The following is a 115,343-nucleotide window of genomic DNA, read 5'->3' on the forward strand; positions in this document are numbered from 1 at the left end:
GAGCGGGCCTATCGCGAACTGATCGAAAGGGCGCGTGCCTCGGGGCTCGACGCAGACGCAAGCGAGGTCCTGGTCGCCCAGCAGGCGGGCGGTCTCGAAGTGATTTGCGGTTATATCAGGGACGCTCATTTCGGCCCAACCGTGCTGGTCGGCCTGGGAGGCATATTCGTCGAGGTGCTGAAGGACGTTGCCATCCGCCTGGCACCGATCAGACGTGCCGACGCGCTGGAAATGGTGCGCGAACTCAAAGCCGCACCTCTGTTGACCGGCGCCCGCGGGCAGGAACCGCTGGATGTCGAGGCCCTGGCCGATATCCTGGTGAAACTCGGCCAGCTGGGCAGCGCCCATCCCGAGATCAGCGAAATCGATCTCAACCCTGTCTTCGTCTCACCTGGATCGGCGGTCGCCGCGGATGCAAGGATCATCACGGGCACGACGGAGTGAGGAACGGCCCGCATCGCGACCTCTGATCGCGATGCGGCGCGGATTAGTGCCCGCGAAGGAGCAGTGATGCCCAATTTCATCTTACGACGACTAGGTCAGGCGGTGATCGTGCTCTGGGCCTCGGCGAGCGTCGTATTTGTGATCATGCGTCTGTCAGGAAGTCCGGTTGATCTCATTCTCCCGCCCGAGGCAAGCTCTCAAGACCGGATCAACCTGACTCTGCAGATGGGTCTCGATCGCCCCATCCTCGTCCAATACCTTTCGTTCCTGTCGGACGCGCTTCAAGGGGATCTCGGGACTTCGTATTGGCAGAACCGTCCGGCACTAAGCGTCGTCATGGAGCGGTTCCCGGCAACCTTGCAGATCGCAACGGCTGGATTTCTCCTATCATTCTTGATGGCGGTGCCGATCGGAGTCGTCTCCGCCGTGAGGAAGGGCGGCATGCTCGACAACGGGCTGATGGCCTTCGCGCTGCTTGCGCACGCCATGCCGACATTCTGGCTGGCTCTTGTTCTCGTGCTGGTTTTCTCTGTGCATCTGCAATGGCTGCCTTCATTCGGACGTGGCTCCTGGCAGCACATGCTGCTCCCCACGATCGCGCTCGCAACCTATTCGCTCGCCCGCATGGCGCGGATCACCCGTTCGAGCATGCTCGAGGTCTTGGGCCAGGATTATATCCGGACGGGGCGCGCGAAGGGCCTTTCCGAAAAGAGGATCGTTTGGGTTCACGCCTTGCGCAATGCGGCGCTTCCGATCGTCACGATCGGTGCATTGGAGCTTGGCGTTCTGATCGGTGGAAGCGTTCTGACCGAGATCGTCTTCGCTTGGCCTGGTCTCGGCTGGCTCGCGATGGAGGCCATATCCCGACGGGATTTTCCTCTGGTACAGGCCATTATCCTGACGGTGTCCTCGATCTTCGTCGTGCTCAACTTCGTGACCGACGTCGCCTACGCGTATGTCAATCCCAACGTCAGGCTGAACTGATGACCGCGCGTCGAGTTGGGATTTCCTTTCTGGGCCCCCACAATGCACTGATCCTGCTGGCAGTCGTGATCCTTGTCACATTTGTCGCGGTCGCCGCATTTCCAGGCTGGTTCACCAGCTTCGATCCTGCGCGGCAATCTCTGCTGACACGTCTGCTGGCGCCAGGGTCGGTCGGGCGAGGTGGAGCGGTACATTGGCTGGGGACCGACAAACTCGGCCGCGATGTGCTCAGCGGCCTCATATACGGCGCACGCGGAGCACTGTTCATCGGCGTCGCGGCGGCCTGTTCAGCCGCTACCATCGGCGTGAGCTTGGGTTTGATCGCGGGCTACTACGGCCGGCTGACCGGCGACATCATATTGCGGGCGGCTGATGTGCAGCTCGCTTTCCCCTTCTTTCTCCTGGCTATCACTGTCGCCGCTGTGCTCGGCCCCAGCTACGCAGTCATCATTGCTATCCTGACGATGAGCAATTGGGTCGCCTATGCACGGGTGGTCCGCAGCGAGACGCTCGAGATCAAGGAGCGGGCCTTTGTCGAGGCAGCGCGAGCGGTCGGTGCGAGCAACCTGCGCATCATGGTCGTTCATATCCTGCCGAACTGCATTCCCTCAGTGATCGTGCTGGCAACCTTCAATATGGCTCACGCAATCATCCTCGAAGCGGGTTTGAGCTTTGTCGGGCTCGGCGTGCCGACGCGCTCCCCGAGCTGGGGCGCCATGCTGGCCGAGGGGCGGGAATACGTCGCGACCGCATGGTGGCTCGCGACATTCCCCGGGATTGCAATCTTCCTGGTCGTATTGGCGGTCAACGTGCTGGGCGATAGGCTGCGCGATATCTTGGACCCCCGCCTTTCGGTGCGCGATTAGCCGAGCTTCAGCGAGACCTCAAACCCTACCGAAAGCCCGTGGAGGTTACCGTGCCGCAGATCGTGCAAGAGACCATTGATCGAGTCCGCATTCTGACAATCGAAAACGAGCCAAAGCGCAATGCGATAACGCACGCCATGGCACAGCAACTCCTTGACGCCCTGCGCGCCGCGGAATCCGATCCCCTGGTGCGAATTGTCGTGATTACCGGCGCCGGGAAGCTCGCGTTCAGCAGCGGCCACGATCTCAGTGAGCCGCTCGGAGATCCGGACCGGGAAAGCGAGCTCGCATTCGGTTTTCCGAGAACGATGCGAAAGCCCGTCATTGCCGCAATCACCGGCCACTGCCATGCCGCAGGCCTGATGCTCGCCGTGGCATGCGACATGCGGATAGCCGACGAATCCGCCCGCATTGGCTCTCCAGGTGCCAAGTTGGGTGGGATGCCGATGGGCGGGCAGCTCCAATGCCTTCCTGAATACATGTCGCCCGGACGAGCCAAGCTGTTCATGATGACGGCCATGATTCTGGATGGACGGACGGCCAGTGAATGGGGACTGGTCGATATTGTTACTTCCGAGATGACCGCGCTGGAGCACGCCCTGAAGCTTGCGCACGCCATAGCTGCCAACTCGCCGGCCGTCGTCGCGGCGATCAAGGCAGGCGTGGCGCATTGGTCAAACGTCTCACCTGCGCAGCTCGCGAGCTGGGAAAAGACGGAGTCGCAGCGCGTCAAAGAGGTCGGAGACTGGGAAGAAGGTGTGAAAGCATTCCTCGGAAAACGACCCCCCGTTTTCACCGATCTGGGCGTCGAGAGATAGACGTGGCGAGAACACCCGTGTTTCTTTGCCTGCCTTTCGACTTCCGCCTTTGGACGATGCATAACGAGTCTCACTCGCAACGCGCAAAGTATGAATGCGAGCGGCGGGGCGGCAGTTGGCAACACCAACTGATGAGTTGATGGAGCGTCCTCTCCGGGTCGAGCAAAGCCACGGCACTCGCAAGAGTGAAAGGTCCGCTTTCGGACAAGGAGCCAGAGTCCGCTCCTGGCGCTACGCCGCCTCGAGGCGTCCACCCGTGGCTACCGACAGGGTTGGGTGGACTGCGGACGTTTCCCGGCCCCCAGCCTGAAATGCAGCGCGGCGTAGTGCAAATGCCTTTGGACATTCAGCCGATTCGATCAATCGCTCCCTGCTGCCTTCGCCGCATCTGCACTACATGACCACCAGAACGGCTACCGAACTGTTGGAGAGCACCTCGGAGGTCTGGCTGCCCAGCAAAAGGCGACGGAGCCCGCGTCGGCCGTGTGAGGCCATGACAATGAGGCTGCAGTGACGGCTATTGGCGACTTCTACGATTGCCTCGGCCGGGTGAGCCTGGGGAATATGAACGGTCTCGGCGTCGACGCCGAGACGATCTGCAGCAGTTCTGGCATCAGCCAGTGTTTTCTCAGCCGCTTGTGTCTGACTCGCCTCATACTCCACCGTCTCCATCGGTGGCGGCGCCCACCCGGCGCCGGCCGTGGCGGCGCCGGCATAGATCGGAAGCGGCTCTGTTACGGTGATAATGATGACCTTGGCTCCCACGCTCTTGGCTAGGTTCAGGCCATGATTCACGCCCTTCTGGGCAAATTCCGATCCGTCTGTCGGTATGAGAATTAGCTTGTACATTGTCCGACCTGCTCCCTTCGTTCCCACAGTTATAGGTTAGGTCTGAGCGGGTTTTGGTGCTCCCGGAACAGCGGGCGGGTTGATTTGACGCAAACGCGAACTCTCTCACCTGGAGTACAATTCACCAGTCGCTCCTTCGTTCGGAGGTCGCCATGAAGACGACAATCCAACACGCGCCGGAATCCTGTAGGTCCGACCCGCCCACCTTCACGATCGAGACAGATGAGGACTACGCCCTCGCGATCCACCGCATCAAGGCGCTCTCGGTCCAGGATGGAAGCAGTCACCGGGAGTTGATGGCACTCAAGAACGCGATCCACGTCTGGGAGACAAACAATCCGGGTATCAGACGGGACCTATAGGCGGACGCCGAGAACGCCCACCCCGTTCCATTCGGCGGGAGCGACTGCAGCGCCAACGCCGTCTCCCGGCAAGCTGCGCTCGTCGGCTCGGGCGGAATGTCCCCATAGCCCATAGGGTGGTCGAGAGCGGAACTCTGGTCAGCAGACTCGTAGCGTCTTGTGTGGATGGCTCCCGCGTTGCAAGGGGTCTGTGACGGTTTGGCGTGATGGTCGGGTGCAGTCTTGTGTCCGGCCTGTTCGCGCGGTCATTGACCGCTGGCCCTGATGGTTTCCGTGGATAAGGTCCCATTCTGCTTTGCGGGCTTTTATGCCCTCGACGTTAGGCGGGTTGTCCTCATCCCCAGTCTGACCGGTGCGCCATCATCACAGGGTCCTCGCAACCTCCTTCGCGCGTGTAGCGCGCTGATTTGCCACTGATCCTCAGCTGCTGCCACGCTGGGCGCTGGCATGCGATAAATCTCGCCCCGAACCATGATGGCCCAGATCGCCCGCGCTGCCCGGTTCGCCAGGGCGACGGTGACGAGCCGTATCGGCTTGCGGGTGAGTAGCGCGTTCACGCGAGGATCCGCTGCATCGGGGTGGTGCTTGTTGCGTCTGACCAGCGACGTCATGCCCGTGACCAGAAGGCGCCGCAGGTATTGATCGCCCATTTTGGAGATGCGGCCGAGGCGCTCCTTGCCGCCGCTGGAGTTGTTGAGCGGCGTCAGTCCCAGCCAGGCCGCGAACTGGCGCCCGGAGCGGAACTGGGTCGGATCGGTGACAGTGGCCGCCAGCGCGCTCGCTCCGAGCAGGCCCACGCCGGGGACGGTGGCAATGCGCCGCGCGAGATCGTTCGATCGGTACCAGACCAGCAAGTCTCGTTCGAGCTGGCGGATGCGGTTCTGAACTTCGATCGCTTGCTCGGCCAAGGCGCTGATCACCTTGGCGGCGAGATCGAGAACCTCATGCGCGCCACCGGCCACAGCGCGTCGCACAAAGGCCAGGGCGTGGGTGATGCCCTTCGGGATATCGATGCCGAACTCGGCCAGGAGCCCCCGGATCATGTTGATGAGTTGCGTACGCTGACGAACGAGGAGGTCGCGGGTCCGATGAAGGGCCAGCGCGGCCTGCTGCTCGACAGACTTGACCGGGACGAAGCGCATGGTCCGGCGCGTGAGCGCCTCGCAGATCGCCTCCGCATCAGCGGCGTCGGTCTTGCCTCGCTTCACGTATGGCTTGACGTAGGCCGGCGGCATCAATCGCACAGTATGCCCCAGAGAGGTCAGTTCGCGCGCCCAGTGATGGCTCGTGCCGCAGGCCTCCATGCCGACCAGGCAGGGAGAAAGCCTGCGGAAGAAGGGTATGACCTGAGCTCGCCTCAGTGCTCGACGAGCGAGGACCTCTCCTGTTCCGCTGATAGCGTGCACCTGGAAGACATTCTTGGCCAAGTCGATGCCGACAGTCGTGATCTCCATCGTGGTCGCTCCAAGCTCGTGCTGCGTGACAGCACCACTGTGGCGCTGCACGCCGGGAGCGGGAGCCATCCACCCCATCTGCTTTTGGGCAATGCGCCAATGTCCGCAAATGGCGCATTTCGTCCGAACGAGCGATGGGTGGTGTGACCCTCCGGCGACGTTCGGGACGTCTGCTAGTGGGCACGGCCTGGCGGCCTTCCGCGAGCCAGGAAGGGCGGTCGTGAGCGGGTAAGCGTTAGCTTCTATCCACTAGACGCCGGACCAATCTCTAGTAGCGTCATTAGTTGCGAACCTTGCCCCGAAAAGAGGAGTCCGCCATGCGTCTCCAAGCGTTTGCTCTCGCATCTTTGGCTATCTTCGCATCGCCTACGGACGCCAGGCAGAGCGGCGCGAAGGGCGATAGCGTTCGCGAGGCGTGTCGCGAGGAAGCCCGCAAGGCCACCAAGCCAGGACACACAGCTCGGGTCGATCGGGAGCAAATCAAGGAAATGCGCCGCGAGTACAGGCGCAATTGCATCCGTAGATCCAAGGCAAGCTAACCATCCGATGATACAATTGGACGAGCGCACTGCGCCAATCCGTAAGGTCGTAGATGCGGAAGCCTACACGCACATTCAGATCGTCTGCTGCGAGGCTGTGCTGAAACCGGTTCACGATCTGCCTGAGTGGGCTCGTGAAAAGTCGCTTGTGAAGCTCGCCGGCTCGTTCCGATGCTCGCGCTGCGGTAAGCTTGCCTCACCCGGCCGCGTTGCCTTCTGGAAACACGGCCGCAAGCGCCTGGCGGTGTAAAGGGCGAGCGCTGGGAAAGTTTCCTGCGAGCCGGCGTTTTCCGCGCGTGGTGGGGTTTATGCTGTGTGCGCGCGAATCACGCATCAGCGCCCATGGGAATCCCAAGAAGTCCACGGCTCCTAGCGTGCGAGATCGAGCTCTCGGGCGCATGGCCGAACAGGGACAGGTTGAAAAGGCGAGCTCCCCTCACACCTTCACACTCATCTTTGGAATCAATTCCCCCCTCACAGTCTTACGGGTTCCAACTGTGAGGACTGTGAGGGGATGCACCTAACAGTTCGCAATTCGACAAGGCCGGTCACGACTAGTCCTCGTAGTAGTGCCGGTGATTACGCCGGCCGCGATCGGTCCGGAGTATTTCCGCGAGGTGTTTGAAGTGGTCAACGCCGCAGCCGGTGGCCCGCCGGACTGGGTCAGGATGGCGGACATCATGCGCCGTCACGGTCTCACGCCGGAAGCGCCCCAAACATAGAGGCCGGTGAGCCAATAGGCCTGGAAGGGCCAATTAAGATCACGAGCCGGCACGTTCATGACCAAGTTTGGCTGGGAGCCCGGAAACGGGCCTTCTCAACGTCTCAGATGGTCCAACCGGGTCACCAGAGATCGATCGTCGAATGTCTCAGATGGGGTCGGAAGCGGACCAGCCCTAGCTGAATCGACCTCGGAACGCTGTGACCGGTCACGATCTCGGGATGCTTCCTTCAGCGACATGTTTGTGGCGTGAAAGAACCGCACGGAGCCGTCACCGGCATTCGTGACAACAATTACATCCTAGTCTGGCACGTAGGCGATACCCTGCGGTTCCCTTAGTCCGCCAATGCGGTTCAGGATACTCTCGGCTTTGAGGTCGACGATGTCGAAGCTGTCATTCCCAAGTTCGGCAACGAGCAAGCGCTGCCCAGCGATGTCGACGGCCACATGGCCGATCCTGCCGGAGACACCATCGAGTGGTATCGTGCGATCAAGAATCAGTGGCACTTCTGCGCCGGCCGTGACCACCGATCCAACGAGCAATCCGATCAGCACGATGACCGGCAGCGTCGCGAGGGCGCGCATGGGATCCTCCCGGCTATTTGAGACGTTCACCCCACCTGCAGGTCTCGCGGTGCGACAATTAGTTGTTCACGGAGGAGCACCCGGCAGATTCCAATCTGCGAAGGCACGCTTGAGCAGCGCCTGACCAGTGCGGGCCAGTTCCATCGTCAAGATGTAGCGGGTTTCGCTCGTGCGCCGGACCGGCACGTCGATCCATTGCCCTTGCAATATGGCGTTCGTGATATTCCGAAGCGACTGCGGATCAGCCGCGGGGATGAAGAGAAACGCCATTGGTCTGCCTGCGGCCGACCATGTCCATCGGCTCCCCCGAGCGATCTCCGGTCCGGCGAATGCGGGGCACGCCGAGCTCGGCCTCGCCTTCGCCCCTGAACCTGATCTCGAGCGTCACGCCCTCGCCCCCTGGCGAGATCGCCAGGCTCAAGGCAATCGGACGGCCGTCGATGGCGAGTTGCCCAACGATCCGGGAGATCTTGTCGGTTGCGCCCAGCATGGCCGGATCTGCAGCCCAGGTGACCGAACCGATCCGCACCGTCGGTTGCCCGATATCGTCGGTATTGTCCTCGATCATCCCGCCCCGCACCGTTGCCCCCAGTGCAGCCTGCCTTGTCCTTGCAGGGCCTGGGGCGCCGTCGTCGGCCCGATGCGGCGGATAGAGGCCGTCCAGGTACAGCGGGAAGCGCTGCACGAAACGGCTCTGCCCGAACAGCATGGGGGCCGCGTCACGGGGCAGACCGGGCGCAAACAGCCACTTTACCGCCTGTGAACGGGGCGTATCGGGCTGCAGGAAGGGAGCGAAGGCGTCGCAGCAGATCGTCAGCCCGCCGTGGCCAGCCACGCCATACACAGCCCGAGCTCGAAGGAAGGTCACGCTTCAAGTTGGCGCCCTGGCCGTCCTTGTCAAGCATCCGATCCCCGGCGACATGACGGCGCTGCGGCTCTGCATAGTTCGGGGCTCGTCCGCGAAATGAAGATGCTTAGCGAATTGGTGGACTAAGAGTGAACCATGCCTGGTGGATCGAATTGCGCTGAATCACTTTGCCGGGCATTCATCTCTCGGCGACATCTTGCCCGCCATGAGCAACTATCGCCAATGCAGAGCCTTCCTGATGCACGCGTTCCTTACACTTGAGGATGACTGCCCAGAAGACGATCGGCTGCGGCGTGCTATCGAGCTTCTGCTAGAGGCGGTGGCCCTCACCGAACGAGCCGCACGGCCTACGAACGTTGTGCGGCTTCCGACTCGACCGAGCGTCTCGATTGCATTGCGCCCTCGAACTCCGGGAGCCTGACGGAGGTTTGCCGCCTCCGGCTAGCCGGTTGGGGTCTTTGGTGCGGCGGCGGGAGTCGAACCCGCCCGATGAATGCGCGATGCAAGCCAAATTTGGATCGGTCGCCCGACGCCGCGTCAGATCGTTCATGAGCTGGAGCGAGATGATGGGGCCAGCCTGGATGCTTCGGCATCGGCTCGATAACTCCCGCTCTCCTCATCCGCGTGGTTGAAGGCCGTTTTCCAAGACAGTCCGTGCGGCCATGAACACCTCCCGCTTCACCGCTAGGCTGCCCTGCTGCTGCTCCAGAAGCAGGAGCGCGGTTTCGTAGATCTCGCGAATGTCATCCGGTTCCAGCACACCTTTTTGTACAAGACATCGCAACAGACCCGCCATTGTCGACGTCGAAATGAGATTTCCGGCGGATGCCGCGTCTGACGGATGGAGAGACATGCCGCTGCTCATTGCGCCGCTGGCTGCGGCGGGTCGGGCACGTCATGGCCGTTGGCAGAATACGCGCTGATCTTGTTGCGCAGCGTGCGGATGGCGATGCCGAGCATGTTCGCCGCATGGGTGCGGTTGCCCCCTGTCTCCCGCAGCGTCGCCAAAATCAGGTCACGCTCGACGTCGGCAACAGGCAGGCCGACGAGCTGCTCCACGACGGCGTGATCCAGGTCTAGGTCGGGCATGGTCACGGTCCTCTCCGAGCCCCCAGCTCTGATGGACGACGACAAGGGGGCGCCCTCAAGGTTAAGAATTGGTGAATTCGAGCAGGGGTGGCGGAACTGTCGACCGCGCTGCTGCGGGCCTGAGGGGCATTAGTTCCCGACGCTTTCTCAACTCGCGCAGCAGGGCATTCTGCGCCCGCCCCCCGTCCGGTCATCGGCCTCGGCGTGGCGCTCCGAAGGACTTCAACCTGTGGCGCAGCGAGGCGCGCCATTGACCTCCTCGCTCAATTCCACGAGCATTCTCACTCGAGGCCTACCGCGCCGGTTTCTCCTCCCCGGCCCGCGCGTGACTGGCCGGGCGGTTGTTAGTAGATGGTCGCCCGGCCTCCTTCCGCCCCGGAAGGGTCCGTTTCTGCAAAAGCGCCCACCCGCGGTCCCTCGCGTAAGCGTTCCTGCTCGCGGGGCAATTCGAAGCAGACGAGGAACGCCACGAAGGTGAGCAGCATCGAGACTCCGGCCCATCCAGGTCAGTAGCTTCTTGTGGCACGACGGGCGTTTTCAGCTCCTGCACGCTCGTGGATCTCTCGACCCGACGCGCCAGATTGCGCTTTGACGAGGGCATCGCCGGCACGGAAGCGATGAGCAGGACTTCAGATCATGCTTCCCGATATCGGCTGGGTCGCGGCCTCGGCTTGCGGCTGGTCGAAGAATATCCTCGAGTTCGTGCTGCATCCGGAGCCGGCTCTACCGACGCGCCTTTGGGATTCGCGGACTCTAGCTCACGCTTCGACGCGCCCATGACTGGTGAGGCGCAAGCCGGGTGCAACCCTACTGTCGAATATTCCACTCGCCATGTTGGATAATCCACAATGTGGACTAATCGGGGCAGCCCAGCGCCAGCAGCGGACTTCAGATGGCTACCAACAAGCGGACATTCAAAATCGCATGTCCAGACATGCCGGGCTCGGTAGTTGATGGCCGCACGGGATTATCCCCAGGCGGCCCCTCAACTGCTGTTATACCGCAGCACTCTCGGGCCTCTTTCAGAACGGCGGCAGCGTCTTCCAGGCGTCACCCATCCATTTCTCGTAGGTCTGGCCAATCTTGCCGTTGAGGATGTTCACGAACAGGAATGTGTTGACCCACCGCTGGAAATCGAAATCGCCGCGTCGAACGCCCATCGCATAGACGTTGTCCGTCAGCTTGACCTTCTGCTCGAAGCCCTTTTCTGGGTACCGTTTCTTCAGTTCCGCGGCGAGGTAGGACACGGTTCCGGCGGCGTCGACCTGACCGGCGACGAGCGCGTTGAGATTGGCGCTATCGTCGGCGAACTGGACAAGCTGCATTCCGGGGATATTCGCCTGGGCCAGGATGTTTGCATAAGCCGAGCCGCGGGAGACGCCGACGCGCTTGCCGGCGAGATCGGCGAGATTCGTGACCTTGAGCTCCGGCGGTCCGATCACCATCGACTGGTGCATGCCGTAGGGCGACGTAAAGAGGACTGACTTTGCCCGTTCGGGGGTGATCTGCAGCGTGGCTGCTATCACATCGGCCTTGCCGGTCAGCAGCGTCGGAATCCGGTTCTCGTTGGTGACCGAGACGATTTCCAGTTGCACGCCGAGGTCCTTGGCCAACATCTTCGCGATGTCGACGTCGTAGCCGTCCGGCTCCATCTTGGCATCGGTCGTTCCGAACGGAGGAGATGCGATGTTGACGCCGACGAGAATTCTTCCCCGCTTCAGCACGGCGTCCAGCGTCTGAGAATTGACGGCAACCGGTCCCATTGCGAGCAACAGCAGCGCAGCGGCCGAGCTACGCGCAAATCTCCCAAAGACGTTCAACATTGGATCGGCTCCCCTTTTGCTATGGATGGGCATGTCGATGCTCCAACCATTCGGACAGCAGCGTGAATGGCAGGCACATCACGAAATAAGCGGCCGCCACCACGCTGAATGCGAGTAGCGGCTGGAAGGTGGCGTTGCTCACGATTTGCCCGGCGCGAGTCAGCTCGACGAAGCCGACAAGCGCGGCGAGCGAGGTGTTCTTGATGAGCTGGACTGTGAACCCGCATGTCGGCGCCAGCGCCATCCTTAGCGCCTGCGGGAAGATCACGAGACGGAATCTGAGCCAGCGGTTCAGCCCAAGCGCAGTCGCCCCTCCCACTGTCCGGAGCCGACTGCGCGGATGGCGCCACGCCAGATCGTCGAGAAATAGGCGCCAGCGTAGAGCGTCAACGCGAGCGCGCTGGACAGCAGGGCACCGAGTTCGAGGCCTATGGCGCTCAGCCCGAAATAGGCGAGCAACAGCAGTATCAGCAGCGGCGTTCCCTGGACGAATTGTACGAAGATCGTGACGCCGTTGCGCGCCACCGAGTGACGCGCAAGTCCGACCGCCGTCAGCAGGGCGCCGAATACAACTCCACCCGCCAGTGCGCACGTGGCGAGCAGAACAGTCCAGCGGGCCGCCAGAACGATGTAGACCATTTCATTGGGGCCGAAGCTGCGCATGATCAGGCCCAGTTCGTGCTTCGGAACAGAGGGCGGCCCAGAGCCCATAGCAGCAAACGCTGCAGATAATTCAGCGCGAGATAGAACGCTGCGGCGAGCGCGAAGGCTTCGATGCTACGGAACGTGTCCGAGTTGATGTCGGAGGCCGCAGCCGTGAGTTCCTGTGTGCCGATGGCCGAAGTGATGCCCGTCGAGAGCATCAGCAGGACGTTCTGGCTGACGAGGGCCGGGTAGATGCGCGCCAGCGCCGGCGGCAGCACGACAAAGGCCAGCGTTTGCCAAGGCCGGAGCGCCAGGCTCTTGGCCGCTTCAATCTGCCCAACCGGGGTAGCTGCAAGACCGGCGCGGATGATTTCGCAGGTGTACGCGGCGTTGTTCAGCACCAGGGTGAGAGCCGCGGCCGCCACCGGCGACAGCCGTATTCCGATCGAAGGCAAGCCGAGGAAGACGACAAAGAGCTGGACGAGCAGCGGGGTGTTGCGGAAAATCTCGACATAGGCCCGCGAGAGCCAGCGCAGCGGCCAAGCATCCGCCCGGCGCGCCAAGGCAAGCAACAGGCCGAGCCCAGTGCCCATCACCACGCCGATGGCCGTCAGGAGAAGGGTGAGCGTCAGTCCCTCCAGTAGGAGCGGCCAGCGCTGTAGGACCGGTCCGAAAGTGAGGATATAGCCGGTCATGATCTGCGGTTCACATCAGGGGACGCGGCGTCATCATCGGCCCGGCCGCCCCGAGACTGTCCGGATGGCACAGTCCCATCGTCGCGGCACTGTACCACCAGGTGTTGTCGGCCCAGCGGACGATCATGCATTCCGTGCTCAGCTTGATGTGCTGCCCTTCCATCGAGTGACCCAGCGCGATATGGGCGATGGCCTCGGGCAGGCCGGCGGCGAGGCAGATATGAGCGCCGTAGACGGAATGGCGCAGCGACGGATAGCCGGTCCGGTCCGGTCTCGCCTGCCAGCGCTCCAGATTGGCTGGGTCGCATTCCCAGCACTTACCGATATCATGGCAGAGCGCGCCGGCCAGCACGATGTCGCGGTCGACTTCGACATGCGGGAAAGTGCGGCGGAACTCGTCGACGGTATTGACGGCAAGCCGTGCCACGCCGCGCAGATGCAGCTCCTGGCTGCCGGCCTTCAGCACAAAGTGGTTGGGGGCGCCTTCGCCGGGAATGTCGGAGATCCGTGCGAACGACGAGTCGCGAAGGGACAACGCCCACGCCTGAATGACCTTTTCGCGCAGCTCGTCATTGACGATGCCGGCGATCTCCGGGAGGTCTTCGAGGATGGTGGCGCGCACCGCCGAAGGAACATCGCTGAGTACAGATGCGGGTAGGCTGGGCACGGGAACCTCGATCCGGTTGATCGCTCGATCCGTCACCCTAGTCGCGCGGCTTCGCTGGATTCCAATCGAAAATGCCGTTAGCTTGATCAAGAAACCTGATCGCTTCCGGCATGTTAAATCTGAAGCTCATCGAAGCTTTCTATTGGGTAGCGAAGCTGCGCAATTTCCATGCCGCTGCAGAACGGATGCGGCTTGCCCAGCCGACCGTGACGTATCGCGTCAAGGAGCTGGAACGACAGCTCGGCCGTTCGTTGCTGTCCCGGAGCAGCCAGCCGATACGCATGACGCCCCAGGGCCAGGCATTCTTTGTCAACGCCGAGCGCCTGCTGACGCTGGCGCAAGAGATGCAGCACCAGATGCGGGCGGGCCAATCGGCGACCGGCCTCCTGCGGCTCGGCGTTATGGACGCATTCGCCGCCGTCTGCCTGCCCGAGTTGCTACGCGATCTCGCAGAACGGCATCCTGATCTCGACGTGTCAGTCGTCGTCGACCTGAGCCATACGTTGACACTCAAGCTCGAGGCCGGGGAACTTGACGTAGCGGTGGTTTCGAGCCCGCCTATCCTACCCGACCTACGCTATGATAGACTCGGTGGACAAGCGGTCGGTTGGGTCAGCGCCCCAGCCGCGGCAGAGACGATACGCGAACCGTCGGATATCACTCAGCAGCGGATCTTTATCACTCCACCCCCTTCCAATCTCGGAACGATCACCGCTGAATGGTTCAGGGAGTACGGTCTGGAGCCACCGTCCTTCAGCATGTGCAACAGCATGTCCGCGATAGTGCGATTGGTCACCGCAGGCGCAGGAATTGGCATCATGCCGCTGAAACTCGTTGACGATGCGTTGGCCACCGGTCGGCTCTGCCACCTAAACCACCTCCCGCCGGTGAAGTCGCAGGACATCTTCATCGCCTTGCCGCGGGGCGTGCTCGACTTGGCTGTGCCAGTCACAACCGACGCCATTAGAGCCGTTGCTCGCAATCACGCATTCAGCGACTGACCGCTGCCCTGATGCCCTCGCCGGAGCTGTGCCCCAACGTCTAAGACCAGCCGATCCGGATCCCATATGCGTCGCGGGTTGAAACGATCGTGGCCGTGCCGGACCGGCCGCGATGCGCCATTTGCAGACACTGGATGGTTGCCGAGAAGCGGACGTTGGGCTTACGGCCTGTCTCAGCTGCTATTGGGTCGACAAAGCCGCTTTCTCGGGACACTAAGCGCCTCCCGTTTCGGGAGCATCAATGTCAGCAATGCGGATCGCCTTGCCGTCCCGATGGAACGTGCCGCTATCGACGCAGTTGAGGCGGTCCGCGCTGTGGCTTTTCCGGAACGTTGTCGAGATCACGTTCGGATCTGGGGCTATCCCGCTATTCCGCCGTAAACGTTCTTCGCCTTCGCGAACCTACCAGCGTGCGAAAGCACGCGTTTCCAGATCCGCGGCTGACTGGGAACGTTCAGTACTTAACGCCTTCTATTCAAGCCCTTAGCCCAATGAACAAAGGCGCTCTCTTAATTCACTTCGGCCTTCGCCGCGCTGACGCATAGGTAACCGTACGCGTCGCGAATCTTATGCTTTCTGGCGAAGAATAATGGGATCTCATCGCTACTCTGCGGGCCGAAAACACTCGTCATTTCAAAATGTTGGCTGCAAGCATGTAGTTTATCCCCAAAACCTACCGATACATACAAGATGTCGTGTCCACAGGGTTTGCGGCGCACTAATACTCGACGAAACGACCCAGTCGGATGCATAATGATTCTGTCGCGCAAAGAACTCGTCCGAACAGTTCGGACTTGATGCGGCGGAAAGGAGGTAGTGGATGATCTGGCCGTTTAAGTTCGACCTGCGAATGAAAAAGACCGGAAACGCATTTAGCATGCGTTTCGCGGCCCATTTCTTCATGCTTTGACGAAGACGGTGCTGGGCGGCGGCCACCGCCCAGCACCACCATCATCATGACTCTTCGTTGCGAAACTAGCAACAAGGTCATTTTGGTCTCGGACCCAGCGCAGGCGTGGAGCGGGAGCCAAACCTAGATCAACGGATGAAAACGACGCGATTGAACGGCAAAGCGCAGTCGCAATTGAAGCGTGTACGCTGCCAAGCTTGAGCGATGCCGGAGTCTAGACGTAACCGAGGAACTCGCCGTGCGGCGTCCGGTGAACCCGCCAGTTGTTCGCTCCTGCGGGCGGTGAGCGTTGGTCGCAGATCGTGAGAACTAATTGCTTCTTGGCTCGCGAAATGCCGACGAAGTCGGTCGAACGTTCTTCGTCTTGGTTACCCCAAAAGGACTGCTTCTCGACGCCAAGTACGAAAACCGTTTCGAATTCGAGGCCTTTGCTCTTGTGGATCGACATGATCCGCACCGCACGGTCGCCGGAGAACGACGCGAGCGCGTCGGCTGCCGAGGCGCCGGTCTCGAGGAGGCTGTGGGCACGGTCGATCGTATCGGCAATCAACTGGTCCAAGCGGTTCCCATGAGCATAGTCGCTCGACATGGCGACGATGCTGTCGCGTCCGACGGCCATGACGATCCTCAAGGTCCCCTTACTTGCGAGGTCTACCTTTCCTGACGCGATGTGTTCGCGCGCCTGTCCAACGAAACAGTTCCATCGCGAGCGGAGTCGACACTCCCCCTCCTCATCGAAATCGCGATCAAAAACGACAAGATCGAGGAGACGCCGATGGGCGGCGGGCTGTGGTGCGCCACTCGCAATAGGAAGGAAGTCGACGATGAGCCGCGCGACAGGCGCGGAAGCGAGATCCTGGGCGGCCAGGTCGAGTATGACGCGCTGATGCTCGACTTCCTGATCTCGATGCACTGGCTGGCCGAGGTCGACGCAGCGGAGCCGGGCGCGGTCGGGGCTGCTGGCTCTGCGATGTGGCGGGGCTCCGCCGGTAATTAGTAGGACACCGGGCGGCTGCCAGTTCGCCTCGGCCAACCTCGCCAATATCGGTGCTGTCGAAACGAAAAAGGCCCGGCTTGCGCCGGGCCTTCCTTGGAGGGGTAGAGAGAGGCCTGGACGATCAGAAGTCCATGCCGCCCATGCCGCCGCCGCCCGGCATAGCCGGCATGGCGTCCTTCTTCGGCAGCTCGGCGATCATCGCCTCGGTGGTGATCAGCAGGCCGGCGATCGAAGCCGCGTCCTGGATCGCCGTGCGCACGACCTTGGTCGGGTCGATGATGCCCATCTTGACCAGATCGCCGTACTCGCCGGTCTGGGCGTTGTAGCCGTAGGCGTAGTCCTTCGACTCGAGCAGCTTGCCGACCACGACAGCGCCGTCATCGCCGGCGTTGTCGACGATCTGCTTGGCAGGGGACATGATCGCCTTGCGGACGATCTCGACGCCGGTCTTCTGGTCGTCATTGGCGGTCTTGATCGCCTTGACGGTCGACAGGGCGCGCAGGAGCGCGACGCCGCCACCCGGCAGGACGCCTTCTTCGACCGCAGCGCGGGTCGCGTTCAGGGCATCGTCGACGCGGTCCTTCTTCTCCTTGACCTCGACCTCGGTCGCGCCGCCGACGCGGATCACCGCGACGCCGCCGGCGAGCTTGGCCAGACGCTCCTGGAGCTTCTCGCGGTCGTAGTCAGACGAGGTCTCCTCGATCTGCGCCTTGATCTGCGCAACGCGGCCCTCGATGTCCTTCTTCTGGCCGGCGCCGTCGATGATCGTGGTGTTCTCCTTCTCGATACGCACCTTCTTGGCGCGGCCGAGCATGTTGAGCGTCACGGTCTCGAGCTTGATGCCGAGGTCTTCCGAGATCAGCTGACCGGCGGTCAGGATCGAGATGTCCTCGAGCATGGCCTTGCGGCGATCGCCGAAGCCCGGAGCCTTGACGGCCGCGACCTTCAGGCCGCCACGGAGCTTGTTGACGACGAGGGTGGCGAGAGCCTCACCTTCCACGTCCTCGGCGATGATCAGCAGCGGCTTGCCGGTCTGAACGACGGCCTCGAGGATCGGCAGCATCGCCTGGAGCGACGACAGCTTCTTCTCGAAAACGAGGATGTAGGGGTCCTCGAGCTCGGCAACCATCTTCTCGGCATTGGTGATGAAGTAGGGCGAGAGATAGCCACGGTCGAACTGCATGCCTTCGACGACATCAAGCTCGGTCTCGGCGGTCTTGGCCTCCTCGACGGTGATGACACCCTCGTTGCCGACCTTCTGCATCGCGGTGGCGATCATCTTGCCGACCGACTCGTCGCCGTTGGCCGAGATGGTGCCGACCTGCGCGACTTCCGCGTTCGAGGTGACCTTCTTCGAGTTCTTCTTCAGGTCCGTGACGATGGCTTCGACCGCGAGGTCGATGCCGCGCTTCAGGTCCATCGGGTTCATGCCGGCGGCAACCGACTTCAGGCCTTCGCGCATGATCGCGGCGGCCAGAACGGTGGCCGTGGTGGTGCCGTCGCCGGCGTGGTCGTTCTGCTTCGAAGCGACTTCGCGCACCATCTGGGCGCCCATGTTCTCGAACTTGTCGGCGAGCTCGATCTCCTTGGCGACGGTGACGCCGTCCTTGGTGATGCGGGGAGCGCCGAACGACTTGTCGATCACGACGTTGCGGCCCTTGGGACCGAGCGTGACCTTGACGGCGTTGTTGAGGATTTCGACGCCGCGCAGCATCCGGTCGCGCGCGTCGGTGGAGAACTTGACGTCTTTAGCAGCCATGCGAGCTACTCCTTAATGAAAACGGGAAATGGAGGTCGCGTGGCGTTCAGCCGACGACGCCCATGATGTCGGATTCCTTCATGATCAGGAGATCCTGGCCATCGATCTTGACCTCGGTGCCCGACCACTTGCCGAAGAGGACGCGATCGCCCTTCTTGACGTCCAGGGTAACGAGCTTGCCGGCTTCGTCGCGGGCGCCAGGGCCGACGGCGACGACTTCACCCTCTTGGGGCTTTTCCTTGGCGGTTTCGGGGATGATGATGCCACCCTTGGTCTTCTCTTCGCCATCAAGGCGACGGACCACGACGCGGTCATGCAGCGGACGGAACTTCATGGTTCTGTCTTCCTATAGGTAGGATTTCGGTGCGAGCGTCATTCAACGGGCTCGCAAGGGGTACCCGTTAGCAGTTTCGATCTATGAGTGCCAACTGATGGCGGGAGCTAGGCGCGCGGCCGCCGCGAGAGTCAAGGAGCCCTCCCGCTATGAGTTCGATCTAGAAGCCGGGCGGCACTCGGCGACATCGGAAAACGGTAGAGATGCTCGTCAAGAGCCACCGGCTCCGAAACATGCGAACGGCGGCGTGGCGGCAATACCGCAAGGCGACGTGGCACCGCTCTCGCGATTAACGGGCCGATGCGGCGGCACTAGCAGCGTCTGCAATTGGTGGCACAATCGATCAGCGCCCTGGGAACTTCTCGACTGAGGTCGATCTCGTCGGAAGTGAGCGCCGTTGAATGCTCGTGATCTGCCCTCAAACTTAAGGGAGTGATCGAAAGTTAGGCGCCGGTGCTGCTCATTTTTGCAGCGGCTCGCTTGACCCGGATGCTTGGTATACCAAAAGTATCCCACATGGAGATGACCGTACATTCCTCGGGCCAAGCGCTCCCTGATGAATCGCTCGCAGTGCGCGCGATGCACGAGATCAGGCGCATGATATTTGCCGGCGAGCTGCCGGGCGGCACAGTGGTCCAGGACCGCAAGCTTGCCGAACAGCTCGGGCTCTCACGAACACCGGTTCGCGAGGCGCTCGGCCGCCTTGCGGGAGAAGGCTATCTGCGCCGCGACAAGCGAATACTCACCGTCCAGAGCGTTTCGTTCGAGGATGTGATGGAGATTCTCGCGACGCGCCGCCTCATCGAAGGCGAGACCGCGCGGCTTGCAGCGGGCCACATGGCGCCATCGCGGCTGGTCGAATTGCGTGCCGCCATCGAGGGGATGATCGACCCGCGCGAGGTATCTCACGATCGCCATTGGACCGTCGATGACCTCGTCCATCTGTCGATTGCAGAGGCAAGTGGCAACCGGATGATGGCTCGGCTCGTCAAGGACCTCCGTGAGCGCACCCGCATGTTCGGACTGGCTCGCATACCTCGCCGTTTCGCCCCGGGGAAAGATGAGCATCTCGCAATCGTCGCAGCCTTGGAACAAGGCGATGGCGATGCGGCTGCCCGGGCGATGACGGTCCATCTCGACAATACGCGCCAGGGAATCCTCGACCTGCTCGCCGGCACGCTGGCGTACGACCCACCGGCGGGCACACGCGGCGACCGAAAGAACCAAGGATCGACGTCATGAGCGGACGTATGCTTTTCCTGCAGAATGGCCCAAGGCAGGAGTCGGTGGCAAAGTTGCCCGAACGCTTTGAGGCCTGGGGCCTCGACGTCGACGCTCGTTGGGTTTTCAACGGTGACTTCCCCGAAACCTTGGACGGATATGACGGCATATTCCTCTCCGGAAGTCCCCACGGTGCGTACGAGGACATTCCATTCATCAATCGCGAGCACGATCTGATCCGGGAGGCCGATGCCCTCGGCATCCCCATGCTCGGCGTCTGTTTCGGCAGCCAAATCCTCGCCTCGGCACTCTGCGGGCGCGATCAGGTGTTCCGCCGATCGTTCTGCGAAGTCGGCAACAAGTGGCTCGACGTTAAGCCGGAAGCGAAAACCGACGCCATCGCCGATGAGATCGGCGAGCGGGTCTACATGTTCGTCTGGCACAACGACGAGGTGCGCGCCGACCACCCAGACATGCGGATCTTGGCGTCCAGCGACCTCTGCCCCAATCAGATCTGGCGTTTTCGGGATCGCAAAGTCTGGGGCATCCAGGGCCATCCCGAGATCACGAAGGCGCAGGCGCAGCTCTGGTTCGAGCAGAGTCGCGCCACGATGGAACGCGACGGTGCCGATATCCAGGATCTGAAGGCAACCGCCGACGAGGCCCTGCCGGCCAAGACCATGCTTAGCAAATTCGCCGCACTTTGCGGCGCAACCGCCGCCTAAACCGCCCTTCGGCAAAGAGGAGAGGGTTATGAAAAAGCTCATCGTCGCGGCCACAGCATTGGCGCTGTTCGCCCCGGGGTTCGCCAGCGCCAAGGAGATGACCTTTTCTTCCTGGGGCGGTGCCTATCAGGAGGCAATCCGCAAGGCTTGGATTCAACCGTTTACCAAAGAGAGCGGCATCAAGGTCGAAGAGGATACCGGGCCGGAGACCGCCAAGATCAAGGCAATGGTCGAAACCAAATCCGTCAGCTGGGACATCGTCACTGCCGGCGGTGGCGGGCTGATGCGCGGCGTCCGCCAGGGGCTGTTCGAAAAAATCACGCCCGACATGGTCAATACGGATCACATCATCGAAGGCGCGCGCAATGACTATGGTGTCGCTTCGGAGATTTTTTCTACGCTCATTGGCTTCTCGACCAAGGCCTTCCCGGCAGGCGCAGCGCAGCCCAAGAGTTTCGCAGACTTCTGGGACACGGCAAAGTTCCCGGGCAAGCGAACCCTTCCCGACAAGCCCGAGACGGTCATCGAGGCGGCGTTGCTCGCCGACGGCGTCCCGATGGCGGATGTCTACAAGACACTTTCGACTGAGGCCGGCCTCAAGCGTGCGCTCGACAAGATCCGCGCGTTGAAGCCCCACGTCGCAGTCTGGTGGGCAAGCGGCGCGCAGCCGGTCCAGGCGCTTGGATCGGGCGAGGTTGTCATGGCTCTGGGCTGGAACGGCCGCTTCCAATCCGGCATCGAGTCCAAGCTGCCGATCGCCATGGCCTGGGAGCAGCAGATCCCTCAGGTCGGTTTCTTCATGATCCCGAAGGGCGCTCCCAACAAGGCCGAGGCCGTCGCCTTTCTGAACTACATCGCCAAGCCGGAGAACAACGCCCGCCTGTCTGAATACGTCGCTTATGGGCCGACCACTGAAAAGGCTTGGGCCTCTATTCCCGCTGCACGGGCCGAGAACCTTCCTTCCACGCCGGAGCGGCTGAAGAACGCGCTGTTCCTCGACATCGAGTGGTGGGCGGACAACGGCGCGAAGGTGACCGAGGCCTACACTGCCATGTTGAAGGAATGACGATGTCGATTGCCTCCCCCTGGTTCCCGCGCGAGGACTATCTCGCGCGGGTCGAGAAAGTCCGCGCCGAGTTGGCGCGGACCGGGCGCGACGCCTTCGTGGCCTTCCTGCCCGAAACCGTGACCTACCTCACCGGCTTCTTCACGCGCGGATATTCGAGCTTCCAGTTCGCGGTAATCCCACTCGACGGCGACCCCGTTCTGTTCTGCCGGGATGTTGAGGAATATTATCTCGACGCGACCTGCGTGTTTCCGAAGCGGGTGATGTGGACGGATTCCGACGACCGTATTGCGGTCGCGGCACGTGCAATTACCGAGACGGTTGGCGCCCAGGCAAAACTCGCGGTCGAAATGCAGGCGTGGACGCTCAGTGTATCGCGTTACGACGCGTTGCGCGCGGCGCTGCCCGAAACCATCTGGAGCGACGCCTCACGATTCACCACGGCGATGCGCTTCATCAAGTCGCCCGCGGAGATCGCGTATCAGCGCGCGGCAGGTAAGGCGGCGGAGGTCGGCATGGCGGCGGGCATAGCCTCGTCCAAGGCCGGGGCGACTGAGCGCGAGATGGCTGCTGAGATCTGCGCGGCAATGATCCGCGCCGGCAGCGACCTGCCTGGACCAGGCGTGCTGTCGTCCGGCGAGCGCGCATATCACCTGCATGGCGGCTATTCCGATCGTGTGCTCGCTACCGGTGACATCGTCCAGCTAGAGACGACGCCGAATGTGCGCCACTACCATGCGCGCTTCATGCGCCCAATCAAGGTCGCCTCGGCAACTGACGAGGAGCACGCGATCGTTGCCAAACTGATCGCGATTCAGGACGCCGCCATCGCCGCCGTGAAGCCAGGCGTCGCCGCGACGGTGCCGGATTCGATTTATCGCGAGGGTGTACTCTCCGCTGGCCTGCGCGAAACCTATACCAACAAGACGTTCTACTCCGTGGGACTGATGCTGCAGCCCAATGGGGGCGAGCCGCTGGAGGCGGAGCCGACCGCGACCTGGCGCTTCGAGCCCGGCATGACCTTCCACACGTATGTGCTGGCGAAGGGCTTCGGCATGTCCGAGACCATCACCGTCACGGAGGAGGGTTGCGAGCGGTTGACCAACTTCCCGCGCCAGCTCTTCGTCGCTTGACCGGCATGACGACGTCCCCCTCCGCATCGGCCCCCCGTCCCGCGGCAGTGGGGCGTGGCTTCCCGGTCTGGCTCGGGCTACTGCCCTTCGCCATCGTGCTCGGGGTGCTGTTCGCTGTCCCGGTCCTATCGCTGCTCAAACTCGCGTTCGGCGAGGCTGGCTTCACGCTCTCGCATTTCCGACGGATGGTCGAGGTTCCGGTCTACCGCTCCGTCCTCGCCACGACACTCGGCATTGCCGGCCTTGTCACGGTGCTTGCTGTCCTCGCCAGCTATCCGCTCGCCTATGTCATGGCGACGGTCGGGCCACGCATGCGGGCCTTGTTGATGTTGCTGGTGCTGCTGCCGTTCTGGACAAGCGCGCTGGTGCGCACCACGGCCTGGATCATTCTGCTGCAGAGCAATGGGGTGATAAACAAGCTCCTGATGGGCACAGGTCTGATCTCCACGCCCATCGCGTTCATCTACAATCTATCCGGCGTGCTGATCGGGATGACACATGTGCTCATGCCGTTCATCGTGCTGCCGCTCTATGCTGCCTTCCGAAATCTCGAGCTTTCGACAGTCCAGGCCGCGGAAGGCCTCGGCGCCGGGCCACTTACTATCTTCCGTCGCATCATACTGCCATTGACGGCGCCGGGCGTCGTCGCGGGAGCGATGATCGTCTTCATGAACGCAATCGGCTTCTATCTGACGCCAGCCCTGATGGGCGGGCCCGGTCAGACCATGATCGCGCAGATGATCGCGACCAACATCAACACCGAACTGAATTGGCCCTTCGCCGCGGCGCTCGCCAGCGTATTGCTGGTCGCGACAATCGCGATGCTTGTCCTGTTCCAGCGCTTTTTCGGTCTTGAGCGACTTATCGAGGGCGGCGGTGGAAAAGCCGGTCAACCTTTCACCGTAACCTCGCGAGGTCGCTCGCCTGGCGGCTGGCTCGCCATCCTTTGCGCGGGACTGATCGGTGCCTTCCTGATCGCGCCGATCGTCATCGTCTTTCCCATGAGCCTGGGCTCCTCGCCCTTCCTTAGCTTCCCGCCCGAGAACTACAGCCTCGTCTGGTACGAGAGCTTCTTCAGCACGAGCAAATGGGTCGCGGCACTGACACGTTCGCTGCAGATCGCCGCGCTCGTCGTCGTGATTTCGGTCACGCTGGGGACGCTTGCCGCTCTGGGTGTGTCACGCATGAAGCCGCGTTGGCGCAGCACGGTCGAGACCCTTTTCATCCTGCCGATGATCGTGCCGGTCATCATCCTGGCCGTCGGTCTTTACTACCTGCTCGCGCCGACCGGGCTCGTCGGTTCGATCTGGGCCGTCACGCTTGGACACGTCGTGCTCGCGACGCCCTATGTGTTCATCACCGTGCGGGCCGCGCTGAAATCCTTCGACCCAAATCTGGAGCTCGCTGCGCTGGGCCTCGGAGCCTCTTGGGCCGCCATGTTCCGCCGCGTGATGCTTCCGGGCATCGCGCCGGGTATCGCCGCAGGCGCGATCTTCGCCTTCATCACCTCGTTCGACGATGTGGTGATCGCGCTGTTCCTGACCAATATCCGCAGCCGTACCCTGCCGAAGCTGATGTATGAAGGCGTCGCTCACGAGATCGATCCGACGATCATCGCCGCCTCCTGCCTGATCATCCTGGTCACGGTCCTGGTGCTCGGCATCAATCTCCTCGTTTCGAAGCGCAAGACATCATGAGCATCGCTGCCTTAGGAAAAGCCGTCTCGATCCGCTCGCTCGGCAAGAGCTACGGCACGACCCTCGCGCTTGACGGCGTCTCCCTGGAGATCGCCGCCGGTGAATTCTGCACGCTGCTGGGGGCTTCCGGATCGGGCAAGACGACGTTGCTGAAGACCATCGCTGGTTTCGAGACCTACGATGCCGGCCAGATCCTGGTCGGCGGCGCCGACATCGGTCCGGTGCCGGTTTCGAAGCGCAATATCGGCATGGTCTTCCAGAATTACGCGCTCTTCCCGCATATGAGCGTGCGCCGCAACATCGCCTTCGGCCTGGAAATGCGGCAGGTCTCGAAGCGGGATGTCGACGCACGCGTCTCCGAGGCGCTGTCATTGGTCGATCTGAGCGCCTATGGCGAGCGGTTGCCGCGCCAGCTTTCCGGCGGACAGCAGCAGCGCGTTGCCTTGGCCAGGGCGCTGGTGATCAGTCCCGATATCCTCCTGATGGATGAGCCGTTGGGGGCGCTCGACAAGAACCTGCGGCAGGCGATCCAGATCGAACTGAAGCGGCTGCATGCTGCGGTGGGCGCAACAGTCGTTTACGTCACGCATGACCAGGAGGAAGCGCTTTTCCTCTCTGACCGGATCGCGCTGATGGACAAGGGGCGGATCGTGCAAGCGGGCACGCCCCGCGAATTGTACGACAGGCCGGCCAGCCGCTTCGTCGCTGGCTTCCTCGGCGAATGCAACTTCATTGCCGTCGGAGGCCGCCAGATCGCCATCCGTCCCGAAAAAGTCTGCGTCGGATCGGGGGCGGGCAGTTGCGACCAGAGCCTCGACGCCCGCGTCGGCTCCGTCAGCTTCATCGGGCGCGGCTTCCGCGTCATGCTCGAACGCGAAGGCATCGAGATCGCAGCACTGGTCGACGCGTCCGACGAGATCGCCGCCCTGCATCCCGGCGCAACCGTATCCCTCGGGTTCCAGCACTGCGACGTCATGGACATCGCGTCCGCCTGATCGCGTATATCGGAAGGAACTCCAGAATGCCCCTTACGACCAGCGCCTCCGGCGTCTTCCCAATCGCCCCTACACCGTTCCTGCCCGATGGCGCGGTGGACTGGGCCTCGGCCGACAGTCTGTTTTCCTACTACGACAAGATTGGCTCCGATGGGGTGACGGTGCTCGGCATGATGGGCGAAGCACCCAAGCTCGAGCCCGATGAATCGCTGGGCATCGTCGAGGCGGCGGTCAGGAACATGCCGGGCAAGCCGGTCATCGTCGGCATCTCGGCTCCGGGTTTTGCCGCCATGCGCACGCTGGCGCGCCAGTCGATGCAACTTGGCGCGGCCGGGGTGATGATCGCCCCGCCCTCGTCGCTGCGCACCGATGATCAGATCACCGGGTACTATGCTCAGGCGGTGGAGGCGATCGGCTCGGACATTCCCTTCGTCATCCAGGACTTTCCGTTGACCCTTTCGGTCATCATGACGCCGGCCGTGATCCGCAAGATCGTTACGGACAACTCATCCTGCGTGATGCTGAAACACGAGGACTGGCCGGGGCTGGAGAAGATTTCGACGCTCCGCAGGTATCAGATGGAAGGCTCGCTGCGGGAGCTCTCGATCCTCACCGGCAATGGAGGAATGTTCCTCGATTTTGAGATGGAGCGGGGCGCCGACGGCGCGATGACTGGCTATGCTTTCCCGGAGCTGCTGATTGATGTGGTGAAGCTGCAGAAGAAAAGTGAGCGCGAAGCAGCGCACGACCTCTTCGACGCGCATTTGCCCCTGATTCGTTACGAGCAGCAGCTCGGAGCAGGCCTGGCGGTGCGCAAATACACCATGATGAAGCGTGGGATCTTGGCCAGTGACGCGCAGCGCAACCCGGGCTCGGTCCTCAGCGCCACCGCGAAGGCCGAAGTCGATTATCTTCTGGCGCGTGTCGCGAAGACGGACGCACGAGCGAAATGCTGAACTCAGGGTCGCATGGCTCAATAGGGCGGCCCGCATCTGGCGCCGTCACAGTCTAAGCGCCTTCTCACTTTCTGGTCATTCGCTATGCGCTGATCCGCGATTTCCATCAGCCTCAGCTGGCACCGCTTCCAGTTTCCCTCCCCGTAACCGCTGCAATCTGAAAAGGCCGGAAACGCAGCGATAGAACCACGGGACAGTCGCCAAGCTCTGCGGCGGGGGCGATGATGCGGCCTATTACCTAACGGCGTGGAGGGCCACCTCCCGCTCCCTAAGCCGCGCCGCCAGACAGCATGCCAAAATCCGGACGTTGTGAGAGTGGGCGATGTGGCGCACCCCGCCGACCGCTCGTTTGGACGAAATGCGCCATTTGCGGACATTGGCGCATTGCCCAGGAGCAGACACTACGAGTGCTGGATGGCTCAGGTTGGGAGCCGCAGTTCTCGTACTCCGGCCAACTCCGTAAGGGCACTCAGCCACGGCAGGCGAGCCCCCCTGACAACGGGATAAAGCGGCCGAATGTGCCAGGTGCTTTGCTGCGGCAGGCTACCTGCAACCTGAACGGATTTGGCTCCGGAGAGCTGCGGCGGCGCTACCGCTTACCATACTCTAAGGGCTTTCTCCGTCCTGTCGGCAAGTTGTGTAACGATATACGCGATCACCATGTAGATCACGACAGCAATCAGAAAGGCTTCGAGGTAGTAGAAATTCAGCGCGGCCGTCAATTGAGACTGCGCAAATATGTCGATTACCTCAATTGCGAAGCCAAGAGACAACGCCTTCATGATCACCATGATCGAATTGGCCAAATCCGGAATTGCCGCGACGACTACTTGAGGAAACAGGATCCGTCGGAACAGTTGACTGTTTTTATAGCCCAACGACTGAGCCGCGTCTGCTTGGCCTGTATCAAAGGAATTCAGTGCTCCCTTGACAATCTCCGCCTGGAACGCGGCCATACAGGCGATCAAAGAAACGACGAGGATGACCCAATTCGATGTTGAGTGGCCGTTGAGTGTCATTCCTACAAGTGAGCCGAAGAACTGAATTACAGTAGGAAGACTGTAGTATACTAGGAAGATCACGATCACCTTCGGGACGCCTTTAAAGGCGACCTTGTAGGCGACGACGAATTCCCGCAGTCCGGGGATCTGTCGATGCTCAACGAGCGCAAATAGGCCGCCTACGATCGTCGAGAAGATGAAGACGAGGAGCGCCATAGCGAGCGTCACGGGCACCGCACCCATGATTTCCCGAAAATCTGGAAGCAGAATATCCAAATCAAACATAGTCTGATCGACCTCTCTGTCAGGCGCTCGCCATGAGCGTGGTCTTAATCGGCGCTGCGTTTGGTACGTACATCGAGGAGCGAAGCTCGAAGAAGCGTACGACGAGCCATACGATCAAGCACATCGCTGAATAGATAACGGCGAGTACCAAGTATGTTTGGAATTGATACTGATTATAATCACGTTCCATGATCAAATGCGCGGTTGCCATAACGTCAGCGGCGCCGATGTACATAACAAGAGCAACATTGTGGATCATGTAGATCAGTGAATTTCCGTATCCCGGCAATGCGATATGCACTGTCTGCGGGCCTATGACACGAAAGATCTTTTGCCGAAATGAATATCCCAGGCTGTCCGCGGCGTCATGCTGCCCGCGATCTACTGCCAAATATGCGGGGCGCATGACCTCTGACAGATAGCCGCCGTGGTAGAGGCTCAGCCCCAACATCGAAGCTGCCGTCGCAGACAGAAAATCCGGGACGCCGAATAGGCCTGCCAAAACGGGAAGTCCATAGAAAGCGACGAAAAGCTGCAGGACGACGGGGACGCTGCGTGCATAGGACACGTAAAGGTCGGCCAAGTGACTGATTACGGGCACCCTGCGAACTCGGAATGCAGTCGCGATCAAAGCCAGGACGAAACCGGCAAAGAGGGCAACGAACATGATCGCAAGCGTCAGCGGCAATGCCGAGAGGAGCTCGGGTATCATGGCATACATATCCATGAGGCTCACTTTGAACGCTCCTTCTCGAAATTCTAATACAGGTAGCCAAACGTGCAGCAGTGCTTTAGAGCGTCGGACTTAAATCAGAGATGATTTTCAGTCCGACGCATAAGCAAGGCTATGGTTCCGCGGAATAGTATGGGATCATTATCGGTTTATACTCTGTCGAAAATCGCCTTATTTCATGTATACGACGATATCTTCGCCGAACCATTTCTTCGAGATTTTGCTCAGGGTACCGTCGTCTTTGAGTTCCTTCAGGACCTTGTTGATGTCATCAACAAGAACTTTGTTCTTTTCTGCATTATGAATGAGCATGTAGGTATTGTTAATTAAAATTGGATCGCTCGCTATGATATCGAGTTTTTGATTATCGATGACTTCTTGTTGCCCCAGGTTCGACGGCAAGATAGCTGCGTCGTATTTTTTGTTTTGAATTTCGTTCAAGCGATTTGGGTACGGGACCCCGGCGTTCGATGCGGTGATGTCGAGCTTGTACGTAGGGTTTTCCGCCTGCCACGAGGTAACGTACCTGTAAGTACCTCCGCCGGCCGTCAGGGGTACCACCTGCTTGCCAACCAAATCCTTCAATTCGTTGATGTTGCTACCCTTGCGGCTATAGATCTTCAGCAAGCTGGCGCCCATTGGGTTTTCCGGAATGAGGAACTGCTTGCTGCGTGCGGGATTCTTGTAGTACCCCCCGGTCGATATGTCGTACTTCCCGGTGACGAGGCCTGTCTCCTGCGCAATATCCGCAGCGCCTTCCATTTCGAACTTGTACTGCGGCAGCTTTGCGTTGATCGCTTTTAGAACATCGGGCTCATATCCTTGCGGCTCAACGCCGATTGCGCCCCATGATAGTGGCTTTGACTCGGCCGACGTCGCGATCTTGATCGTCCGGACTGAGCTGCCAGAGGTCTGACCATAGCTGGCCCCGGCGGTTGAAAGAGCGATCGCTACTCCACCTACAATCGCCAAACCGAGCTGACGGCGCGAAAGTGATTTCATTGCAGACATTGTCTAGGAATCCTTTCTTAGTGGTGACTGTGTTCGGAATTGAGAAATTGGGCGAGGCGTGGGCTGGAGGGTGTATCGAATATCTCAGTTGGGCTTCCATCCGCCGCGACGACGCCCTTATCCATGAAGATAATTCGGTTCGAGATGCTCTTCGCAAATTGCATCTCATGGGTCACAAGGAGAGAAGTAATTCCTGACGATGCCACATCCTTGATCACCTTCAGAACTTCACCAACGAGTTCGGGATCGAGTGACGACGTGGGTTCATCGAAGAGCATCACATCCGGTCGAACCGCCAACGCACGCGCAATGCCGGTGCGCTGGAGTTGGCCGCCAGAGAGCTGGGACGGGTAGCTGTCTATTTTCTCGGATAGGCCGACCCGTTCGAGTTCTTGCAGGGCGATTTTGCGCGCCTCGTCCTTGGACTTGCGCTGCACGACCACAAGTGGATCCATCACGTTCTGAAGGACCGTCATGTTCTTGAAGACGTTGAATTGCTGGAAAACCATGGCTGTCCGGCACCGGATCGCCTGGATCGCGGCCTTGTCCACCCGCTGGTAATCCATCCGGATCTTGTCGAACGTGATGGTTCCAGATGCCGGCTTAACCAGGTAGTTGATGCACTTTAACAGCGTGGTCTTGCCGGTCCCACTAGGGCCAATGATTGACAGCACGTCGCCGCGACGCACGGAGAGATCGACACCGTTCAGGATCTGTGTGTTCCCGTAGGACAGCTTTAGATCTTTGAGTTCAAGCATTACTGGCTGGTGTCCTCTCGCCGGGGTGCTGTCGAATTCGGTGAGGCGGGCGGTGTCAAGCTGCAGCATGGGGCGCTCCGAGGGTGGCGGCGGCGTCGGTCCACTCGTCGCCGAGCAGTTCAGGCGTGTCGAAGGCCTTCAGGGCCTCAAAATGCTGTTCCCGGTCGGCGACGAAGAGGCTGCGCACGATTCCGCGCGCCAGCCGGTCGGCGCCTTCGCTGATCGCCGGGATGTCGCCCGAAAGCTTGCCGTGGCTCAGTGTCGCCGGAAAGTTGAAGCAGTGAATCTGACGCAGCGTCGGACACGCGCCGGGTGTCTTCTCCAGGAACTCGAAACTCTTGCCCAAGTCGGGCGAGCTTTCGAGCTCGGGATTGGGCATGTCGGTCGGCGTCGGGAAGCGGTCGCGCCAGAGCCGGATCTGCGGTGCGACCTCGGCGAGCTCCGGTCGCGACAAGAGGTCGACCTGAAATCCGGTGCCAAAGATGATGAAGTCCGTCTCGTAACGGCCTTTCGGCGTGGTGACGACGATATGATCGCCCACTTCCTCCAGTTTGAGGAGGGGGCTGCCGAGGTGGAAATGAGCGTTGGCATGCGCTGAAACACGCAGCGTGCTCGGTCGCGGCGGTGGCGTCTGCGCCCGCAGCGTATGGTCAAGGAAGCGCCATTTCCACTCGTCTGGAAGGCCAGCGAAGCCGTGGACCACGCCCTGGCTACCGATGCCGGTGAACTTGTTGACCCGCGGGATGTCGGAACGGCGGATGAAGAGATCGAGCCGCGCGCACCCGGTTTCCAACGCGACCGCGGCGTTGTCCATAGAGGAAGCGCCCGCGCCGATCACCGCGAGGCGCTTGCCGCGCAGCGCCTCGAAATCGATGGCGTCGGCGGTATGAGCCCGGAACCGCCGGTCTATCGTCAGCGCGATCGGCGGCAGGTAGGGCCCGCCGAGTCCGCCGCGCCCCGTCGCCAGGACGACGTGACGCGCCAAGACCGTGCTTTCGGCCCCCGCTTTTGGCGATACGCAGCGTCAGGAGCCCGTTCGGACGCGGCGCGATGGTCTCGACCTCGACACTGTTCTCGACCGGCAGGTCCAGCACTTTTCGGTACCAGACGAGGTAGTCCATCCAGACCGTGCGCGGTGCGCGATCGAGCATGTCCCAGGCGGCTGCGCCGAAGCGGGCCTCGTAATAGGCCCGGAACGTCAGTGCCGGCAGGCCCATGGCGGGACCCGTGAGTTGCTTCGGCGAGCGTAGCGTGCGCATGCGGGCGTACGTCACCCAGGGGCCTTCCGAGCCGGCGGGCGCACGGTCATAGACGACGTGGTTGTCGACGCCGAGCCGCTTCAGCATGCCCGAGGCGACGAGGCCTGCCATTCCCGCCCCGATGATGACGACGTCGCGAACGCGCACTCCCTCGACTTCGCGCGAAGGCACCCAGGATTTGGCCGGCAACTCCAGCCAAGCGAGATCCTGCGCCAGTCGCGCTTCCAGTGCATCGAGCCCCGTCGGCGCTATGACAGCGTGGTTCATCGCGACATCTCCTCGCGATTGCCTGCACGGTGGCTATGGCGCGTCATGGTGGGCTGAGAGCGGTCGGAGTGTGTCCTGGCGCTTCCGGCCGACATCTTGGCCGCAAGGGCCTTGAGATGCCGGATGTCACGAGGCGATGTATTCATTCTACGGATCTTAGGTAGTCATTGATGCAAATCAAACATGCAAACGTGATGGATTCGCCGCGTTATCGAACATTTTGGAATGGATAGCCGGCCTTGATGCTTAGATCGCATAGTGAGACTGTGTCGACGCTTTGGCGAGAGTAGGCATCGTGACGCTGATCGAAGACATGGCTCGAATCCGACCGGGCACGCCATTGGCCGAGGCGTTGGCGGCACGCGCCGATATTCTGAGGTTGAGCCAGGCGAGCCACGACGCGGTTCTGCTGCCCAAGGAGGCCGGCGGGCTGAGTCATGGCTTGCGCGCAGCGCTCGCGGCCCGCATGGCCCGCCAAAACGCGCAACCTTCGCTCGCAGCGCATTATGACGATCTGATGCGCCGCAACGGCGAGATACTGGCCGACGCAGTGTCGGCAGTCGAACAAACGCGCATTGCTGCGATCGTGGCGCATTCCGATCTGCTGACGCTGCGCCCGCGCGATGCCACGCGCCATGACATCGAAGCGCTGAAGCTGGTCGGTGTCGACGAGTCCGACATTGTTCGCCTCGCCGAACTCGCCGCCTTCGTGAACTATCAGGCGCGGGTCATCAGGGGGCTGCAGGCGATAGGAGGGGCAAAATGAGCGGTGTTGTCCACGCCTTCACGACAAAGGTCCCAGTCTGGTCGCCTTATGTCACGCCCGTCGATCTCGCCACGGCGACGCCCGAGCAGAAGGCGGCGATGCAGGTGACGCCCTCGAACAAAGGCGTCTCGACTTATGTCCTGACGCTAGCGCACGACCCCGAGTCGCTGGCCGTGCGCTCGCCGCTCTTCAACCAAATCATGTACGGCAAGGACGGCTTGACCTCAGCCGAACGCGAGCTTGGTGCCGTCGGGGCCTCCGTCGTCAATCGCTGTATTTACTGCGCGGCCGTTCACGCATCGCGCTTCAATGGGCTGACCAAGCGCCCTGAAATCATGGAAGCGATCTTCAGGGACGAACGCGACGCGAAGCTCGATCCGCGCAACCAGGCGATCTTCGACTTTGCCGCTGAGCTTTCCGAGACGCCCCCCGCGCTCGACGAGGCAGCGGTCGAGAGCCTCCGGGGGGCCGGCCTCTCCACGCTGGAAGCCGTTGACCTCGTCTTCTCGGCTGCGATCTTCGGCTGGGCCAATCGCCTCATGCATACACTGGGCGAACCGACCGAACCGTAATCACCGCCTCAAGGAAAAACGAATCTCGCCCGGTGCCAGTGCCAGCTCGGGATGTCGGCTCAATATCCTTTCCTCTAATGTCCATAGCACCCAAATCATTGATGGCGAGCGACATGGATCTGAGACAACTGGAAGCATTCGCCGCGGTCATGTCCGCCGGCAGCATTACCGGCGCCGCACGTTTGCTCGGACGTTCCCAGCCTGCGCTGACGCGCCTGATCCAGGATCTCGAATCCTCGCTCGGCTTTGATCTGCTGCATCGCGCCGGTCCTCGTGTCACTACCACCGAGAAGGGTCTGCGTTTTTACCAGGAGGTCGAGCCAGTGATGGCTTGGCTTCGGCAATTGCGCGAGCGAGCCGATGCCATCGCGGTCGATAGGCCCCGCTCGCTCTCGATTGCCTCCATCGCTTCCTTCGCCGTCGGGATGCTGCCGGCCGCACTCCAGCGTCTCGACGCTACCGGACTGCCAGAACAGGTTCACATCCGAACGTCGATCGCCGAGCAGGTCGTGCATAACGTTTCGACGCAGGTTTCCGAGATCGGCATCACGAGCCTTCCCGTTGACCATCCCGCCCTGGAAATACACTGGATCGGGGAAGCACCATGCGTTGCGGCCGTTGCCGCCGACGATCCGCTAGCCCAAGCGGATCGCATTCCGCTTTCGGCACTGAGTGGTCGACGCCTGATCACCATGGCCAATCCCTTCCGCTGGCGGCGCCGGGTCGACCTCGCGCTTCGGCAGCGGGGCGTGACGCCGTCGTCCATTCTGGACACCAACACGTCCAACACCGCTATCATGTCGGCGCGTGCAGGCCTCGGCATCGCCATCGTCGAGCCGGTGATCGCCTATGGCATGCCGGTCAAAGGTGTAGCGATCCTGCCGATCGACGCATCCATCTCCTTTCTTTGGGCCGTCGTGACCCCGAACGGGCGCCCACTTACTGCACTCGTCTCTGGCCTGATTGACGGGCTCGCGGACATTTCGCGCGAAACAATTCCCGGGTTTATCATCCACCCTGCAACCGCTCGCGACAGATTGATAGCCGACGTCTTCAGTTCGGCAGATGCCATGGTCAATGCATGATCAAGATAATCGGCACATCGGACTTTCTGGGCCGATTGTCATTTTGACATGAAGGCGTGTTCTCCCACGCGCGTAAGCATTTTGGGCGCCGGCGGGGCAGCATTCGGCGCGGCAGCCCAACTGTCGGTTAGCGGGCATCGGCCGACGCTATGGTCCCCTTCAGGTCGCAGCACCTCCGACTTGGCTGCTGGTTCGCCTCTGCGCGCCACGATGGCGATCGAAGCGAACTTTCATCCGGGTGTCGCGTACAGCGCTGGCGAAGCCATCACCGAGTCGGACGTCGTGATGCTGGCGATGCCTGCTAACGCGCACAAGATGGTGCTTGAGGCAACGGCCGATCATCTGGGGGAAGGACAGCCGGTCATCATCAGTTCTCATGCGTCATTCGGCGCGCTCTATCTTTCTCGACTACTCGCGGAACGCCGGATTCGGGCACCTATCATCGCCTGGGGCACCACGTTGACTACCGGCCGGAAGATCTCGCCGACCGAGGTTAGGGTGAACTCCCTTCGTTCCAAGATCGACATCGCGACTGTCCCCGAAACTGCTCTCGACGGCGGCCACGACCTTTGCACCAGATTGTTTGGCGATCGGTTCGCGAAGCGCGACGGGCTGCTTGCGATCGCACTCAGCAATCTCAACCCACAGAACCACCTCGGGATCGCGCTCTTCAATCTGACGCGAATGGAACGCGGCGAGGTCTGGGGCCAGGCCGAGAATGTAACTCCCGCCGTCGGGCGGGTAATGGAGGCACTAGATGCCGAACGGCTAGCGATCGCTCACGAGTTCGGGCTGTCTGTGCGGACCATCAGGGAGCACTACGCGTTTTCCTATCAACTACCTGTCGCGGGCGTCGCCGAGATGAACGCAGAACTGCATAAACGCGGCAACGGCGGCTTTGGTCCCGCGACATCGGACAGCCGCTACGTCTTGGAAGACGCTCCGTTCGGGCTGTGGCCGACGGTCCTTCTCGGGCGCCTTGCCGGCGGCCGGCGACGCTTCACGAGGCTGGACTGACGATGCTTTCAGGGGCCTATGGCCGTGATTTTGCTGAGGAGAACGACCTGCTGCCTGCCCTCGGCTTTGCGCAAATGTCGCGTGACGAACTGCAGCACAGAGCGCGTTCTGGCTTTTAGATGCGCAGTCTCCGCCGTTAACACGAGTTGGCCGTACAAAGCCGAATGCGTATCGGCGGCTAACTCGACCTATCGTTTCAGCGCGACGCCGGAATTCACGATCGGGATCGTCTCGGATGCGAAAAGGACGCATCACGCATCACCCCGCCCGCGTGGGCCATTCTGGGTGTAGATCGTCGATCACGAAGGCATGTTCATGGCCCTCCGCATGGGCATCGGCCAGGTGAGGATGGTCGGCCGGCAACTCGGGGTGCGCATGGGGCACGCGCTCGGCATCCTCGGCAGGCCAAACGCGCGAGGCGATCAGCACGGAGGCGAAGGTCAGGACGGCAAAAGCACTGGCCACCAGAGACAGAGGCATGCTCGCGCCCAGCCAGCCGGCGAGCGGATAGGTAATGAGCCAGCAGGCGTGCGAGAGCGCGAACTGTGCTGCGAACAGGGCTGGACGATCGGGCGCATGGGCCGAGCGGCGCAGCAGGCGGCCTGATGGTGTCTGCACTGCCGAATACCCGACACCGAGCAGCAGCCAGGTGACGAGCAACATGGGCCAGATCCAGCCGCTCGCAACCGTCGTCGAGGTTCTGAGGTCACTCCATGATGCCGCGAAGAGCATGACGCCAAACAGGGCCAACACGCAGCCGAGCCAGGCCGCGGCGAAAAACATCACCCGGCGATCGGCGAGGCGGTCGAGAAGGCGCGGGAGAAGCAGCGCGGCCGCCATCGATCCACCGCCGAAGCAGGCGAGCGCCAGCGCAACCTGACCGTCGCCAAGACCAAGCCGGGCCTTCACGATCACGACCGTGTTAACAGCCACCAGGGCGCCGCCAGCCGCAGCCGCCATATTCAGTGCAAGCAGCCCGCGCAGGCGCGGCGTCGCCAGGTAGATCCGCATGCCGCGGGTAGTCTTGCCGTAGATTCCACCCTGGCGGGCGACCGCGGGCGACGCCGGCAAGGAGACGGAGAGGACGAGCGCGGCGGAGATCAGGAAGCCGACAACCGTGCCGGAAAACAGCCGGTGGAAATTGATGAGCGTCAGCAGCGCTGCCGCGAGCATCGGGCTGATCAGGCTTTCGAGATCATAGGCAAGTCGGGATAGCGAGAGTGCCCTCGTATAATCCGCCTCTTCCGGGAGGACATCGGGGATGGTCGCCTGAAAGGTCGGTGTGAAGGCGGCCGAGGCCGACTGCAGCAGGAAAATCAGGACGTAGATCTGCCAGATCTCGTGAACGAAGGGCAGCAGCAGCGCAATCGCCGCGCGCACGAGATCCATCGCGATCAGGAAAGCGCGGCGCGGCAGTTGTGCGGCAAAGGCGCCGACGACGGGCGCGACCGTGACATAGGCAACCATCTTGATCGCAAGCGCGGTACCGAGCACCGTGCCGGCCTGGTCGCCCGCCAGATCGAAGGCCAGCAGGCCGAGCGCGACCGTCAGGAGCCCCGTCCCCAGCAGCGCGATGATCTGCGCGGAGAACAGGTGGCGATAAGTGCGATTGGCTAGAACGTTAAGCATGGACCTCTCGGCGGGCCTCAGTTCCGAACCGGCGCTGTCGCGGCCGGCGCCTGCACCGCAGCGTTGGCCGAGATGCCGCTCAGTCCGAGGTAGCCGACATAGAGACCGACACCGATCAGCATGATGCCCGAGAAATGGGGCGCACTCCAAATCAGACTTCCCGAATGGAAAGGGCCACACACGCTCATCGCTCGTTCGGAGGAAGCGCGTCAGAAGCGGACTCAACCCAACCATGCAAATCGGCCATAATCCAGCCGTGAGTTGAACCATAACGCCGTCGAGCCGGGCCATGCCGGCTCACCGACAGGCTCGCAACGAAAGCAGCGTGATCATCCGCCCGACTGCCCTCTCTCGATACCAGCGGCGCGGCAACTTGACGGCGCGAAGGCCCGGCGGCCGTCACGCTCCGGCAAGCTCGCCGATCTTCGCTGCCATGATGAAGTCGTTCTCGTGCAGCCCCCTGATCTTGTGCGTCTGCAGCGTGATGCCGGCATAGCCCCAGCCGAAGCAGATGTCGGGATGATGCCCTTCTTCCTCGGCAAGGCTGCCGACCTTGCCGATGAAATCAAGCGATGCACGAAAATCCGCGAACTTGAATTCGCGGTGCAGCTTATGTCCATCGTCAAGCAGATCCCAACCCGGTGTCCGGGGCAGATAGGCGGCGGCTTCCTCGCGAGTCAGTGGGGGGATTCCGCCGCGGCACGGTGTGCAGGTTTTCCGGGCAAGATCTTCGGCCATCATAACCTCCCGTCTCACGCTCAGAGCCGTTCTGGGCGGCTTGCCGCGCGGCTGCCCGACGCCCACGCCGATTACATTGTTGCGGGTTCCCGCCACGCCGACATTACCTTAGATCCTGCTGCCAGCCCTCCGCAAACCGCTGTCCGCGAGACACCGGGGCAGCAGCACCAATAGGGTGCTATACTCCCAAGCTTACCCCGCCGGAGAGATCGGCGCGGATCATGGAACTTGTCCTCGCCCTCGGCCTTATCGCCTTCAAGGTTGCACTGCTGATCGCGGTGCTGCTCCTGCTGCCGCTACCCCTGACGTGGCTGGAACGCAAGATCGCCGGGCATATCCAGCAGCGGATGGGGCCGATGCGCGTTGGCTGGCACGGCCTGCTGCAGCCTGTGGCCGATGGAATCAAGCTCCTGACCAAGGAGGACCACATCCCCGCCGAGGCCGACCGGTTCCTGTTCAAGCTGGCGCCGATCCTCGCGCTTGCCCCGCCCTTCGTGGTCTTCGTCGCGATACCCTTCGGTGAAACCGTCTCGGTTCTCGGGGCCGAGATCACGCTCTACATCTCCAATATGAACGTGGCGCTTTTGTTCGTCTTCGCGGTGATCGGAATCGAGGTCTATGGCGTCATCTTCGGCGGCTGGGCGGCGAACAGCAAATATGCGGTCCTGGGCAGCCTCAGGACCTGCGCACAGATGATCAGCTACGAGATCCCGATGGGCTTTGCGGTCATCGGCGTGGTGATGCTGGCGCAGTCCATGAGTCTGCTCGAGATCGTGCGGGCGCAGGCCGATGTCTGGAACATCGTCTACCAGCCAATCGGGTTCTTCGTATTCTTCGTTGCCGGGCTCGCCGAGGCGCAGCGCATTCCCTTCGATCTGTCCGAAGCGGAAGGCGATCTGGGAGCCGGATTCCACACCGAATACAGCGGAATTCGCTTCGCACTCTTCATGGTCAGCGAATACGCCATCATGCTGCTGGTGTCGGTGCTCTCGGTGATCCTGTTTTTTGGCGGCTGGAATGGCGTGCTGATCCTCTGCCGCCGCTGCTCTGGTTCCTGCTCAAGGTCGCCGTCTTCGTCTACCTGTTCATGTGGTTTCGCTTCACCTTCCCGCGCTACCGCTATGACCAGCTGATGGCGATCGGGTGGAAAGTCTTGCTTCCCCTGTCGCTGGCGAACATAATCGTCACCGGGATCGCTTTCCTTTGAAGGATCTAGCACTCCCCAGCGAGGCGGCGATGTCGCACGCGACAGGCAGCAAGTACGGAGCCTGGATTGGCTGGGTGTTTTTCGCCGATCTCGCGAACGCCCTGGCTCTGACCTTCGGCTACATGTTCTCCAGATCCGTGACGATGCAGTATCCGGACCGGGAGAAATGGCTGCCCTATTCGCGCTATCGCGGACACCATTTTCTGAAGCGCGACGAAGCGGGCGAGATCAAATGCGTGGCCTGCGAGCTCTGCGCACGGATCTGCCCCTGTGACTGCATCGAAGTCGTCCCCTATGAAGACGAGAAAGGTAACCGGCGCCCGGCCAAATTCGAGATCGACACGGCCCGCTGCCTGTTCTGCGGGTTGTGCGAGGATGCCTGCCCGGCGGACGCGATCGCGCTCGGCCAAGAATACGAATTTTCAAGTTTTTCCTCGCGTGATCTGGTGATCGGACGAGACGATCTGCTCGGCAAGCCGGGCAAGGCGGCGACCGGCGGCGGCGTTGTCGCTGCGCGCCTGAACACGCAGCAGGGCGTGCTGGTCGAGACGAGCGAACCACAGGGATACAACTGGTGGCGTAACATCCGGCGAAGGTAAGCGCACCCAAGCTGTCAGGCCTGAGCGTAGAAGGTGGAGGCTCAGATGTTTGTCGGCGAAATCTTGAAGGACAAGGCTCCCGAGGTCATCTCGGTTACTCCCAATCAGACGATGATCGATGTCCTGCGGCTGTTCCGGGACAACAATATCGGCTTCGTCGTCGTCAGTCGTCGGTCCGGGGAATATCTCGGCACGCTGTCGGAGCGGGACTGCTGCAATGCCGTTGCGCAATACGGCAGCGAAGCGCCTCTGATGCGGGTCGCCGACCTCATGAACGAAAACATCGCGACCTGCTCCACGCGGGACGTCCTGCCCCTTGTGATGGCGATCATGACCCTGCGGCGCACGCGCCATGTGCTGGTCATGGATGGCGATGCTGTCGTCGGCGTGATCAGCATCGGCGACGTCGTCAAGCATCGGCTCGAAGAATCCATGCACACCGAGCAGGTGCTGCACGATTACATCGCCGGGACTGGCTATCACTAGGACGCAAGACGGGAGAAGCGGGCTCAGGGCACGCTGCCGAACAGTGCGTCCGTGCCGCGGCTCGGATCGTCCGGCCCCGCACCGGCTCCGGTGGCAATGGCCGCCTCGATAGCCGCATGCTCTCCGTGAATCTCCACTGGACAGGGATATTCACCCCGCCGCATCAGGCTGTTGAGGTGCAGGGTTCTGTAGTTCTCCGGAACGAAGACGAGGCCGCGCGGAAAATGCCCGTTGAGCTTGAGCTCAGCCGTCAGCTCGCCGCGCGCCGAGCGCACCACCACGCGCTCCCCCTCCGACAGGCCGCGTTGCGCGGCATCCTGCGCACTCATCTCGACATAGGGATCAGCCGCGACCGTGTTCAGGATCTCCGAACGCTCCGACAGATAGCCGTTATGGAACAGGCAGTTGCCGGTGACCAGCATAAGCCCGTCGGTCAGGCTCGGGACCGGCGCCAGTCCGATGTCCTCGCCCACGGCCGGTGTCTGGATCGCCTTCGTGAAGGCTCCGTCGAGCCCGAGCCCCGCGTGTGTCAATCCCTGATAGGCCGGCACGAGCCGAGCGATCTCGTCGAAGACGTCGCCCTCGGTTGACGGCCGCCACGGCAGGCCGTGCTGCGCCGCAACGAAGTCGAAGAGCGCGAGATTGCCCCGTGCCTCGAAGGCGGGCTCACGGAACTTGCGTATCCTCTGGGCGCGGCCCTCATTGTTGGTGAAGCTGCCGTTTTCCTCGCCATAGCCTGCTGAGGGCAGGACGATCCCGGCCAAGCCCGCCGTGTCCGTGAAGAAGGCGTCCTGCACGATCAGGAGATCGACGGCCCCAAGTGCCCGTCTCACGAAGTCCCGGTCGGGATAGGCCAGCAGCGGGTCGCTCCCGACGATATAGAGCGCGCCCATCCCCCCGCTGAGGCAGAGCTCCAGCATGGCGTCGAAATTCAGGCCCGGCTTGGTTGGGATCTCAGCGCCCCAGGCCCGTTCGAAGCCTGCGCGCGCCTCTTCATCGGCGAACGGCCGCAGCCCCGGCAGGATCGCCGGGAGGACACCCATGTCCCAGGAGCCCAGTTGATTGGCGCGGTCGAAGAGAAACTGCAGCGCGGGATCCTTTCCGAGCGCGCGCAGAACCCTCAGCAGGGTGCCGAGTTGCTGCAGGGTTACCCGCGCGCCGGGCGATCTCAGGATGTCGATGCCGACGAGCACGGTGACGCTCCGACCGGCCAGGAGCGCGGCTGCCAGACGCTCCGGCCCATCGCCCTCGGCCGTCATGGCCCCCCCGGCGATGCCCGTGCCTTCCCGGGCGACCTGCTCGGCCGTCATCAATCCCGTCACTACAGCCGCCAGTCCCGCCGCCTCGCCGCCCGGTGCAACACGCGCGATCACCCGAGCGTCGGCGTCAAGCCGGCATGGCCGCGCCGACAGCATCAGCAGGCCAGCCTGCCGCCGCCGCGCTGCATCCCGCAGCATGTATTCGGTGACCGGATTCTCGTCGGTGACATTGCCGCCGACAAGGAGCACGGAGTCGCGGCCGATCAGCTCCTCCACCGCCGCGCGGGTGTAGAAGCTCGCCACCAAGGGCCCGAGCGCATCACTAGGCGTGCTCCAGCGCGTCGCGCAATCGATGTTGTTGCTCCGGAACACCGTCCGCATCAGCTTCTGAAATTGGTACATCACCTCGTTGGGCAGGCGGGCGGAGGCGAGGCCGCCCACTGGCTTGCCAGCAGCGGCAGCGAGCCGTTGGCGCAGCCAATCCCCCGCCTCGTCCCAGGACACGGCGACGAGGGCGGCGTCGCGCCGGATCATCGGCCGCTCGATCCGGTCCCGGCTGCTGGTGAAATCGAGGCCGAAGCGCCCCCGCACGCAGAGCGTCTCGCGGTTGAGACCGTGCTCCCATTTCGAGCGGACCCGCATGAACTCTCCCTTGCGTGTGCCGACCGTCAGCTGGCAGCCGGTGCCGCAATGCGGGCAGACCGTGTCGGTTTCGGTCAGATCCCAGGGCCGCGCCTTGTAGCGATAGGGGAAGCTCATCAGCGCACCGACCGGGCAGACCTCGATGCAATTGCCGCACTGGTCGCAGCTCGCGAGGCTGCCCTCGAAGCCGGTGACGGCAGTGTCCATACCCTTGTCGACGGTTCCCAACGCGACCGCGCCGACGACCTCCTCGCACATCCGGACGCAGCGCTGACACTGGATGCAGCGGTTGACGTTCATGATGACGACCGGGCTGAGACGGATGTCCTCGGAATGGAACACACGCTTGGCATCGCGGAACCCGCTTTCGCGCGGTCCATAGGCCATCACCTGGTTCTGAAGCTCGCACTCGCCGCCCTTGTCGCAGACCGGGCAATCGAGGGGATGATTGGCGAGCAGCATATCGAGCATGGACGAACGGGTATCCGCGATCAGGGCGGTGTTCGTCCGGACCACCATGCCGTCGGTGACGGCGGTGGCGCAGGACGGCTGCAGCCGCCGTTGCCCCTCGATCTCGACCAGGCACATCCGGCAGGAGGCCAGCGCCGGCAGCCGCTTCAGATAGCAGAAGGTCGGGATCTCGATGCCCAGGCGCTCGGCGGCCTGCAGCACGGTCGAGCCGGGCTCCACCTCTAGCATTCGTTCATCGATCGTGACACGAACCATGGCGTCCTCGCGCCTCAATGGAACGGGCATCTCCGCTGTTCGATATGGTCGGCGAATTCGTGTTTGAAATGCGACAGAGCCGCCCTGAGTCCCATGGCCGCACCGTCGCCCAGCGCGCAGAAGGTGTTGCCGAAGATGCCCTTGCAGAGCGCCTCCAGCTGCTCGAGATCGCCCGGCGCGCCCTCGCCGCCCTCGATCCGGCGCAGCACCTTCACGACCCAGTTCAGCCCCTCGCGGCAGGGGGTGCACTTGCCGCAGGATTCGTGATGGAAGAACTCGATGATGCGGGTGGCGACCTTCACCATGCAGGTCGAGTCGTCGATCACGATGACCCCGGCCGAACCGAGCATCGAGCCGACAGCGGCGAGCGAGTCGAAATCCATCGCGACATCCAGCCCGGACGCCGGGATCAGGGGGGCAGAGACCCCGCCGGGGATCACCGCCTTGATCCTGCGCCCCTGGAACGTCCCGCCGGCACACTCCTCGACCAGCTCGCGCAGAGAAATACCCATGGGCAGCTCGTAGAGACCGGGCTTCCTGACCTGCCCGCTGAGGCAATAGAGCTTTGGACCGGGGCTCTTGTCCGGGCCAATCCCGCGGAACCAAGCCGGGCCCCGCGCCACCACATGCGGCACGCAGGCCAACGTCTCGACATTGTTGACCACGGTCGGGCTGGCATAGAGCCCTTCGACCGCCGGGAATGGCGGCTTCAGCCGCGGCTGCGCTCGCTTGCCTTCGAGTGAGTCGAGCATCGCCGTCTCCTCGCCGCAGATATAGGCGCCGGCGCCGCAATGGATGTGCACGGCGAAATTGAAACCGGAGCCGAGAACCCGCTGGCCCAGATAGCCCTTCGCCAGCGCCTCGGCGATCGCCTGTTCCAGCCGCTGGATCGCCAGCACATATTCTCCGCGGACGTAGACGTAGGCGGTTTCGGCCCCGATCGCGTATGCGCTAATCGCCAGCCCCTCGATTAGCTGGTGCGGATCGCGCTCCATGATGATCCGGTCCTTGAATGTGCCCGGCTCCCCCTCATCGGCATTGCAGCACAGATACTTCGGCTTGGCCGTCCGCTTCGGCACGAAACTCCATTTCAACCCGGTCGGGAAGCCGGCTCCACCGCGGCCCCGAAGGTTCGATTGCTTGACGATCTCGATGACGTCGTCGGGCGCGTGCTCGCGCAGCGCCTTCGCCAGCGCGCGGTAGCCGCCGCCAGCCTCGTAGGCCGCGAGCCGGTGGCCGTCCGGCCGGTCCACGTTTCTGAGAAGGACGCGCTCGAACATGGCGCTACCCTCCCGACGCGCCCACGACGGCGCGCTCGGCGCCATTTTCCTGGTCCGCCGCCTTTCGCAGCCGGTCCAGGAGCGCGTCGAGCCGCGCGATGTCGAGATCGCCGTGATAATCGTTACCGACCTGCATCACCGGGGCCATCTCGCAGGCGCCGAGGCATTCCACTGTCGACAGCGTGAATAGACCGTCGGCCGTCGTGCCACCCTTCGCGATGCCGAGGACGGCCTCGAGATGGTGCCGCAGCGTCTCGGAACCGCACAGCATGCAGGAGAGATTGTCGCAGAGCTGGAGGTGGAACCTGCCCACCGGCTCGGTATGGAACAGGGTGTAAAACGTCGCGAGCTCGTAGACCCAGATGCGCTCGACGCCGAGGATGTCCGCAACCTCTTCGAGCACCGGCCCAGGCAGATAGCCGTGCTGCCGCTGCGCGATCAGGAGCGCAGGCATGATCGCCGAGCGCTGGTCGGGGTACCGCGCCGCCGCCGCCGTGATCTCCTCGCGCATGCTCATTGCATCCTGGTCCTGCTACTTGTCGACCTCCGCCATCACGGGATCGAGGCTGCCCAGCACCGCGATCATGTCCGCCAGGTAGCGCGCATTGCTGACCCCGAACAAACCCTGGAGATTCACGAAGGACGGCGCCCGCACCTTCATGCGGAACGGCTTCGGCGAGCCGTCGCTGAGGATGTAGAAACCGAGCTCGCCCTTGGGAGCCTCGATCGCCGAATAGACCTCGCCCTTCGGCACCTTGAAGCCATAGGCTGAGAGGTCGAAATGCTGGATCAGGGCCTCCATCGAGCAATGCACCCTGGCCTTGTCGACCGGGAAGGCGACGGTCGGCATGTCAATCTGGAAGGGCCCCTCGGGCATCTGCGCAAGGCACTGCTCGATGATGCGGACGCTCTCGCGCATCTCCTCGACGCGGCAGAGCCAGCGCGCATAGCAATCGCCCTCCTCCCGGGTAACGACGTTGAAATCGAGACGGTCGTAGATCTCGTAGGGCTCATCGCGGCGCAGATCCCAGTCGACGCCCGAGGCCCGTAGGTTGGGGCCGCTGAGGCCCAGATCGATACCGTCCTCGGCGGAAATCACGCCGATCCCCTGCGTGCGTTTCAGGAACACCCGGTTGTTATCGATCAGCCGCTCATAGTCGCGGATGCGGTTCGGGAAGATGTCGCAGAACTCCCTGATCTTGGGGAAGAACCCTGCCGGCAGATCCTCGCGCACGCCGCCCACCCGGCAGAAGGAGGTGTGCATCCGTGCCCCGGTGATCATCTCCAGAAGGTCCATGATCATTTCGCGCTCGCGCATGGCGTAGAGCAGCGCGGTCATGGCGCCGAGATCCATCGGCAGCGCGCCGGTGATCAGCAGATGGCCGGAGATCCGCGCCAGCTCGGCCATCAACACACGGATATATTGGGCGCGGATCGGGGCCTCAATGCCGAGCAACTTCTCGACGGCCAGCGCGAAGCCCAGATTGCTCGAGGGCGGACAGAGGTAATCGAGCCGGTCGGTCAGCGGAAAGATCTGGGTGTAGGTGAAGCTCTCGGCCAGCTTCTCGGTGCCGCGATGGAGATAGCCGATATGCGGGTCGACACGCGCAACATGCTCACCGTCCAACTCCAGGACGAGCCGCAGCACCCCATGCGTGCTGGGATGCTGCGGACCGAGATTGAGAAGCACCTCTCTGGTGTCGAGCGCTTCGCCTTCCGGCCTGCTGAGTTCCGTGACCTCGGTCATCTCAACTCCCTGGCGTGGAGCGGCCCCCTCCTGGAATGTCCCGCGTGGCGAGGTCGGGCTGCGTCGGCGGCGGGCCTTCCGCCCCGAACGGGTTCAGCGCGTCCTTGTAGCCCCGCAGCGGAAAGTCCTTGCGTTGCGGGAAGCCATCGAACCCCTCCCACATGTAGATCCGGCGCAGGTCGGGATGGCCCTCGAAGTGGATGCCGTACATGTCCCAGGCCTCGCGCTCATGCCAGTTGGCGGTACGCCAGACCCCCGTCACCGACGGCACGCTGGGGGGATCGCCGAGACGGCACTTGATCCGCAGGCGCCATGCGTTCGGCAGCGAATAGAGATGGTAGACTGCCTCGTAGCGGGGTAACTCGGGATAGTGGTCGACCCCACAGATGTCGGACAGGAAGTTGAAGCGCAGGGTAGGGTCTTCCTTCAGGTACAAGCAGAGATCGACGATCAGCCCTGGCGGTGCGGCAAAGGCATGGACACCATGCGCGAAGCCGAGATCCTCGATCGCGCCCCCGAAACGCTGCGCAATCGGGGCGCTGCTGAAGGGCGTCTTCACGCTCATGGCGCCAGCACCCGTTCCAGCCGCGTCCCGACCAGGGCCTTGGATTTCTTGATTTTCTCCTGAAGCAGCAGGAAGCCGTGCATCAGTGCCTCGGGACGCGGCGGGCAGCCGGGCACATGCACGTCCACCGGCACGAAGGTTTCCGCACCCTGTACCACCGCATAGGTGTTGTAGACGCCGCCCGAGATCGCGCAGGTGCCCATCGCGATGACCCAGCGCGGCTCCGGCATCTGGTCGTAGAGCCGTCGCACGACGGGCGCGAATTTCCGCGTCACCGTGCCGGCGATGATCATCACGTCGGACTGGCGCGGGGAGGGCCGGAACACCACGCCGAACCGGTCGAGATCATAGCGCGCGCAGCCGGCCGAGATCATCTCGATGGCGCAGCAGGCGATGCCGAAGGTCTCGGGCCACAGCGCCGATTGCCGGCTCCAGCCGATCACGCTGTCCGCCGTGGTGAACAGCACGCTGTCGCGGATCGTGTTGCCTATGCCTCCCATTCCAGCGCCCCCTTCAACCAAGCGTAGGCGAAGCCCACGACGAGCAGCAGCATGAAGACGAACATCTCGACATAGCCGACGAGGCCGATCTCCTTCAGGACGACGGCCCAGGGAAAGAGGAACATCGTCTCGACGTCGAAGACGACCAGGAGGATCGCGAGGATAAAGAACTGCACCCTAAAGCGGCCGCGAGCGGCTTCCCCCGCCGGGTCCATGCCGCACTCATAGGGCATGTTCTTTTCGGGATAGGGATTGGAGGGACGCAGAAGCGAGGAGACAAAAAGCGTCGCTGTCGCCACCAGAACGATTCCGGCGACCATGAACAGGACCGGCAGGAACTCTGCTCGAGTCATGACGCGTCACCCCGGTCATCCACCTAGGGCTTTGCTCGGGCCGAAGCCGGCCTCGCGAGACCGGGCATGCAGGCCTTCATCTTACGAGTTGGGCATCCTTTTCGCGCATTACAAGGGAGTTCGGGCGACCGGATCACCGCAAATCCAGTCGCTTAGCTCCCCAAGGCGGAAAGTCGGACAACCTTCAGGAACCACGCCGGAAGCAGGCCGATGCCGACGGTGCCGGCGGCGGTGATGGCGAGCGCGGTGCGGATCGGAAGCGTCAGCGCCGGGGCGAATGCGCCATTCGGCTCACGCATGTAGATGACCATGACGATGCGGATGTAGAAATAGGCGGCGACGGCGCTGAGCAGCACCGCGATCACCGCCAGCATCACGAACCCTCGCTCGACGAGCGCGAGCAACACGTAGAACTTGGCGAAGAACCCCGCGGTCGGCGGAATTCCGGCCAGCGAAAACAGATAGAGCAGCATCAGCAGCGCCAGCCCGCGATGGGCCCTGGCGAGTCCGGCATAATCCTCGATGACCTCGCGGTTCCGCATCGCGATCACCGTGGCGAAGATGCCGAAGTTCATGAAGGCATAGATCAGCAGATAGAGCATGACGCTCGCTGTGCCATCGACGCTTCCAGCCGCCACGCCGAGCAGGACGAAGCCGGCGTGGGCGATACTGGAATAGGCTAGGAGGCGCTTGAAATTATCCTGCACCAGAGCGACGAAGCTGCCGAGCGCCATCGTCACGACCGCGATGACTGCGACGATGATCCAGACCTCGGAAGCCGCGACCAGCGGGCTGAGGAACACCCGAAGGATCACCGCGAACCCCGCCGCCTTGGGGCCCACCGACATGAAGGCGGTGATCGTCGTCGGAGCGCCCTCATAGACGTCCGGCAGCCACATATGGAACGGGACGGCGCCGATCTTGAAGACCAGCCCAGCGACGATGAACACCATCGCCAGCAGCAGCCCGGGATCGCGCGGACCAGCGGTCAGCGCCGCCGCCATCCCGTCCAGCCGCGTCGTGCCGGTCACCCCGTAGATCAGTGACACGCCGTAGAGGAAAACCCCGGTCGAGACCGCGCCGAGAACCACATATTTCAGCGCTGCTTCATTCGAGCGCCTCTGCTCCCGCAGGAAGCCGGTGAGCACATAGGTGCAGAGCACCATCAACTCGAGACCGACATAGATCGATAGCAGGTCGATCGCCGAAGCCATGATCATCATGCCGGACAGCGTCAGCAGCAGCAGGACGCAATATTCGCTGCTCCCGGTTCCTTCGATCTCGGCATTTTTCCATGAGAGCAGGAAGGTGAGGACGACGGTTATGTAGAACAGCACCTTGAAGAAGGCCGCGAAGCGATCAGCGATGAACATGCCGGCATAGGCTGGCCGCTCCTCGCCGGCGAGCATGAGGGTCGCCAGGGCGGCGACCAGCACCACCGCGACCGAAGCCCAGATCAGGACATATCCCAGCCCCTTCCGCACGAGTTGCCCGGCAATCAGCAGAATGCAGGCGCCGGCGATCACCACGATCTCGGGCAGGCTCGCAATCGACGACTGCAACAATGCAGCGGCAGTCATGGTCGCCCCCCCTGCCGTGCACCTGCTCCAGCAGATGCGCCACCGAGGCGTCAATGATGCCGAGAAAGGGCTTTGGATAGAATCCGACCCAGAGCACCAGGATTGCCAGCGGCAGAATCGCCGCCAGTTCGCGCGCGTTCACGTCGCTGATCGCGAACTTGGCGTAGGCGCCGGGCGGACCGAGAGCGACTTTCCGATACATGCCGAGCAGATAGGCCGCGCCCAGCAGCGCTCCCAGGACTGCGGCGGCGCTGACCGCAGGACTAGCCGCGAACCCGCCCGACAGCACGAGCAGCTCCCCGACGAAGGCGTTCGTACCGGGCAGGGCCATCGAGGACAGGGTGAACAGCGCGAGAATCACCGTATAGACCGGGGCAGCCTTCATCAGGCCGCCATAGTCCGCGATACTGCGGGTATGCGTCCGCTCGTAGACCAGGCCCACGAGCAGGAACAACCCCCCCGTCGTCACGCCGTGATTGAACATCTGCAGGATGCCGCCCTCGAGCCCGTGCAGATTCAGCGCGAAAATCCCCAGCGTCACGAAACCCATATGGCTGATGCTGGAATAGGCAACGAGCTTCTTCAGGTCGTCCTGCGCCAATGCCAAGAGCCCGCCATAGACAATGGCAAGCGCCGATAGAGCCAGCATCAGCGTCGAATAATGCACCGATGCCTGCGGCAGCATCGGCAGCGAGAAGCGCAGGAAGCCGTAGGCCCCATCTTCAGGAGCACGGCGGCAAGGATGATGCTGCCCGCTGTCGGCGCCTGCACATGGGCGTCCGGCAGCCATGTGTGGACCGGGACCATAGGCACCTTCACCGCGAAGGCGACCAGAAAGGCGAAGAACAGCCAGGATTGGAGCTGGGACGGCAGATCCAGCGCCATCAGGGCGAGGATGTCGAAGGTCCTTCCGTGGACATAGAGGACGATGATGCCGATCAGAAACAGGAGGCTGCCGGCCAACGTGTAGAGGAAGAACTTAAAGGCCGCATAGACCCGCCCCTCGCCGCCCCAGACACCGATGATCAGGTACATCGGGATCAGCATTGCCTCCCAGAAGACGTAGAAGAGGAAGAGGTCGAGCGCGCAGAACACCCCGAGCATCAGCGCCTGCATCACCAACAGGCAGACCATGAACTCCTTCACCTTGCGCTCGATCGCGACCCAGGAGGCGAGCACGCAGATCCAGCCGAGCAGCGCGGTCAGGAAAACGAAGAGCGCGCTGATCCCGTCGACGCCGAGCGCATAGGTGATGCCGAGCGCCGGCACCCAGGGGTGCGCCTCGGTGAACTGCATCTCGTGGGTCGTGATGTCGAAGCCCGCGAGCACTGCGACGCAGAGGGCGAAGTCGAGGACAGTGACGCCCAGCGCCACCCAGCGCACCGCAGCGTCGTTGCGGAGAAACATCAGAACCGCCGCTCCGGCGGCGGGCAGGAACACGATCAGGCTCAGCAGCGGGAACGCCATCGCTCCCCCTATCGCCAGACCACGGCGAACACGACAGTGGCTGCGATCACGCCGGCGATCATCGCCAACGCATAATGGGTGACGACGCCGGTCTGGAGCAGCCGCAGCACCCCGCCACCATGCAGGATCGCGCGGGCGACGCTCTTGACGACCGCATCCACTCCGTTGAGATCCACCCGCAGTCCGACCCGCGCCGTCCGACGCAGCAAGGGCAACGCGACGGTCTCGGACACATTGCTCACGGCCTTCTCGTAGCTCGCGAGCGGCTTTTCGGCGAACCACATGAAGCACCGCGCGCCCTTGCGATAGAACCAGTCGGTGTCGAGGCTGATCGTGTTCTCGGGGTCGAGCGCCCTGAGGAACAGCACGAAGCCCAAGGCGGTGAACAGCAGCACTCCCAGGCTCTCGGTGACGTGGGCGCCTGTGTAGGCCTCGAACTCGACCGGGTAAGGCAGAAGCGCGTAGAGCGGCTGCGGGAACACCCCGATCGCGATGCAGAGCAGCGCCGCCATGCCCATCGCAACCAGCATGTTGCGGGGCGGCTCCCGCGCCTCCAGCCCCCGCTCCGTCCCGAAGAACATGTAGTATGGGAGCTTCAGCCCGGTGTGCAGGAAGGTCCCGGACGACGCCATCGTCAGCGCCAGCACCACCAGGGCCCTGTGGTCCTGCCCGGCGGCGGCCACCACCATCGACTTGGTGACGAAGCCCGAGAAGAATGGAAAGGCAGAGATCGCGAAGGCGCCGACCATGTAGAGCGCCACCGTCAGCGGCATGGTCCGGTAGAGCCCGCCAAGTTCGGTGAGCTTGCGGCGTCCGGTGACATGGATCACCACCCCGCCCCCATGAAGAGGAGCCCTTGTAGAGGATATGCGCGAAGGCGTGGCTCGCGGCTCCGTTCACCGCCATCTCGGTGCCGATGCCGACGCCCACCACCATGTAACCCACCTGGCTGACGATGTGATAGGCCAGCAGCCGCCGGCAGTCGTTCTCGAGCACCGCGTAGACGATGCCGTATAGCGCCATCATGGTGCCGAGCCAGACCAGAAGCTCTGTCCCCGGAAACACCCGCGCCAGCACGTAGACAGCGGTCTTGGTGGTGAAGGCGCTCAAGAACACCGCCCCGGTGACCGTCGCCTCCGGATAGGCGTCGGTCAGCCAGGCATTGAGCGGCGGCACCGCGGCATTGAGCAGGAAGCCGGCGAGGATCAGAAAGGCGCCGACGCCCATCTCGCCCCCGATCGGGCCGAGGAGCAGCGAGCCGGTGCCGAGGCGGTGGACAATGATGCCGCCAAGCAGGACGACGCCGCCGGTGATGTGGACCATGAGATAGCGGAAGCCGGCTCCGATCGCCTGTCTGCCGCGCTGAGCGAAGACCAGAAAGGCCGAGGCGAAGGCCATGCCTTCCCAGAACAGGAACAGGGTCAGATAGTCGCCGGCGAACACCACGCCGAGCGCGCTGCCGACATAGAGAAATGCCGCCACATGCTGGCCAGCGCGCGCGAGATGCAGAGCATAGACCATGCCGATCAGCGCCATGATGGTGAAGACCAGGGCGAACACGGTGCTCAACCTGTCGACCCTTGCGAGCAGGACCTGCTGTCCGATGAAGTGCGCCGCGCCGTACTGGCCCGGCTGCAGCGCGAGCACGGCAAGGATGGCCAGTGCCGGGACCAGCAAAAGATAGAGGTTGCGGACAAGTCCCTTCAGGAGCGGGATCGCCAGCGCGCCGACGATGAACAGCAGGGCGGGATGGACGAAGTCAGTCATAGTAATCCTCGCGCCGCATCAGTCCGCACCGGTGGCCGAGGAACTTGGATACGAAGATCAGAAGCACGCAGGAGCCGAAGCCGTACAGCGCCGGCCAGCCCGGCAGGCGTTCCCAGACATATTCCGCATGCTCGCGGCTCACGAGGAAATCGGCGATCACGCTGAGGACGAGCGCCAGATAGAACAGGCGGCGGCGGCGCAGCGCATGTCTCTCTTCGCCAAAGAAATCGACGACCCACGCGATCATCTGACCACTCCTTCGGCAAGGGCGAGAAAATAACCGGGGAAGAGGCCCATCGACACCGACAGGATGGCGGTCGCGACCAGCGGGATCGTCATCATCGGGATTTCGCGGACCGTCGCGTCGCTGACCGGCGGCCCGGTCCCGAAAAAGGCGACATAGCTGACTGGCAGGAAATAGGCAGCGTTGAGGATCGAGCTCGCCAGGAGCACGATCATGAACGCGGTTTCCCCCGCCTCCAGCGAGCCCAGCGCCAGATACCATTTGCTGACGAAGCCAGCGGTCGGCGGCGTGCCGATCATGCTGAGCGAGGCGACGAAGAACGCTCCCATCGTCCAGGGCAGCCGGCGGCCGATGCCGGCCATCTCGCTGACATTACGCTTTCCGGACGCGCAATAGATCACACCGGCGCAGAAGAAGAGCGTGATCTTGGGAAAGGCGTGGGCTGCGATGTGGATGATCCCGCCGACCATCGCGACCGGCGACGCCAGCACCGCGCCCAGCACGATGTAGGAAAGCTGGCTGACGGTCGAATAGGCGAGCCTCGCCTTGAGATCGTCCCGCGTCAGGGCATAGACCGAGGCCATCAGGATGGTGAAGGAGACAAGATAGGCCGTGGCGATGCCGAGCCCGAGCCCCGCCACCAGATCCGTGCCGAAGACGTGGAACACCACCCGCAACACGCAGAACACGCCCATCTTGACCACCGCCACCGCATGCAGCAGCGCGCTGACCGGTGTCGGCGCCACCATTGCGGCGGGGAGCCAGGCGTGCATCGGCATGATCGCGGCCTTCGCGAAGCCGAAGAGATAGCAGAAATAGATGCCCATCAGCAGCGCCGCCGGTGCAGCGTTCCCCGCCAGCAGCCCGCCCTCCACAAAGTCGAGCGAGCCGGCAATCTGATAGGTCAGCGCCAGCGCGGCGAGCAGCAGGCTCTTCGATGCGCCCATCAGATAGACGAGATATTTTCGCCCCCCCGTCCACGCCTCCGCATCCTCGTGGTGGTAGACGAGCGGATAGGTCACGAGGCTGAGCACCTCGTAGAAGATCACCAGCGTGAACAGATTGGCGGCGAAGGCGCCGCCAACGGCAGCTGCGAGGCTGGTGGCGAAGCAGGCGAAGAACCGGGTCTGCGCGTGCTCGTGCAGGTGCCGCATATAGCCGACGGAATAGATCGCCGCCGCAAGCCACAGCAGCGACGAGACTGTGGCAAACACCATGCCCAGTGCATCGGCGCGCAAGGCAAAGTCGATCCCCGGCAGAATCTCGAACAGGCGCAGCTCGACCGTGCCGCCAGCCAGCACCGTCGGAGCCATCGAGGCGATGATGGCGAACATCGCCATCGCCGCCAATGGCGAGACCGCATCGCGAAGCGTCTCGCGCGTGTTCAGGAGGAGGACCGCGAGCGCCGCCAGCCCTGCTACTGCGACGGCAAGCAGCGGCCGGACCGACACCACCGGTTCCAAGTCGCTATCCTTTCATCATGGTTAGGTCGTCGACCTTGAGGGTGGACTTGTTCCTCACGAGGGCCACCAAAATGCCGAGGGCGATGGCGACTTCCGCGGCAGTGATCGCGATCACGAAGATCGCGAAAATCTGGCCGCGGGAATCACCGAAGTAGCGCCCGAACGCGATGAAGTTGATGTTGACCGAGTTGAGCAGCAGCTCCAGCGACATCAATACGACCAGGATATTGCGCCTGAGCAGCACACCCGCCGCCCCGATCACGAACAGGACGACGCCAAGAGCGATATGCCACCACAGCGGTACCATCACCCCGCCTCCTTCCGCGCCAGCACGATCGCGCCGACCAGTGCCGCCAGCAGGATGACGGAGGCAGTTTCGAATGGCAGCAGATAGTCGGCGAAAAGCGTGATGCTGAGCGCCCTGACCGCATCGTCGGCGCGCAGGACGACGGGCCCGGTCGCCGAGAAGCGTTCGCTCAAGAATACCAACGCGAGCATCTCGCTCCCGAGGAGGGCGAGCAGCGCCAGCGCCGGCAGGTTGCTGCCGGGCACAAACCTCTGCAGCACCGCCTCCCGCACGTCGATCATCATGATCACGAACAGGAACAGGACCATGATCGCGCCGACATAGACGAAGATCTGGATGACCGCGAGCAACGGCGCATCCAGCAAGACGAAGATGGCCGAGACCTGGAGGAAACACACCATCAGCGCCAAGGCGCTGTGCACCGGGTTTCGCGCCAGGACCATGGCGAGGGCCGCGATCACGGACGCCGCAGCGAACAGAAGGAAAAACCCCTGGTCCATCGCCGCCGCTCCTCCGACGTACACTGTCACGCGGCGCGACAGAGCCAGACTGGAGATAAACCGAGCATTTCAGCTGATAAATTCTGCCCTAATCTCTGGATTTTCTCAAGACGGTCGTGCTTGCGGCTGACCTGGACTGAAGACGCATCACCTCGGAGAACGCCTGTCCCCTCCAAGACAGGCATTCGCCAGCGTCTCGTTGCGCACCGGGAAGGACCGGTCATCAACGAGATCGAGCGGCTCAACTACACCGCCCACCGGCACTCGATCATCGGCTATCTCAGCCTGGCGGAGTTCGAGAAGAAGGCGAGGTTAGCTTAACTCACCGTTCACGAAACCGACAGCAGGCCACACCACTTCGATCAAGGCAGAGGCGCTCTCGACCGTTTCAGCCGATGTAGGATGTATTGGATTCTGGCGTACACCGCAGGCACGTCTGGCTTGCCCCCATTTGGTGGCCCAGTTCTAATCTAATGCATGGTGGGCTTGGCGGCCACGGTTGAGATGGCCGGCGAAGCGGGTTGGGTTTGCGCGGCCGGCCAGACCACGGCGGTCGGCGCTGGCGGCCGATAGCCGAGCGAGGAGTGTGGGCGCCGGGTATTGTAGTGCTGACGCCAGCCCTCGATGACGATCCGGGCCTCGGCGAGGCTGTAGAACAGCTCGCCGTTCAGAAGCTCGTCACGAAGCTTGGAGTTAAAGCTCTCGCAGTAGCCGTTCTCCCAAGGACTGCCAGGCTCGATAAACGCTGTTTTCGCGCCGACCGCCGCGATCCACTCCCGCACCGCCCTGGCGACGAACTCGGGACCGTTGTCCGAACGAACATGCCCGGGCACTCCGCGTAGGATGAAGAGATCGGATAGCACGTCGATGACGTCGGTGGATTTGAGCTTCCGGTCGATTCGGATCGCAATGCATTCCCGGGTGAACTCATCAATGACGTTCAGCATGCGGAACTTCCGACCGTTGTGGGTGCGATCCTCGACGAAGTCGTAGGACCAGACATGGTCGGGATATTCCGGCCGAAGCCGGATGCATGATCCGTCATTCAGCCAGAGACGGCCTTTCTTAGGTTGACTGGCCGGCACCTTCAGTCCCTCCCGCCGCCAGATCCGCTCGACACGTTTGACGTTCACCGCCCAACCGGCTGTCTCCAGCATGGCCGCGATCCGGCGGTAGCCGTAACGGCCATACTGGGTGGCGAGCTCGACAATGTCGGCGGTCAGCGCCGCATCGTCAGTGCGGCCCTTCGGAACCTTGCGATGCGTAGATCGATGTTGCCCCAGAACCCGGCACGCCAACCGCTCCGACCGAACTTCATCATGGCGTGGTCGATGCAGCGGCGACGACGGGCGGAGCTTAGTAGTTTCCCGAGGCGGCCTCTTTGAGGATCAGCTTCTCCAACGTCAGATCCGAGACGGCTTTGCGCAACCGCTCGTTCTCCTTCTCCAGATCCTTCAGGCGCTTCACCTGGTCGGACTTCAGCCCGCCAAACTCCTTGCGCCAGCGATAATACGTGAACGCCGTCACGCTGATGGCCCGGATCGCCTCCGCGACCGGGCGCCCCTGCGATAACAGCACGTCGACCTGCCGCAGCTTCGCGACGATCTCCTCAGGCTTGTGCTTCTTCTGCGGCATCGCGGGCATCCTCCAAAGGCTCAAAAAGCCTACTTCAGGGAGGGCCACTTTTCAGGGGGCAGGCCAGACGTCTCCCAAACCCGATCGCTGAGATCAAAATAGGCGCCACTTTTGGCGTCCGCTAAACGCCAGATTTCCGGCACGTTCTGATGATCCGTCATGATCGTCCTGTTCCTTGGGATTTAGGCCAGCGGCTTGCGGCGAGTCCGATCGTCTGCAGCCGTGCGCCCGGCCGCACCAAACGCCGGGCGCAATGCGCCGGCAAGCAGTGCGGGCGCGATCATGTCATGCGTCTCGCGCAAAATCCGGAGCGCCTGCCACGATACGTGCGGGCGAGCCGCGTCGGCAGGTGCCTCCCGCGCACGATCTCCACCCAAGCCGCGGCCCGGTCGTGGCAGGCTGGCGAGCGCGATCGTTCCCGGCATTTGCGGACAGTTACGCGGCGGCGGCGGCGGGAGAGCGCATCAGCATCCCGAAGAGGTCGCGCGGGTCGTCGGGATCTGCAATGAGGTCGAGTTCGTCATAGATCCCCGTCTCGAGGATGCGCTCGTGCACATAGCGCAGCGCCGAGAAATCCTCGATGGCGAAGCCGACCGAGTCGAACAAGGTGATCTGGCGCTCGTCGCGCCGTCCAGGCACCAGGCCGGCGATGACCTTCCAGAGCTCCTCGACCGGATGATCCGCAGGCAATTGCTGGATGTCGCCTTCAATCCGGGTCTGCGGCGGATACTCGACGAAGACGTCGGAGCGGAGCAGCACCTCGCGCTGGATCTCGGTCTTGCCGGGGCAATCGCCGCCGACGGCGTTGATGTGAACGCCGCTCCCGACCATGTTGTCGGACAGGACGGTCGCGTATTGCTTGTCGGCGGTCACCGTCGTGATGATCTGCGCACCCTCGACCGCCTCGGTCGCCGTCCTGCACGCGGTGATGCTGAAACCGTGCTTGGCAAGGTTCGCGGCGCATTTTCGTGTCGCCGCCGGATCGACGTCGTAGAGGCGGACCTCGTCCACGCCGAGCAGAGCCTTGAACGCCAGGGCCTGGAACTCCGACTGCGCGCCGTTGCCAATAAGGGCCATGCGGGAAGCGCCGCGCGGCGCGAGGTATTTCGCCGCTACCGCTGACATCGCTGCCGTCCGCAGCGCGGTCAGGATCGTCATCTCCGTCAGCAGGATCGGGTAGCCGGTGCTGACATCGGCAAGCAGCCCGAAGGCCGTGACGGTCTGGAGCCCGTCGCGCGTGTTCTTCGGATGGCCGTTGACGTATTTGAAGCCGTAATGGTTGCCATCGCTCGTTGGCATCAGCTCGATGACGCCTTCGAGGCTGTGCGAGGCGATCCGCGGCGTCTTGTCGAAATTCTCCCAGCGCCGGAAGTCGTCTTCGATGTAGCGCGCGAGATCGGCGAGAAAGCGCTCGACCCCGGTGCGATGGACCAATGTCATCATGCTGTCGACGCTGACGAAGGGAACGACGTTGAGCTTGGCTGACATGATCTTCACGCGGCTTGAGTGGCGCGGCCGAGAATCCGGCGGCCGAGAAGGCTTGCGACCAGATCGACCATCAGCGACGCGGTGCGCCCCTGATCGTCGAGCATCGGGTTGAGTTCGACGATGTCGAGGCTCGACACCAGATTGCTCTCGTGGAGCAGTTCCATCGCCAGATGCGCCTCGCGGAAGGTTGCGCCGCCGGGCACGGTGGTACCGACGGCCGGAGCGATCGCCGGATCGAGGAAATCGACGTCCAGGCTGACATGCAGCAGGCCGTTCTCGCGACGCACGCGCTCGAGGAAGCGCTCCACCAGCGCAGCGATGCCGTGGCGGTCGACCGCGCTCATGTCGCAGGTAATCACCCCCGCCTGGACGAGCGCGGCCTGCTCCGCGGGGTCGACGCTCCTGATGCCGAGTGTGCAGACTCGAGTCGGATCGAGCGGGGCCTCAAGCGGCGGGAAATAGCCAGAGAAGCCCGGCAGCCCGCTCGCATAGGCGAGCGGGACGCCGTGGAGATTGCCGCTCTCAGTGCTGTCCAGCGTGTGAAAATCCGGATGGGCGTCGAGCCAGAGCACGAAGAGCGGGCGGCCCAACTCCACAGCGCGACGCGAAATGCCGGCCAATGTGCCGGCCGAAATGCTGTGGTCGCCGCCGAGGAAGATCGGGAAGCCGGAGCCGCTGATGCTGAACGCCGCCTCGCCGATGGCGGCAGTCCAGGCTGCGATCGCCGGCAGGTGCCTGATCGCTTCATTCGGGTGGAGGATCGTCGGGGCAGGTCCAGCGGCGATGTCGCCCATATCCTCGACAAGGTGGCCAAGCGCCTGCAGGGCCGGCCCCAGGCCTGCGGCCCGCAACGCACGCGGACCGAGGGCACAACCGGCAAGGTCCGTCCCCTCCTCGACAGGCGCGCCGATGATCTTGCAATGCATGAGAGAGGTCCAAATGTCCGGGCAACGCATTCGAGCGCATTTCGCCGGCAGTCGGAAGCAGCCAGATTGCATTAAATGCGGCAGCATCTTACCGTTTCGGTCAATCACTTTGCTCAGATTGGTCAACTCGTGGACGCGCTCGATCGCCGGCTCATCACCTTGCTCCGCCATGACGGGCGCTTGAGCCTGTCCGATCTCGCGACCGAGCTTGGCACGACGCGCGCCACCATCCGATCCAGGCTTGAACGGCTCAGGCAGACCGGCGAGATCATCGGTTTCACGGTCATCCTGCGCTCCGACGCGATCGACCATCCGGTCAGGGGGATCATGCTGATCGAGATCGTCGGCCACGCGGCGGATACGGTGATTGGCGAGCTGAGCGGCTTCCCGGAGATTTTGAGCGTGCATACCACCAACGGAAAATGGGACCTGGTCGTCGAGCTCGGCACCTCGGATCTGATTGAGTTCGACAAGGTGCTGCGGCGCATCCGCCTGGTCCCGGGCATCACCGGCAGCGAGACCAGCCTTCTGCTGGCGACTCCGCGCAGCGTGAAGGCCCGGCTCTGAACTGGGGTCCCCCAGCCTCCGTCATCGATCTCCGGCTGAGACAGGCGGCCCTTTTCAAGACGAAGAGGTCACCGCAATCCTCAAGGCCGCTCGTGCAGCGCGCCGCCGACCCGCCATCATGCCGAAGGCACCGGAAGCGACGAGCGAGGTGCACGCTGGTGAAAGCATCGGGTTGACCTATCCGGCATCAGGACTGGTTGGACGATTTGCTCGCGTCATCGCGCCCATAAGGGCCTCAAGTTGAGCCGAAAGAGCGCGCATGCGCCCCTCGACTATCTGCGGACGTTTCGCAATCGCATCGCCCATCACGAGCCGATCTTCGATCGGCATCTCGCCGCCGACTATACTTCCCTTCTCCAGGTCGCGAACTGGATCAGCGCGGAAGCGCGGGATTGGATTTCGCACCATAGCCGCGTTCGCGCGATGCTGGCGCAGTCGCCTGACGATCCCGCGTTGTTGTTTTGACGAGCGTAGAAAGTAGACGACCAACATCCCTGCGAATGCATATCCCGCAAGTGACGAGAGCGCGTCCGCGCAACCTCAAGCCTGGTCGAAAATCTTGCCCCGGTTGCGCCTCTGAGGTCCGCCCCCAGCTGCTTCGCAATGGTCTGGCTCGAGGGTGTCTGAGCTTGGCGAATGTCGGGGTTGGTTGTCGACGGCGGCGAAGCGCTGCGCTGCGCCGTGCATCCTGACGACGCGGCACTACTGAGAATAACCCTTAGCAATTGTCTGATCACTGGCGACAGCTTTGACTTGCGGTACCGCTTGCGCCGCGCCGATGGCGTGGATCGCTGGATGTCAGGTCGCGCGGAGCCAATGCGGGATGAAGCTGGCCGTATCGTCCAATGGTACGGCCTATGCCACGACATCGACGGTCAGATGCAAGGTCGCCAAGAGCCCGGTGTTCGCAGTTTTGTACGGAAATGGCGCGCCAATCTTTTCAAGCAGTTAGCGCCACCCCTCTAGAGAAGCTGCCGATCGAGGTAAGCGAGGGGTAAGCAGCAGCCGCGGTTTCAGAGCGACGACACGCGAGCGCTGACGTTTAACCGGCTTTTAGATCGACAAGAGCTTCGGAGTTTTGTGCGACTGACTCTTAATCAGCGGGTCGTAGGTTCGAGCCCTACATCACCCACCACGAAATCAAGAACTTAGCAGACGACTGAATGCCAACGTAGTCGTGCAGGTTCTTCTCAGGTTCTTCCCGGGAGTAGCTGGAGCCGAGTGGCCGCTGCGTCAGCCGCCCACGATTAATTCGTGGCCTGTCCAGATCTTGATGCGGCGCACGAGGCAATGCTCTGGACCGCAGTCCTCAACGCCGCGCGTGGTGCATCGAACTTCGTCCTCGTCACGCAACCCGGAGGCAGGGCCTTGGCGACCGGGGATCCTGATCCCGGCGGCGATGCGCCGGGCGATCGATGCAGCAAAGGATCACGGATTGGACGTCGCGTCGGCAGCTACGGGACGGCGCTCAGATCACAACTCGCGCTCTTCGCGCGCTGAACCGGACGGCCCGGATGCGATAAAATGACACTGACACTACGTTTCCCGGCCGGTTTGGCCGCGCCGGTCTTGACGGCGACCGGCCGACTGCTCCTTGCCTATGCGCTGGCGCCAGCGGGTGAGCGAAGAACGCTCGAAGGTCAGTTCGTGCTGGAAGAACTCCTCGCCGCAATAGAACTGGAAATACGGGTTTTGGACCCAGCGCTCGCACAGCGCCTCGTCGGACGGGTTGTGCGCCGAAGGACCGCTCCAGGAAGCTCCAGTCAATCGTCCGCGCCAGCCGGACCAAGGCATGGTCGATGGCAATGATCTTGTCGAGCCGTGCCCGGAACAGATCACGCTGACCGCTCTCCACCGGTTCCACCGGCCGCATCCAAGCCACTCCATCGCCGTCCGTGACGGAGACGGAATCAGGGTCTGACGCTCAGATCAAATTAAGGAAACTACGGGCTAAGCCGCCTAATCGGCAAAAATCGACGACTTCTGAGCCCTCAATCCAATCGCAATATCAATAGGTTGCCGATTATTCACGGGCGACTAATCAGCCGGAGTTCCGCATCCGCGAGAGACCGCGACGGTGCTCCGCCCGAGACGGTGTCCGGCACTTTCAGCCCCCCGCTTCGTCAGAAGCACGGAGTTGTAGCGGCCGGCAACGTCACGGGCAAAGCGCGCCGGGTTCAGGCGAAGCGAAAATCGTCGGCGCTGAGTTGGCTGAAGGTCGCAAGGTCTTCGACTATGTCCGTCGACCCGGTGATATCGAGCTGCGGTGCTCCGCCGATCACGCCTGCCGCAGCCGGGAGTTCCGCAAACGGGTCGAAGCTCGTCTGCCCGAGGATGCTGATTGCGTTGCCGACGACTGCGCCACCCTCGAAGCCGCCGATGCGGTCGACAGCGTCATTGGCGACGAACACCAACATATCGTCCGCCGCTTCGCCGCCCGGCGTGGCTTTGTCCGCGCTGCTGGTGAGCGTATCGCCTGCGGTCACGCCCCAGATGAAGTCGCTTCCGCCTTCGGCCGGAGGGGCGTCTTCGCCGGCAACCCGGATCGCGTGGTCGACGGCGTCATTGGCGACGAACACCAACATATCGTCCGCCGCTTCTCCGCCCGGCGTGACTTTGTCCGCGCTGCCGGTGAGCGTGTCGGCTGCGGTCAAGCCCCAGATGAAATCGCTTCCGCGTTCGCCAGGAAGTGCGTCTTCGCCAGCATCCAAGATCGTAGCGATACCGCCATCCCTCGGTCCTGCATCAACCCCGGCAGCGGCGGACGTCGCAAAGTCCCCAAAGCCGGAGGCAAGTGATTCATAGACCCCCGCTAAACCGAAGCCGACGATGTCGGCCTTGCCGTCTCCGTTCACATCGGCCAGCTCACGCTTGTAGAGGTCATCGCTGTTCCACCCGCCGGCGCCCGGCGCGAAGCTAGCGAGTGCAAAGGTGGGCGCTGCAAAGTGCCCAGAGCCGGTGGCGAGTGATACATAGACCCCCGCTAGACCGAAGCCGACGATGTCGGCCTTGCCGTCTCCGTTCACATCGGCCAGCTCGCGCTTGTAGAGGTCGTCGCTGTTCCACCCGCCGGCGCCCGGCGCGAAGCTAGCGAGTTCAAAGGTGGGCGCTGCAAAGTGCCCAGAGCCGGTGGCGAGTGATACATAGACCCCCGCTAGACCGAAGCCGACGATGTCGGCCTTGCCGTCTCCGTTCACATCGGCCAGCTCGCGCTTGTAGAGGTCGTCGCTAATCCACCCGCCGGCGCCCGGCGCGAAGTTAGCGAGTTCAAAAGTGGGCGCTGCAAAGTGCCCAGAGCCGGTGGCGAGCGATACATAGACCCCCGCTAGACCGAAGCCGACGATGTCGGCCTTGCCGTCTCCGTTCACATCGGCCAGCTCGCGCTTGTAGTGGTCGTCGCTGTTCCACCCGCCGGCGCCCGGCGCGAAGCTAGCGAGTGCAAAGGTGGGCGCTGCAAAGTGCCCAGAGCCGGTGGCGAGTGATACATAGACCCCCGCTAGACCGAAGCCGACGATGTCGGCCTTGCCGTCTCCGTTCACATCGGCCAGCTCGCGCTTGTAGAGGTCGTCGCTGTTCCACCCGCCGGCGCCCGGCGCGAAGCTAGCGAGTTCAAAAGTGGGCGCTGCAAAGTGCCCAGAGCCGGTGGCGAGTGATACATAGACCCCCGCTAGACCGAAGCCGACGATGTCGGCCTTGCCGTCTCCGTTCACATCGGCCAGCTCGCGCTTGTAGAGGTCGTCGCTGTTCCACCCGCCGGCGCCCGGCGCGAAGCTAGCGAGTTCAAAGGTGAACGCTGCAAAGTTCTCGACGACATCGGTTACTGAAACCGCGATAGCCTGAGCGTCGATGCCGCCGTGGCCGTCTGAAGCCTGAACAATAACGTCGTAGACATTATTGCCGCCCGCGTCGGTCGGCAGCTCAAAGTTCGGCGCGGTGACGAACGATAGCGCTCCTGTCGATGAGCCGATCGTGAATTTGCTCGCGTCCGCGCCACCAATGATCGAGTAGCTCAGCGTTTGGCCGGCCTCAGCGTCAGCTGCAATGACGGTCGTCACCGCCCTGCTGTTCTCGGCGACCCTAACCGTCGCGGTATCCCCGCCAGCATTCGACGTGATCACCGGCGCGTCGTTCACCGGCGCGATGCTCAGGGTGAAGGTGTCGGAGGCCGAGACCGAGCCGTCGCTGGCGGTCACCTTGAAATCGAGCGGACCGCTGAAGTTAAGCGGCGGCGTGCCCGAGAAGGTCCGGGTCGCTGCATCGAAGTTGACCCAGTCCGGCAGGGCGGAGCCATCGGCCAGGCGGGCGCTGTAGGTCAGCGTATCACCATCTACGTCCGAGAAGGCGTTTTCCGGGATCTGGAAGCTCCAGACCTGATCTTCCGAAGTAGGCTGATCGGCGATCGCGTTGACCAGCGTCGGTGCGTCGTTGGTGCCGGTGAGGGTGATGGTGACGTCCTGCGTCGCCGTTCCGCCATGGCCGTCGTTGACCGTGATGGTATAGGTCTGGGTCCGCGTCTGGCCTGCCGCCAGAAAGTCGATGGCGGCGTCGGCGACCGAGAAGGTCCAGCGGACGATGCCTTCCCCGTCCCCGGCCCCGGCCGTGGCGTTGGCGACAGTGGCGATCAGCTGACCGACATAGGCGCTTCCAGCCGGCGTCACCGACACCGTGTGGCTGTCGGAAAGATCGGCATCCAGGAACGGGATCTCGCCGGTGACGGTGTGCGGGGCAGCGCTCCCGGTGACGCCTGCCGTTTCGGTGAGGTTTCCGGCAAGGTCGCCGAGCGAGATGGCGTCGACCGCGATGCCGCCCGCCACGTCGATATTGGTGAACCAGCCGTAGCGGTTGCCACCCACGTCCGAAATCAAATCGGTCGCATTCGAGAGCGTCTGCGTGAAGACGACAGCGCCGGCGGCGTCGATCAGGTTCAGGTCGACCGAGAGCTGGCCGGCGATATTGTGGAAGACGTGTTGCAGCGTGAACCAGCCGCTCGCCGAAACTGTGTAGGGCGTACCCGACCCCAGATCCTGGCGCGGATCGAAGTTGGTGTTGTTCGATGCGCCGACCAGGAGCTGCCCCGTCGAACCATCCTTGGTGACATGGAAAATGAAGTCACGCAGATGCGAGCCGTCCGCCCGCGTCGCCGCGACCGAATAGTCGAAGCCTTCGCCGTTCGCCCAGCCAGTCTTGAGATAAACCTTCACCTCGCTGGTCAGGCCTTCCACGAAGTCGCTGCGATAGCCGTCAAAGCGGGTGTATGGACCCGTGTCGTCGCTCTGGTCGTCGCTCTGGGTGAAAACCGCGTATTGGCCTCCGTCGGCGGTGGAGATTCCGTCATCGCCGCTGTCATGGATAGCGATGTTTCCATGCCAGCCATTGCCGCCATCCAGAATGCCTGCGGCATTGGCTTCGAAGCCCTGATAAAAGCCCAGCGTCGGTGCGTCGTTGGTGCCGGTGAGGGTGATGGTGACGTCCTGCGTCGCCGTTCCGCCATGGCCGTCGTCGACCGTGATGGTATAGGTCTGGGTCCGCGTCTCGCCTTCCGCCAGTAAGTCGGCGACCGAGAAGGTCCAGCGGACGATGCCTTCGCCGTCGCCGGTCGTGTCGTTGGCGACAGTGGCGATCAGCTGACCGACATAGGCGCTTCCAGCCGGCGTCACCGACACCGTGTGGCTGTCGGAAAGATCGGCATCCAGGAACGGGATCTCGCCGGTGACGGTGTGCGGGGCAGCGCTCCCGGTGACGCCTGCCGTTTCGGTGAGGTTTCCGGCAAGGTCGCCGAGCGAGATGGCGTCGACCGCGATGCCGCCCGCCACGTCGATATTGGTGAACCAGCCGTAGCGGTTGCCACCCACGTCCGAAATCAAATCGGTCGCATTCGAGAGCGTCTGCGTGAAGACGACAGCGCCGGCGGCGTCGATCAGGTTCAGGTCGACCGAGAGCTGGCCGGCGATATTGTGGAAGACGTGTTGCAGCGTGAACCAGCCGCTCGCCGAAACTGTGTAGGGCGTACCCGACCCCAGATCCTGGCGCGGATCGAAGTTGGTGTTGTTCGATGCGCCGACCAGGAGCTGCCCCGTCGAACCATCCTTGGTGACATGGAAAATGAAGTCACGCAGATGCGAGCCGTCCGCCCGCGTCGCCGCGACCGAATAGTCGAAGCCTTCGCCGTTCGCCCAGCCAGTCTTGAGATAAACCTTCACCTCGCTGGTCAGGCCTTCCACGAAGTCGCTGCGATAGCCGTCAAAGCGGGTGTATGGACCCGTGTCGTCGCTCTGGTCGTCGCTCTGGGTGAAAACCGCGTATTGGCCTCCGTCGGCGGTGGAGATTCCGTCATCGCCGCTGTCATGGATGGCGATGTTTCCATGCCAGCCATTGCCGCCATCCAGAATGCCTGCGGCATTGGCTTCGAAGCCCTGATAAAAGCCCAGCGTCGGTGCGTCGTTGGTGCCGGTGAGGGTGATGGTGACGTCCTGCGTCGCCGTTCCGCCATGGCCGTCGTCGACCGTGATGGTATAGGTCTGGGTCCGCGTCTCGCCTTCCGCCAGTAAGTCGGCGACCGAGAAGGTCCAGCGGACGATGCCTTCGCCGTCGCCGGTCGTGTCGTTGGCGACAGTGGCGATCAGCTGACCGACATAGGCGCTTCCAGCCGGCGTCACCGACACCGTGTGGCTGTCGGAAAGATCGGCATCCAGGAACGGGATCTCGCCGGTGACGGTGTGCGGGGCAGCGCTCCCGGTGACGCCTGCCGTTTCGGTGAGGTTTCCGGCAAGGTCGCCGAGCGAGATGGCGTCGACCGCGATGCCGCCCGCCACGTCGATATTGGTGAACCAGCCGTAGCGGTTGCCACCCACGTCCGAAATCAAATCGGTCGCATTCGAGAGCGTCTGCGTGAAGACGACAGCGCCGGCGGCGTCGATCAGGTTCAGGTCGACCGAGAGCTGGCCGGCGATATTGTGGAAGACGTGTTGCAGCGTGAACCAGCCGCTCGCCGAAACTGTGTAGGGCGTACCCGACCCCAGATCCTGGCGCGGATCGAAGTTGGTGTTGTTCGATGCGCCGACCAGGAGCTGCCCCGTCGAACCATCCTTGGTGACATGGAAAATGAAGTCACGCAGATGCGAGCCGTCCGCCCGCGTCGCCGCGACCGAATAGTCGAAGCCTTCGCCGTTCGCCCAGCCAGTCTTGAGATAAACCTTCACCTCGCTGGTCAGGCCTTCCACGAAGTCGCTGCGATAGCCGTCAAAGCGGGTGTATGGACCCGTGTCGTCGCTCTGGTCGTCGCTCTGGGTGAAAACCGCGTATTGGCCTCCGTCGGCGGTGGAGATTCCGTCATCGCCGCTGTCATGGATGGCGATGTTTCCATGCCAGCCATTGCCGCCATCCAGAATGCCTGCGGCATTGGCTTCGAAGCCCTGATAAAAGCCCAGCGTCGGTGCGTCGTTGGTGCCGGTGAGGGTGATGGTGACGTCCTGCGTCGCCGTTCCGCCATGGCCGTCGTCGACCGTGATGGTATAGGTCTGGGTCCGCGTCTCGCCTTCCGCCAGTAAGTCGGCGACCGAGAAGGTCCAGCGGACGATGCCTTCGCCGTCGCCGGTCGTGTCGTTGGCGACAGTGGCGATCAGCTGACCGACATAGGCGCTTCCAGCCGGCGTCACCGACACCGTGTGGCTGTCGGAAAGATCGGCATCCAGGAACGGGATCTCGCCGGTGACGGTGTGCGGGGCAGCGCTCCCGGTGACGCCTGCCGTTTCGGTGAGGTTTCCGGCAAGGTCGCCGAGCGAGATGGCGTCGACCGCGATGCCGCCCGCCACGTCGATATTGGTGAACCAGCCGTAGCGGTTGCCACCCACGTCCGAAATCAAATCGGTCGCATTCGAGAGCGTCTGCGTGAAGACGACAGCGCCGGCGGCGTCGATCAGGTTCAGGTCGACCGAGAGCTGGCCGGCGATATTGTGGAAGACGTGTTGCAGCGTGAACCAGCCGCTCGCCGAAACTGTGTAGGGCGTACCCGACCCCAGATCCTGGCGCGGATCGAAGTTGGTGTTGTTCGATGCGCCGACCAGGAGCTGCCCCGTCGAACCATCCTTGGTGACATGGAAAATGAAGTCACGCAGATGCGAGCCGTCCGCCCGCGTCGCCGCGACCGAATAGTCGAAGCCTTCGCCGTTCGCCCAGCCAGTCTTGAGATAAACCTTCACCTCGCTGGTCAGGCCTTCCACGAAGTCGCTGCGATAGCCGTCAAAGCGGGTGTATGGACCCGTGTCGTCGCTCTGGTCGTCGCTCTGGGTGAAAACCGCGTATTGGCCTCCGTCGGCGGTGGAGATTCCGTCATCGCCGCTGTCATGGATGGCGATGTTTCCATGCCAGCCATTGCCGCCATCCAGAATGCCTGCGGCATTGGCTTCGAAGCCCTGATAAAAGCCCAGCGTCGGTGCGTCGTTGGTGCCGGTGAGGGTGATGGTGACGTCCTGCGTCGCCGTTCCGCCATGGCCGTCGTCGACCGTGATGGTATAGGTCTGGGTCCGCGTCTCGCCTTCCGCCAGTAAGTCGGCGACCGAGAAGGTCCAGCGGACGATGCCTTCGCCGTCGCCGGTCGTGTCGTTGGCGACAGTGGCGATCAGCTGACCGACATAGGCGCTTCCAGCCGGCGTCACCGACACCGTGTGGCTGTCGGAAAGATCGGCATCCAGGAACGGGATCTCGCCGGTGACGGTGTGCGGGGCAGCGCTCCCGGTGACGCCTGCCGTTTCGGTGAGGTTTCCGGCAAGGTCGCCGAGCGAGATGGCGTCGACCGCGATGCCGCCCGCCACGTCGATATTGGTGAACCAGCCGTAGCGGTTGCCACCCACGTCCGAAATCAAATCGGTCGCATTCGAGAGCGTCTGCGTGAAGACGACAGCGCCGGCGGCGTCGATCAGGTTCAGGTCGACCGAGAGCTGGCCGGCGATATTGTGGAAGACGTGTTGCAGCGTGAACCAGCCGCTCGCCGAAACTGTGTAGGGCGTACCCGACCCCAGATCCTGGCGCGGATCGAAGTTGGTGTTGTTCGATGCGCCGACCAGGAGCTGCCCCGTCGAACCATCCTTGGTGACATGGAAAATGAAGTCACGCAGATGCGAGCCGTCCGCCCGCGTCGCCGCGACCGAATAGTCGAAGCCTTCGCCGTTCGCCCAGCCAGTCTTGAGATAAACCTTCACCTCGCTGGTCAGGCCTTCCACGAAGTCGCTGCGATAGCCGTCAAAGCGGGTGTATGGACCCGTGTCGTCGCTCTGGTCGTCGCTCTGGGTGAAAACCGCGTATTGGCCTCCGTCGGCGGTGGAGATTCCGTCATCGCCGCTGTCATGGATAGCGATGTTTCCATGCCAGCCATTGCCGCCATCCAGAATGCCTGCGGCATTGGCTTCGAAGCCCTGATAAAAGCCCAGCGTCGGTGCGTCATTGGTGCCGTCGAACGGATCCGCGCCCGCCGCAACAACCAACTTGTCCGCGCCAGAGGTGAGGGTCGTTGTGGCCATAAGGTGATCCGATCTGTGTTGATTTTTGCAACTAGAGGCAGCGACACGGCGAGCGTCAGGCACGATCCGGTTTCAGTCTGGCCTCAACAACTCTGCGGCTTCGAGGGAAGCTGACCAGCCGGTGCGGCACAGCTGAGTGCATAGGGCGGCGGACGACGATGCGTCTTGTTTACGTCCGCCAATGCCTTGATAACTCTTGCCACGGTAAAGCCGCGCCAGCAGCTTGACGCCATCGACCTTGAGCAACCCGCGCACTTCGTTTTCCAGATCGAGACGCCCCCCGCGGCAAAGCCTTGAGCGCACCCAGCGGCGTCTTCAGGCGCTGGCTTTCGAGGCTCTTCACACGAACCTCGCGATACCCGCCGGCCCGCAGGATCCTGCGCTACGCCGCGCGTGTCGCCACGATCGGCCTTGTTGAGCGGGCTCGACAGGGTCGTCTTGACCTGCCGGTCTCAAGCGCGACGCCCTCAACCTGGTCGGCAAATCTGCGGATGCTGACTGCGATCTCCTCGATCTCAAAAGCGACAGTGCGCTCCAGGCAGACTGCCCCCGCCTCGTCGACGATGCACAGCGACGAAACCTGACGGCCAACACCGACACCCGCGAAATGCGACATCTTCCTGCCTGAGACACAGCCCCCGCGGCCATGAACATCACAGGGAGCTCGCCTCCGTCTCGAAGATGAGCCCGGTTACGAATGATCTCGGGCACATCCCGATCCTCTCACGACCCGATACGGGGAGAGGCCATGCGAACGACGACGCTGGCGGCGGCAACCTCCGGTAGGCACAGGCGGCCGCGCTGGCGTCAGCGGATGAACCTGTTCGATACCGCCAAGCCTGAGGCCGGCGCCGTACCGCTCTCGTTGTCGTAAAGGCACAAGACGCTGTCGGAGACGAACAAGACGCGAGTACGGCCTTCAGACTAGCAAACACCGCATCGGTTCTCTCCTCATTGGGTATTTAAGGCATGACCACTCCAGGATCTCCCTATGTGCGCGCCCTGGGCCGCTCCCGGGCTGCGTTCCTGACCATGGGCATGATCTCGGGGGCGATCAACATCCTGACGCTCACCGGTTCCCTGTTCATGCTGCAGGTCTACGACCGGGTGCTGCCGAGCCGGCAGGTCCCGACGCTGGTCGCCCTTCTTGGCGTTGTCGTCTTTCTATACGCAGTGCAGGCCGTCCTCGAGGCGATCCGGTCGCGCATGATCGCCCGCATCGGCCGGCGGCTGGACGAAGATCTGCAGGGCGAGGCCTTCCGGGCCGCCGTCACCCTACCTCTGCTCGCGAATGTCGGCCAGGAGCGGATCGATCCGGTCCGCGATCTCGACCAGGTCCGGCAGTTCGCCAGCTCTCCTGGCCCGGCCGCGCTGTTCGACCTGCCCTGGGTTCCGCTCTACCTCATCATCTGCTTCCTGTTTCATCCCTGGCTCGGCTGGCTGACCTTCCTGGGCGCCGCTATCGTCTCGGGGCTCGCGATCTGGGGCGAATTGCGGGCCCGCAGCATCAATTCCGACCTGGTCAAAGCCGGCGCAATACGACAGGCGATCGCCGATGGCGGCAGGCGCAACGCCGAAGTACTGGCTACCATGAACCTCGCAAACCGGATCGAGCAGCGCTTCCAGGACGCGAACCAGACGTTCCTTGAGGCGACGCAGGCCGGCGTCGACCGCAATTCCTTCGTCAGCGCGGTCGTGCGCGGGCTGCGTCTTCTGCTGCAATCGCTGGTGCTGGCGCTGGCCGCCTACCTGGCGATCAGGCAAGAAATTTCGTCGGGCGCCATCATCGCGACCTCGATTCTTTCATCGCGCGCGCTCGGGCCGATCGATGCGACCGTGGCGCAATGGCGGTTGTTCATCGGCGCGCGCCAGGCCGCGACGCGCCTGCGGCGGGCGCTCGGCCTGCTCAATCTGCGGTCGCCTGAAACGCGCCTTCCTGCGCCGCGCAAGCAGCTCAAGATCGAGGGTGGGTTCATTGCTCCTCCCGGCGCCTCGCTGCCGACCGTGTCCGGCGTGCAGATCCTGGTCGAGCCGGGAGACGGGCTCGGCGTCATTGGACCCTCGGGCTCTGGCAAGACGACGCTGGCGCGCGCCATCACTGGCGTATGGCCGCTGATGCGCGGTGAAGTCACGCTCGACGGGGCGCCGCTCGCGCAGTTTCGTGCCGACGACCGGGGCGCGGCGATAGGCTATCTGCCGCAGGACGTCGACCTCTTCGACGGCACCATCGCCGAAAACATTGCGCGCTTTGATCCCGAGCGCACCGACGAGGCGGTCGTTCGCGCCGCCCAGCTCGCCAACGTGCACGAGCTAATTCTCAAGCTGCCGCGGGGTTACGACACGCGCATCGGCGACGGCGGCCTGAAACTCTCCTCCGGCCAGCAGCAGCGCCTTGGGCTTGCGCGTGCGCTCTACAATGATCCCTTCGTCGTCGTCCTCGACGAGCCCTATTCCAATCTCGATGGCGAAGGTGACGCAGCGCTTAACCGGGCTCTGGCCGGTGTGCGGGCCCGCGGCGGCATCGTCGTGCTGATCGCCCATCGCCACAGCGCGATCGGCGCCGTCAACAAGCTGGTTGCGATCATCGACGGGAAGCAGGCGGCGTTTGGCCCCAAGGAACAGGTGCTCGCGCAGATCGCGCCGATGCAGCGCGCCCAACCCGCGCCCGAGAACGGCGAACCGCAGCGGCGACAGGCAATCAAGGTGGTGAGCGATGCAGCCTAACAACAACATGTCCCCGCGCTTCAACGCGAACGATCGCTCAATCCGCAGACATGCGCTCGCAGGCGTCTTCGTCGTGGTCGGCCTCTTGGGCGGGCTCGCCGCCTGGTCGGCGCTCGCGCAGATTTCCGGCGCGGTCATCGCGTCCGGTGTGGTCGCGGTCGAAAGCAGCGCCAAGAAGGTGCAGCATCCCGAAGGCGGCGTGGTCGCCGAACTCAAGGTGCACGACGGCGACCGCGTCAGGGCCGGCGACCTGCTGGTTCGCCTCGACGACACGGTCCTGCGCGCCAACCTCTCCATCGTCACCAAGAGCCTCGACGAACTGACGGCCCTCGAAGCGCGCCTGACTGCCGAGCGGGACGGCGCAGACGCAATTCGCCTGCCCGAGGCGCTTCTCAAGCGCGGCCAGGCCAACCAGGACGCCGAGGCTTCGATCAAGGGGCAGCGGACGATCTTCGACAGTCGCCGCGCCGCACGCGTCACCGCCAAGACGCAGCTTGCTGAACAGATCGCCCAGCTTGAATCCGGCATCGAAGGCGTGATGGCGCAGCGCGAGGCCCGCGACCGCGAACTGGTCTTCATCACCGACGAACTCAAGGGCGTGCGCGAGCTCTACGCCAAGAATTTGGTGCCTATCGCACGCGTCTCGGCGCTGGAGCGGGACCGCACCCGCATCGAGGGCGAGCGCGGCAAGCTTACCGCCGACATCGCCGCAGCGCGCGGCTCGATCGCCGAGAAGAGAATCCAGATCCTGCGCCTCGACGACGACTTCCGCTCCGAGGTCGTGAAGGAGCTGGCCGACACGCGCAACAAGATCAACGAGAATGTCGAGCGCAAGACGGCGGCGGAAGACCGCCTCCAGCGCATCGAAGTCCGGGCGCCGGTTTCCGGCCTGGTGCACCAGCTCAACGTCTTCACCGTCGGCGGCGTCGTCGCCAACGGCGAGACCCTGCTCCTCATCATTCCGGAGAACGACACGCTCATCGTCGATGCGCAGGTCGAACCGCAGGACATCGAACATATCCATTTGGGTCAGAAGGCGACGGTGCATTTTTCCGCTTTCTCGGACCGGAACCTCAAGGAGACGATCGGAGAAGTTGTCATCGTTTCGCCCGATCTGATCGAGGATCAGGCGACACGACGCCGCTTCTACCGGGTCAAGCTGTCGGTCGAGCCTCCGGTCGGTGCAGTCGGCAAGCCGCGCACACTGGTGCCTGGTATGCCCGTTGAGGCATTCATCACCAAGGGCGAGCGGACCGTCCTCGCCTATCTGATGAAGCCACTGACGGACCAGATACAGCGCGTCTTTCGCGAATAGGGTGCGCTGTCGCCCGGCGGGGGCGCTGGCCAGTCTAACCTGGTTCGAGGTGGGCCTGCATCACGAGGCGTATGGCTCGGGGTCCCGCCGTGCAACCCAAAGCTATCGCTACAAGGCAAGCTTCTATCAGCTCATAAAAATCGAAAGGTAGTTTGGAGGGAGCGTTAATGAAATCCTTTCTGTCGCTTTGCTCTGTTCGGTTGGCTTTTTACCTCTCCTCTACGGTGCCAGGCGCGCTCCCTAAGCTAGAACCATTGCCAAGAGCGCTCTTGCTGAGCGGTCTTTTGTTGATGCTCGCGAGGCAACCATGACGCTAACAGCCACACTTTTCGCCATTGGCGGACTTGTCGCGTTAGCTGGTGTCGCCATTGCCGCGTGCGCGATCGAGGAGGGCCGACGGCAACGCCGCATCTATGGCCGGCGCCGCCGTGTTTCGTTTCGCGGTTTCATCAGGAAAAATGACCCTTGAGCCGTGAATTGCAGCGTCGCCTTCTTCGGCTCGCATGCGACCGACAGGGCCAGGGTATCCGCTACAGCGTCAGCGAGCGGCCGCTCACAGACAAGGAATGGGATGCGAGCAAGGATGGGGCGCTAATCGATTTTGCCGAGCCGGACGGGCTCAGCCCGATCATGACAGAGGCGGATTGGGTCGAATGCTCTTGTGAGCTGCTTCGGCAGGGCTGGTTTCTGAGTTTTGGGCGCGCGAGGCCTGAGCCTAACACATGACTTGATCAGTTGCCTCTGCCGGCATCGAGCATCGGGGGAGCTTGGATCTCCGGGATATTTGTCAGATCACCAGGCAGCGGAGCGCTTGAGCATCTGAGGTGCAGATCGCGATTGAACTGCTTGCGGCGGACGTTCTGCTGGTTGGTCACATTGACAGCTGCCAGGGCGCTGGATGGGCTCAGTACCCCAATCATGACCGATGACTTCAGATGCTCCGTCTCCGCTGAAGCGTAATTCTCAGCTTTCTGTCGCGCCTCTTTGCAGGCTGCGCTTTGCCATTTCCGGTCCGAATGGTTGAGGGAACCGGCATAGCTCGCCGGTTGCGTCGTGCACCCGACGCAAATCAATCCCACCACAGCGATTGCGGCCTGTATTCTCATGGCGGCATCCTGATCGATTTTGTTGGGCCGCGCCTAGCGTAATCTTCCGAAGCTCAATTGCAGTTGGTCTCGGCATCCTCGCGCAGGCGGTACTCGGCGATGCGACCTCGTCGTGAGCGCCCTTCAGTCCCATTTGGGTCTCGAGTGACAGCAATATTTGAAAACGAACGTCCGGCCGGGCGAACCGACATCAATCAAGTCTGAACGCCCGCGGTACGCATCTGGCTCGGCGCCAGCCCGGTCCAATGCTTGAATGCGTGCGAGAACGCGCTCACGTCCTGAAACCCCAATAGCCAGGCAATCTTCGAGACATGGAGGCTACTATGGCTGAGATAGCGCTCAGCCAGGTCGCGCCGCATCTGCTGAAGGATCTCCGAGAAGCTCAACCCCTCATCGGCGAGCCGTCGCATAAACGTCCTTTCGCTCATTCCAAGCTGACGCGCGATGACGTCCGCACGCACCTTGCCGTGAGGCAGCAGCGGAGCGATCGCATTCTCGACGCTCACCCGCAGCGGGCTCGCATTGGTTGCGCGGGGCGCCAGCGCCGCTTCGCAATAGTCCAGCATGAGATCGTTGAGGTAAGGGTCAGCGTTAACGAGGGCGCGCGCGTGCGCGTCTGCTGGCAAAACGATTGCGTCGATATCGGCGCCGAACTCGACCGTCGTCCCGGCAAACCGTGACATCGCCGATGTATCTCCTGACCGATGATGCGCGATCGAGACGGACTGGGGCACCAGACTCGTCCCTGTCAGGATGCGGCAGAGGCGGATAGTTCCAAAAATGCAGAACTCGAGCTGATGCCTGTCGGAATGCCGCGGAAGGCCCGCGTAGGTTAGACCGATGCTGAGTTCGCGCCCCGTGCCAACGCTGAATACCAAGGCTTCGTTGGTGATCGAACTGTATCGCGCAATTCGTTGCAGTGCGTCGCCAAGCGTTTGCGACGACGCCATGACGTAGAACAGCAGCCCGAGGGCGCGCGGCTCGAAGTCCTGCGCCAGGGTGAAGCCCAGAAAGTCATCTCTCAGCGCAGTGGCAGCCCGGTCCAGCAGGGCGATCTGACCCTGAACAGGTACTCTCGGATTGCGAGCGGCGAGCATTTCCTCGGTCAGGCCGATATCCTTCAGCAGAGGCGCAATCGGCACGCCAACGTCAACAAGACGCGCGATTGCAAGTCTCGCGATGCCCGCTCGGGTTGTCGGCAGAGAGTTCAGGTCAGGTGGCAAGGCGGCCACTCCCTGCTCGTGTCTGTGCCGGCCCAACACGCAGGCAGGAGCAAACTAAACGATGGCAGAGAATAACAAGCGGGGGACCTAACGGCAACGTATTTCGGGGAGGTCCGAAACGGGAAGCCGGGGGCGATGCGCCATGAACGTAAGACGCTAAGCGGCGCGGGCTTTGTATTCGCGAACATAACATTCCGACACCGCCGCTCCCGTCGTCAACCCGCTGCGGAGCCCGAGCCATGCCTGACATCAACTGGCGACGCGGGTTCTAGCGGCTCTGGCGCGTCGCCTCCGCCCTCTGGGCCGCCGTGGCCGTCCTGTTCCTGCTCTACGACGGCACAGGAGGGCTGATCCGATGGCGCCCGAACAATTCGTCCCCATCGCGATCCTGATCGCCGGGCGCCGCTGCTGCTCGGTCTCTGCGTAGCCTACATCCTAAAAGGATTCCGCTGATGGGCGACATCGTTGCCGACGTGCTCGCCGCCAGCGCCATCCTGCTGTGCGTCCTCGCGGGGCTCTGGTTCTACGCAGCCAACTGATTTGCCTCGGGGGTAAACCATGTTGACGTGCTGCCCTTTGCTCTCATTAGCGGGGAATGGTTGCAGCCCCTGCAACAGCAGCCTGGGATTTCCCACTTGCCTCTTGCGCTTCCTGGAATGGAACCATCGTCGAGCGAGAGGGAATCGACACCAGAACCGCAATGATCAAGAGCATCGTCACGAAAGCGGATCTTCAGGAATACTGCGAGCGTGACCCAGGCGGCGAGGTCAAGCCGCCCGGCAGCAGGCCAGGCATCAGCCAGTGCGTGGCGCGCTATCTCAAGACTGAAAGTGGCTCAGAGCTCATTGCGATGGCGAACTGCCCCGCTGGCTTGCTTGAATTCCAGTACGGCTCCAACTCGCCCCGCCGCCTGAAATTTCCGCTTCAATGCCGACGTTTCATGCGCTTCTGGTAATCCGCCGCTGATCGCGCAGTTCAAATTGCCTTGTCCGAAAGCGGCCAGTCGGATGCGGTTGAAGTAGAAAAGGGTACCCTTTGCGCAAGTTTCCGGGCGTTGACGAGGTTCCGTCGCCTCCTGGCGGTCTCTCCCGCGCCTGCGCGCGGAGCGCGCGTGGAGCACTGATTAAAGCGGCCTCCGCCAGGACCTTCGACGCCCTCTGGAAGGCTATCAGAAACATCTTCGATTTAGTCAGCCCGGCCGAGTGCCAAAACCTTTTCAAACACGCAGGTTATGCGTCAGATTAAATGTTCGATGCTTCAGGCGGCAATCGCTGAGCCGGTCAGCCTGCCCGAACGTAGCTTCCAGGTGCCGGTTCGATCGGTTTCAGGCCGCCAGTACCGGGCCGATAGGCGGGAACCTCCTCGATGCCGCAATGCGCCTCCAACCAGGCCGACCAGTGAGGCCACCACGACCCCTCGTGTTTTCTGGCGCCAGCCAGCCATTCCTGCGGGCTTTCGGGATAGTCGCTCCGTGTCCAGTAGCCATATTTTGACCGATTGCCCGGAGGATTGATTACCCCCGCGATATGGCCTGAGCCCCCCAGCACGAAGGTCGTCTCGCCGCCCAGAAGCTGCGTGGTTGGATAGATCGAGGTCCAGACCGCGATGTGGTCTTCCTTGGTGGCAAGCACGTAAAAGGGTGGCCTGCCCCTGAAAAGTGGCCCTCCCTGAAGTAGGCTTTTTGAGCCTTTGGAGGATGCCCGCGATGCCGCAGAAGAAGCACAAGCCTGAGGAGATCGTCGCGAAGCTGCGGCAGGTCGACGTGCTGTTATCGCAGGGGCGCCCGGTCGCGGAGGCGATCCGGGCCATCAGCGTGACGGCGTTCACGTATTATCGCTGGCGCAAGGAGTTTGGCGGGCTGAAGTCCGACCAGGTGAAGCGCCTGAAGGATCTGGAGAAGGAGAACGAGCGGTTGCGCAAAGCCGTCTCGGATCTGACGTTGGAGAAGCTGATCCTCAAAGAGGCCGCCTCGGGAAACTACTAAGCCCCGCCCGTCGTCGCCGCTGCATCGACCACGCCATGATGAAGTTCGGTCGGAGCGGTTGGCGTGCCGGGTTCTGGGGCAACATCGATCTACGCATCGCAAGGTTCCGAAGGGCCGCACTGACGATGCGGCGCTGACCGCCGACATTGTCGAGCTCGCCACCCAGTATGGCCGTTACGGCTACCGCCGGATCGCGGCCATGCTGGAGACAGCCGGTTGGGCGGTGAACGTCAAACGTGTCGAGCGGATCTGGCGGCGGGAGGGACTGAAGGTGCCGGCCAGTCAACCTAAGAAAGGCCGTCTCTGGCTGAATGACGGATCATGCATCCGGCTTCGGCCGGAATATCCCGACCATGTCTGGTCCTACGACTTCGTCGAGGATCGCACCCACAACGGTCGGAAGTTCCGCATGCTGAACGTCATTGATGAGTTCACCCGGGAATGCATTGCGATCCGAATCGACCGGAAGCTCAAATCCACCGACGTCATCGACGTGCTATCCGATCTCTTCATCCTACGCGGAGTGCCCGGGCATGTTCGTTCGGACAACGGTCCCGAGTTCGTCGCCAGGGCGGTGCGGGAGTGGATCGCGGCGGTCGGCGCGAAAACAGCGTTTATCGAGCCTGGCAGTCCTTGGGAGAACGGCTACTGCGAGAGCTTTAACTCCAAGCTTCGTGACGAGCTTCTGAACGGCGAGCTGTTCTACAGCCTCGCCGAGGCCCGGATCGTCATCGAGGGCTGGCGTCAGCACTACAATACCCGGCGCCCACACTCCTCGCTCGGCTATCGGCCGCCAGCGCCGACCGCCGTGGTCTGGCCGGCCGCGCAAACCCAACCCGCTTCGCCGGCCATCTCAACCGTGGCCGCCAAGCCCACCATGCATTAGATTAGAACTGGGCCACCAAATGGGGGCAAGCCAGGAAGATGGCCCGTTATGGACTGTGGCAAGGTCCGGTTTCGGGCGGTTCAATTCGCTAAGTGGCAACGCCTCCGGTACGAGCCCTTTCCGGACTCTGGCCACGTCCGCGCTCGGCCATTCTGATCCGGCCAGCAATGGGTTGAGCGAATGCTATCGCCCAAATCCACTTTTCGGGCCGATGCTTTAGTTGCGGGATGATCGCATCCCCGGTCGCTTCCTGACGTCAGGATCGGCGAGCAAGCGCGCGTAGTCATCGCATTCCACCGGCACGAGCGCCACGCGCGCCTCGGCATCATGATGCAGACCGAAGCCGTATTGCTTCACCAATGGCGAGGCGCGCAAACAGGCTTGCGGCTTGTCGAATAACCGCGCCGCAGCATCCGCCCCTTTGCGCGCCCGCTCGACCGCCCGCAGAAGTTCGTCAGACGTCAGTTCACAGGGCCGCGCCAACAGCATCTCATATTGCATCCTCGCGACTGTGCCTGGCTTTGCCGGAGGCGCGCTCAGTGGGGCCGTGCAATTCGCCGCCACGGTGATCAGCGTGGTGCGGTAGTTGGTGGAATGGCTCATTGGAACTCTCTGGCGCGAGCAGATGCCCCGATGCTTGCAAGCGTCGACAGCTATGGGCGCGTTGCGATGAAATCAACCCATTCGCCGATTGGCTGCCCTGGGCGGAAAGTTCAGCCAGGCAGGCACTGGACTGCGTCCGCCAGGAGCGGGAACTGGAGGGCTGCAGGGCAGGCGACATGCACCGCGGTGCAGTCATGCGCGACCGTCCAGTGGCTGGTTCAGCCGAAGGCGACGTCAAGGAACAGCTTGACGTTCAGGACAATGATCACAGCCGCGATCAGGGCTGCGCTCACTGTGAGCCAGCGCGGCGAGACCAGTTCGCCCATCTTCTTGCGCGAGGCCGTGAGCATGACGAGCGGCACGATGGCGAAGGGCAGCTGGATGCTCAGGACCACCTGCGAGAGGATGAGCAGCTTGCCGGTCTGCGCCTCGCCATAGGCGATCGTCACGACGATGGCGGGAATGATCGCGATCAGTCGCGTGACCAGACGGCGCAGCCATGCCGGCAGCTTAATGTCGATGAAGCCTTCCATGACGATCTGTCCGGCCATGGTGGCGGTCACCGTCGAATTGAAGCCGCAGCAGAGCAGGGCGATGGCGAAGAGCGAGGGGGCGATCGACGCGCCGAGCAGCGGGGCGAGCAGTTCATGCGCGCGCCCGAGTTCGGAGATGGTGTTCTGCCCGGTCTTGTAGAAGGTCGCGGCGGCGAGGATCAGGATCGCGGCGTTGATGACCAGGGCGAACATCAGGGCGACGCTGGTGTCGAGTGTCGCGTATTTCAGCGCATCGCGCTTCTCCGGCAGGCTGCCGCCATAGGCGCGGGTCTGCACGATGCCGGAATGCAGATAAAGGTTATGCGGCATCACCGTCGCGCCGATGATGCCGAGCGCGAGATAGAGCATGTTGGGATTGGTGATGATCTCGGTCGTCGGGGCGAAGCCGCGAATGACCTGCCCCCAATCCGGGTCGGCGAGCGCGATCTGGATGGAAAAGCATAGTGCGATCACGATGAGCAAGCTGATGATGAAGGCTTCGATCCAGCGAAAGCCGCTGTTCTGCAGCCAGAGGATGACGAAGACATCGAGCGCGGTGATCAGCACACCGATTTCGAGCGGAATTCCAAAAAGCAGATTGAGGCCGATCGCCGTGCCGATGACCTCGGCGAGGTCGGTCGCGCAGATCGCCAGTTCCGCAAAGATCCAGAGCGGCCAGGAGACCCAGCGCGGATAGGCATCACGGCAGGCCTGGGCGAGGTCCCTGCCGGTCGCAATCGCCAGCCGTGCGCAAAGCGACTGCAGGATTATCGCCATGATATTGGAGACGAGTGCGACGACGAGCAACGTATAGCCGAACTGCGCACCACCCGAGAGCGCGGTCGCCCAGTTGCCGGGGTCCATATAGCCGACGGCCACGAGATAGCCCGGGCCGAGAAATGTCAGGAACTTGCGCCAGGTCGTGGCCCTGGCCGAAACCGGGATCGATCGAAAGACGTCCAGCAGGGACGGCTCCCCGCGCTGACGTTGCCAGCCACCTTGTTTCGGAGCGCTCGCAATATCGATTGTCATGGCCGACTCCGAACTGCAAATCGTATGCAACAGCAAGATTGCAGCCCGAATGAAGGGCCGTCAATTCAACTAATACTTGTCTACGACAGATCCTGAGACCAAGGTCTGCGCACCTGACCAAAGGTCTGCGGCAGGAGGCATTATGTTTGCCGGTGACCGCGGCCGGGCTTGACCCTTCCGACGTCAGCGCCCTTCGTGGCTCTTCTGGGCGATGGGATCGACGCGCAAGCTCAAGGCGCAATCCGCCGACCACCCCATCGCCGCAACGGTGCGTTGATGGGACCGGCTGAAGCCTGCCGAGAACGTCGGCCTGATGGTCCGGGCCGAGCTTCCGCTCTGGCGCCGGGCGGCCTTGGACGGCCCGCCTGCGGCGCAAGGGCACCTTGCGCAGCCGCCCGCTGTGTGACGCGCGCGATCGTCCAGCCCGCCTGGCTGATCTCGGCTTGCGCCATCGGCGAGAGCGCGCCGTTGGTCGCCAGGCGCTCCACCGAACGCCTACGCAAAAGAAGGGCCCGCGGGATCCTCACCAACGGGCCAAGTCTATGGGCAGTCTGGCAAGCAAACGCGCCTGGCAACGAAGAGGTTCCGTCGGCGGGGATTCCGGCAAGACTCCTCGCCGCCCAACGGGAACGGAATTATCCTCGGCGCCGATGCTAAGAAGACCCTACCGGATCGCATACGCCGATGCGCCCCATAGGTGTTGAGGAATGCGTCCAAGCCGCAGGTGAAATCCGGAGTGTCGTCGTCGCCGTCAGCGCCTTTGGTTCGTGAAACGGACCGGCGCGCCTTTCACGGGCGCAGCCCCGCAGTGATATTCGCCGCTGGCATCAGCCTTTGTGCCGCAAGCACCACCTCCAAACGATTGCGGGCGTTCAGCTTGGCCATCAGGCTGGTCATGTAGCCCTTGACGGTCTTGTCGCTGAGCAAAAGCTCGTGGGCGATCTCGTTGTTCCTCTTCCCCAGCAGCAGCAGCCTGACGATTTGCTCCTCCCGGACGGTCAGCCTTTTGTCGATCGCCTTCCGTCGGGCGACAGCCTTGTCCTGCAAGGCACTGATGACCTTGGTGGCAAAGGCGGGTGTAATATAGACATCGCCTTGCTGCGTTGCGCGCAGGGCCTGGAAGAGATCTTCTGCGGGGCTGCCTTTCAGGACATAGCCCTTGGCCCCGGCATCGAGGGCCTTGATCGCATCGTCCGTGCTGGAGGAGCCTGTGTAGACAACGATGATCGTCTCAGGAGCGATCGCCAACACGTCCGAGATCGTCTGAAAGACATCCCCAGCCATGCTGAGATCGACGATCATCACGTCAGGTCGCTGCGTCCTGGCGATCGACATGATGTGAGCCGCGGCACTCCCGGTCGCGGCGAGCGTGAACCCGCCCCATCGTTGCAGAAGCGCGGCGATCCCTTCCACCAGCAAAGGGTGATCATCGACGATCGCAATCGAAGTATCCGGCATGGCCCCTGCCCCTGAACTCAACCGCCCCAGGCCGAGCGAGATGGTTGCGTAGTCAACACTCTTTGTAAATCATCTAAAGAAGGAAGAATGGCTACCCAATCCGTCGCCCGAACCGTGTCCTGTGCCTGGCGCCAGTATCCGAAAGGTCGTCAGGAACGGATTGGATGGCGCACACTCTAATGGTTTGTGGATGCAGCCCTAGACGCGGAGCCGGCACGATGAAGTTGAAATGCGGCATGGCGCCCAGAATCAGCGGACGTGGACTTTGGTCTGTGGCACCCAGTGCCTACTTCCCGAGACCTCCTGCGCGAAAATGCGTCGACCTTGGTGAGTGGTGGAGCCTGCACGGCGTCCGTACCTTCTGATCGCAATGCTTGGCGATGGAGGGGGCGATGGGGCAGCCATTCGAGAGTGGGACGAAGGGCGCCATCACGCGGCGGACGGCCCTTGCGGGCGCGGCCCTTGCTGCCGGCCTCCCTGCCGCCCCCACGCGGGCTGCTCCGCCGCTTCCTCCTGCTCCTGTCGGAGCCGACGGCCTGCCGCGGCACAAGGTCGACCTTGTCGCGCCGCCGTTTGCTCACCCTCATGAACAGGTGGCCACGAAGGGCCCCCGGATCCTCGAGTTCCTGCTCACGATCGAGGAGAAGAAGATTGTCGTCGACGACGAGGGCACGACCCTTCAGGCCATGACGTTCAATGGCTCGGTTCCCGGGCCGATCCTGGTGGTGCACGAGGGCGACTATGTCGAGGTGACGCTGGTCAACCCCGACACCAACCAGATGACGCACAACATCGATTTCCATTCTGCCGCGGGCGCTTCAGGCGGTGCCGATCTGACCTTGATCAATCCCGGCGAGGAGGCCGTGCTGCGTTGGAAGGCCACCCGTACAGGCGTGTTCGCCTATCACTGCATCCCCGGCGCCATGACGCCCTGGCATATCACCTCCGGCATGAGCGGCGCCGTGATGGTCCTGCCACGGGATGGCTTGAAGGACGGAGCGGGAAAGCCGTTGCGCTACGACCGGGTCTATTACATCGGCGAGCATGACTACTACATCCCGCGCGACGAAAAGGGCCGGTTCAAGCACTACGACACGCATGGCGACGCCTACATGGACACGATGGAGGTCATGCGAAAGCTGGTCCCGAGCCACGTCGTGTTCAACGGCGCGGTCGGGGCCCTGACGGGCAAGAACGCGATGCCCGCAAAGGTCGGCGAGAACGTGCTGATCGTTCACTCCCAGGCCAGCCGCGACACCCGTCCCCATCTCGTCGGTGGCTTCGGAGATTATGTCTGGGAGACCGGCAAGTTCTCGAACGCCCCCGAGACCGATCTGGAGACATGGTTCATTCGGGGCGGATCCGCCGGCGCGGCACTCACCCGGTTCCTTCAGCCCGGCATTGTCGGCTACGTCAACCACAACATGATCGAGGCCTTCGAGCTTGGCGCGACGGCTCATTTCAGGGTCGAGGGCGAATGGGACGACGACCTGATGACCCAGGTGAAAGCACCCGGGCCGATCCTGGCAAGCCTCAAGTAGAAATGATCCGGTTCCAACCGAGCTGAAGCCGCCGGACACTGTTTCGACGGGAGGCCCCATGCTGCCCGCGTTCAAACTCATGGCCCGAACTGCCGTGGTTCTGGTTCCCCTTGCGGTCCTGGCCTCGGCGTCCAGCCCCGACCCGGGGTCGGACCCGTCGGCCTTGCGGTCGAAGGACATGGTGGAACTCGGGCCCGGCGCCATTCGATATCGGGCCAGTGGCGAGTTCCAGCGTCACGGAAAGCCAGCCACGGCGCCCATGGTCAACGTCACGATCGATCGGCCCATCGCAGTGATGAGGCATCAGGTCACGGCCTCTGACTATCGGCGTTGCGTCGACGCGCAAGCCTGCCCCATGGTGGGCGGTGACGCGGCAGCTCCCGATCGCCCCGTCGTCGGGGTGAGTTGGCGGGATGCGCAGGCCTATGCCTCCTGGCTTTCGCTTGAGACCGGACTGAGTTTTCGGCTGCCCACCGACGAAGAGTGGGCCTATCTCGCCGGCAGCCGGTACAGGGACGACGCCTTGCCGGAAAGCCTAGACAGCAGCGGGCCTGGGCAGCGGATTCTTGCAATATATGACAGAGACGCGGGCCGCGAGCGCGTGGATGCGAAAGTGCCGCGACCGATCGGCAGTTTCGGTGCCAACGAGCATGGCCTTCTCGACCTGGCCGGGAATGTTTGGGAATGGACCGACACCTGCTTCCAGCGCAGTTCGTTTGATGCAGCCGGGCGTTCCACGGCGACAGTGACGAACTGCGGCGTTCGCGTGGTTGAGGGGCGCCATCGCGCCTACATGACCGATTTTGTTCGTGATGCCCGTCCCGGGGGCTGCGTAGCCGGCACGCCACCGAGCAATCTGGGATTCCGGCTGGTGCGTGACGATCAGCGCTGGTGGCGCGTTCCATTGGACTGGCTGCGGCGATCACACGGAGGCTCGATCGCGCGGGCGGCCGCCCACGCTCGACCCTAGCAATTGCGCCGCTGCCCAGCAGCAGACCTCGTCAGCGCCAGCTAAGGGCACCTCTTTCCCATCGGCCGGCGCGCCAACCAGACTGCCCGAAAGCAGACTCCCTAGACTTCTGCTATAGGCCACTTTTGTGCATTGGTCTGCGTGCCAACCTACTCGCGTTGGGTTGCGGAATCGGGCGGTGTTCGGTGGCGCTACGGACCAAAGTCGGTACTGCCGATAGGGATGATTGGCTCGGAAAACCTAGACCAATAGCGAGTAAAGATTATCCGACATAGTCCTCTAACGGTTCGGGCCCACCGACGCGCATGATGCAACGTGCGATAGGCCCCCAGCGGCTGAACGCCATCTCAACTGAAGTTCTTGCGGCCGGTGCTACCGGCGGCGCGCCTGCTTGGCGCGAGCGGCGGAGCATTGTCCCAGGCAGGCCAACACGGGGTCCGGGAACCCCCAGGAGGGCGTCATGGTGCAGTTTGTTCGCTCCGACCTTGAGTTCATTCTCGAGCAGATCAGGATTGCGGAGCGGAACGCTCAGGGCGAGAACCTCACAGACATCCTGCCCAGCGCCCAGGTGCCGTTTGGTCTGCGGACCGTCGATGGCTCGTTCAACAACCTGGCCCACCCGGAATTCGGGGCCGCGGATCTGGCGTTTCCACGCCTGACCGATCCGTCGTTCCGGCCGGCCGAGGCCGGCACCAGCTACGCCGATCCAGGCTTAGTGCAGGACTCCCAGCCGCGCACGATCAGCAACCTGGTCGTCGACCAGACCGCCAACAATCCCGCAGCCGTCGCGGCTGCTGCACAGAACCCAGGGTCAGGCACCGTCACCAGTCCCGGGCTGGATGGGGTCTTCGGCACCGCGGACGACACTCCGGTCAATTTCATCCCGAATATTACCCCCGATGTGGGCCTCTCGGCGCCATTCAACGCCTGGATGACCTTCTTCGGCCAGTTCTTCGACCACGGCCTCGACCTGGTCACCAAGTCCACGAGCCAGACCGAAGTCGTCTTCATTCCGCTGCAACCCGATGACCCGCTCTTCAGCACGGCGCCCGGCGCTCTGAACTTCATGGTGCTGAACCGGGCTGCGGGCGGCCAGGCTGCGACCAACACGACCTCGCCCTTCGTCGACCAGAGCCAGACCTACGCCTCGAATCCCTCGCATCAGGTCTTCCTGCGCGCCTATGAACTGAATGCCAACGGCGATCCGGTCGCGACCGGTGAACTGATCACCAACCGCAATCTCGGCGCAGATGGCCTGTTCGGCACGGCTGATGATGTTGAAATCGGCGGGATGGCGACCTGGGCCGTGGTCAAGGCGCAGGCGCGCGACATCCTCGGCATCAACCTCACCGATGCCGATGTCGGCAATGTGCCGGTCCTGGCTGTCGATGCCTATGGCAATTTCATCGTGGGCCCGAACGGCATGCCGATGGTCATGATGACCGATGGCAGCTTCACCGAGGGCAACCGGGCGGCGCCGATCAGCCTCGCGGGCGCCGCCCGCACCGGTCATGCCTTCCTGAACGATATCGCGCATGCTGCCGATCCGACGGGCAAGACCGCGGATGCCGATAGCATCGTCAACACCGGACCGATTGCGGCCGGCCAATATGACAACGAGCTCCTCGACGCGCATTACATCGCCGGCGACGGCCGCGTGAACGAGAATATCGGCCTCACCGCCGTGCACGCCGTGTTCCATTCGGAACATAACCGCCTTGTCCAGCAGACCAAGGACGTGGCGTTGGCGACCGGGGATGTCGCCTTCCTCAACCAGTGGCTCGACACGCCGCTGGCCGTGGGCACGACCTTCCCGCTGACGCAGGTCCAGATCGACGCGCTCGACTGGAACGGCGAACGCCTGTTCCAGTCCGCCAAGTTCGGCACGGAGATGCAGTATCAGCATCTGGTGTTCGAGGAGTTCGCCCGCACGGTCCAGCCGCAGGTCGACGAGTTCCTGGCGCCCAATGGCTACGACACCACGATCAACCCGGCGATCCTCGCGGAGTTCGCGCACACGGTCTATCGCTTCGGTCATTCGATGCTGGTCGAGACGGTCGATCGCTTCGACCCGAACTTCAACACTGTCGGCGGCGACCCGCAACTCGGCCTGATCGCGGCCTTCCTCAATCCGCTCGCCTATGCCGCAAGCGGCGTGACGCCCGAACAGGCGACCGGTGCGATCGTGCGTGGCCTCACGCGCCAGGTCGGCAACGAGATCGACGAATTCGTCACCGAGGCGGTGCGCAACAACCTGCTCGGCCTGCCGCTCGACCTGCCGGCGCTGAACATCGCGCGCGGCCGTGATACCGGCATTCCCTCGCTCAACCAGGCGCGGGTCGAATTCTACCAGATGACCGGCGACAGCCAGCTCAAGCCCTATATCAGCTGGACCGACTTTGCCGGCCATCTGAAACATACCGAGTCGCTGATCAACTTCATCGCGGCCTATGGCACGCATGCGTCGATCACGGATGCGACGACGATGGCCGACAAGCGTGCGGCTGCGAGCTTGCTGGTGCTGGGTGGCGTTGGTGCGCCTGCGGATCGTCTCGACTTCCTGAACGCGACCGGCGCCTTTACCGGCGGCTCGCTCGGCGGCCTCAACGACGTCGATTTCTGGCTCGGCGGCCTTGCGGAAGAGAAGATGCCGTTTGGCGGGATGCTCGGCTCGACCTTCAACTTCGTCTTCGAGACCCAGCTTGAATCGCTGCAGAACGGCGACCGCTTCTACTATCTGTCGCGCACTGCCGGCATGAATTTCGGCACCGAGCTCGAGAACAACTCCTTCGCCAAGCTCGTGATGCTGAACAGCGACGCGACGCATCTGCCGAACGCGATCTTCACCACGCCGACCTTCACGCTCGAAGTGAACCGGGCGGCGCAGCATACCGGGCTCGGCCTCGATGGCCGGGCCGACCCGACCGGCGGCATCGAGATCAACGGCGTCGAAGTCGTTCCTCTTGTCATTCGCGACAATCCGGCGACGCCCGGCACCGACACGAACTACCTCCAGTACACCGGCGAGGACCATGTCGTTCTTGGCGGCACCGCCGGCAATGACGTCATCATCTCCGGCGATGGCGACGACACGCTCTATGGCGACGGCGGGAACGACCGACTCGAGGGCGGCTACGGCAACGACACCATCATGGGTGGCGACGGCGACGACATCATCCGGGATCTCGGTGGCGACGACCGGCTCGAGGGCGGCGCCGGCAACGACGTCATCCATGCCGGCAACATGATGGTCGGCGGTGTCGGGAACCTGATCCTGGGCGGTGCCGGCAAGGACTACATCGTCACGATGGAGGACATCTCGACCACCTTCGGTGGCCAGGGAGACGACTTCATCTACAGCGCCAAGACCAGTCTGCCGCCGACCGGCAACGAGGGCGACGACTGGATCGAGAAGGGCACGCAGGACGGCGCCCCTGGCGACAACTTTGCGCCCCTGCTGGCCGATAACGTCATCGGCAATGACATCTTCATCGGCGGCGGCGGCTTCGACGAGTTCATCGGCGAAGGCGGCGACGATATCTTCGTCGGCAGCGATGCCCAGGACAAGATGGACGGCATGTCCGGCTTCGACTGGGTCACCTACAAGAACGACAGGCAGGGCGTGACCGTCGACCTGACGCTGGCTGCGCTGGCCCAGCCCCATGGCGAGACGCCTGCCGCGAACACCGGCGTTGTCCAGCCTGTCGGCGCATCCCCGGCGTCTATCCTCGACCGGTTCGCCGAGGTCGAGGGCCTGTCGGGCTCGCGCTTTGCCGACATCCTGCGCGGCGACAATGTCGACGCGGTCACGATCCTGAACCATGGCGGCGCTACCGGGGGCGCACTGACCAATGTCGCCCTGATCGACGGGTTGCAAGGGCTCCTGCTCCAGGCCGGCCTCTCCGCCACCGGCTTTGCCACCGGCAACATCATGCTCGGCGGTGCCGGCAGTGACCTGCTCGAAGGTCGCGGCGGCGACGACCTGATCGACGGCGACCGCTGGCTGAACGTGCGCATCAGCGTGCGTGCGAATATCGACGGAACCGGCGCCGAGATCGCCACCTTCGACAGCATGGTTGCACCGACCCTGCTGCAGAACATGCTGAACGGCGTCTGGAACCCCGGTCAGCTCGTGGCGGTGCGCGAACTGAGAGATGACGACAACGCCTTCGACACGGCGATATTCTCCGGCGCCAGCACCGACTACACGGTCACGACGACCAATGGCATCACCACCGTCACCGACAATGTCGGTACGGATGGCACCGACACTCTCGTCAATGTCGAGCGGTTGCAATTTTCCGATGTGTCCGTGACGCTTCCAAACGGCGCCGGACTCAATCTGAACCCGACCGGCCAGCTTGCCATCCAGGATGCCACGTCGAGCGCGGCCGACAACACTCCGACCTCAGGCCAGATGCTGCGTGTCTCGATCGGCACCGTGACGGACGGCGATACAAGCGCCGCAGCCCCCAATGGCATCCTGCCCGGCTCGATCTCCTATCTCTGGCAGGTCGAGACGGCGCCCGCTTCCGGCATCTTTGAGGACATCATCCTGCTGCCGCTGGGCGATCTCGCTTTCCAGAGCGCCGATGGCACCACCTTCAGAGTCACGCCTGATCTTGTCGGCGCTTCGCTTCGGGTCAAGGCGATCTTCACCGACGGCCATGGCGTCACCGAGACGGTGTTCTCGGCTCCGACCCAGCCGGTCGCGGCGGGGGCACCTGTTCCACCGCCAGTCGCGCCGACCCCGGTCGTCGACGCGACCGCGGGCGGCGAGGGCATCATGCTGGTGCGCTCGGACCTCAACTTCATTCTCGACCAGATCAAGATCGCCGAGGCGAACGCGGCCGGCACGCCGCTGACCTCGCTGCTACCGAACGTGCGGGTGCCGTTGGGCCTGCGCACCGTCGATGGTTCCGGCAACAATCTGGGCACGCAGCAGCAGAGCGAGACCTTCGGCGCGGCCGACAACGTCTTCCCACGCGTCACGAATCCGGTGTTCAACAGCGCAGAGGGAGGCACCTCCTACCAGCAGACGAGCGGGCTGGTGATCGACTCGCAGCCGCGCACGATCAGCAACCTGATCGTCGACCAGACCATGAACAATCCCGCAGCGATTGCGGCGGCCCTTCGCAACGCCGGCTCTGAAAATATCGCGGCGGATACGACTGCGCTCCTCAATGTGTTGCAGGCGCTCAATACAGCCAAGGCCGGCGGAGACCCCGTCGCCGTTGCAACCGCCCAGCTCGCCTTTGACGGAACCGTCGACCGCCTCGGCCTGACCATCGTCACCAGCCCCGGCCTCGACGGCCAGTTCGGCACGGCCGACGACAAGCAGGTCTTCGAAATCCCGAACATCGCGCCGGATGCGGGCCTGTCGGCGCCGTTCAACGCCTGGATGACCTTCTTCGGCCAGTTCTTCGACCATGGCCTCGATCTCGTGACCAAGGGCGGCTCCGGCACGGTCTTCATCCCGCTTCAGCCGGATGATCCGCTCTTTGTTCCGGGCAGCCCGACGAACTTCATGGTGCTGACGCGGGCGACCAACCAGCCCGGCCCCGACGGCGTCCTCGGGACGGCCGATGACATTCACGAGCATACGAACACGACCACGCCGTTTGTGGATCAAAACCAGACCTATTCCTCGCATCCCTCGCACCAGGTCTTCCTGCGGGCCTATGAGCTCAACGCCGCTGGCGATCCGGTTGCGACCGGCGGGCTGATCACCAACCGGGATCTGGGCGCCGACGGGAAATTCGGAACCGCTGACGACACCGAGATCGGTGGCATGGCGACCTGGAAGGTGGTCAAGGCCCAGGCGCGCGATATTCTCGGCATCAACCTCACCGATGCCGATATCGATAGCGGCCCGCTGCTGGCGACCGACGCCTATGGCAATTTCATGAAAGGTCCGAACGGCTTCCCGCAAGTCGTCATCCGGGTCAACAATGGTCCGGACGGCATTGCCGGCAACGCCGACGACGTCACCACGCTTGTCGAAGGCAATCCGGCGGCGCCGATCAGCCTCGCGAACGCGGTGCGCACCGGCCACGCCTTCCTGAACGACATCGCCCACAACGCCGTGCCGGTCTTCAACGCCGGTGTCCTTGCGCCTGACGCCGATGTGCTCACCGGAAACGCCGTGCCTGTGGGGCCGGGAGGCAACAACCTCGCCTATGACAACGAGCTTCTCGACGCGCACTACATCGCCGGCGACGGCCGCGTGAACGAGAATATCGGCCTCACCACAGTGCACGCGATCTTCCACTCCGAGCATAACCGGCTGGTCGAGCAGACCAAGAACACGGTCCTGACCTCGGGCGACCTCGCCTTCCTGACGGAATGGCTGATGCCGGGTACGGCGCCGGCGGCCTTCCCGACGGACGCCGCTGCGATCGCGAACCTGCAGTGGAATGGCGAGCGCCTGTTCCAGACTGCGAAATTCGGCACGGAGATGCAGTACCAGCATCTGGTCTTCGAGGAGTTCGCCCGGACCATCCAGCCGAACGTCGATCTCTTCTTCGCACCGACACAGGTCTACGATGTCGACCTGGATCCCTCGATCGTCGCGGAGTTCGCGCACACCGTCTATCGCTTCGGCCACTCGATGCTGACCGAGACGGTCGACCGCTTCACTGCGGATTTCAATGTCGTCTCGTCCGATCCCAACAATCCCGATCAGCAGATCGGCCTGATCGCGGCCTTCCTCAATCCGCTCGCCTTCGCCGCCAGCGGACCGACGCCAGAGGAAGCAACCAGCGCGATCGTGCGCGGCGTGACCCGCCAGGCCGGCAACGAGATCGACGAGTTCGTCACCGAGGCGCTGCGCAACAACCTGCTCGGCCTGCCGCTCGATCTGCCCACTATCAACCTCGCCCGCGGCCGTGATGTTGGCATTCCCTCGCTGAACGAGGTTCGCCGGCAGATCTATACGCAGACTGGCGAAGTCCAGCTCAAGCCCTACACCAGTTGGGTGGATCTGATTCAGAGCCTGAAGCACGCGGATTCGGTGATCAACTTCATCGCCGCCTATGGCCTGCATCCCTTGATCACGGCCGCGACCACGCTCGCTGACAAACGTGCGGCTGCAAGCCTCCTGGTGCTTGGCGGGGTCGGCGAGCCGGCCGATCGCCTTGACTTCTTGAACGGCACGGGAGCCTGGGCTAGCGCTGCCGACGGAGCCACCATCACCGGCGTCGACGATATCGATCTGTGGATTGGCGGTCTGGCCGAAGAGAAAATGCCGTTCGGCGGCATGCTGGGCTCGACCTTCAACTTCATCTTCGAGAATCAGCTCGAAAAGCTCCAGGATGGCGACCGCTTCTACTATCTCGAGCGCACCGCCGGTCTCAGCTTCAATGCGGAGCTCGAGAGCAACTCCTTCGCCAAGCTGATCATGGCGAACACGGATGCCACCCACCTCCCGGGTGTCGTCTTCACGGCCCCTGGCTTCACGCTCGAGGTGAACCAGGCTGCGCAGCACACCGGGCTGGGTGCCGACGGCCGAGCCGATCCCTTTGAACCGGTGGCTGCGTTTGGAGACCTCTCCTTGGCGCTCGCCCAATTTGCGCCGGGTGCCGGCGGCTGGGTGAGCGAGGATCGGTATCCGCGTCACCTGGCGGATGTGAATGGAGACGGCCGGGCCGATATCGTCGGCTTCGGGGAGCACGGCGTGTGGGTCTCGCTCGCCAATGCCGACGGGACTTTCCAGCCACTGAACTTCGCGCTCGCCCAGTTTTCACCGAGTGCCGGCGGCTGGGTGAGCGATGACCGGTATCCGCGTCACCTGGCTGATGTGAATGGAGACGGCCGGGCCGATATCGTCGGCTTCGGGGAGCACGGCGTGTGGGTCTCGCGCGCCAATGCCGACGGGACTTTCCAACCGCTGAGCTTCGAGCTCACCCAGTTTGCACCGAGTGCCGGCGGATGGGTCAGTCAAGACCGGTATCCGCGTCACCTGGCGGATGTGAACGGAGACGGCCGGGCTGACGTCGTCGGCTTCGGGGAGCACGGCGTGTGGGTCTCGCTCGCCAATGCCGACGGGACTTTCCAGCCGCTGAGCTTCGCGCTCACGCAGTTTGCACCGAGTGCCGGCGGCTGGGTGAGTGATGACCGGTATCCGCGTCAGCTGGCGGATGTGAACGGAGACGGCCGGGCCGATATCGTCGGCTTCGGGGAGCACGGCGTGTGGGTCTCGCTCGCCAATGCCGACGGGACATTCCAGCCGCTGAGCTTCGCGCTCGCCCAGTTTGCACCCAGTGCGGGCGGCTGGACGAGCCAAAGCCTCTATCCACGTCAAGTCGTCGATGTGAACGGTGACGGCCTGGCCGACATCGTCGGCTTCGGGCCGGCTGGGGTTCAGGTTGCGCTAGGCAATGCGGATGGCACCTTCCAAGCACCCACTTTCGAACTGCACGCCTTTTCAACTATCGAGGGCGGTTGGTCGAACCAGAATACCTATCCGCGTGAGCTCGCCGACGTGAACGGCGACGGCCTGGCCGATATCGTCGGCTTCGGGGAACAAGGTGTCTCTGTTGCGTTGGGGCAGCAAGGTGGGCCTGTCGTCACCCGCGACAATCCCGAGACTGTCGGGCCCGACACCAACTTCCTCCATTATACCGGAGAGGAGCATGTCGTCCTCGGCGGCACGGCGGGCGACGACATCATCATGTCGGGCGACGGCGATGACACGCTCTGGGGCGACGCCGGCAATGACCGTCTTGACGGCGGCGCCGGCAACGACCAGCTGCGCGGCGGAACCGGCGACGACATCATCACGGACACCGGTGGTGACGACAACATCCAGGGTGGCGACGGCAACGACGTCCTGCATGGCGGCAACGGCGTCAACCTGATCATCGGCGGCTTCGGCAGCGATTTCATCGTCACCGGCGAGGACGCATCGGAGGCCATTGGCGGCCAGGGCAACGACTTCATCCTGGGCAGCAAGGCCAATGAACAGGATATGGGCAACGAGGGCGACGACTGGATCGAGAAGGGCACCTCCGACGGCGCCCCTGGCGACAATTTCGATCCGCTCGGCAATGACCCGGTCATCGGCAACGACGTCTTCATCGGCGACGGCGAGAACGACAAGTTCAACGGCGAAGGCGGCGACGACATCATGGCCGGCAAGACCGGCTTCGGCGACCGCTACATCGGCGGCTCCGGCTACGACTGGGCGATCTACAAGCCCAACACCACCGGCGTCACTATCGACATCTCCGATCGCTTCTTCGATCAGCCGCCGGTGCCGGGTGGGTCGACCTCGCTCAGCCGCTTCGACTTCGTCGAAGGCCTCTCCGGTTCGGATTTCGGCGACGTCCTGAACGGCGATGACTCCGACGCCACCACCCTGCCGACGGCAGGTGCGACAGGCAGCGTGCTGACCAATATCGACCTGATCGCGGGCTTGCGGGACCTGCTTCCTGCCGGTGCGACCTTCTTCGATGGTGGCAACATCATCCTCGGCGGCGCGGGCAGCGACATCATCCAGGGCCGCGGCGGCAACGACATCATCGACGGCGACCGCTACTTGAACGTGCGCATCAGCGTGCGGGCCAATATCGATGGGACGGGACCCGAGATCGCCTCGTTCGACAGCATGGAGCCGATGGTCCCGTTCATGCTGAACGGCACCTATAATCCCGGCCAGCTCGTCATCGTTCGCGAGATCCTGACCTCGGCGACCGCCGATTTCGACACGGCCAAGTTCTCCGGCCTGCAGGCGAACTACACGATCACGACCAACGCCGACGGCTCGGTGACGGTGACGGACAATGTCGGGACGGATGGCACGGACACGCTCCGGAACATCGAGCGGCTGGAGTTCGCCGATCAGTCCGTCGTGCTCGGCGGGGCGAATAGTGAACCGGTGGGCTTACCAGCCATCGTCGACGCGAATGGCGGCGTCATCGCGGTCGGCGATGTCCTGACGGTGGACCTGGCCGGCCTGACCGATGCCGACAACCCCGGCGGGACCGTGCCAGCGTTCCCCGTCTCCTATTTCTGGCAGGTCGATAACGGAAACGGAACCTTCGATGACATCCTGACCTTCGGCGCAGGCGAAGTGGAGCGCGCGCACGGCCCGAGCTTCACGGTCACGGATGCGGAAAGCGACTTGGCGCTGCGGTTGCGGGTCGTCTACCAGGACGCGAATGGCGTGCTCGAAGAGGTGTTCTCCGCACCGACCGCTGCCGTCGTTGCCCCGACGATCATCACCGGAACGGCGGGCGCCGATACCCTCCTCGGCACGGCAGGGCCCGACATCATCAGTGCCGGTGCCGGCGACGACACGATCACGCTTTCCGCTACCGGAGATTCCGATATCATCGATGGCGGAGCCGGGACCGACACGCTCGACTTGTCCGCAATCATTGCGAACCTGACGGTCGATCTCGGCACTGGCCTGCTCGGACGCGGCAGCGCGGTCAGCACGCAGACCGGCACCGACACGCTCTGGAGCATCGAGAACGTCGCGACCGGCGCGGGCAACGATACGATCACGGCGAGCAATGCCGTCAACGTAATCCAGGGGGGCGCGGGCGACGACACCTTCCGCTTCCTGAGCAAGGAAGCGGCGGATGGCGACACCATCCTCGACTTCCAGCCTGGCGATAAGCTCGACCTCTCCGGCATCGACGCCAATGGCGCGCTCGCCGGCAACCAGAGCTTCACCTTGACCAGCGGCCCGGCCTTCACCGCCACGGCGCAGCTGGTGGTCGCCCACGAGACCCGGGCCGACGGCGACTACACCGTGGTCAAGGGCAATGTCGACGGCGATGCCGATGCCGACTTCCAGATCAACCTGAAGGGCAACCACACCCTGACCGGCGGCAACTTCTCGCTCTAACCCTCCCGGCCGGCGGACGTCCCTGTCCGCCGGCCCTTACCGCCTTCGCGGAGGCCAGAATCTGACCGGTGGCGATCATGGCACCTTTTCAGAAATTGCCCCCCAATCGGCGCCGCGATACGGCCAGGCTGACCCAGAGGTTCTTCCCGACCGTTATTTTAATGCTCCTGGTCTTCGGCCTCATCAATGTGCTGGCGCAGGCCGGTTCGTTCTACATGCTCCAGCTCTGTGACCGGGCACTGACCTCGGCCAGCATCCGGAAGCTGGCCGCGCTCTCGGCTCTGGCGATCGGGCTCTATCTGCTCTGGCACGCCGCCTTCGGTCCGGGAGGCCTGCTGTGAGGGACATCTCAATCGCTATTCTCGACGATCATCCGCTTCTGATGGAGGGGATCGCGACACTGCTGAAGCGACGAGGTGGCTTCGCGCTTGTGGCAACAGGATCCTCGGCAGAACAGATCATCTCTATCGCCGAGAACCATCAGCCTGACGCCATGATCGTCGATCTGAACATGCCTGGTGACGTGTTTCAGGCGATGGCCGAGGCCTCCAGGGCGGTTCCCGACATGAAGATTGTCATCTTCACGGCGTCGCACAATACAGACGACGTTCTTCAGGCGCTTGCTGTCGGTGCCAGCTGCTATGTCCTGAAAGGCAGTCCGGCCGACGAGCTTTTCGAGGCTATCGCGACTGCGCGACGAGGCCAGACCTATGTGACGCCGTCGCTTGCCGCCAATGCGCTTGGGGCTCTATCGCGCAAATCTCTCGAAAAGCGAGCCCCTAAAAGCGTTCGGCTAAGCGTGCGGGAGGATCAGATCATCCGACTGCTTCTGTACGGCAAGCAGAATCGCGAAATCGCTAATGCCCTTTCTCTCAGCGAGAAGACGATCAAGAGTTACATGACCGACCTGATGGCCAAGCTGAACGTCCGCAATCGTCTGGAGCTGGTCCTTGCGGCACAAAAGCTGGATCCAGCCACCCGAACGCCACAAACTGATGAGCGCCCACCTCACCGGTGAGGTTGCGCTCGTCTCACCGGTTGGGCGTGGGCATCAGGGGAAGGGTGCGCCGCGGTGGTGCAATCCGCCCTTCGGCCGGTCCTATTTCGCTGGGCCTGGCGGGCAGGCCGCATCGCCGGAGACCGCCTCGCAACATTCGGGGATCGCCGGTGCTTAAGCTCACATCTTTTGAGTCGCACACGAGTGGATGCGATGCTGGGTCCGACTCGGCGTGTGACTAGTCCGGGTTGCAGGCGCCCAGAATTGTCTCCGGCTTGTTCTTCGCCACCATCGCCGAGCAGATGATTTCCGGTCCTCGAATCGATACCCCGGCGCCGGCAAGGGTTTTGGCCATCCTGGTGATTTCGGCGCCAGCGATCCTGCCCAGCGGCGGGACTGAGAGCCCGAACTGAACCAGATCAAGAATCGACGCGCTATCCGACCATGCGCTTGCAGGAAGCGGAAGCTCGAACAGAACTTGAGTGACCACGTTCTTGCGGTCTCGCCTGATATAGAGCCGTCGCTTCTCTGACTCATCCGACACGGAGCAATATTCAGGCTCGCAACCACGGTCCTTGAGGCCATACTCAGGGCGCGCGGCAACGATGGCCACAAACTTTTTGACCGTCACTCCAAAATCATCAGCTGCCGCCTGACACGCGACCAGGAGCATCCCGACAACCATAAGCGCGCGCATCTCGCCCCCCAATTTTTTAGGTGGAGTGTGAGGCCAATCGCCGATTTCGGGAAGAGGCATGCTGCCGACGGTCGCGCTCGTTCGAGTGTCGGATCGGCGAACAGCCCCTGGCAGCCAATCACAGCAGCGCGGCCTGCATTGGCTCAACCTTCGGTTCCGGCGGGTCTTTTTTCTGACCGCGCGAGACGATCTGCAGTGAGCCGTCGGGCAGCGGTCGTTGAAGGCCCTTCGCGATCTCCCAGGGGGACGACATCCAGAGTTCCAGGTCGACCGGATTGGTCAGGATGACGGGCATCGCCTTTGGATGGATTGGCTCGACCTCGGCATTCGGCTCGGTGGTGAGGAAGGCGAAGACGTCGATCGTCTCCTCGCCGGTCTTCACCTTCCTGACGCTCGTCCATTGCGGAGCCCAGATGCCCGCGAAGAAGGCGAGCGGCCGGTCCTCATCCAGCGCGAACCACACGTCGCCGCCGGCCTCGCGGTTGAATTCGCTGAAGGCCACCAGGCAACGGTTCTCGACACCGAGCCAGCGCTTCCAATGCGCGCTCGATGTGTTTCGGCGTGCAAGTTTGCCCCCGTGAGGCGGGGGATCGGCATCCAACTTTGACCCCCTTGAGCCGGTTTCGGTGAGACTGCCCGTTCAGGTTTCAGACGGGCGGGCGGGGGATGAAGGGCTTGGATACGATTGCGCGGATCCGGCGCGAGTTTTCGGTCCGGAAGAAGACGATCAAGGAGATTGTCCGCGAGCTTCACGTTTCGCGGAACACGGTGCGGAAGGTGCTGCGCTCGGGTGCCACCAGCTTCGAGTACGAGCGGAAGGTGCAGCCTCTGCCGCGGATCGGTCCTTGGCGTGGCGATCTGGATCGGCTGCTGACGGTGAACGATGGCAAGCCGGCCCGCGAGCGTCTGACGCTGATCCGTATCTTCGAGGAGTTGCGGGGCCAAGGTTACGAGGGCAGCTATGATGCTGTTCGGCGTTATGCGCGGGGCTGGCGACGCGAGCAGTCCGCCGTCACGGCCGATGCCTATGTGCCTTTGAGCTTTGCGCCCGGCGAGGGCCTACCAGTTCGACTGGAGCCACGAGATCGTCGTCATCAACGGTGCGACGACCAAGGTGAAGGTGGCGCACGTTCGGCTTTGCCATTCGCGCATGCTGTTCGTGCGGGCCTATCCGCGCGAGAGCCAGGAGATGGTCTTCGATGCCCATGACCGGGCGTTCGCCTTCTTCAAGGGCGCTTGCACGCGCGGCATCTACGACAACATGAAGACGGCAGTGGAGACCATCTTCGTCGGCAAGGAGCGCGCCTACAACCGCCGTTTCCTGCAGATGTGCAGCCATTATCTGGTCGATCCCGTCGCCTGCACGCCTGCCTCCGGCTGGGAGAAGGGGCAGGTCGAGAACCAGGTCGGACTGGTGCGCGAGCGCTTCTTCGCGCCGCGGCTCAGGGTCAAGAACTACGACGAGCTGAACGCCTGGCTGATGGATCAGGTGCTCAGCTATGCCAAGGCCCACCGCCATCCCGAGCGGCGCGATCAGACGATCTGGGAGGCGTTCGAAGCCGAGCGGCCAAGCCTCGTGCCTTATGCCGGCCACTTCGACGGCTTCCATGCGCTGCCGGCCGCGGTGTCGAAGACCTGCCTGGTGCGCTTCGACAACAACAAGTACTCGGTCGCGGCGAGCGCGATCGGCCGGCCGGTCGAGATCCGCGCCTATGCCGATCGCGTCGAGTTGCGCCAGGACGGCCGCATCGTCGGCGAGCATCCCCGCTGCTACGGTCGGGACCAGACCGCCTTCAATCCCTGGCACTATGTGCCGGTGCTGGCCCGCAAGCCGGGCGCCCTGCGCAATGGCGCGCCCTTCAAGGACTGGGTCCTTCCGGCTTCGCTGGATCGGGTGCGCCGGAAGCTGGCGGCGGTGCAGGATGGTGACCGACAGATGGTCGATATCCTGACCACGGTGCTGAGCGACGGCTTGCCGGCGGTCGAAGCCGCCTGCGCCGAGGGGCTGAAGCAAGGCGTCCATTCCGCCGACGTCATTCTCAACATCCTGGCCCGGCGCCGGGAGCCGGCGGCTGCGATCACCATCATGACGCCCGATGCCCTTCGCCTGCGCCATGAGCCCGCGGCCGATTGTGCCCGATACGACAGCCTCAGGAGAGCCGTGTGATGGAACGCTCGGAGATTCTCGCCACCATGGGCGAGCTCAAGCTCTACGGCATGAAGGCCGCCTTCGACGAGATCATCACCACGGCGGTGAAGCGCCAGCACGAACCCCAGCGCATCGTCGGCGATCTGCTATCGGCCGAGATCGCCGAGAAGCAGGCGCGCTCGATCAAGTACCAGATCACCATCGCCAAGCTGCCCCTCGCCAAGGATGTCGGCGACTTCGTCTTCGACGGTACTCCGCTCAACGAGACGCTCGTCCACGACTTGGCTGGCGGCAACTTCATCGCGCATCAGCGCAATGTCGTCCTCGTCGGCGGCACCGGGACCGGCAAGACCCATCTCGCCATCGCGATCGCCCGGGCCTGCATCCGTGCCGGCGCGCGGGGGCGCTTCTTCAACGTCGTCGATCTCGTCAACAAGCTCGAGGCCGAGGCCCGCGCCGGCCGGCAAGGCCGCATGGCCGACTATCTCTCGCGCATGGACTTCATCGTCCTCGACGAACTCGGCTATCTGCCCTTCGCCCAATCCGGCGGCCAGTTGCTGTTCCACCTGATCAGCCGCCTCTACGAACAGAGCTCCGTCATCGTCACCACCAACCTCGCCTTCGGCGAGTGGCCGACCGTCTTCGGCGACGCCAAGATGACGACCGCGCTCCTCGACCGGCTGACCCATCACTGCGACATCGTCGAAACCGGCAACGAGAGCTGGCGCTTCAAGAATAGGCTCTGAGCCAAGCGCTCCACCGACCCGGAGCCGGCGCGGCTGCGCAACCCATGCCAGCTGCGCCGCGCCGCCTCCTGACCGCCTCACCTCATCAAGGGGTCAACATTGGACGCCGATCGGGGGGCAACATTGCGTGCCGTTTGACACGCTCGAGGTGTTGCGGACATTGGTCGTGCCCCGGCGGCCCCTTACAAGGGCAAATCAAAGCTCGGCAACTATTCCGACTCGATGCTCGAGCTCGATGCCAATGTCGGCCGCATTATGGATACCATTCGTGCCGAGGCACCTGACACCATAGTCATCCTCACCTGCGAGGCCGGACGCCGGCGTTACGCCATTCCGCGGCGAGAAGGGAAGCTCATTCGAAGGCGCCTTCCGCGTGCCAGGGATCATGTGGGCGCCCGGCAGGATTCCGGAAGGGACGGTCCTTGATCAGATGATGTCCCACATGGACGTGTGGCCGACGACTGCCGCGATGACCGGGCTCACACCTCCGCCGACCGGAGCATGGGTCGACAATAACGGCAGGCCGATCTTTTTCGACGGCATCGACAACAGTGGCTACGTGACAGGCAAGTCGCCGACCTCGGCACGGAACTCGTTCGTCTATATCGACGGCGAGGCATTTGGTGGCATCCGCGTCGATATCGGCGGGGACCCCGACAATCCCAATCCAAAAACCGCCTGGAAGTATCTCTGGACGGCCAAGGACACCTGGCTCGGGCCGGAGCAAAATCTCGGTGGCATTGGTGCGGCCTACAATCTCACCATGGACCCTTATGAGAAGTACGACATGACGTTCAACGGCGCCGTGTCGTATCGAATGCCATCGAGTTCGCCAGGTAAATATTCAGGTCAAGACAACGGCTGGGCGCTCGCGCTCATCTATCCGGCGCTGATCGAGATCAACAAATCGATCATAGAGTATCCAAGCATCCGCCGCTTCCCCGGTGGGGCATCGAACGACCTGCGCCCCAATCTGCAGGACCCGGCGAACCCTGTGCCAGCGATGGACCCAAAAAACCCACCGCGGATAGGCGGTCATGGCGGCTAACAGCCTTCCTCATGCTCAGAGCAGCGGGCCTGGACCGGCCCGCCGCTCTCTGCAATCTGCCCGAAAGCAGACTCCCTAGATGTCGGGAAAGGGCCCAACGGCGGACCTCATCCGCTGGGGTGCTGAGAGTCGTACTTGGGTCGAGAGCGGAACTCTAGTCAGCACACTCGTAGCGTCTGCTTCTGGGCAATGCGCCGATCTCCGCAAATGGCGCAGCGCGGCTGCCAGCTTTCTGGAGCGCTAAATCGGATTGCAGCCCGTCGAACCAGCTCTTCCATTGCGACACAGCTTAGCGAAGATGCCGCGAAGGCTCGTGTCGCCGGTTGAGAGGCTGCTGCATTTCGCAGCGACCAGTAAAGATTCCATGGCTAGGGCGAGTGCCACTCGTACGAGACTGAGCCGAATAGAGATCTGCAATCAGGCTGACATATGTCTTGCGGCAGACACGTGGACCACAATGTCGAAGAAGCGTCATAAGCCCGCAGCGATCGTCGCGAAGCTGCGCCATGCCGATATTCTGGTCTCGCGGGGCCAGCCCGTAGCGGACGCGATCCGCTCGATCGGCGTCACGGACTACGCTCACTTTCCGGTCTTCCGGCGCTTGCAACCCGGCCTAAACCCCGCTCTATCGTCGTCCATGACGAGGACGCCGAGCGGTGGGGCGATACTGTGACGCAAGGCGACACTGCCTCCGCACCACTGTCACTTGCGGCTCTGGGCTGGACGGATTTCTTTGCTGATCAATGCGGACCAGATGACGCCTGCCTCCGGCCTGCGCGCATCGGCTCGGTGCACCGCACCCGCATGAGCGCAATCACGCCCGATGGGCCGATCAGGCTCAAGCTGCCGGTCCATACCAATACAGGCGACTTCACGGTGGGTGACTGGGTTCTGGTGGAGCCCAGCACACATCTGCTACGGCGCCGGCTGGAGCGCGCGACGGTGTTGGCGCGGCGCACCGAGGGCAGCATGACGCCGCAGCTTGCCGGGGCCAACATCGACACACTGTTCATCGTCACCTCCTGCAATGCTGATTTCAACGTCGCGCGCCTGGAGCGCTATCTTGCGCTGGCCAATGAGAGCGGAGCCGAACCCGTCATCCTGCTGACCAAGGCCGATCTCGTGCCGGACGTGCAGCCCTATCTCGACCAGGCCTCCGCCCTGCAGCGCGGGCTGGCTGTTGCAACCGTCAATCCGCGCAGCTCTCACGCGGCGGCTGCGTTCGCGTCGTGGTGTGGCGAAGGCCGCACCCTCGGGCTGGTCGGTTCGTCCGGCGTCGGCAAATCGACGCTTGTGAACGCGCTTACCGGCACCATCGATGGCGAACCGCAGCAGACGGGCGACATCCGCGCCCACGACGCTAAGGGGCGCCACACCACGACGTCGCGCTCGCTGCATGCGATTGCCTGCGGCGGCTGGGTGATTGATACGCCGGGCATGCGCACGCTCCATGTCAGCGATGCGGCGTCTGGTCTCGAAACGCTGTTCGCCGAGATCACGGAACTAAGCCCGCTCTGCCGCTTCCGCGACTGCACCCATGAGCACGAACCCGGCTGCGCGGTTCAGGAGGCAGTCGCCAAGGGCGTGATCGACCCTGAGCGTCTGGCACGCTGGCGCAAGCTCGATCTAGAGAACAGGGCAAAGACGCTGGAGGTGAAGGGGCCGAGGGGGAAGAGGCGGTAGGCGGGGCGTCTGATTCGGCCGAGCCCAAACCTCACCCGCTCGCGCCCTTTTTCACTGGGCGGGTTCGCGACCTTGTCCTGGTCGAGTTCGTAAGCGCGCTGCTGGGGTCAGCCCATTATGATCTTTGCCGCTGACCGCCCCGCGCTGCTCCGTGCGCGTCGGCAGGCGCAGGAGAGGAATCTTACCTGTGCCGCCTATGTCGAGGCGATGTTCTCGACGGGGCACGATGCGGCGAACCGCGAGGCTTTCCGCGTCGAGCCCGCGGAGGAGCCTGGCCTGATTGGGTGGCACTTCGCGGGCCCAAAGAGGACGTGGACAAGGCGACCAAGGGATCAAAGCTGCATCCTTAGTGCTGATCGGCGCACTTGGCCGTAGCGAGGCCGGATCACCTGTGACGCCGCAATCCGGCTGACACCTCACGGTAACTCGTTCGCCATCACTCGCCGAGGCTGACGTGCGACAATTACTCGCTTCCGTAGGCGCGCCGGCACACGGCTTGCGCGCGATCTCTGGTTTCGACCTGACAGCGCCTTCGGATTCAAAGACTGGCTCGGGATAATCGCCAATACGCGCTGTTCCCTGCCAAATTGAATGCTTCGCCTACCGAGCGAAAACGCGGTGCGGCATTGCGTGCGCAACGCCCAGGGCGCGCTGCAGATGGTCCCTCACATGCTCTTCGGCAAGTTTGGCATCGCCGGCGAGGATGGCGCGCGCGATGGCGCGATGTTCGGCCAGCGAAGCGGCGATGTTCTCGGTCTTCAGCGTTCCCGCCAGCTGATACATCAGGACGGGGAGCCGGAGCTGTCGCGTCAGCTTGAGCAACTGCTCGTTCCCGCTCGCAGCAACGACAGCATCGTGAAACTGATGGTTTTCATCGATGTATTCCGCCCCCGGAGGGCGCGGATGCTCATCCCAGATTGTTTCGATTTCCCGCTCGAACTGCGCTTTCGTCTCCGGATCGGCCATCGCCTCCGCCGCCAGCCGGGCCGCCAGAGTCTCAAGGCCGAGCCTGATCTGGAACAGTTCCTTCATCTCGCGAAGCGTCAGTCGGCGCACGAGGGCGCCGCGATGCGGCACGATCTCGAGAATGCCCTCCGCGGAGAGGCGTCGAAAGGCTTCTCGAAGCGGACCTCTGCTGACCCGCAGATCGCGTGTCAGATCGGCTTCGATCAGGCGTTGCCCCGGCGCATAGCGGCCCTGGAGCACGCCGTTGCGCAAATGATCGAGGACGTATTCGACGGTACCACCCCGCGCCGGACCGTCGCCGTTTTCGGGCTCGGGCAAAGCGCTGGCGCGGTGGTTGTCGAGTGTCGTCATGACGATGTGCCTAGCAGCAGGAAACCCGGTTGACAACGTTTCCGCCTGCAATATTGTCCTACAAACCTAAAAGACAAAATAAGCCAAAAGCGGCGAAGAGGAAACGCCTATCTCCCATCCGGGACTGATCGCACGGCTCTCGCCGCTGCGTGGCTTTCGCTTCGCTCCGCACCGGCCACGCAGGAGGAGCGATATGTTGATTGGCAAGGCTGGCCCGGCGATTACGGGCATCTGCACGTCCACTCCGGATCGGATCGAGATCCGGGGCAAGGATTTCGCCAGCGAGATCATGGGCCATTTTGGCTTCACCGAATTCTTCTTCTTTCTGGTGACTGGCACGAAGCCGTCAGAGCAGCAGCGCTACTTCCTCGATCTTCTCCTCGTCGCCATCGCCGAGCATGGGCTGACGCCGACGGCGCAGGCCGCGCGCATGACGTTGGCTGCCGCGCCGGACAGCCTGCAATGCGCCGTGGCCGCCGGAATTCTCGGCTGCGGCACGGTGGTTCTCGGCACCGCCGAACTATGCGCCAAGGTGCTGGCCGAAGCTGCTGCCAGGGTTGATGGCGGTGAGGATCCCGATGCCGTCGTCAACGACATCGCAGCCAGGACACGGCGTGAGGGCGGCAAGATGCCGGGCTTCGGCCACCCCATCCATCATCCCGTCGATCCGCGAACCGAGCGGATCTTCGCTCTGGTCGAAGAGCGCGGCATTGCCGGTCGCCATCTCGACCTCCTGAAGCGGATGCGCGGCGCTGTCGCGACGGCATGGGGCCGCCAGATGCCGCTCAACGTCTCGGGGCCGATCGCTGCCGTGCTGATGGACCTCGATTTCCCGCACACGATGATCAAGGCCGTGCCGATCCTGGCCCGCACAGCGGGTCTCCTCGGGCATCTCGCCGAGGAACAGAAACGCCCCATCGGCTTCATTCTCGCGCACCACGCCGAGGAAGCGATCGCCTACGACCCCACGATGTAAGCGAAGGACCGGGACATGCTCCAAGAGCCCGATATCGAGACACTTCCCTGGCCCGAGCAGCGAGCGCATGACGACCGGCTCTATCGCGAACAGGTCGGCTATCTCTTCGAGCGCTCGCGCTTCTTTCGCGAGAAGCTGCAGGCAAGCGGCTTCGCGACGCCGGAATCGGTCGGCGGGCTCGACGACATCGAAGCGCTGCCCCTGACCGAGAAGGACGAACTGCGCCAGAGCCGCAGCGAGGCTCATCCGATCGGGACCCATCTCGCGGCGCCCCTGGAGGAGGTGGTGCGCATCTTCTCCACCAGCGGCACGACCGGCATTCCGAGCTACATTCCGCTGACCGCGGGCGATCTGGAAAACTGGGTCCGGACCTCCGCCCGCAGCTACGGCGCCAGCGGCCTGAACAAGGGCGAGCGCATCATCTCGACCTATAATGCCGGGCCGTTCGTCGCCGGCGCCGCACTCGATTCCTTCCCGCGCCTCGGCCTCTGCCACATCCCGGTCGGGACCGGAAACACCGAGCGACTGCTGGCTGCCGTGAAGCTGCTCAAGCCGCAGATCCTCGCCTGCACCCCCTCCTATGCGCTGCATCTCGCCGAGATCGGCGAGGCCCGCGGTCTCGACCTGCCCAACAGCAGCGTCAAGCGGATCATGGTGGCCGGCGAACCGGGCGGCGGCGAGCCGGCCATGCGCGAGAAGCTCGAACAGGCCTGGAACGCCAAGGTCACCGAGGCGATGGGGATCGGCGACATTTCCGTCTCGCTCTGGGGCGAGTGCGAGGAACAGCAGGGCATGCACTTCTCCGGGCGCGGCTTCGTGCATTTCGAGCTGATCGATCCCGAGACCGGCAAGCAGGTCCCTCAGACCGACGGGGCGACCGGCGAACTCGTCTACACGCATCTCAGGCATCGCGGCGCGCCCCTGCTGCGCTTCCGCAGCCGCGACCATGTCGTCCTGCGCACCGGGGCCTGTTCCTGCGGCCGCAGCGCGCCGCGGGTGCGCTGCATCGGCCGGACCGATGACATGCTGATCGTGCGTGGCGTGAACGTGTTTCCCTCGGCGATCCGCGAGGTCGTCAACCGCTTTGCTCCCGCCGTCACCGGCGTCGTCTCGGTCCGCCCCTCCGCGAAGGGCGTCAAGCAGGCTCCGCCGCTCAAAGTCGTCGTCGAGCTGGCCGAAGGCGAGGCCGCCTCGGATGGCCTGCGCGAGAAGATTGAGAGCGATATCCGCGCCACGCTTGTCGTGACCACCGCCGTGCACCTCGCGCCGGCCGGCACGCTGCCGCGCAGCGAATACAAGTCGCGACTGCTCGATTTCTCCGAAGCGTCGACGGAGACAGTCGATGACTGAAATGCTCTGCGTGGAGGATGGACGGACATGACCGCGTCGATCATCCAGGCGGTCCTGCTGTCGCTGAGCGTTGCCGGCCTCTACGCGGCCGTTGCGGCCGGGCTGACGCTCACGGTCGGCGTGACGCGCATCATCAATTTCGCGCATGGCGAATTCGTCATGCTCGGCGCATTCCTGACCTATTGGCTCTACACCGGCTTCGGGCTGTCGCCATGGCTGGGCATGCTGGCCTCAGGCGTCGCGCTCGGCCTGTTCTCCATCCTGGTCTATCGCGGCTTCCTGGCCCGCGTGCTGAAGCAGGACGAGCACAATCAGCTTCTGGCGACGCTCGGCCTGTCCATCCTGATCCTCAACATCGCGATCATTCTCTGGTCGCCGGATGCGCGGGTGATGCAGGCGCCGGCGCTGCTGCCGTCGCTCCAGTTCGCAGGCGTGACCATTCCCGGCAACAATATCGTCGTCGCGCTCGTCGGCCTGCTGCTCTTCCTGATCATGCTCGGCATCAAGAACCATACCCGCTACGGCACGCAGATGCGCTTCGCCAGCGACGATCCCGCGCTCGCGATGCATGCGGGGATCAATGTCGACCGCGTCTTCGAACTGTCCTTCGCGATCGGGGGCGCAGCCGCCGGCATCTCCGGCGGGCTCGTCGCGCTCGTGCTTTACGTTCAGCCGACGGTTGGCGTCGACCTCGTCATCCGCGCCTTCGCCATCATCGCGCTCGGCGGCCTCGGCAACATCCCCGGCGCTCTGATGGGGGCGGCCATCCTCGCCCTGATCGAAGGCCTGATCAGCACCTTCGTATCGGGAGGCGGCAGCTGGGGCTTCGGCGTCTCCTTCCTGGTTCTGCTGCTCGTCCTCCTGGTCCGCCCGAGCGGCCTGTTCGGCAAGCAGGTGCAGGCATGAGTTCCGGTCTTCCCGCACGGCTCGCCCTCTATGCGGCGATTGCGGCGCCGCTCCTGCTGATCGCGGCCGCGGATCGGCCGTTCCTGGTTCAGGTTGCGATCGGCACGGCGATTTCGGCCATCCTCGCTCTGGCCTGGGATATCCTGTCGCGTACCGGCCAGGTCTCGCTCGGCCACGCCGCCTTCTTCGGCATCGGTGGCTACGGCTCGGCTTTGCTGACGCCGGCGCTCGGCCCGGTCCTCGGCTGGACCGTCGGCATCCTGCTCTGTGGCGCGGTCGCCTTGCTGCTAGGCGCAGTGACCTTGCGCCTGCGGCGGCTCTATTTCACCATCGCGACCCTGTCCTTCAGCCTGTCGATCCATGTCGTGATCCTGGTCACGCCCGGGCTGACGGGCGGCTCGACCGGCATCATGCCGCCGGTGATCGCGGGCGGATCGCCTCCGCTGCAGCTCCTGTTCATCACCGGCTGCCTGGTCGTTGCCGCGATCGTCAGTGACGTCTTCCTCGGCCAGCGCTTTCGTCCGGCCTTCTTCATGATCAGGAACAATCCCGATCTCGCTGCCGCCTCGGGCGTGCCTGTCACGCGGCTGAAAATCCTGGCCTTCGTCGTCTCCGGGATGGTCGCGGGCCTCGCCGGTGCCTGCTATTGCGGCCTCTACGGCTATGTCATTCCCGACGACGTCTTCACCACCAACTGGAACGTCCTGCCGCTCGCCGTGACCATCCTCGGCGGCATGGACACGACACTCGGGCCGCTGGTCGGCGCCGTGGTGCTGCGTCTGCTCGAGGAGGTCGCACGTCATTTCGTCGGCGGCGTCGGCTATCAGGTCGTCTATGGCGCGATCATCATCCTGTTCATCGTCGGCATGCCGGCGGGGCTGGTCGGCTTCGCCCGGCACCGGCTGCGGCGGCGTCGGCCCAGGCCAGGGCGGGTGCAGGCCAAGCCGAGGCTCGCATCATGACGGCGATCAGCGTCGAGACATGCACCGTCGCCTTTGGCGGCCTCAAGGCGATCGACGATGTGACGCTGGACGTGCCCGGCCAGGCGATCACGGCGCTGATCGGGCCGAACGGCTCGGGCAAGAGCACCTTCGTCAATATGGTCTCCGGGCAGATCCCCCCGCGCAGCGGCAAGATCCGCCTTGGCGGTGAGCCGATCAACGGGCTGCGTCCCGACCTGATCGTCCATCGCGGCCTGGCGCGGACCTATCAGGTTCCGCGGGTTCCAAAGGAACTGACCATCGAGGAGGTGATCTCGGTCCCCCTGACCTATGCCCGCTCCGGCCGCGCCCTGCCCGGTGGCGCGCGCAGCGCCGGCGATCTCGCCCGCTATTGCGGCCTGCGTCCCGCGGTCAGCACGCGCTGCGGCCAGCTCTCGGTCTCGGATCTGCGCCGGCTGGAGATCGCCCGTGCCCTCGCCTGCCGCCCCACGGTTCTGCTGCTCGACGAGGCCATGGCCGGGCTGAGCCTGGAGGATACCGACCAGGTGATCGGCCTGGTTCGCGAGATCCATGCCTCGGGCGTCACGGTTGTGGTGATTGAGCACGTCATGCGCATCATCGCGCGCCTTTGCGGCCATGCCATCGTCCTCAATCAGGGCCGGCTGCTCGCGCAGGGCAAACCTCAGGACGTGCTGCAGGATGCCGGCGTCCGCGAAGCCTATCTCGGCAAGGGGTTCTCGCTGTGAACCGGTTCGAAGTCACCATCGAGAGGGCGGGTTACGGCGAGCTCGTCGTCGTGCCCGGCCTGTCGCTCGCGGTCTCGGGCGGCGAGCTCCTGGTCCTGCTCGGTCCCAACGGTGCCGGCAAGACGACCGCGCTGCGCGCGCTGATCGGCACGGTCGAGACGGAGCGGCGCAGCCTCAGGCTTGACGGCCGGGACCTGTCCGGGCTGTCGCCCTGGCAGCTGGCGCGGGCCCGGGTCGCCTTCGTTCCCGACGGCGCCCGCTGCTTCGCCAATGCGACAGTCGCGGAAAACCTGCGCGGCGCCTTCGAAGCCCTGTCGTCGAGAGCGGCCAGTGGCGAGCGCGAGCGTCTCTTCGAAAGCGTCTACGCTCTCTTCCCGATCCTGCGCGAGCGCGCCGGGCAACTGGCCGGTTCGATGAGCGGGGGCCAACGGCAGATGCTGGCGATCGGGCGCGCGCTGATGATCGAGCCCAGGGTGCTGGTGCTCGACGAGCCTTCGGCCGGGCTGGCGCCCAAGCTGGTTGAAGAATTGTTCGAGGCGCTCGGGCGCATCAAGGCGGCAAGCGGCTGCGCGATCGTGATGGCGGAGCAGAATTTCGCCGCGGCAATGAGTGTCGCAGATACGTGCCTCGTGCTCGACGAGGGGCAGGTCGCCCTGACCGGGACGATGCAGGAGATGGCCGGCAACGAGAAGCTCAGGATCGCCTATCTGGGATTGTGAGCCTGAGAACCCAGGCGAAGACCTGCCATCCGCGAGCAGGCGAATTCAGGGAGGAAAGCACGATGTGGACCAAATTGAGAGGCCTTCTGGCGGGCGCCATGCTCGCAGGGACTGCGATGGCCGCGCCCGCTCTGGCCCAGCAGGGTGCGATCAAGATCGGCGTGCCGCTGCCGCTGACCGGGGCATTGGCCGGTGGCGGCACCCAGATCCTCTGGGGCATTCAATATGCCGCCGATGAGATCAACGAAGCGGGCGGATTGTTCGGCCGCAAGATCGAGCTCGTCATCGAGGATACCAAGGGCGAACCCAATAGCTCGGCCAGCATCGCGGCGAAGCTCGCGACGCAGGACAAGGTCGACGCCTTCGTCGGCGGCTTCGGCAGCACCTCGGATTTTGCGCTGCTCAGCGCGGTGCAGCGCTATGAGCCCATCTTCATCCATCCGGGTTCGTCTTCCGTCCGGCTGGAGGAGACATTCGGCAAGAACGATTGGTACTACCACGTCTACATCTGGGACTATCATCGCCAGAAGGCTGCGGTGAACTTCTTCAAGAGCATTCCGGGCGTGAAGACGCTGGCCATTGCCTATGAGGACAAGCTTTACGGCACCGACGGCGCCAAGTTCACCCAGCAATATGCCAAGGAAGCCGGGCTGGAGGTCGTCATGAACGAGCCCTTCCGCGCCGGCACGCCTGATTTCTCGCCCATTCTCAACCGGGCCAAGGGCCTCAACCCGGACGTCCTCTTCCTGATCGGCTATTCCGGCGACAATCTCCAGATCGCCCGGCAGGCCATGCAGCTCGGCATCAAGCCGAAGCTGCTCGTCACCCAGGGCGCGGGCGAGAAGCGCTCCGATTTCGGCCCAGCCGGCGACAATGTCGTCGTCGTCGATCTCTGGTCGGCCAAGCAGAAGACACCGGGCCTCGCCGAATGGGTCAAGAAGGCCGAGGCGAAGCGCGGCGGCGAAGTCGTCTCGAGCGCGGTGCAGGGCTACGTCGCCATGCAGACCTTGCGCGATGCAGCCAAGGCCGCCGGCTCCTGGGACCGGGCGAAGATCCTCGCCAATCTCGGCTCCACGACCTTTGACACACCCTATGGCAAGGTCGCCTACACGGCCTCGGAGATGGGGGGCAAGCACCAGCTCATCACCGACGCGAGCATGATCGCCGTGCAATACAAGCCCGATGGCGGCCAGGAGGTCATCTGGCCGGCCGAGAAGGCCGCGGCCAAGATCACCTACCCCGCCCCGTAGAGGCCCGCGCATGCAACCGGCCCGGCCGCTGCCATGGCGGCCGGGTCCCGCGCCAGCAGGAACCACCGATGTCCGAGACTTTTTCCGAACGCTTGAACCGGCCCGGGCTGATCGTCGCGCCGGGCGTCTATGACATGGTTTCGGCCAGGCTCGCCGACCAGGCCGGCTTCGACGCGCTCTACATGACGGGTTTCGGCGTGGTTGCGTCCCATCTCGGCTATCCCGACGCCGGGCTGGCGACCTATTCCGACATGGTCGGGCGCGTGCGCCAGATCGCCGAGGGCACGGTGACTCCGCTCATCGCCGACGGCGACACGGGATATGGCGGCCTGCTTAATGTCGACCACACCGTTCGCGGCTACGAGGCGAGCGGCGCCCAGGCGATCCAGCTCGAAGACCAGGAATTCCCCAAGAAATGCGGCCATACACCGAGCCGTCGGGTAATCCCGCTCAAGGATGCCGTCCGCAAGATCAAGGTCGCTGCCGCTGCGCGCTCTTCGTCCGCGTTCAAGATTATCGCCCGGACTGACGCCCGCACTGCGCACGGCCTGGATGAAGCGTTGCGCCGGGGAGAGGCCTTCCTGAAGGCCGGGGCCGATATCCTGTTCATCGAATCTCCCGAGAGCGTGGAGGAGATGGAGCGGATTGGCAGGGCCTTCGACGCACCGCTGGTGGCCAACATGGTCGAGGGCGGCCGCACCCCGATCCTCAGCCGCGCGGAATTGGAGGGGCTCGGATACAAGATCGCGATCTACCCGGTTGCCGGACTGCTCGCCGCCGCCAGTACGTTGCAGTTGGTTTTCGCGCACCTCAAGTCGACTGGCTCGACTCGAGATTGGGATGGCCATCTGTACCCGTTCACCGAATTCGTCCGCATGATCGGCTTCGAGCGCGTCTGGGCGTTCGAGCGTGCGAATGCAGAAGACTAGGCGCCAGGTGCGTTCGGAGAAGTGGTCCCGGTGGCCCGACGGCTGAGGTAGTCGGCGGCGCGCTTTGGGTTGGCGCAGCCGGCATGACATCGCGCTTAACGCGGGCAGCCTAGAGCCGCGCGAGAAGTACGGGCGCCGCGTGATGTAGTGCGCGGGCGCCAGTTCTGGCCTGCTTCGAGGAGTCCCGCTTTTTGTGGGGCAGGCCACCAAAAAATCCCTATTCCTTGGCCACTTCGCTCCGACAGCTGAGCACGCATGTATCGAGGAGCAAATTGCTGTCACGTGCTTGGGATTTCGCACGGCCTCCGGAGTGGACGGAAGGCACGCGGCCCGATCAGCTACGTCCGGTTTCGGTCAATGTCCCAATGTCCGCACGTGGCGCGATGCAGAAGCCTGCCCTGCCAAGGTAGAAACCATACGGCGTAACGAACCGATTCGGTGCTGACCGGGGTGTGGATGACCAATGGGCATTCGTGAGAGCTCGGGCCAGCCGATCGACTGCTGGCAGAGAACCGCGAAGCTAGCAGGTCGATTGGCGTATATGGTTTCGCGTGAGCTCGACGAGCGTTTCGAGGTCCTCGTTTTTGATCGCCTCCACCATCGCGAAATGTTCGTCCGCCGAGCGTTCGATGCGTGCCAACGATGGCCACTGCTCGATCGATGTGGTGCGCGCGTTCCCGCGATATTCGAGCGTGAGACTTACCAGCTCCTTGTTCGAGCAGAGATTCGTCAGATAGCTGTGAAACGCCTGGTTGGCTTGGTATTTCTCCAAAACGGTCCCCTCTTGTATCAATGCCCTGAACGATTGCGCTAATCGTTCCAGCTCATCAATGTCGGGCAGGCTGGCGTTTCGGATTACGTCTTCCAAGGTCGCCGTTTCGAGCACAACCCGAACCTCGACCAGTTCCTTATGACGTGTGTCATCGATCCTGGTGACATAGAAGCCGCGGTTTTGGATGCGCTGAACGACGCCTTTGATCGCCAACTTCTCCAAGGCGCGCCGAGCATCCGCACGCGAGCACCCGTAACGGCTTTCGAGTTCGGCCAGCTTCAGCCAACTTCCGTTGGTAAAGGCCCCGGCGTTGATATCGTTCAGAACGGCGGAGATGACGCCCTCAATGCGGTCGACCGGACTGGTGTGCTCGTTCATGGCGTTCGCATCAGCTTCTTGGAATTCGTCACGTCATCCCCCAGCGCGCAGCAACCCATCGAAACGACGCGCCGTTTGCCCGGCGGGCACTATATCTACCGCGAAAGCGCTTGACGCTGGCCCCGAAAAATAGAAACAAGTATCTGATCAAAAATTGGATCACATTTTTGATCAACCAGATTGGGCGGCTTCCAACGGGCTCCATGACAAAGTCTCCGAGTGCATTCGGTCCATACGATTTGGGAAGCACGACGGTTTACAGTGCGCGCGCGGACGCTCGCTTTTCCTACTGCTTGTATGTTCCGGCCGACTACCGGGCCGCGACGGCCCGCACCGAACTGCTGGTTGTGGTGCACGGCAGCCCGCGGACCTTCATGGACTTCCGCAGCATGTTCGCTGAGTTCGCCGAGCGCCAGAATGTGATCGTAGTGAGCCCACTATTTCCCGTGGGCGTGGCGGGTGATGGAAACGCCGATGGCTACAAGTACGTCGAAGAGCAAGGACTGCGCTACGACGAGTTGCTCCTCGACATCGTGGAGGAGGTACGCGCGCGATACGATCTCGTGACGCAGCGCTTTGGGATGTACGGCTTCTCCGGCGGCGCGCAATTCACCAATCGCTTCTTGCTGCTGCAGCCCGAGCATCTTTGGGGGGCGTCGATCGTGGCGCCGGGTTCGGTGACCCTGGTCGACGATACGCGCGACTGGTGGGTCGGAACTCGGGACGTCGAACGACGCTTCGGCCGCGCACTCGACTTCCACTCGTTGCGGGCCGTAGCCGTCCAATTGCTGATCGGAAAGGCCGATACCGACACGCATGAGATCACGCACACCGAGAACGGCCGTTACTGGATGCCGGAGGCAAACTCGGCCGGCCGCACTCGGCCAGAGCGTCTTGAGGCCCTGCACCACTCGCTGCGCGACGCCGGCGTCGAACCCGAAATTCAATTGCTGCCGGGAGTGGGGCACGAGCCGTTCAGCTCTCTCGCCGTCGCCCAGGAGTTTCTAGCGCGGAGGTTGGCCGAACTGCGGCGTTGAAATGCCGGCAGGCCCAACGCCGAGGCTTCGATAGGTTGAGCAGAACATCGAAAGGGGACCGTCGTGAAATACTCGATAGCCGCTGCATTTGCGCTCACATTGACCGCCTCTGGCAGCGGCACCGCGTTAGCCGCGCCGGAATCTACGCTCAAGGTGGCGCTGACTGCCGATATCCGAAGCAGCAACCCTGGCATCAATCGTGACGACAACACCGACAGCGTCGTTCTCAACGTCGTCGAGGGCCTCGTCGGCTATGGCGCCGGCGGAGACGTACGGCCGCTGCTCGCCGAGAGCGTTGACGTTTCTGACGGAGGGCTGACCTACACCTTCAGGCTCCGACACGGCGTAAAGTTCCATAACGGAGCCGACCTGACTTCGGCCGATGTTCTCTGGAACTGGCAGCGCTACATGACGCCCAGCACCGACTGGCGCTGTATCGGCGAGTTCGACGGCCGAAGCGGCTTGCAGGTGGTTTCTGCGGAAGCGCCGGATCCCAGTTCCTTCATCATGAGGATCAACCGCCCCTCAGCGCTGTTCCTCGACGCGCTCGCGCGCACCGACTGCGGGATGACCGGCATCGTCCACAGGTCCTCGCTCATGGCCGATGGAAGCTGGGACAAGCCGATCGGTACCGGACCCTATGAATTCAGCGATTGGAAGCGGGGCCGCGGCGTGACCCTGACCCGCTTCAAGGATTACAAATCCCCGGCAGGCGCCGCCGATGGATATGTCGGCCAGAAGGATCCGCAGATCGACATCGTCCAACTCGACGTCATCCCGGACCCCGCGACCGTCAAGCTGGCGATCGCCTCGCGTAGCATCGACGTCGCGCAGATCATGTCGTCCGACATGCAGGAATTACGGAGCAATTCCGGGATCGTGACGCTCGCGTCACCGGATTCCTCCAAGCACGCCATTCTGTTTCGCACCGAAGACCCCGTGATCGGGGACCAGAAATTCCGCCAAGCGATCGCCGCCGCGCTCGACTACAAGCAACTGGTCGAGGCCACCAGCGACGGACTGTCGACCCCGAACGATTCAGCCGTCTTTTCCGGCTCGGTGTATTTCGGCGCGGTGCAGAAGAAGGGAGTGGAGTTCAACCTTGAGAGGGCCCGCAAGCTCCTTGGCGAGAGCACCTACAGAGGTCAGACGATCAAGCTGATCGCCAACAAGCGCTCGCCGATGCCGAGTTTCCAAGTCGCCCTAGTCACTCAGGACATGCTGAAGGCGATCGGGGTGAACGTCGATATTGAGGTGCTCGAATGGGCGACCCAACTCGATCGCTACAATAGCGGCAAGTATCAGATGATGTCTTTCTCCTACTCGGCCCGTCTCGACCCTGCCCTGAGCTACGAGCAATTCAGCGGAGATAAAGCGAAGCAGCCCCGGAAGGTGTGGGACAATCCCAAGGCGTTGGAATTGCTGCAACAATCATACTACACCACTGATCCCGCGATACGGCGTCAGCTATTCGACGGCCTCCATGAAATGATGTCGACCGACGTGCCGTTGGTGCTCCTGTACAATGGGCTGACCGTCTGGGCTCACGGCAAAAACGTAACAGGCTTCGCACCTTGGGAGGGCAAGATGCGCCTGTGGAGCGTGAAGATCGGCCAATGAAATCCCGAAACGCGCAATCATGAGGCCGCGCTTCCAAGCTCCCACGGCCTGATCCAGCTCAGATAGGCCTGGTACGGCACTCTACCCAAATCTGGAGAGGGATCAGTGTCTCAGGTCACCGGTGCCCTCGGCAAAATGATGTTAGCGAATAGCTGATTAGGGTCTGCTTCTGGGCAATACAATGTCCGTACATGACGCGAATCGACCGGGCAGAAGCGGGTGATATCGGCGCACTGCAGGCGGCGGCCTAAGAGGAGATCGCCGAGAGCGGCAACGCGATCGACACGATGACGCCCTCGCGCTGCCAGTCGCGCGAGAACGTCCCGCCCGTGTTGGCGAGCGCAAACAGGTTCTTCACCCGGTGGCTCATCTCGCCCGCCAACATCGTCTGCTGTTCTTCGATCTCAAGCAAAGCCCGGCATATGTGGCTGATCCGCGCAGACGTCATATTGCCAGCTCGACGTCGATATCAGCCCGTGTGCGCTGGGTATGCTGAGAACCATTCGAATCTTCGCAAGGAGTATTGCAAACACGGCGCCTGAAAGTTTAAATGCACATGAAAATAATTCTATATTTTAGGAAATCCCATGACCAAAGAAGATGACAATTTCGCTGACCTGACGGCGATGGTTATTTCGGCCTACGTCGCGCATAACAATCTCCCGCGCAGCGAGCTCGTTGAATTGATTTCGAGCACTTACTCCG

93 protein-coding genes and 13 pseudogenes (2 of these 106 only partly in view) are annotated in these 115,343 nt (G+C 63.1%); 50 read left to right on the forward strand and 56 right to left on the reverse strand.

Going from position 1 to position 115,343, the window contains the following annotated elements; all coding sequences use genetic code 11:
* From BIWAKO_RS32525 to BIWAKO_RS32540, 4 genes are all read left to right on the forward strand, one after another.
* Positions 1–444, forward strand: the final stretch of a protein-coding gene (locus BIWAKO_RS32525) for an acetate--CoA ligase family protein (protein ID WP_069883124.1). The gene continues 1,668 nt to the left of window position 1, outside the view; 444 of the gene's 2,112 nt are visible here — the last part of the coding sequence; its start codon lies off the left edge, out of view; its stop codon occupies positions 442–444.
* Between the two features lie 66 nt (positions 445–510).
* A complete protein-coding gene (locus tag BIWAKO_RS32530) occupies positions 511–1,428 on the forward strand; it encodes an ABC transporter permease (protein WP_069883125.1) in 918 nt (305 codons plus the stop codon).
* A complete protein-coding gene (locus BIWAKO_RS32535) occupies positions 1,428–2,294 on the forward strand; it encodes an ABC transporter permease (protein WP_069883126.1) in 867 nt (288 codons plus the stop codon). The genes BIWAKO_RS32530 and BIWAKO_RS32535 overlap by 1 nt, the downstream gene beginning before the upstream one ends.
* Before the next feature lie 50 nt (positions 2,295–2,344).
* Positions 2,345–3,112, forward strand: a complete 768-nt coding sequence (locus BIWAKO_RS32540; RefSeq protein WP_069883378.1) for an enoyl-CoA hydratase/isomerase family protein — start codon at positions 2,345–2,347, stop codon at positions 3,110–3,112.
* Positions 3,113–3,505: 393 nt separating this feature from the next.
* Here the strand turns inward: BIWAKO_RS32540 and BIWAKO_RS32545 are convergent, their stop codons facing one another.
* On the reverse strand, positions 3,506–3,961 hold the full coding sequence (locus BIWAKO_RS32545; RefSeq protein WP_069883127.1) for a universal stress protein: 456 nt from the start codon (positions 3,959–3,961) through the stop codon (positions 3,506–3,508).
* Between the two features lie 152 nt (positions 3,962–4,113).
* On the opposite strand from BIWAKO_RS32545, the gene BIWAKO_RS32550 reads away from it, so the two are divergent.
* Positions 4,114–4,323 carry a hypothetical protein gene (locus BIWAKO_RS32550; protein WP_069883128.1) on the forward strand — a complete coding sequence of 70 codons (210 nt, stop codon included), beginning with the start codon at positions 4,114–4,116 and terminating at the stop codon, positions 4,321–4,323.
* A gap of 428 nt (positions 4,324–4,751) precedes the next feature.
* On the opposite strand, the pseudogene BIWAKO_RS32555 reads toward BIWAKO_RS32550, so the two are convergent.
* The 11 genes and pseudogenes from BIWAKO_RS32555 to BIWAKO_RS32610 all read right to left on the reverse strand — a co-directional run.
* A pseudogene (locus BIWAKO_RS32555) lies at positions 4,752–5,777 on the reverse strand (IS110 family RNA-guided transposase); the annotation flags it as partial.
* Positions 5,778–7,337: 1,560 nt separating this feature from the next.
* On the reverse strand, positions 7,338–7,622 hold the full coding sequence (locus tag BIWAKO_RS32570) for a YncE family protein (RefSeq protein ID WP_069883132.1): 285 nt from the start codon (positions 7,620–7,622) through the stop codon (positions 7,338–7,340).
* A gap of 66 nt (positions 7,623–7,688) precedes the next feature.
* Positions 7,689–7,892, reverse strand: a complete 204-nt coding sequence (locus tag BIWAKO_RS32575; RefSeq protein WP_069883133.1) for a hypothetical protein — start codon at positions 7,890–7,892, stop codon at positions 7,689–7,691.
* Entirely contained in the window at positions 7,864–8,457 is a 594-nt protein-coding gene (locus tag BIWAKO_RS32580; RefSeq protein ID WP_141740448.1) for a hypothetical protein, read from the reverse strand. Before BIWAKO_RS32580 ends, BIWAKO_RS32575 begins: the two co-directional genes overlap by 29 nt.
* A 649-nt stretch (positions 8,458–9,106) precedes the next feature.
* Entirely contained in the window at positions 9,107–9,343 is a 237-nt protein-coding gene (locus BIWAKO_RS32585) for a hypothetical protein (RefSeq protein ID WP_141740449.1), read from the reverse strand.
* Positions 9,344–9,351: 8 nt separating this feature from the next.
* A pseudogene (locus tag BIWAKO_RS32590) lies at positions 9,352–9,552 on the reverse strand (helix-turn-helix domain-containing protein); the annotation flags it as partial.
* A 1,049-nt stretch (positions 9,553–10,601) separates the two neighbouring features.
* Complete coding sequence (locus BIWAKO_RS32595) at positions 10,602–11,402, reverse strand: transporter substrate-binding domain-containing protein (RefSeq protein ID WP_069883137.1); 801 nt, start codon at positions 11,400–11,402, stop codon at positions 10,602–10,604.
* Positions 11,403–11,421: 19 nt separating this feature from the next.
* A complete protein-coding gene (locus BIWAKO_RS36970; RefSeq protein ID WP_371332350.1) occupies positions 11,422–11,721 on the reverse strand; it encodes an ABC transporter permease subunit in 300 nt (99 codons plus the stop codon).
* Entirely contained in the window at positions 11,694–12,065 is a 372-nt protein-coding gene (locus BIWAKO_RS36975) for an ABC transporter permease subunit (RefSeq protein ID WP_244523718.1), read from the reverse strand. The genes BIWAKO_RS36970 and BIWAKO_RS36975 overlap by 28 nt, the downstream gene beginning before the upstream one ends.
* Before the next feature lie 2 nt (positions 12,066–12,067).
* Positions 12,068–12,742 (reverse strand): amino acid ABC transporter permease, encoded by a 675-nt coding sequence (locus tag BIWAKO_RS32605; RefSeq protein WP_069883138.1) that lies wholly within the window; start codon positions 12,740–12,742, stop codon positions 12,068–12,070.
* Between the two features lie 10 nt (positions 12,743–12,752).
* Positions 12,753–13,409 carry an HD domain-containing protein gene (locus BIWAKO_RS32610; RefSeq protein ID WP_244523719.1) on the reverse strand — a complete coding sequence of 219 codons (657 nt, stop codon included), beginning with the start codon at positions 13,407–13,409 and terminating at the stop codon, positions 12,753–12,755.
* 110 nt (positions 13,410–13,519) lie between these two features.
* Here BIWAKO_RS32610 and BIWAKO_RS32615 point away from each other — a divergent pair, with 110 nt between their 5' ends.
* On the forward strand, positions 13,520–14,410 hold the full coding sequence (locus BIWAKO_RS32615) for a LysR family transcriptional regulator (RefSeq protein ID WP_069883139.1): 891 nt from the start codon (positions 13,520–13,522) through the stop codon (positions 14,408–14,410).
* Positions 14,411–15,128: 718 nt separating this feature from the next.
* Here BIWAKO_RS32615 and BIWAKO_RS35735 read toward each other — a convergent pair.
* Complete coding sequence (locus BIWAKO_RS35735) at positions 15,129–15,401, reverse strand: hypothetical protein (RefSeq protein WP_141740450.1); 273 nt, start codon at positions 15,399–15,401, stop codon at positions 15,129–15,131.
* Between the two features lie 133 nt (positions 15,402–15,534).
* Positions 15,535–15,939, reverse strand: coding sequence for a 3'-5' exonuclease (locus BIWAKO_RS36450; RefSeq protein ID WP_069883140.1), 405 nt, complete (start codon positions 15,937–15,939; stop codon positions 15,535–15,537).
* A gap of 51 nt (positions 15,940–15,990) precedes the next feature.
* On the opposite strand from BIWAKO_RS36450, the gene BIWAKO_RS36455 reads away from it, so the two are divergent.
* Positions 15,991–16,317 (forward strand): hypothetical protein, encoded by a 327-nt coding sequence (locus BIWAKO_RS36455; RefSeq protein ID WP_069883141.1) that lies wholly within the window; start codon positions 15,991–15,993, stop codon positions 16,315–16,317.
* Positions 16,318–16,438: 121 nt separating this feature from the next.
* Here the strand turns inward: BIWAKO_RS36455 and groL are convergent, their stop codons facing one another.
* Both groL and groES read right to left on the reverse strand, forming a co-directional pair.
* On the reverse strand, positions 16,439–18,076 hold the full coding sequence (groL, locus tag BIWAKO_RS32630; RefSeq protein ID WP_069883142.1) for a chaperonin GroEL: 1,638 nt from the start codon (positions 18,074–18,076) through the stop codon (positions 16,439–16,441).
* Positions 18,077–18,122: 46 nt separating this feature from the next.
* Complete coding sequence (gene groES / locus BIWAKO_RS32635) at positions 18,123–18,410, reverse strand: co-chaperone GroES (RefSeq protein ID WP_069883143.1); 288 nt, start codon at positions 18,408–18,410, stop codon at positions 18,123–18,125.
* A 516-nt stretch (positions 18,411–18,926) separates the two neighbouring features.
* On the opposite strand from groES, the gene BIWAKO_RS32640 reads away from it, so the two are divergent.
* The 7 genes from BIWAKO_RS32640 to BIWAKO_RS32670 are packed head-to-tail and all read left to right on the forward strand — an operon-like array spanning position 18,927 to position 26,203.
* Positions 18,927–19,652, forward strand: coding sequence for a GntR family transcriptional regulator (locus BIWAKO_RS32640; protein ID WP_069883144.1), 726 nt, complete (start codon positions 18,927–18,929; stop codon positions 19,650–19,652).
* Positions 19,649–20,356, forward strand: coding sequence for a type 1 glutamine amidotransferase (locus tag BIWAKO_RS32645; protein ID WP_069883145.1), 708 nt, complete (start codon positions 19,649–19,651; stop codon positions 20,354–20,356). Before BIWAKO_RS32640 ends, BIWAKO_RS32645 begins: the two co-directional genes overlap by 4 nt.
* A 28-nt stretch (positions 20,357–20,384) precedes the next feature.
* Positions 20,385–21,422 carry an ABC transporter substrate-binding protein gene (locus BIWAKO_RS32650; RefSeq protein ID WP_069883146.1) on the forward strand — a complete coding sequence of 346 codons (1,038 nt, stop codon included), beginning with the start codon at positions 20,385–20,387 and terminating at the stop codon, positions 21,420–21,422.
* 2 nt (positions 21,423–21,424) lie between these two features.
* Positions 21,425–22,555, forward strand: a complete 1,131-nt coding sequence (locus BIWAKO_RS32655) for a M24 family metallopeptidase (RefSeq protein WP_069883147.1) — start codon at positions 21,425–21,427, stop codon at positions 22,553–22,555.
* A 5-nt stretch (positions 22,556–22,560) separates the two neighbouring features.
* On the forward strand, positions 22,561–24,252 hold the full coding sequence (locus BIWAKO_RS32660) for an ABC transporter permease subunit (RefSeq protein WP_069883148.1): 1,692 nt from the start codon (positions 22,561–22,563) through the stop codon (positions 24,250–24,252).
* A complete protein-coding gene (locus tag BIWAKO_RS32665) occupies positions 24,249–25,247 on the forward strand; it encodes an ABC transporter ATP-binding protein (RefSeq protein WP_069883149.1) in 999 nt (332 codons plus the stop codon). Before BIWAKO_RS32660 ends, BIWAKO_RS32665 begins: the two co-directional genes overlap by 4 nt.
* Before the next feature lie 26 nt (positions 25,248–25,273).
* Positions 25,274–26,203, forward strand: coding sequence for a dihydrodipicolinate synthase family protein (locus tag BIWAKO_RS32670; protein ID WP_069883150.1), 930 nt, complete (start codon positions 25,274–25,276; stop codon positions 26,201–26,203).
* Between the two features lie 596 nt (positions 26,204–26,799).
* Here BIWAKO_RS32670 and BIWAKO_RS32675 read toward each other — a convergent pair.
* The 5 genes and pseudogenes from BIWAKO_RS32675 to BIWAKO_RS37500 all read right to left on the reverse strand — a co-directional run bounded on the left by BIWAKO_RS32675 (position 26,800) and on the right by BIWAKO_RS37500 (position 31,517).
* Entirely contained in the window at positions 26,800–27,489 is a 690-nt protein-coding gene (locus BIWAKO_RS32675; RefSeq protein WP_069883151.1) for an amino acid ABC transporter permease, read from the reverse strand.
* Between the two features lie 19 nt (positions 27,490–27,508).
* Positions 27,509–28,216, reverse strand: a complete 708-nt coding sequence (locus BIWAKO_RS32680; protein WP_069883152.1) for an amino acid ABC transporter permease — start codon at positions 28,214–28,216, stop codon at positions 27,509–27,511.
* Positions 28,217–28,393: 177 nt separating this feature from the next.
* Positions 28,394–29,233, reverse strand: a complete 840-nt coding sequence (locus BIWAKO_RS32685) for a transporter substrate-binding domain-containing protein (protein WP_069883153.1) — start codon at positions 29,231–29,233, stop codon at positions 28,394–28,396.
* Positions 29,234–29,250: 17 nt separating this feature from the next.
* The gene (locus BIWAKO_RS32690) at positions 29,251–29,991 is read right to left on the reverse strand and encodes an amino acid ABC transporter ATP-binding protein (RefSeq protein ID WP_069883380.1); all 741 of its coding nucleotides are present in this window, start codon (positions 29,989–29,991) and stop codon (positions 29,251–29,253) included.
* Between the two features lie 55 nt (positions 29,992–30,046).
* Positions 30,047–31,517 (reverse strand): annotated as a pseudogene (locus tag BIWAKO_RS37500) (NAD(P)-binding domain-containing protein).
* A 295-nt stretch (positions 31,518–31,812) separates the two neighbouring features.
* Here BIWAKO_RS37500 and BIWAKO_RS32700 point away from each other — a divergent pair.
* From BIWAKO_RS32700 to BIWAKO_RS32715, 4 genes and pseudogenes are all read left to right on the forward strand, one after another.
* A complete protein-coding gene (locus tag BIWAKO_RS32700; protein ID WP_069883154.1) occupies positions 31,813–32,283 on the forward strand; it encodes a CMD domain-containing protein in 471 nt (156 codons plus the stop codon).
* On the forward strand, positions 32,280–32,855 hold the full coding sequence (locus BIWAKO_RS32705) for a peroxidase-related enzyme (protein ID WP_069883155.1): 576 nt from the start codon (positions 32,280–32,282) through the stop codon (positions 32,853–32,855). The genes BIWAKO_RS32700 and BIWAKO_RS32705 overlap by 4 nt, the downstream gene beginning before the upstream one ends.
* A 113-nt stretch (positions 32,856–32,968) precedes the next feature.
* A complete protein-coding gene (locus BIWAKO_RS32710; RefSeq protein ID WP_176733496.1) occupies positions 32,969–33,940 on the forward strand; it encodes a LysR family transcriptional regulator in 972 nt (323 codons plus the stop codon).
* 48 nt (positions 33,941–33,988) lie between these two features.
* Positions 33,989–35,076: pseudogene (locus BIWAKO_RS32715) on the forward strand (NAD/NADP octopine/nopaline dehydrogenase family protein).
* A 139-nt stretch (positions 35,077–35,215) separates the two neighbouring features.
* On the opposite strand, the gene BIWAKO_RS32720 reads toward BIWAKO_RS32715, so the two are convergent.
* From BIWAKO_RS32720 to BIWAKO_RS32725, 3 genes are all read right to left on the reverse strand, one after another.
* Positions 35,216–36,586, reverse strand: coding sequence for an MFS transporter (locus BIWAKO_RS32720; RefSeq protein ID WP_069883157.1), 1,371 nt, complete (start codon positions 36,584–36,586; stop codon positions 35,216–35,218).
* Between the two features lie 17 nt (positions 36,587–36,603).
* Positions 36,604–36,768 (reverse strand): hypothetical protein, encoded by a 165-nt coding sequence (locus tag BIWAKO_RS36260; RefSeq protein WP_176733497.1) that lies wholly within the window; start codon positions 36,766–36,768, stop codon positions 36,604–36,606.
* Positions 36,769–36,985: 217 nt separating this feature from the next.
* On the reverse strand, positions 36,986–37,324 hold the full coding sequence (locus BIWAKO_RS32725) for a 4a-hydroxytetrahydrobiopterin dehydratase (RefSeq protein WP_069883381.1): 339 nt from the start codon (positions 37,322–37,324) through the stop codon (positions 36,986–36,988).
* Between the two features lie 221 nt (positions 37,325–37,545).
* Between BIWAKO_RS32725 and nuoH the strand changes: the two are divergent.
* The 3 genes and pseudogenes from nuoH to BIWAKO_RS32740 all read left to right on the forward strand — a co-directional run bounded on the left by nuoH (position 37,546) and on the right by BIWAKO_RS32740 (position 39,616).
* Positions 37,546–38,531: pseudogene (gene nuoH, locus BIWAKO_RS32730) on the forward strand (NADH-quinone oxidoreductase subunit NuoH).
* Positions 38,532–38,560: 29 nt separating this feature from the next.
* Positions 38,561–39,130 carry an NADH-quinone oxidoreductase subunit I gene (locus tag BIWAKO_RS32735; protein ID WP_069883158.1) on the forward strand — a complete coding sequence of 190 codons (570 nt, stop codon included), beginning with the start codon at positions 38,561–38,563 and terminating at the stop codon, positions 39,128–39,130.
* Between the two features lie 45 nt (positions 39,131–39,175).
* Positions 39,176–39,616: a CBS domain-containing protein gene (locus BIWAKO_RS32740; protein ID WP_069883159.1), complete on the forward strand. Its 441-nt coding sequence runs from the start codon at positions 39,176–39,178 to the stop codon at positions 39,614–39,616.
* A 23-nt stretch (positions 39,617–39,639) separates the two neighbouring features.
* On the opposite strand, the gene BIWAKO_RS32745 is transcribed toward BIWAKO_RS32740, so the two are convergent.
* The 17 genes and pseudogenes from BIWAKO_RS32745 to rocF form a co-directional block, all read right to left on the reverse strand.
* The gene (locus BIWAKO_RS32745) at positions 39,640–42,243 is read right to left on the reverse strand and encodes a molybdopterin-dependent oxidoreductase (RefSeq protein WP_069883160.1); all 2,604 of its coding nucleotides are present in this window, start codon (positions 42,241–42,243) and stop codon (positions 39,640–39,642) included.
* Positions 42,244–42,257: 14 nt separating this feature from the next.
* Complete coding sequence (nuoF, locus tag BIWAKO_RS32750; protein ID WP_069883382.1) at positions 42,258–43,523, reverse strand: NADH-quinone oxidoreductase subunit NuoF; 1,266 nt, start codon at positions 43,521–43,523, stop codon at positions 42,258–42,260.
* Positions 43,524–43,527: 4 nt separating this feature from the next.
* The gene (gene nuoE, locus BIWAKO_RS32755; protein ID WP_069883161.1) at positions 43,528–44,040 is read right to left on the reverse strand and encodes an NADH-quinone oxidoreductase subunit NuoE; all 513 of its coding nucleotides are present in this window, start codon (positions 44,038–44,040) and stop codon (positions 43,528–43,530) included.
* A gap of 15 nt (positions 44,041–44,055) precedes the next feature.
* Complete coding sequence (nuoD, locus tag BIWAKO_RS32760) at positions 44,056–45,270, reverse strand: NADH dehydrogenase (quinone) subunit D (RefSeq protein ID WP_069883162.1); 1,215 nt, start codon at positions 45,268–45,270, stop codon at positions 44,056–44,058.
* A gap of 1 nt (position 45,271) precedes the next feature.
* Positions 45,272–45,835 carry an NADH-quinone oxidoreductase subunit C gene (locus BIWAKO_RS32765; RefSeq protein WP_069883163.1) on the reverse strand — a complete coding sequence of 188 codons (564 nt, stop codon included), beginning with the start codon at positions 45,833–45,835 and terminating at the stop codon, positions 45,272–45,274.
* A complete protein-coding gene (locus BIWAKO_RS32770; protein ID WP_069883164.1) occupies positions 45,832–46,335 on the reverse strand; it encodes a NuoB/complex I 20 kDa subunit family protein in 504 nt (167 codons plus the stop codon). Before BIWAKO_RS32770 ends, BIWAKO_RS32765 begins: the two co-directional genes overlap by 4 nt.
* Positions 46,323–46,688: an NADH-quinone oxidoreductase subunit A gene (locus BIWAKO_RS32775; protein ID WP_069883165.1), complete on the reverse strand. Its 366-nt coding sequence runs from the start codon at positions 46,686–46,688 to the stop codon at positions 46,323–46,325. Before BIWAKO_RS32775 ends, BIWAKO_RS32770 begins: the two co-directional genes overlap by 13 nt.
* Before the next feature lie 152 nt (positions 46,689–46,840).
* The gene (locus BIWAKO_RS32780) at positions 46,841–48,268 is read right to left on the reverse strand and encodes an NADH-quinone oxidoreductase subunit N (protein WP_069883166.1); all 1,428 of its coding nucleotides are present in this window, start codon (positions 48,266–48,268) and stop codon (positions 46,841–46,843) included.
* A gap of 7 nt (positions 48,269–48,275) precedes the next feature.
* Positions 48,276–49,735, reverse strand: a pseudogene (locus tag BIWAKO_RS32785) (NADH-quinone oxidoreductase subunit M); the annotation flags it as partial.
* A gap of 8 nt (positions 49,736–49,743) precedes the next feature.
* Positions 49,744–51,502, reverse strand: a pseudogene (locus tag BIWAKO_RS32790) (Na(+)/H(+) antiporter subunit D).
* Positions 51,495–51,749: a hypothetical protein gene (locus tag BIWAKO_RS32795; RefSeq protein WP_069883167.1), complete on the reverse strand. Its 255-nt coding sequence runs from the start codon at positions 51,747–51,749 to the stop codon at positions 51,495–51,497. Before BIWAKO_RS32795 ends, BIWAKO_RS32790 begins: the two are co-directional and overlap by 8 nt.
* Positions 51,746–53,209, reverse strand: coding sequence for a monovalent cation/H+ antiporter subunit D family protein (locus tag BIWAKO_RS32800; RefSeq protein WP_069883168.1), 1,464 nt, complete (start codon positions 53,207–53,209; stop codon positions 51,746–51,748). Before BIWAKO_RS32800 ends, BIWAKO_RS32795 begins: the two co-directional genes overlap by 4 nt.
* Positions 53,210–53,213: 4 nt before the next feature.
* Positions 53,214–53,516 carry an NADH-quinone oxidoreductase subunit NuoK gene (gene nuoK / locus BIWAKO_RS32805; RefSeq protein WP_069883169.1) on the reverse strand — a complete coding sequence of 101 codons (303 nt, stop codon included), beginning with the start codon at positions 53,514–53,516 and terminating at the stop codon, positions 53,214–53,216.
* Positions 53,516–54,016, reverse strand: a complete 501-nt coding sequence (locus BIWAKO_RS32810) for an NADH-quinone oxidoreductase subunit J family protein (protein WP_069883383.1) — start codon at positions 54,014–54,016, stop codon at positions 53,516–53,518. The genes nuoK and BIWAKO_RS32810 overlap by 1 nt, the downstream gene beginning before the upstream one ends.
* 470 nt (positions 54,017–54,486) lie before the next feature.
* Positions 54,487–55,651 (reverse strand): annotated as a pseudogene (locus tag BIWAKO_RS32820) (IS3 family transposase).
* A gap of 435 nt (positions 55,652–56,086) precedes the next feature.
* Complete coding sequence (locus BIWAKO_RS32830; RefSeq protein WP_069883384.1) at positions 56,087–57,139, reverse strand: ornithine cyclodeaminase; 1,053 nt, start codon at positions 57,137–57,139, stop codon at positions 56,087–56,089.
* Between the two features lie 5 nt (positions 57,140–57,144).
* On the reverse strand, positions 57,145–58,065 hold the full coding sequence (rocF, locus tag BIWAKO_RS32835; RefSeq protein ID WP_069883171.1) for an arginase: 921 nt from the start codon (positions 58,063–58,065) through the stop codon (positions 57,145–57,147).
* Between the two features lie 129 nt (positions 58,066–58,194).
* On the opposite strand from rocF, the gene BIWAKO_RS32840 reads away from it, so the two are divergent.
* Entirely contained in the window at positions 58,195–58,632 is a 438-nt protein-coding gene (locus BIWAKO_RS32840) for an Lrp/AsnC family transcriptional regulator (RefSeq protein ID WP_069883385.1), read from the forward strand.
* A 177-nt stretch (positions 58,633–58,809) separates the two neighbouring features.
* Here BIWAKO_RS32840 and BIWAKO_RS36265 read toward each other — a convergent pair whose 3' ends face one another.
* A complete protein-coding gene (locus tag BIWAKO_RS36265) occupies positions 58,810–59,124 on the reverse strand; it encodes a hypothetical protein (RefSeq protein WP_176733499.1) in 315 nt (104 codons plus the stop codon).
* A gap of 177 nt (positions 59,125–59,301) precedes the next feature.
* On the opposite strand from BIWAKO_RS36265, the pseudogene BIWAKO_RS35075 reads away from it, so the two are divergent.
* Positions 59,302–59,526, forward strand: a pseudogene (locus tag BIWAKO_RS35075) (PAS domain-containing protein); the annotation flags it as partial.
* 632 nt (positions 59,527–60,158) lie between these two features.
* On the opposite strand, the pseudogene BIWAKO_RS36990 reads toward BIWAKO_RS35075, so the two are convergent.
* Together BIWAKO_RS36990 and BIWAKO_RS32865 are read right to left on the reverse strand one after the other, a co-directional pair.
* Positions 60,159–60,505: pseudogene (locus tag BIWAKO_RS36990) on the reverse strand (IS5/IS1182 family transposase); the annotation flags it as partial.
* A gap of 304 nt (positions 60,506–60,809) precedes the next feature.
* Positions 60,810–68,147, reverse strand: coding sequence for a VCBS domain-containing protein (locus BIWAKO_RS32865; RefSeq protein ID WP_069883175.1), 7,338 nt, complete (start codon positions 68,145–68,147; stop codon positions 60,810–60,812).
* Between the two features lie 748 nt (positions 68,148–68,895).
* Here BIWAKO_RS32865 and BIWAKO_RS37240 point away from each other — a divergent pair.
* From BIWAKO_RS37240 to BIWAKO_RS32880, 3 genes are all read left to right on the forward strand, one after another.
* A complete protein-coding gene (locus BIWAKO_RS37240; RefSeq protein WP_274533625.1) occupies positions 68,896–69,021 on the forward strand; it encodes a hypothetical protein in 126 nt (41 codons plus the stop codon).
* Between the two features lie 95 nt (positions 69,022–69,116).
* Complete coding sequence (locus BIWAKO_RS32875) at positions 69,117–70,871, forward strand: type I secretion system permease/ATPase (protein ID WP_069883177.1); 1,755 nt, start codon at positions 69,117–69,119, stop codon at positions 70,869–70,871.
* Complete coding sequence (locus tag BIWAKO_RS32880; protein WP_244523721.1) at positions 70,861–72,186, forward strand: HlyD family type I secretion periplasmic adaptor subunit; 1,326 nt, start codon at positions 70,861–70,863, stop codon at positions 72,184–72,186. The genes BIWAKO_RS32875 and BIWAKO_RS32880 overlap by 11 nt, the downstream gene beginning before the upstream one ends.
* Positions 72,187–72,917: 731 nt before the next feature.
* Here the strand turns inward: BIWAKO_RS32880 and BIWAKO_RS35740 are convergent.
* On the reverse strand, positions 72,918–73,292 hold the full coding sequence (locus BIWAKO_RS35740; protein ID WP_074471707.1) for a hypothetical protein: 375 nt from the start codon (positions 73,290–73,292) through the stop codon (positions 72,918–72,920).
* A 194-nt stretch (positions 73,293–73,486) separates the two neighbouring features.
* A complete protein-coding gene (locus tag BIWAKO_RS32895) occupies positions 73,487–74,524 on the reverse strand; it encodes an AraC family transcriptional regulator (RefSeq protein WP_176733501.1) in 1,038 nt (345 codons plus the stop codon).
* A 691-nt stretch (positions 74,525–75,215) separates the two neighbouring features.
* On the opposite strand from BIWAKO_RS32895, the gene BIWAKO_RS36995 reads away from it, so the two are divergent.
* Positions 75,216–75,470 (forward strand): hypothetical protein, encoded by a 255-nt coding sequence (locus BIWAKO_RS36995; protein WP_244523722.1) that lies wholly within the window; start codon positions 75,216–75,218, stop codon positions 75,468–75,470.
* Positions 75,471–75,795: 325 nt separating this feature from the next.
* Here BIWAKO_RS36995 and BIWAKO_RS32905 read toward each other — a convergent pair whose 3' ends face one another.
* Positions 75,796–76,146 carry a class I poly(R)-hydroxyalkanoic acid synthase gene (locus BIWAKO_RS32905; protein ID WP_069883181.1) on the reverse strand — a complete coding sequence of 117 codons (351 nt, stop codon included), beginning with the start codon at positions 76,144–76,146 and terminating at the stop codon, positions 75,796–75,798.
* A 74-nt stretch (positions 76,147–76,220) separates the two neighbouring features.
* Between BIWAKO_RS32905 and BIWAKO_RS32915 the strand changes: the two are divergent.
* Positions 76,221–77,385: pseudogene (locus BIWAKO_RS32915) on the forward strand (IS3 family transposase).
* Positions 77,386–77,601: 216 nt separating this feature from the next.
* Here the strand turns inward: BIWAKO_RS32915 and BIWAKO_RS32920 are convergent.
* The 3 genes from BIWAKO_RS32920 to BIWAKO_RS32930 all read right to left on the reverse strand — a co-directional run bounded on the left by BIWAKO_RS32920 (position 77,602) and on the right by BIWAKO_RS32930 (position 81,011).
* Positions 77,602–77,988, reverse strand: a complete 387-nt coding sequence (locus BIWAKO_RS32920; protein ID WP_069883182.1) for a DUF6157 family protein — start codon at positions 77,986–77,988, stop codon at positions 77,602–77,604.
* Between the two features lie 218 nt (positions 77,989–78,206).
* Entirely contained in the window at positions 78,207–79,553 is a 1,347-nt protein-coding gene (locus BIWAKO_RS32925) for an Nramp family divalent metal transporter (protein WP_069883183.1), read from the reverse strand.
* 789 nt (positions 79,554–80,342) lie between these two features.
* Positions 80,343–81,011 carry a response regulator gene (locus BIWAKO_RS32930; RefSeq protein ID WP_069883184.1) on the reverse strand — a complete coding sequence of 223 codons (669 nt, stop codon included), beginning with the start codon at positions 81,009–81,011 and terminating at the stop codon, positions 80,343–80,345.
* Between the two features lie 392 nt (positions 81,012–81,403).
* Here BIWAKO_RS32930 and nirK point away from each other — a divergent pair, with 392 nt between their 5' ends.
* From nirK to BIWAKO_RS32955, 5 genes are all read left to right on the forward strand, one after another.
* Positions 81,404–82,552 carry a copper-containing nitrite reductase gene (gene nirK / locus BIWAKO_RS32935; RefSeq protein ID WP_069883185.1) on the forward strand — a complete coding sequence of 383 codons (1,149 nt, stop codon included), beginning with the start codon at positions 81,404–81,406 and terminating at the stop codon, positions 82,550–82,552.
* Positions 82,553–82,610: 58 nt separating this feature from the next.
* Complete coding sequence (locus tag BIWAKO_RS32940; RefSeq protein WP_069883186.1) at positions 82,611–83,522, forward strand: formylglycine-generating enzyme family protein; 912 nt, start codon at positions 82,611–82,613, stop codon at positions 83,520–83,522.
* A 460-nt stretch (positions 83,523–83,982) separates the two neighbouring features.
* A complete protein-coding gene (locus BIWAKO_RS37000; RefSeq protein ID WP_176733502.1) occupies positions 83,983–94,377 on the forward strand; it encodes a peroxidase family protein in 10,395 nt (3,464 codons plus the stop codon).
* 77 nt (positions 94,378–94,454) lie between these two features.
* Entirely contained in the window at positions 94,455–94,718 is a 264-nt protein-coding gene (locus BIWAKO_RS32950) for a hypothetical protein (protein WP_141740451.1), read from the forward strand.
* Positions 94,715–95,395, forward strand: a complete 681-nt coding sequence (locus BIWAKO_RS32955) for a response regulator (RefSeq protein ID WP_074471708.1) — start codon at positions 94,715–94,717, stop codon at positions 95,393–95,395. Before BIWAKO_RS32950 ends, BIWAKO_RS32955 begins: the two co-directional genes overlap by 4 nt.
* Before the next feature lie 217 nt (positions 95,396–95,612).
* On the opposite strand, the gene BIWAKO_RS32960 is transcribed toward BIWAKO_RS32955, so the two are convergent.
* Together BIWAKO_RS32960 and BIWAKO_RS32965 are read right to left on the reverse strand one after the other, a co-directional pair.
* The gene (locus BIWAKO_RS32960; protein ID WP_069883188.1) at positions 95,613–96,071 is read right to left on the reverse strand and encodes a hypothetical protein; all 459 of its coding nucleotides are present in this window, start codon (positions 96,069–96,071) and stop codon (positions 95,613–95,615) included.
* A gap of 118 nt (positions 96,072–96,189) precedes the next feature.
* Positions 96,190–96,654, reverse strand: a pseudogene (locus tag BIWAKO_RS32965) (SOS response-associated peptidase family protein); the annotation flags it as partial.
* A gap of 83 nt (positions 96,655–96,737) precedes the next feature.
* Here BIWAKO_RS32965 and istA point away from each other — a divergent pair.
* From istA to BIWAKO_RS37245, 6 genes and pseudogenes are all read left to right on the forward strand, one after another.
* Positions 96,738–98,238: pseudogene (gene istA / locus BIWAKO_RS32970) on the forward strand (IS21 family transposase).
* The gene (gene istB, locus BIWAKO_RS32975; protein ID WP_069883189.1) at positions 98,238–98,966 is read left to right on the forward strand and encodes an IS21-like element helper ATPase IstB; all 729 of its coding nucleotides are present in this window, start codon (positions 98,238–98,240) and stop codon (positions 98,964–98,966) included. Before istA ends, istB begins: the two are co-directional and overlap by 1 nt.
* Before the next feature lie 442 nt (positions 98,967–99,408).
* Positions 99,409–100,014, forward strand: a complete 606-nt coding sequence (locus BIWAKO_RS32985; protein ID WP_244523723.1) for an alkaline phosphatase family protein — start codon at positions 99,409–99,411, stop codon at positions 100,012–100,014.
* Between the two features lie 457 nt (positions 100,015–100,471).
* The gene (locus BIWAKO_RS37505) at positions 100,472–100,687 is read left to right on the forward strand and encodes a hypothetical protein (RefSeq protein WP_141740452.1); all 216 of its coding nucleotides are present in this window, start codon (positions 100,472–100,474) and stop codon (positions 100,685–100,687) included.
* Positions 100,688–100,818: 131 nt separating this feature from the next.
* A complete protein-coding gene (gene rsgA / locus BIWAKO_RS32995) occupies positions 100,819–101,697 on the forward strand; it encodes a ribosome small subunit-dependent GTPase A (RefSeq protein WP_244523724.1) in 879 nt (292 codons plus the stop codon).
* 117 nt (positions 101,698–101,814) lie between these two features.
* Entirely contained in the window at positions 101,815–102,072 is a 258-nt protein-coding gene (locus BIWAKO_RS37245) for a DUF2000 family protein (RefSeq protein WP_069883194.1), read from the forward strand.
* 225 nt (positions 102,073–102,297) lie between these two features.
* Here the strand turns inward: BIWAKO_RS37245 and BIWAKO_RS33005 are convergent, their stop codons facing one another.
* Complete coding sequence (locus BIWAKO_RS33005; RefSeq protein WP_084652456.1) at positions 102,298–103,014, reverse strand: GntR family transcriptional regulator; 717 nt, start codon at positions 103,012–103,014, stop codon at positions 102,298–102,300.
* Positions 103,015–103,207: 193 nt separating this feature from the next.
* Here BIWAKO_RS33005 and BIWAKO_RS33010 point away from each other — a divergent pair, with 193 nt between their 5' ends.
* The 8 genes from BIWAKO_RS33010 (at position 103,208) to BIWAKO_RS33045 (ending at position 110,831) form a co-directional block, all read left to right on the forward strand.
* Positions 103,208–103,990 carry a citryl-CoA lyase gene (locus BIWAKO_RS33010; protein WP_069883195.1) on the forward strand — a complete coding sequence of 261 codons (783 nt, stop codon included), beginning with the start codon at positions 103,208–103,210 and terminating at the stop codon, positions 103,988–103,990.
* Positions 103,991–104,005: 15 nt separating this feature from the next.
* Entirely contained in the window at positions 104,006–105,340 is a 1,335-nt protein-coding gene (locus BIWAKO_RS33015; protein ID WP_069883196.1) for a phenylacetate--CoA ligase family protein, read from the forward strand.
* 27 nt (positions 105,341–105,367) lie between these two features.
* The gene (locus BIWAKO_RS33020; protein WP_069883197.1) at positions 105,368–106,246 is read left to right on the forward strand and encodes a branched-chain amino acid ABC transporter permease; all 879 of its coding nucleotides are present in this window, start codon (positions 105,368–105,370) and stop codon (positions 106,244–106,246) included.
* A complete protein-coding gene (locus BIWAKO_RS33025; protein ID WP_069883198.1) occupies positions 106,243–107,208 on the forward strand; it encodes a branched-chain amino acid ABC transporter permease in 966 nt (321 codons plus the stop codon). The genes BIWAKO_RS33020 and BIWAKO_RS33025 overlap by 4 nt, the downstream gene beginning before the upstream one ends.
* Positions 107,205–107,933 (forward strand): ABC transporter ATP-binding protein, encoded by a 729-nt coding sequence (locus tag BIWAKO_RS33030; protein WP_069883199.1) that lies wholly within the window; start codon positions 107,205–107,207, stop codon positions 107,931–107,933. The genes BIWAKO_RS33025 and BIWAKO_RS33030 overlap by 4 nt, the downstream gene beginning before the upstream one ends.
* Complete coding sequence (locus BIWAKO_RS33035) at positions 107,930–108,652, forward strand: ABC transporter ATP-binding protein (protein WP_069883200.1); 723 nt, start codon at positions 107,930–107,932, stop codon at positions 108,650–108,652. Before BIWAKO_RS33030 ends, BIWAKO_RS33035 begins: the two co-directional genes overlap by 4 nt.
* 62 nt (positions 108,653–108,714) lie before the next feature.
* The gene (locus BIWAKO_RS33040; protein WP_141740453.1) at positions 108,715–109,902 is read left to right on the forward strand and encodes an ABC transporter substrate-binding protein; all 1,188 of its coding nucleotides are present in this window, start codon (positions 108,715–108,717) and stop codon (positions 109,900–109,902) included.
* A 68-nt stretch (positions 109,903–109,970) separates the two neighbouring features.
* The gene (locus BIWAKO_RS33045; protein WP_069883202.1) at positions 109,971–110,831 is read left to right on the forward strand and encodes an isocitrate lyase/PEP mutase family protein; all 861 of its coding nucleotides are present in this window, start codon (positions 109,971–109,973) and stop codon (positions 110,829–110,831) included.
* Positions 110,832–111,351: 520 nt separating this feature from the next.
* Here BIWAKO_RS33045 and BIWAKO_RS33050 read toward each other — a convergent pair.
* A complete protein-coding gene (locus BIWAKO_RS33050; RefSeq protein ID WP_069883203.1) occupies positions 111,352–111,981 on the reverse strand; it encodes a GntR family transcriptional regulator in 630 nt (209 codons plus the stop codon).
* A 110-nt stretch (positions 111,982–112,091) separates the two neighbouring features.
* Here BIWAKO_RS33050 and BIWAKO_RS33055 point away from each other — a divergent pair, with 110 nt between their 5' ends.
* Positions 112,092–113,018 (forward strand): alpha/beta hydrolase family protein, encoded by a 927-nt coding sequence (locus BIWAKO_RS33055; RefSeq protein ID WP_201788729.1) that lies wholly within the window; start codon positions 112,092–112,094, stop codon positions 113,016–113,018.
* A 126-nt stretch (positions 113,019–113,144) separates the two neighbouring features.
* Here BIWAKO_RS33055 and BIWAKO_RS37010 read toward each other — a convergent pair whose 3' ends face one another.
* On the reverse strand, positions 113,145–113,375 hold the full coding sequence (locus tag BIWAKO_RS37010; protein ID WP_244523743.1) for a hypothetical protein: 231 nt from the start codon (positions 113,373–113,375) through the stop codon (positions 113,145–113,147).
* Between BIWAKO_RS37010 and BIWAKO_RS33060 the strand changes: the two genes are divergently transcribed.
* Positions 113,334–114,638: an ABC transporter substrate-binding protein gene (locus BIWAKO_RS33060; RefSeq protein WP_244523738.1), complete on the forward strand. Its 1,305-nt coding sequence runs from the start codon at positions 113,334–113,336 to the stop codon at positions 114,636–114,638. The genes BIWAKO_RS37010 and BIWAKO_RS33060 overlap by 42 nt on opposite strands.
* Positions 114,639–114,885: 247 nt before the next feature.
* Here BIWAKO_RS33060 and BIWAKO_RS37250 read toward each other — a convergent pair whose 3' ends face one another.
* A complete protein-coding gene (locus BIWAKO_RS37250) occupies positions 114,886–115,008 on the reverse strand; it encodes a hypothetical protein (RefSeq protein WP_274533626.1) in 123 nt (40 codons plus the stop codon).
* A 217-nt stretch (positions 115,009–115,225) separates the two neighbouring features.
* Between BIWAKO_RS37250 and BIWAKO_RS33065 the strand changes: the two genes are divergently transcribed.
* On the forward strand, positions 115,226–115,343 hold the beginning of the coding sequence (locus BIWAKO_RS33065) for a Ros/MucR family transcriptional regulator (protein WP_069883205.1). Its footprint extends 359 nt past the window's final position; 118 of the gene's 477 nt are visible here — the first part of the coding sequence; it begins with the start codon at positions 115,226–115,228; its stop codon lies beyond the right edge, outside the window.

It is taken from the genome of Bosea sp. BIWAKO-01, from assembly GCF_001748145.1.
In the GTDB taxonomy this organism is placed as follows: domain Bacteria; phylum Pseudomonadota; class Alphaproteobacteria; order Rhizobiales; family Beijerinckiaceae; genus Allobosea.

Bases quoted from the DNA above. Each gene is read 5' to 3' on its own strand.
- BIWAKO_RS32690 (WP_069883380.1), bottom strand. From the start codon at position 29,991: ATGCTTGAACTCAAAGATCTAAAGCTGTCCTACGGGAACACACAGATC.
- groES (WP_069883143.1), bottom strand. From the start codon at position 18,410: ATGAAGTTCCGTCCGCTGCATGACCGCGTCGTGGTCCGTCGCCTTGAT.
- BIWAKO_RS32710 (WP_176733496.1), top strand. From the start codon at position 32,969: ATGGATCTGAGACAACTGGAAGCATTCGCCGCGGTCATGTCCGCCGGC.
- BIWAKO_RS37250 (WP_274533626.1), bottom strand. From the start codon at position 115,008: ATGAGCCACCGGGTGAAGAACCTGTTTGCGCTCGCCAACACGGGCGGG.
- nuoD (WP_069883162.1), bottom strand. From the start codon at position 45,270: ATGACCGAGGTCACGGAACTCAGCAGGCCGGAAGGCGAAGCGCTCGAC.
- BIWAKO_RS35735 (WP_141740450.1), bottom strand. From the start codon at position 15,401: ATGACCTTGTTGCTAGTTTCGCAACGAAGAGTCATGATGATGGTGGTG.
- BIWAKO_RS37505 (WP_141740452.1), top strand. From the start codon at position 100,472: ATGTCGAAGAAGCGTCATAAGCCCGCAGCGATCGTCGCGAAGCTGCGC.
- BIWAKO_RS32810 (WP_069883383.1), bottom strand. From the start codon at position 54,016: ATGGACCAGGGGTTTTTCCTTCTGTTCGCTGCGGCGTCCGTGATCGCG.
- BIWAKO_RS33030 (WP_069883199.1), top strand. From the start codon at position 107,205: ATGACGGCGATCAGCGTCGAGACATGCACCGTCGCCTTTGGCGGCCTC.
- BIWAKO_RS33050 (WP_069883203.1), bottom strand. From the start codon at position 111,981: ATGAACGAGCACACCAGTCCGGTCGACCGCATTGAGGGCGTCATCTCC.
- BIWAKO_RS37010 (WP_244523743.1), bottom strand. From the start codon at position 113,375: ATGGAACTTTACGCCGTGTCGGAGCCTGAAGGTGTAGGTCAGCCCTCC.
- BIWAKO_RS37000 (WP_176733502.1), top strand. From the start codon at position 83,983: ATGGTGCAGTTTGTTCGCTCCGACCTTGAGTTCATTCTCGAGCAGATC.
- BIWAKO_RS33005 (WP_084652456.1), bottom strand. From the start codon at position 103,014: ATGACGACACTCGACAACCACCGCGCCAGCGCTTTGCCCGAGCCCGAA.
- nuoE (WP_069883161.1), bottom strand. From the start codon at position 44,040: ATGAGCATGCGCGAGGAGATCACGGCGGCGGCGGCGCGGTACCCCGAC.
- BIWAKO_RS32740 (WP_069883159.1), top strand. From the start codon at position 39,176: ATGTTTGTCGGCGAAATCTTGAAGGACAAGGCTCCCGAGGTCATCTCG.
- BIWAKO_RS32920 (WP_069883182.1), bottom strand. From the start codon at position 77,988: ATGAGCCATTCCACCAACTACCGCACCACGCTGATCACCGTGGCGGCG.
- BIWAKO_RS32615 (WP_069883139.1), top strand. From the start codon at position 13,520: ATGTTAAATCTGAAGCTCATCGAAGCTTTCTATTGGGTAGCGAAGCTG.
- BIWAKO_RS35740 (WP_074471707.1), bottom strand. From the start codon at position 73,292: ATGAGAATACAGGCCGCAATCGCTGTGGTGGGATTGATTTGCGTCGGG.
- BIWAKO_RS32640 (WP_069883144.1), top strand. From the start codon at position 18,927: ATGGAGATGACCGTACATTCCTCGGGCCAAGCGCTCCCTGATGAATCG.
- rsgA (WP_244523724.1), top strand. From the start codon at position 100,819: ATGAGCGCAATCACGCCCGATGGGCCGATCAGGCTCAAGCTGCCGGTC.
- BIWAKO_RS32830 (WP_069883384.1), bottom strand. From the start codon at position 57,139: ATGTCAGCCAAGCTCAACGTCGTTCCCTTCGTCAGCGTCGACAGCATG.
- BIWAKO_RS32605 (WP_069883138.1), bottom strand. From the start codon at position 12,742: ATGACCGGCTATATCCTCACTTTCGGACCGGTCCTACAGCGCTGGCCG.
- BIWAKO_RS32875 (WP_069883177.1), top strand. From the start codon at position 69,117: ATGACCACTCCAGGATCTCCCTATGTGCGCGCCCTGGGCCGCTCCCGG.
- BIWAKO_RS32680 (WP_069883152.1), bottom strand. From the start codon at position 28,216: ATGGATATGTATGCCATGATACCCGAGCTCCTCTCGGCATTGCCGCTG.
- BIWAKO_RS32670 (WP_069883150.1), top strand. From the start codon at position 25,274: ATGCCCCTTACGACCAGCGCCTCCGGCGTCTTCCCAATCGCCCCTACA.
- BIWAKO_RS32585 (WP_141740449.1), bottom strand. From the start codon at position 9,343: ATGTCTCTCCATCCGTCAGACGCGGCATCCGCCGGAAATCTCATTTCG.
- BIWAKO_RS32645 (WP_069883145.1), top strand. From the start codon at position 19,649: ATGAGCGGACGTATGCTTTTCCTGCAGAATGGCCCAAGGCAGGAGTCG.
- BIWAKO_RS32575 (WP_069883133.1), bottom strand. From the start codon at position 7,892: ATGGCGTTTCTCTTCATCCCCGCGGCTGATCCGCAGTCGCTTCGGAAT.
- BIWAKO_RS32570 (WP_069883132.1), bottom strand. From the start codon at position 7,622: ATGCGCGCCCTCGCGACGCTGCCGGTCATCGTGCTGATCGGATTGCTC.
- rocF (WP_069883171.1), bottom strand. From the start codon at position 58,065: ATGCATTGCAAGATCATCGGCGCGCCTGTCGAGGAGGGGACGGACCTT.
- BIWAKO_RS32665 (WP_069883149.1), top strand. From the start codon at position 24,249: ATGAGCATCGCTGCCTTAGGAAAAGCCGTCTCGATCCGCTCGCTCGGC.
- BIWAKO_RS32765 (WP_069883163.1), bottom strand. From the start codon at position 45,835: ATGAGCGTGAAGACGCCCTTCAGCAGCGCCCCGATTGCGCAGCGTTTC.
- BIWAKO_RS32550 (WP_069883128.1), top strand. From the start codon at position 4,114: ATGAAGACGACAATCCAACACGCGCCGGAATCCTGTAGGTCCGACCCG.
- nuoK (WP_069883169.1), bottom strand. From the start codon at position 53,516: ATGGTACCGCTGTGGTGGCATATCGCTCTTGGCGTCGTCCTGTTCGTG.
- BIWAKO_RS32880 (WP_244523721.1), top strand. From the start codon at position 70,861: ATGCAGCCTAACAACAACATGTCCCCGCGCTTCAACGCGAACGATCGC.
- BIWAKO_RS32745 (WP_069883160.1), bottom strand. From the start codon at position 42,243: ATGGTTCGTGTCACGATCGATGAACGAATGCTAGAGGTGGAGCCCGGC.
- BIWAKO_RS33020 (WP_069883197.1), top strand. From the start codon at position 105,368: ATGACCGCGTCGATCATCCAGGCGGTCCTGCTGTCGCTGAGCGTTGCC.
- BIWAKO_RS32655 (WP_069883147.1), top strand. From the start codon at position 21,425: ATGTCGATTGCCTCCCCCTGGTTCCCGCGCGAGGACTATCTCGCGCGG.
- BIWAKO_RS32650 (WP_069883146.1), top strand. From the start codon at position 20,385: ATGAAAAAGCTCATCGTCGCGGCCACAGCATTGGCGCTGTTCGCCCCG.
- nirK (WP_069883185.1), top strand. From the start codon at position 81,404: ATGGGGCAGCCATTCGAGAGTGGGACGAAGGGCGCCATCACGCGGCGG.
- BIWAKO_RS37245 (WP_069883194.1), top strand. From the start codon at position 101,815: ATGATCTTTGCCGCTGACCGCCCCGCGCTGCTCCGTGCGCGTCGGCAG.
- groL (WP_069883142.1), bottom strand. From the start codon at position 18,076: ATGGCTGCTAAAGACGTCAAGTTCTCCACCGACGCGCGCGACCGGATG.
- BIWAKO_RS32595 (WP_069883137.1), bottom strand. From the start codon at position 11,402: ATGTTGAACGTCTTTGGGAGATTTGCGCGTAGCTCGGCCGCTGCGCTG.
- BIWAKO_RS33045 (WP_069883202.1), top strand. From the start codon at position 109,971: ATGTCCGAGACTTTTTCCGAACGCTTGAACCGGCCCGGGCTGATCGTC.
- BIWAKO_RS32795 (WP_069883167.1), bottom strand. From the start codon at position 51,749: ATGATCGCGTGGGTCGTCGATTTCTTTGGCGAAGAGAGACATGCGCTG.
- BIWAKO_RS32535 (WP_069883126.1), top strand. From the start codon at position 1,428: ATGACCGCGCGTCGAGTTGGGATTTCCTTTCTGGGCCCCCACAATGCA.
- BIWAKO_RS32725 (WP_069883381.1), bottom strand. From the start codon at position 37,324: ATGGCCGAAGATCTTGCCCGGAAAACCTGCACACCGTGCCGCGGCGGA.
- BIWAKO_RS32775 (WP_069883165.1), bottom strand. From the start codon at position 46,688: ATGACTCGAGCAGAGTTCCTGCCGGTCCTGTTCATGGTCGCCGGAATC.
- BIWAKO_RS33040 (WP_141740453.1), top strand. From the start codon at position 108,715: ATGTGGACCAAATTGAGAGGCCTTCTGGCGGGCGCCATGCTCGCAGGG.
- BIWAKO_RS32925 (WP_069883183.1), bottom strand. From the start codon at position 79,553: ATGACAATCGATATTGCGAGCGCTCCGAAACAAGGTGGCTGGCAACGT.
- BIWAKO_RS32685 (WP_069883153.1), bottom strand. From the start codon at position 29,233: ATGTCTGCAATGAAATCACTTTCGCGCCGTCAGCTCGGTTTGGCGATT.
- BIWAKO_RS36265 (WP_176733499.1), bottom strand. From the start codon at position 59,124: ATGTTGGTCGTCTACTTTCTACGCTCGTCAAAACAACAACGCGGGATC.
- BIWAKO_RS33015 (WP_069883196.1), top strand. From the start codon at position 104,006: ATGCTCCAAGAGCCCGATATCGAGACACTTCCCTGGCCCGAGCAGCGA.
- BIWAKO_RS32960 (WP_069883188.1), bottom strand. From the start codon at position 96,071: ATGCGCGCGCTTATGGTTGTCGGGATGCTCCTGGTCGCGTGTCAGGCG.
- nuoF (WP_069883382.1), bottom strand. From the start codon at position 43,523: ATGTTCGAGCGCGTCCTTCTCAGAAACGTGGACCGGCCGGACGGCCAC.
- BIWAKO_RS33010 (WP_069883195.1), top strand. From the start codon at position 103,208: ATGTTGATTGGCAAGGCTGGCCCGGCGATTACGGGCATCTGCACGTCC.
- BIWAKO_RS36450 (WP_069883140.1), bottom strand. From the start codon at position 15,939: ATGGCCGTCGGACGCGACAGCATCGTCGCCATGTCGAGCGACTATGCT.
- BIWAKO_RS32940 (WP_069883186.1), top strand. From the start codon at position 82,611: ATGCTGCCCGCGTTCAAACTCATGGCCCGAACTGCCGTGGTTCTGGTT.
- BIWAKO_RS36995 (WP_244523722.1), top strand. From the start codon at position 75,216: ATGATCAAGAGCATCGTCACGAAAGCGGATCTTCAGGAATACTGCGAG.
- BIWAKO_RS32705 (WP_069883155.1), top strand. From the start codon at position 32,280: ATGAGCGGTGTTGTCCACGCCTTCACGACAAAGGTCCCAGTCTGGTCG.
- BIWAKO_RS32930 (WP_069883184.1), bottom strand. From the start codon at position 81,011: ATGCCGGATACTTCGATTGCGATCGTCGATGATCACCCTTTGCTGGTG.
- BIWAKO_RS32675 (WP_069883151.1), bottom strand. From the start codon at position 27,489: ATGTTTGATTTGGATATTCTGCTTCCAGATTTTCGGGAAATCATGGGT.
- BIWAKO_RS32545 (WP_069883127.1), bottom strand. From the start codon at position 3,961: ATGTACAAGCTAATTCTCATACCGACAGACGGATCGGAATTTGCCCAG.
- BIWAKO_RS33025 (WP_069883198.1), top strand. From the start codon at position 106,243: ATGAGTTCCGGTCTTCCCGCACGGCTCGCCCTCTATGCGGCGATTGCG.
- BIWAKO_RS32660 (WP_069883148.1), top strand. From the start codon at position 22,561: ATGACGACGTCCCCCTCCGCATCGGCCCCCCGTCCCGCGGCAGTGGGG.
- BIWAKO_RS32985 (WP_244523723.1), top strand. From the start codon at position 99,409: ATGGACGTGTGGCCGACGACTGCCGCGATGACCGGGCTCACACCTCCG.
- BIWAKO_RS32780 (WP_069883166.1), bottom strand. From the start codon at position 48,268: ATGACTGCCGCTGCATTGTTGCAGTCGTCGATTGCGAGCCTGCCCGAG.
- BIWAKO_RS32865 (WP_069883175.1), bottom strand. From the start codon at position 68,147: ATGGCCACAACGACCCTCACCTCTGGCGCGGACAAGTTGGTTGTTGCG.
- BIWAKO_RS32720 (WP_069883157.1), bottom strand. From the start codon at position 36,586: ATGCTTAACGTTCTAGCCAATCGCACTTATCGCCACCTGTTCTCCGCG.
- BIWAKO_RS32950 (WP_141740451.1), top strand. From the start codon at position 94,455: ATGGCACCTTTTCAGAAATTGCCCCCCAATCGGCGCCGCGATACGGCC.
- BIWAKO_RS32770 (WP_069883164.1), bottom strand. From the start codon at position 46,335: ATGGGAGGCATAGGCAACACGATCCGCGACAGCGTGCTGTTCACCACG.
- BIWAKO_RS37240 (WP_274533625.1), top strand. From the start codon at position 68,896: ATGCGAACGACGACGCTGGCGGCGGCAACCTCCGGTAGGCACAGGCGG.
- BIWAKO_RS36975 (WP_244523718.1), bottom strand. From the start codon at position 12,065: ATGCGCAGCTTCGGCCCCAATGAAATGGTCTACATCGTTCTGGCGGCC.
- BIWAKO_RS32735 (WP_069883158.1), top strand. From the start codon at position 38,561: ATGTCGCACGCGACAGGCAGCAAGTACGGAGCCTGGATTGGCTGGGTG.
- BIWAKO_RS32530 (WP_069883125.1), top strand. From the start codon at position 511: ATGCCCAATTTCATCTTACGACGACTAGGTCAGGCGGTGATCGTGCTC.
- istB (WP_069883189.1), top strand. From the start codon at position 98,238: ATGGAACGCTCGGAGATTCTCGCCACCATGGGCGAGCTCAAGCTCTAC.